Below are 115,343 nucleotides of genomic sequence, written 5' to 3' on the forward strand. Positions count from 1 at the left end.
CTTGTTTCCCCCATAAAATAAAAACAAGATGATTTCTCTCGTTATTTAATTGCTGTATCGCATAGTCCGTGAAACTCTCCCAGCCGATCGAACGATGGGAGTTCGCCTGATGGGCTTCAACTGTTAAAACGGTGTTTAATAACAATACCCCTTGTCTTGCCCATTTTGTGAGATCACCATGTCTAGGAGCTGGGCAACCCAAATCATTTTGCAACTCCTTGAATATGTTTCTTAAAGATGGTGGTATATTCATTCTTGGTGGAACGGAAAAACTTAACCCATTCGCTTGCCCAGGCCCATGGTAAGGATCTTGTCCTAAGATGACCACTTTAGTTTCATTGAAAGGCGTTTCATTGAAGGCTCTAAACACCTGCTCTTTTATTGGATAGATTTCTTTTTCTTCATATTGACTATCAATTGAATGAATCATTCGCTGGAAATACTCTTTACTGATTTCGGGCTGTAAATACTTTTTCCAGTCGGTGACGATCCCCAAAATTATTTCCCCCTCGCCATTCGATTATTTCCCGGGAAAGCGCATGATAACAGTGCTTTCGACACTATTTCGTCCATCGTTTGTCGTTAATTGACACTTTGGAGCGAAACCAGGTGATAATGGCAAATTGTCTTTCCTTCTTCAATAGTTAATTTGACAATTTTCGCGGTACCAATTTGGTCTGATTCAGGTTTTCTCATGATTTTTATTGGTTCAAGTATAGGGAAAATTTTATATCCTTCGAATTCGATCTCGAATAAATCAGTTTCTTCATTAATTCTTCTTTCTTTACCGTGCGTAACAATTTTCCATTCCATCATAAATGGTTGAGCCATTTAATCACCTCATTTTGTAAATGGTTTATTTAAATTTTACCTTAATCTAAATCGAAAATCGAACATATTCTTGTTTAAGAACATTTGTTCGTATATAATAGTGGTGAGGTGATTGAAATGCATAATGATCGTGGCAGTATTAAGTGGACCTCGATGATGTTGCCAGAACATGTATCAGCTATCCAAAAGATGTGGAAAGAAGACACCTACCAACCTCCCCCATCATTGGATGAGCAAGAACTGGAATTGCTGAATGAGAATTTAGAAAAAGCAATAGATGAAGAACTAAAAGTAAAAATCATTCGATATTCAAACGGGAAATACAGTTCTTATGAGGGCAGTGTCGAAAGGTATGAAGCCATCAAGAAAGAATTGATCATTCGTAATAGCTCCCAATCCTTTAACCTCCCCCTCCATCAAATTGTAGACATCCGTATTTAATGAAATTGCCTATACAAAGCTTACTATCCCAGCATACGATATGAATGAAATGACGATAGGAGGTATGAGAATGAGCAATTACTATGGTGGCTTTACACTAATTGTCGTTTTATTTATCCTGTTAGTTATCGTTGGAAGTGCCTACGTTTGCTAGATACCATCAACGATTAGCATGAAAAAAGGCCGGGAGTATATCTCCCGGCCTTTTGTGTATTAATTATTATAGTCATCCCATACATCGTCAAAGGTTTGTAAAGCCTCAGGAAAAGGACTGTTCAATTCTAGATATCTGCTCAGTTCATCATAATCAGTTTCTTGTTTTGGAAAATCATGATCATTGAACATCCAATCAGCTAACCTTTTTCTTGGATCATCCTTATCTTTAACCCCACGGTATTGCAACATGTAATGGTAAAATGGCTTCATCCAATCCCCCTAGTACCTTATGATTCTTCGTGTAATTGCTTCAGTTTTTTAATTTTTCTTCTATAAACGATTCCCGAAAGCGTAATCGAAATTTCGTACAACAAGATTAATGGAGCTGCAACGATCAATTGCAGAATAAAATCAGGTGGTGAAAGCATTGTACCTAGAATAACCAGGACTAGGTAAGCATACTTCCTGAATTTTTTCATAACTTGTGGGTTGAGCATCCCTAAACTTGTAAGGAACATCGCGATTAATGGGACCTCGAAAAAGAAAGCGAATGGAATGGTCATTTGCAAGACAAATCGAAAGTAGTTTTTCGCAGTGAACATTTCATTCACGAGTCCATCACTTAGTCCTAATAAGAATTCGAGGACTAGATCTTTGATGACAATATATCCAAAACCTACTCCTACAGCGAATAGAATGAATATGATCGGTATGTATAAAGCGCTGACTCTTTTTTCATGCTTAGTTAACGCAGGACTTATGAACAACCATAGTTGAAATGCTAAAAATGGAAGTCCCCCGAACAAACCGGCGATCGTTGCTATCATTAAATAAACCCAAACGATTTCAAACGGACCAAGAACATTCAATTCAAATGAAACATCGCCTTCAATAAATTGATAAATATCACTGGCAAAATAAAAGCCAACAGCGAAAAAGAGCGCGAATATGACAAAACTCCAAATCAACCGTCCACGCAGTTCACCTAAATGTTCTGTCCAGTGCATTTCATCCGGGTTGCTGTATTTATTACTAGACATAAAACTCATCCTTTTCATAAAAGAAGATGTAAGGGGGTCACCTTACACCTTGATTACGATTGATTGTTATTATTTTTATCGTTTGACTTCTGATCTGAAGAATCATCAGATATCAAATCATTTGTCGCTTTTTTAAACTCTCGTAATGAAGATCCAAACGCTTTACCAATTTCGGGAAGCTTGGCTGGCCCGAAAACGATTAAAGCTACGAGTACGATTAAAATAAGCCCAGGTACTCCAATTCCACCTAAACCCATAAAATCACTCCAATGATGTTAGTATAGTAAAAACTCGGAGATGAACTTCAAATCATTATTAACGGTGATCGATTGTCTTTTTATTATCAGATTCATCGTCATCAGATGTTAAACCTTTGGTCGAGTGCTTGAATTCTTTCAACGATTGACCTATAGCTTGCCCAAGTTCAGGCAATTTTTTAGGACCGAATATAATAAGTACGATGAGTACGATTAAGATTAAACCTGGAATTCCTATATTCATGATAACACCTACCATTTCTTCACAGTAACTTATCTTTATTTTCGCCGATTTGTCCACATTTTGCAAACATAAAATGAGACTGTTACAAAACGTTCACTTTATTTTCGTTCAAAAATATAAAAAGTGTGTTCATGTTCGTTTTTTTCATCAACAACACCCTCTTCCTCTTCGATCAGTCGCCAATCGCCGAGGTCAAATTGAGGGAAGAAAGTATCACCATCAAATGACTCGTGGATCTGAGACATGTATAGTCGGTCCGCCTGAGGTAAAGCTATTTCAAATAGTTGGGCGCCACCTATAATGAAAACCTCTTCGTTTCTTTGGAAATAAGGATCAAGCTCTTTCCAAGAGTGAACGATTTCGCACCCATCCACTTTGAAGTCTTTATCTCGAGTCAAGATGATATTCTCTCTCTTAGGTAATGGTCTTCCAATTGATTCGAATGTTTTTCTTCCCATTATAACTGGTGAACCTGAAGTCACTCTTTTAAAAAACTTCAAATCATTCGGTAAGTGCCAAGGCATTCCATTTTCAGAGCCTATAACACGATGCTGATCCATTGCCCAAATTAATGAAATCATTAGGTTTCCTCCATTCTAAACTGCGATAGGTGCTTTAATCGATGGGTGTGGTTGGTAGTCGTTCAACGCAACGTCATTCACATCGAAATCAAACACTGAATCCTTTTCTCTATTCAAAGTTATTGTAGGTGCAGATTTGATATCACGTTGTAGCTGCTCATTCACTTGATCAAAATGATTATGATAGATATGTGCGTCCCCTAGAGTATGCACGAATGTGCCCACTTCTAGTCCACATTCATGTGCAATCAAATGAGTCAGTAACGCATAGCTAGCAATATTGAACGGAACGCCGAGAAAAATATCTGCACTTCTCTGGTATAGCTGACAAGATAATTTTCCATCATCCACATAGAACTGAAAAAGTGTATGACATGGTGGTAGAGCCATAGTTTCAATCTCTGGTGGGTTCCACGCTGAAACGATCAGTCTTCTAGATTCTGGTTTGTTCTTTATGTTTTCAATGACATCACTGATTTGATCAATCGTTTGCCCACGGCTGTCTTCCCAGTCACGCCACTGTTTGCCATACACATCCCCTAAATGGCCATACTTCTCAGCAAATACGTCATCTTCTATTATTTTTTTCTTGAATATTTCCATTTGCTTTTGATACTCAGCATTAAAAGCTTCATCCTGTTGAGCCCTTAAACCAAAGTCTTTCATATCGGGTCCTTCGTATTCTTCACTTTCTACCCAGTTCTTAAAAGCCCACTCATTCCAAATGTTATTGTTATGTAAAAGCAAGTAACGAATATTGGTGTCACCTTTCAAGAACCAAAGCAGTTCGCTGACGATTAATTTAAATGGTACCCGTTTTGTTGTAAGTAAAGGAAACCCTTCATTTAAATCAAACTTCATTTGATGCCCAAAAATTGACCTTGTCCCTGTTCCTGTCCGATCTCCACGATCAGAACCAGCATTTAGAACTGTTCGACACAAATCCAAATATTGTTGCTCATTTGTCCCCATACTTACACCTCATCCGCATATTTGTTAAGCCTATTCTACCAAAAATAACGCATCAAGCATAGTTCGATTCTTCAGGACATATATTTGTAAAATCACAAAGGATGAAAGGTGATTACTATGCGACGAAAGAAAACAGTAAGACCATTTTTGCTGAGTACGATGGCCGGAAGTTTAGCATTAAGCTCTCCTCTAGCTTTTTCTGTCCCAGTCGATGCAGAAGCAAAAACTCAACTTATAGAATTAAAACAAATGAAATATGGCGACCATCATGAATCAGTAATACACCTAAAAGAGAAGCTGAAATTCATCCAATACTATTCTGGTGAAGTTGATGAAGAATATGATGTGATGACCCAACATGCTGTACTTCGTTTTCAGAAGCATTATGGCTTGAAAGAAACCGGGGTGACAAATGAGAGCACAATTCTAAAAATCGAAGAAGTTGAAAAAGATTACCATATAAATCAAATCGAATCTTATGCTGAAAACCTGAAGCTCGGGACGAAATCACCTGAAGCAAAGAGCATACAGAGATCGTTAGCGTATTTCGGAGTTTATCAAGCAGAAATTGACGGGATTGTCGGTCCTAAGACGAAGCGTGGATTGGAAAGAATGAACGACATTTTTAAATTGGACTTATCTCTTGAAAATCTGCAGCCCGTGGTTACAATTGCGGAAAACAAACCACAAGAGCAAGAAACCCACGAGCCGGAAGCTTCAACTCATAATGATACAGTTGAGCCCACTGTTGTCGAAGAGCAAAAAGAAGAAGAAACTGAAGAAGTTGAGGAAGAAGAGACTGAAGAAGAAAAATCTGAAATTCAACAGGTCGCTTCTACAACGGCTGACACTAGTGTGGTTGGAACGGCAAGAAACCTAGTTGGTGTACCTTATGTATGGGGAGGAACTACAACTAGTGGCTTTGATTGTAGCGGGTATCTTCAATTCGTTTACAAACAACACGGGATCTCTATACCAAGGACAGTGAGTGACATATGGAACGCTACATCAGCAGTATCAGCACCAAGTGTAGGAAACCTGGTCTTTTTTGAAACGTATAAACCCGGCCCATCTCACGCAGGAATTTATTTAGGAAATGGCCAGTTTATCCATGCTGGAACAAGTACTGGTGTCACGATCAGTAATTTAAACGAATCATATTGGAGTTCACGTTATTTAGGCTCAAGAACATTGAATTAGTCAAATAAACCAATTTGCTTCGGGTTAAGTTGATCATATTCTATGTCTAATAAGTCAATTAATTGCTTAGCATTATGATATGCATCCCCTCCCGAATTGTTGTTAAACAGAATGGTTATATCATTAACTTCTTTTTCAAGGTGGTGTATTCTCGTACACCACTCTTTTAATTCATTTTCAGAGTAATTGTATAGAAAACGGACACTTCTCCAATTTGATTGACCATTGTTATTCCAACCATGAACATTTCTGCCGTGGAACCTAATAATAGCTTGATCTGGATGGGTTGTAGTATTAATAATTGGAACAGATCCTTTACCTGCTTGTGGTTCATCACAAATGGAATGAATCCACTGATAATCATACATGAATCTTAACGTCTCATGCTCTAAATTACCTTCGAACCACGAACGGTTTCTGAATTCAAGTGCTAATGGATAGCCTTCAAATTGCTGCCTTAAAAATTTGAGCTTCTGAACATGTGCCTTAGAAGCATCAAACCATGGTGGAAATTGAAATAGTAAACACTGAAGTTGATTCTTATCAATCAAAGGTTGAATTCCATCTTTATAATTTTTGATCATTTCCTTTATTTCTTTTCTAGTGTAGGTTTTTCTATCATGACCTGTAAAAGCTTGAAATGCTTTAACTACGAAAGTAAATGTGCTTGGAGTCTGCTCTATCCATTTTGAGTACTGATGTGGCGAAATGATGGAATAAAAAGCGCTATCCACTTCTACAGTTGGAAAGTGAGAGGCGTAAGTAGCCAATTTATTTCTTGTGGACTTTTCCAGTGAATGAATTGCCGGGTGATCTCCCCATCCAGTTAATCCAATACGTATCATAGAAGTTTCTCCTTATTTAAAATTCAACGATTATTGTGTCTGGCTTGACGCTACAGCTTGTATTAAGTATACTGGAAGTGCAATAAAGATGTGAAGTATCATAATGAAATCGGGTAACTTCTTTAGAAGTGAAGATTGAATTTTTTGTGGTCCTTCATTTCTATTCGAGTTACTTTTTTTAATTTCTTCTCATTTTTTATTGTGAATAAACACCTGCGGGTGAAAGTTTTTAGGAGGCTTTTTTAAGATGCAAAACGGCGTAGTAAAATGGTTTAACGCAGAAAAAGGTTATGGTTTCATTCAAGTTGAAGGTGGAGACGATGTATTCGTACACTATTCAGCTATTGACGAAGAAGGATTCAAATCATTAGACGAAGGTCAAGAAGTTGAGTTCGAAATCGTTGAAGGCGATCGTGGACCTCAAGCTTCTAACGTTACTAAAAAATAAATGATCTACCTTTTCGGCAGTCACTAATAAGTGGCTGCCGTATTTTGTTTTGGAGTCTTTTACGAAAATAAAAATTTTTGTTGCGTTCCGAACTCATTTCTTATAAGATGTTCATGTTGTGTCAAACGCAGTTCGCAAAATCCTGCGACATCAAAACTAAGGAGAGTGGAACAAATGAATAATGAAATACTTTGGGTATTATTTGCGATCGTTAATTTCCTGATGCTTTTAGGGATTTATCGATTGTTTGGCAAAAGTGGTTTGCTCGTGTGGATCGGGATGTCTACAGTTGTTGCAAACATTCAAGTGCTTAAGATGGTAGAACTTTTTGGAGTAACTGCTACTCTAGGAAACATCTTATATGGAACCATCTTTTTGGCTACAGATATTATCAATGAGAAATACGGTAAAAAGGAAGCGCGAAAAGCTGTATGGGTAGGTTTTTATACACTTTTATCAATGACGATCATTATGCAGATCGCATTACGATTCCAACCTGCAGAAAGTGATATGGTTAATGAATCATTAAAGACTTTGTTTGACTTGGTACCTCAGGTAGCAATAGGAAGTCTATTAGCTTATATCGTGAGTCAAAACGCAGACGTATGGATTTTCTCTAAACTGAAACAAAAGTTTTCGTCTGATAAATATTTATGGCTGAGGAACAATGGAAGTTCGATGTTGAGCCAATTACTTGATACATCAATCTTTTGTGTCATAGCTTTTTGGGGATTACTTCTCAACGATATTGAAATTTGGCTACAAATATTTATTTCAACCTATTTAATAAAATTCATTGTATCTGCATTTGACACACCGTTTATGTATATCGCAAAACGAATGAAAAACTAGCTCACTACTGAGCTAGTTTTTTTGTATCGTCGCAACTTCATTGGAGTCGTTTGTGATCCAATCGCTGAAACTACCTACATATAATTTTACGTTCCTGAAGCCTGCGAGCCACAAGGATATCACGTTAGGTGCAGCTGTTACCCCTGAACCACAGTACACAATGATGTCACTAGCATCTTTTAAATCAGAGAAGTGATGCTTAAGTTCTTCTTCAGATTTTAATGTGCCATCATCTTTCTTCACATGAGTCCAATCATAATTCAAGGCGTTCGGAATATGACCTGCTTTTCGGTCGATCGGCTCTTTATGGCCTGCATACCGTTCAAAATTACGAGAATCGAGAAGTTTTACTTGCTCGTTTTCCTTCTTCGATTTGACTTCTTCTTGTTTTGCTATCATTGATTCATCGATTTGGACAGCACCGTAGTTTATAACTTCTTTACTTTGTGCCTTTGAGGATAGTGGCATATCTTCTTCTAACCATGCCTTCCATCCGCCATCTAACAAATAAATATTCTTATGGCCAATAAGTTTCATCATCCAAAAGAATCTGGAAGCAAACGCAAGGTTTTCGTCATAAACAATGATCGTTGTATTCTTCGTAATTCCCCTTTCCCCTAACTTAATGGTAAATTCATTTAGGTCAGGTAAAGGATGTCTACCTCCTGTCGCTCCTACTTCCCCACTTAAATCCTCTTCTAGATCAAAGTAAACAGAACCTGGTATATGCTCCTCTTCATAAGCCTTCCGTCCTGTAGTCGGATCTTGAAGAGAGAACCGACAATCAACGAATATAACATCCCCTTTTTCCAACCAATTAAAAGCTTCTTTAGTACTAATAATCATATACTCTCCCCTTTTCTTACTTGATCAAAATTCAAAGATTTCTCCTCTAAAGGTATTCTTTTCGTCATCAACAATATGTGGGCGATTGGAAAGATTATTGCTGTGATATATGCTCCAAACATTAGTGGTATTACAATGAATTCACCGAAGACGATCCAGTAGTTCGGATGGCTGATCCACTTAAATGGGCCTTTTTGAACGAGTGGTTCAGAAGGTCGGATAATTACCTTTGTATTCCACCTTCTTCCTAGGGTTAAAAGTGTCCAAAAACGCAAAATCTGTAAAAATATAAACGTAAAGCCCAATATTAATGATGGTGAACTAAACAACCCTTCACCCATGTACAACCACTCAGCTATCAAGAAGATGAAAAAAAAGACATGAGTCATAACAATTAAAGGGTACCAGGGGTCAGGAATCAAAATCCCGCCTCGTTGCAACTGGAAACGTTCATTAGATTTAGCGACGATGAGCTCCCCGACTCTCAATAAAATTAGATAAAATAATATCCAGATTAACATTTATACATACTCCATTAGTATAAGTTGTGAATGAAAACCAGGCCCTAAAGCACCCAGAATGTGTTTTGTACCAGATTCAAGATTCTCTTGCTGCATTTTTTCTAAAAGTACGAAGAGGACAGTCGGGGATGACATATTGCCAAAATTCTTTAAGATATTAAATGAATGTTCTAATGAATGTTCTTCCAGTATGCATTTACTGATTTCCTCCAGTACTTTCTTTCCACCTGGATGGAGGATGAACGAATCTATTTCTTGTAATGTAATCTTATTATCGGTTAAAAAGTTGTCTGAATGGTCTTTCCAAAATGTCTTGATCAAACTTGGAATCTTTTTTGAAAAAATGACATGAAAACCATCATCCTGGACATCCCAGCCCATTATGTCCATAGATTCTCTTTTTGTTCTTGAACTGGCTTCAGTCATCTTAAATCCACCAGTACTTAGTGGATGCTCATCACCTAATAATAGAACAGCTGCAGCCCCATCGCCGAAAAGAGCTGCTCCAACAATATTAGTACTGTTTAACTCATCGATATGAAATGCTACAGAAGAAAGCTCTACACACACTAAAATAACAGCTTCAGTAGGATGTGCCTTTAAATAGTCGTTAACCCTCGCTAATCCGACTGCTCCTCCTGCACAACCCAACCCAAACATAGGGACCCTAACAATATTTTCGTTAAAAGAGCACCTATTCATCAGGTGTACATCAAGTGAGGGTGTTAGGATGCCCGTACTAGTAACTGTAAAAAGGGCATCTATTTCACTATGATCCATTGATGCTGAGTTTAGACATCGATCAACTGCTTTGCTTGCCAAATCAATTCCTTTTGATTCAAACAATTCATTTCGTTCAGAAAAAGAATGTGGCTGCTCAAACCACTCTTGTGGAACGACGAAATATCTTGAAGTGATTTCAGCTTGGTCAAAGACTGTTACATATTTCTCGAGTCTTCTTTCTGCAATATTTGATTGTATAAACTTCTTAGCCTCAGTTTGATGGATTGTATGAGGTGGTATAGCCGTACCCACACGATAAATGAATGACAAGGGACAAAACTTCCTTTTTTCTTTTATCGTGTACTTAAATAATGGATATTATACTATTTTAGAAACCGTAAATGGTCATTCCACCATCGACCATCAAAGCTTGTCCAGTCATGTAGTTACTTGCATCTGAAGCCAAAAACACTGCCGGACCAGCGATTTCTTCAAGCTTTCCTATTCTTTCAAGTGGTGTACGATCAACAATATCTTGGACATACTGTTCATTTTTTAATAATTCCTCTGTTAGGGCAGTCGGGAAATACCACGGTCCAATCGCGTTCACATTAATACCATATTTCCCCCACTCAAGAGATAACGTCTTCGTCATCTGAATAAGAGCAGCCTTTGTCATGGCATAAACCACTCCGGTTCTTAAGGCGGTCACCCCTCCAACAGATGAGATAGAAATAATTTTCCCTTTTGCTCCTCTTTCTTTTAAATTTCTAGCTACATATTGTGATAGAAATAAGGCGCTTTTCATATTAGTATCAATGATTTGAGACCATTCTTCCTCAGTAACATTGAGAGCCTCACTTCGTATGTTCATTCCAGCATTGTTGACCAATATATCAATCGGCATTGTTTCTTTCATCATGTCCAGCTTGGAAGTTATATTAGAAATATCTGTAACAGATGATGCTACATATACTACTTTAACTTGATAATCATTCTGTATTTGTGTTTTTAAGTTACTCAAGTCCTCTTCAGAACGAGATACGATGACTAAATTAGCTCCCGCCTCAGCATAAGCAATCGTAATTGCGCGTCCAATTCCTTTTGTTGCTCCAGTAATGAGTGCTGTTTTTCCTTTTAAATCAAATGATGGCAAATAAGATTCCATAATTATTCTCCTCTCAAATACGAATAAAGCTATCCTTCCCTAGGAAAAGAATAGCTCATTATTTTTGTTACCAATTATAAATTTTATTGTATTTTTGATCTAGATATTTAACAAGATATTCTGGGTTCAATCCTTCCCCAGTAACGTCTTGTAATAAGTTTAATGGTTGTTTCATACTTCCATGACGGTGAATGTTGTCATTCAACCAGTTTTTGATTGGAGACAGATCACCAGAATGAATAACTTCTTCTAGATCAAGTGTTTTACGCATCGACTGCTCTAATTGAGCTCCGTACATATAGCCAAGTGCGTAGGATGGGAAATATCCAAAACCTCCGCTAGACCAATGCACATCTTGTAAAACTCCATCTGAATCATTCTTTGGCTCAATTCCTAAATAATCTTTCATCTTCTGATTCCAAAGTTCAGGTAGATCTTTTACTTCAATTTCTTGATTGATCAAACCTTTTTCTAATTCATAACGAATCATAATATGCAGGGCATACGTCATTTCATCAGCTTCTATTCTAATAAAGCCTGGCTTAACTTCATTGATTGAACGATAAAATTGGTTTTTGTCGATATTCTTGAAGCTTTCTGGAGCATGTTCTAAGAATAAATCGTAATTCTTATCCCAAAAAGCTTTGCTTCTACCAACAAAATTCTCCCAGAATAAAGATTGGGATTCATGGATGCCCATAGAAGTAGCATTACATACTGGTGTACGGTACAGTTCAGGATCAAAGCCTTGTTCATATAAGGCGTGACCCCCTTCATGAATGGTACCGAAAACAGCCATTCGAAAGTCTTGTTCGTCGTAACGAGTTGTTACTCGGACATCATTAGGGTTGAGTCCTGTAGCAAATGGGTGAACCGTCTCATCCAACCGTCCAGCGTCAAAATCGTATCCCATCTGTTCTAACACTTTAAGGGAGAATTTTTCTTGCTGATCTTTTGGAAAATGAGACAAAATCAAATTCGGATCTGGCTTGTCTTCTGATTGATTGACTTTGTCTAAAAGATTTGTGAGGTTATTTCTTAATTCCGGAAATACTTTATCGAGTGTCTCTACTGTGACACCAGGTTCGTAATTATCAAGCAACGCATCATAGCGGTTATCTTTATATCCCCAATACTCTGCGAAGCGGATGTTGAAATCAACAATTTTCTCAAGGTAAGGACGGAAAGTTTCGAAGTCATTGTTCTCTCTTGCCTCTTCCCACACCGATTCTGCAGTAGAAGTTAATTGGACGTACTCGGTGAACTCATTGATTGGAATTTTTCTTGATTTATTATATTCTTTTTCGCATTCATCAATGGATGCCTTGATAATTTTATTATCAGAGTTTCTAAGCTGATCGATATAGTTCTTCATTTCATCTGAAGTGCTTAACTCATGGACTTTTTGAGCAAGGAATGATAATGTTTCTGTTCGCTGAGCTACACCTTTTTTAGGAGCTTTCGTTCTAAGGTCCCAGCCAATCAAGCCAGCTGCTTCTTCATATGCTTCTATTTGTTTGTAAAATTGCAAAAAGTTTTGTTCCATTTCTGTATAGCTTTTTTCCAAGTTAGACACCTCTACTTTATTTTTTACCGAAATATTGATGGTAGTCTGTTTTAATGAAGCCGTTGAAAAGTTTGCGTTTCTTCGTGGCTTTAGCTCCATAACATTTCTCAAAATAAGGGTAAGCGGTCATAATATATACACTCCATTTAGGGTAATCCTTCATGACTTTACCTAGATCACGATAGGTTTGTTCAACTACGTTCTTATCCCCTATTCGTTCACCATATGGAGGGTTACCGACTAGGTACCCAATTTCGTCAGATGGACGCAAGTCTCGAACTTGCATTTGTTTAAAATCAATAAGATCACCAAGACCAGCTTCAATTGCATTTGCTTTTGCCATCTCAATCGCTCGATGGTCAATATCGGAACCAAGGATATTCAATGGTTGATCATAATTAGCAAGATCTTCTGCTTCTTCCCAGGCTTGATCCCATACACTACGCGGCAACAAATCCCAGTTTTCAGAGTCAAATTCACGGTTGAATCCTGGAGCAATATTTTGACCGATCAAAGCGGCTTCAATAGCAATTGTACCTGAACCAGTAAAAGGATCGACAAATGCATGCTCTGGTGTCCAGTTTGTCAGTTTGACTAAAGCAGCAGCAAGAGTTTCTTTCAAAGGTGCATCGCCTTGATGCGCTCGATAGCCGCGCTTATGCAAGCCTGTACCTGAACTGTCAATAGTCAGTGTCACTTTATCTTTTAAAATAGCGACCTCTACTTTGTATTTATCCCCGTCTTCTTCAAGACGCCCACGTATGCCGTATGATTCTTGAAGTTTTGATACAATTGCCTTTTTGACAATCGATTGGCAGTCAGGGACGGAATAAAGCTTTGATTTATGAGATTTACCCACTACATGTATAAATGCATCTCTAGGTATCCATTGGTCCCACGGCAAAGCTTTTGTCCCTTCAAATAAGTCTTCAAAAGAAAACGCATCAAATTCACCCATGAGTAACTTGACACGATCTGCCGTACGGAGCCAAAGATTTGTTCGAGCTATACCTGATAGGTCAGCTTCGAACTGTACTTTTCCGTTGTCTGTTTGTATTTGGGAATAACCTAAGCTTTTAACTTCATCTTTTACGATAGATTCTAGTCCCATTGCTGCGGTTGCGATTAATGTAACTTTAGAGGTCAATTGAAGTCATCCCTTCAAAACTATATTAATATATCTTTAGGTTAACTATAATAACATTATGTAAACAAGGCATAAAAAGAGTGACCTGGAAGTGTTTGGTAAGCCATGTTCTGTACTTTAGTACTACAAACGGTGGTCAACCTCGTACGCCAGTAGTAATCATCTATCTACAAGCAATAGCTTGTCCTTCTGCACAGTTCATTTTCTTGCAGAAAGTGCCCCTACCTTATTTTGGGTTGCTCACTCGTGGGGTTTACCGCGTTCCACATTGATCGTTTCCGAGTCAATTTCGTCTCTGTGGCACATTAAAGGTAATCGAACCATATCAAAAGACTTAGGTTCTTTCCCTGCCGTTAGCCAACGAAGGCTACCTTGACTTATGACTTCGTCAAGCACGAACACTACAAGCATCTCAGCTTGTGTGAGCATGGACTTTCCTCTCTGTTAACCAGAGCGATTACTTCAACACTTCCAAATTCTAATTATGCCTGAACTCATGATTATAGCATATTTTCGAATGAAAATCTTTGTCATTTATTGGTCGGAATATTTTCTCCCGAAAACAGCCTTTTCTAAGTTAGAAAGACGTTGTAATACATCATAGTTCACTTGACTTCTCGCCTGACCATTACTAGAGCTAGAAGTAGATTTAGCTGCCTTCAATCTCTCCACTTCTTCACTCAACCTAGATATTTCCTCATGGAATGTTTCATAATCTTGTATGACTACATCTAGAAACTCATCGACTTCATCTTGGTTGTACCCTCTCATAGAAGTTTTAAATTCCTTATCTAAAATTTGCTGACTGTCATAGTTCAATTTTTTCAAGTTAACAACCTCCTATATCCATTCATCGTTCTCTTCTGTCATTTCCCGTGCCATATCTTCTAAATCAAATGATGATAAAACAATCAATTCGTAGGGGTTCATTTCTTGGTACGATCGTACTAAGTCATAAAAATATTTTGGTGAGCCCCCGTACTCCTCTTCAAAAACCATTAGGCAAGCATCCGTTTTTTCAATCATCCATCGATTTTTCATAACATATTGTTTCGGACTCTCATATGGTTTGTTCGTCAACACTTGGAAAAAATCAGCTTGATCACACATCTGTCGGTAAATAGTTTGACGATCTTCTTTCCATATCTTCTCTTGGTCTTTAAATGGTGGAATCAAGGCAATCTTAATAGGATATTCGTTCTTCAAGTCTTGTACGACATCGAAGCCCCATGCTTCAATACCCATTTGGCCTGAAACAACTATCCACTCTAAACCTTCTTCGATTAATTGAATTAGTTTTTTTCTAATGGCATTTTTAATGACAAGAACTTTTTGATCCTCGTCACTAAATATATTCAATTCGTGTGGTTTATAACCAGTAATATACAAAGATTTTATTTCCATATGTATAGTATACCAAAAAAGAGCTAGTAAGTACTAGCTCTGTGGGAATTTCACCAAAAATGGTAAGCGGTTTTATTTTTCTTGACCATCCATTAGATCTTGAGGATCAAAACTAAATGGTAAAAGTTCTTGGACACTCGTTTCTTGTGTTTCCATGTCTTTATTACTGATGATCACTTTCATATCTTGATCGAAAAACTCACTCATCACTTGTCTGCATGAGCCACATGGTGGCACGGGCCTTTTAGTGTTAGCTATAACTGCCAAAGCTTCAAATTCCCTTTCCCCTTCAGAAATAGCTTTGAATATGGCTACTCTTTCTGCACAACATGCAACTGGATAGGCTGCGTTTTCAATATTACATCCTTTATATAACTTACCGTTTTTTGTTAAGAGTACTGCTCCTACAGGAAATTTGGAATAAGGTACATAAGCTTGATCCAACATTTCTTTCGCTGCCGACACTAGCTCTTCGCTCTTCATTGTTGCTCCCCCTTGTAATGCCTGTTCTTCTCTATTTGTTCGTCTGATCGAGTATAATATCTAAATTATATAGGACCGAGTGATATAATTCCATGAAACGTTTCTTTCGTACATCATGAAAGAAGCTATGAAGCATTAAAATCTCCAAATTATCTTTAGTGTTCTCTATTTGATTTGGGAACAATGGGATTTGATGAACAATCGATTGGGCATCAGTTTCCCACTTTTCTATTCTTTCAAATAGTGGAATTGTGATTTCCTTGATTTCTTCAAAGTCATCGTGGTTCTTTCGATCGTATTTCTTTCCGTTCAAGTATCTATCAATCGAGTCCTCTAATATATTATTTTTCAACTCAGTAGTCAGCCGTAAAAATTCTTCCATTAATTTCACCTAGCTTTCGTTACTAATGTATCATGAATTCTTACGGCTAGCTATCATTTCTTGTTGATTCCCTTAGAAAGATCGTCCATTCTCTTTCTTAATTGATTCAACTGATTTTCCAATCCGATGAGCGAATGAATCAACTGATGCTTTCCTACTTTATCTTTTTGCATAACGTCTCCTCCTAGTATCTGATAAAGTAGAGATTAGACAAGTAAACCTTAATACCTTCAAGTAAGACAAAACAAGAAGAATACTAACAAAAGAAGTTAAGAAAACTCTTTATTCGACAATCTAATTTTTAACTCTTTCCACCATTCGTATTTTGTTGCGTTTTTGATAAAAGGATCGGTCTAGCTGATCAGGATTCTTCATCGCCTCATCTTTAAACCATTTCTTCTTAATTCTTTTTTGTGTGGACCAATCCACTTGATTATAATCCAGATGATGGACTGTATAATGATATACTTTCTCAAGAGGTAGATTAGAAAAGTGTTGTTGGTCCATATATTGCTCATACTCATAGCGACTTCCAGTAACCTCTGTATTTACGGCGAAATCCTTAATCAAAGGATACAAATATGGATAAAACAATAGATTCGCTATTTTTTTCCCAATAGAAATCCTATGATTCAAATTGCGAAACCTTGAAATGAAAGTACCATAGACTCTCCCTCGTCTCGTCGGTAACAAAACAGCATTAAGATGAAGAAGATCTTGTGACATGAACGTCATCTTATGGAAAACTTTTTCTTCGTAGGGGTAATGGGTCATAATAGGCTTTTCGATTATATTTTGTTCATTGACAATTTGTGCGTACATAAGCTTATCAAGAGATTGCTTTTGATAGAAATCATACCAAATGTCTTCCATGAATTTAGATACGTGAAAATACTTCAATAAAAAGAAAAGTGGTGTTTTATTCTCTTTCGAAAGCTTATAGATTAGTAACTGGGGATAAGCATCCTGGAATATATACCAATTGATATTTTCAAATGTCAGGTATAGTGACTTGCGCTCATGTTCTGGTAGTAAGCCTCTATACGTGTGAGATTGCAAATCACACATATTGTATCCTGCATTTCTTGAGACCATGCTGGCTAACAATGCCCATTTAACTTCAGGAATTTCTTTATAGAAGTTTTGATAAGCTTTTGTTCGGGTAATATTGTTCTGATTGTGCTTATGGGTTTCTTCTCTTATATAATCAACAATCAACGGAAACATTTTGTCAGTCCTTTTTGTCCTTCAATTTGTCATAGTATATCCAATTTCACATGTTTTAAAATTTGATATAATAGTTCTGATAGGAGGAATTCGATTTGAACTATCCAAAAGGAAGCATTAAACGCTCCCAATCTGTTCAATCTCCCAAAGCTTCACCTAAGAGCCCTAAGCAATATGGGAACCGAGGTATGACCCTCGAAAAAGAAATCGTCGAATCGAATAGTTATTATTTAGAGTCAGGTAAAGCTGTTATCCATAAAAAGCCTACCCCCATTCAGGTAGTGCAAGTCGATTACCCTAAGCGTAGCGCTGCTGTTATAAAAGAAGCCTATTATCAACGGCCTTCTACAACTGACTTTAATGGCGTTTATAATGGTTTATATATTGATTTTGAAGCAAAGGAGACAAAGAACAAGAACTCATTACCATTTTCAAATATTCATGAGCATCAGGTGAATCATATGCTTCAAGTGGAGCAACAAGGTGGTATCAGTTTTTTTATCATCAGATTCACTAGCAGAAATGAAACTTTTTTGTTGCCCATACGTCCCTTTATAGAGGTGTGGAATCAACAATTTGATGGAAAGAGAAAATCACTTTCCTATACATTCATTAAAGAAAGCGGTTATTTAATTCCTTTTACATTTCAAGCAAAAGTTAATTATATTGATGTCATTGACCGCGTTTATATAACTGGAGGAGATCACGATGAGTCAAAATGAGACGAAAAGTCGTAAAGCAATTAAAGAAAGCAAGAAAAAAGATAAGAAATTTCCTTGGAAAAAAGTATTATTATCTGCACTAATAGTAGGATTAATTGGATTCATAACTGTTGCAAGTATTTTCATGTATTACATCAGTGATGCACCAAGCTTGAATGCTGATGAATTACAAGTACCAGCATCTACTACCATCCTAGACCGAGATGGTGAAGAAATCGCTGAACTCGGTTCTCAAAAACGTATTATGATTCAATACGACGATATTTCTCCTTTATTGGAAGATGCAGTACTAGCAACTGAGGACGCACGTTTCTATGAACATAGCGGTGTTGACTTGAGAAGAATTGGAGCAGCAGTCATTGCCAACGTTACAGATGGCTTCGGTTCTCAAGGTGCAAGTACAATCACTCAACAGGTCATCAAAGGAGCTTTCCTTACAGATGACAAGCAAGTTAAACGTAAAGTCCAGGAACAATATTTAGCATTTAAACTAGAACAAAGATACAGCAAAGAAGAAATTTTGACGATGTACTTAAACAGAATTTACTACGGAAATAATTTTTATGGTGTCGCAAAGGCTTCTGAGGCTTACTTTGGGAAAGAGGATTTGAGTGAATTGACGTTAGCTGAGGCTGCACTTTTAGCAGGCCTACCACAAAGACCAAGCGCATATAATCCTTATACGAATCCTGATTTAGCTGAAGAACGAAGAAATACCGTTCTGAACTTAATGGTTCACCACGATAAGATTACTGAGGAAGAAGCTGAAGAGGCTAAAGAAGTTGCAGTATCAGATATGATCCAACAAAATTATGAGTCAGAAATTCCTTATGATTCTTTTATAGAAAGAGTATTAGAAGAAACTGAGGATGAGCTTGGAGAAGAAATAGACATCTATACTTCTGGCTTAACGATTCATACTACATTGGACCAGAAAGCTCAACAACAAGCTGAACTTTTATTAAGTCAAGACAGTCCAATTAACTTCGGTGATAATGAACTGGAAGCAGGAATTGCTGCTGTTGATACTAAAACAGGTGAAATTTTAGCTCTTGGCGGTGGCCGTAACAAAGCTGATGGAATTGGGGCAGGTTTGAATTATGCTACTAATCCAAATGGTCGACAGCCTGGTTCTGCAATTAAACCTATACTAGCTTATGGCCCAGCAATAGAAAATGAACAATGGTCAACTTATCATCAAATCAATGATGAAGAATATAGTTTTGAAAATGAAGATGATCCAATCAGTAACGCGGGCAGGGGTTATCTTGGTTGGATGTCCATGAGAGAAGCTCTTTATCGCTCTCATAACGTACCAGCGGTAAAAGCATTTCAAGAGATAGGAGCTGGTCCTGCTAGTGAATTCGCTGAAGGTCTTGGCCTATCCACAGAAGAAGGCCTATATGACTCAGATTCAATTGGTGGAGGTAACCTACAAACTAACCCATTAGAGATGGCTGGTGCATATACTGCTTTTGGTAATGAGGGAATGTACACTGAACCATATTCTGTAAGAAAAATAGAATTCAGTGATGGAGAAGAATTGGAATTGAACCATGAATCTACTGTTGCCATGTCAGATTCTACTGCCTATATGATTACAGACATGCTGAAAGATGTCATCACTAACCCTAACGGTACAGGTCAATCTGCTGCAGTAAGTGGCTTACCTATTGCCGGAAAAACAGGTACAACTAACGATGATCATGACTCTTGGTTCGCAGGTTACTCTACGAACTACACAATTTCTGTTTGGACTGGGTATTCTCAACCTGATTCAATACCTCAGGCCTCAAAATCTGTGCCGCAGAAAATATTCAGTTCATTAATGGGGCATATGTCTGAAGGTGTTGAGACTAGTGATTTTACGATGCCTGATTCAGTAGTTGAAGTTGATGTTGAAAAAGGTTCAAGACCAGCTGCTTTACCGAGTGAATATACTCCTGAAAGCGAAATTGTTACCGAGCTATTTGTCAGTGGATATGAACCGAGTGAAACATCTGAAGTTTATGATCAAGTTGGATCACCACAGAACTTTAATGCTGAATTCGTACCTGAAGAACAAATCATCAATTTATCTTGGAGTCCTCCTTCTGAGGAAGATCGAGAATTTGAATATGAACTAAGCGTATCGGTTGATGATAGTGAAATGCAAACCATCACTACCACCTCAGATACTGAAATGGTTTTCGATGAAATTTCTATGGGCTCGACTTACACGTTTGAATTAGTGGCAGTTGATGCATCTAGTGAAGATAATCGAAGTGAACCAGTTTCAAATTCTGTTGAAATCCCTGAAGAAGATTCAGATTTCTGGGACGAATTCTTCGGTGATGATGAAGAAGAGGAAGATAAAGAAAAAGAAAAAGAGGAAGATAAAGAAAAAGAGGAAGATAAAAAAGAAAAGCAAGACGAAGAAAACCAAGAAGATGAAGACCAAGGAAGTGGAGACGGTGACGGTTCCGACAATGAGGAAGATGACGGAAGCGGTGACGGCAGTAGTGACGGGTCTGATGATGGAAGTACCGAAGATAGCACAGACACCGAAGATGATGGAACGTCGGGTGACGATTCAGAAGGTGATGACACTACTTCTCAAGAACCAGACGCTGAAACCGATGACAGTGAGGAATAAAGTACAAGAAAAGGCTGACGCTATTAGCGTCAGCCTTTTTTACATATCGGAGTATTATGAAAAAACATTATACCATTTCTAATTTTTTCATTCTCTTCTTACCCTCTCTACAAATTTCTAGAAGCGGGCAAGAAGGACAATCTGGATTTCTAGCTTTACAATGGTATCTTCCAAAGAATATCATGCGATGATGGGTATCGCTCCATTCATCTTCGGGAATTTTCTTCATTAAAGTTTTTTCTACTTCTAATACAGAATCTTTCCACCGACAGAACCCTAATCTCTTGGAGACCCTCTCGACATGAGTATCGACAGCAATGGCAGGCATTCCGAAAGAAACAGACATGACAACATTGGCTGTTTTCCTCCCCACCCCTGCAAGATTAACTAACTGTTGATAATCATTAGGGACTTCACCATCATACTTTTCGATTAAGTCTCTACATAATTTCTGAATGTTTTTCGCTTTATTTCTATATAGTCCAATCCGTCTAATATCATTTTGAACTTCTTCTAGATCCACAGCTACAAAGTCTTCAGGAGTTTTGTACTTTTCAAATAGACCGGGAGTCACTTTGTTAACCAATGCATCAGTTGCCTGTGCAGACAAGACTACTGCTATCAACAGTTCGAATTCATTTGAATGAGTCAGTTCACATTCAGCATCTGGGTACATTCTTTCAAGGTTATCTAATATAAATCGAATATCCTTTTTCGTCAACATCGATTGATCATCCCCTCTATTCTTCTAACCAATTGTAATAAACTGATGTGTCTCTCTTTTTGACTGGCTCCTGCTGTTTGTTTGCTTGATGGTTATTGGTGGATTTTTTAGCGTCTTTGACACTTCTTATCCCTTTCTTTTTCCATTCATTCAATATTCGATCTATATATCTGAAATTCAACTTTCCCATTAACACAGATTCTCTAAGAGCAGTCTTGATTAGTGAAGGATTAAATCGGTCTTCATCTAACCAGTGACTGATCGTTTCTATTTCAATCGGTGAAAGCGCCCTTCCAAACTCTTGTTCAAAAAGACTGAACAATTTCCCCTCTTCTTCTTTTGAATTAGAACTACCTTCCTGGTTGTATAGTTTCTCAATAAGTGGTTGGAGAGAATACCACTCTTGGGTCACTTTGTTCTCATCTTCGAAATGGCTAATTGAAAGGCATCCCTGATTCTTTAACTTCCTTAATATATTTGAGACTTCGTTAGTATTTATGGTCATATTCTCTGCCAATTGATCGAATGATGGAAGTAGTTCATCCTGTTGCTGAAAAGAGAGAATCTGGATAATCACCATCATATCTGTTTCTGTTAAATCTAACGAGCTATAAGATTTGATAAGTTTCGTTGGAACATTCAATTGTTCAACTAACATTTGCTGATAAGAGAATGGTAAGCTCATTTTTAACTCCCCTTTTTATGTAAATAAGGATGACCAATGATTGGTCATCCTTTCTTGTTTAAGGATACAGACGATTTAATAGACGTGGGAATGGGATGGTTTCTCTAATATGTTCAATCCCAGAGATCCATGCTACCGTTCGTTCTAAACCAAGGCCGAATCCTGAATGTGGTACGCTACCATACTCTCTTAGTTGTAAGTACCATTGGTAGGCAGGCCCTGTTAAATCATGTTCTTCGTAGCGTTGCTTCATTAAATCCAAATCGTCAATTCTCTCAGAACCACCAATAATTTCACCATAGCCTTCTGGTGCAATCAAGTCTGCACATAGAGCAACATTTGGATTATTAGGGTCTGGTTTCATATAGAAAGCTTTGATTTCAAGTGGAAAATGTGTAATGAACACTGGTTTATCATAACTTTCGGCAATAGCAGTTTCATGTGGTGCGCCGAAATCATCTCCCCATTGAATATCATCAAAACCTTTTTCGTGTAAGAATTCAATCGCTTCATCGTATGTGATTCTTGGAAAAGGAGCTTTGATGTTCTCCAATTTTGATGTGTCACGTTCTAGCGTGTTTAATTCAATCTTGCAGTTTTTTAGTACCGATTGAACTACGTGAGATACATACTGTTCTTGAACTTCTAAACTATCATCATGATCCATGAATGCCATTTCGGGTTCGATCATCCAGAACTCGATCAAGTGTCTTCTAGTTTTAGACTTCTCCGCTCGGAATGTAGGTCCAAATGAAAAAACTCTACCCAATGCCATTGCAGCAGCTTCCATGTATAGCTGCCCACTTTGTGAAAGATAAGCATCTTCATCAAAGTACTTAGTGTGGAACAATTCTGTGGTACCTTCTGCGGAAGCACCAGTAAGAATTGGTGGATCTACCTTGACGAAACCTTCTTGATTAAAGAATTCGTATGTAGCTCGTATGATTTCATTACGTACTTTCATGATTGCATGCTGCTTACTCGATCTTAACCAGAGATGGCGATGATCCATCAAAAATTCTGTACCGTGTTCTTTCGGAGTGATTGGGTAATCCACTGCTTCTTGGATTAATTCAACCTTTTCGACCTGCATTTCATATCCTAAAGGGCTTCTAGTATCTTCAACAATATTCCCAGTTACATAGAGTGAAGATTCCTGAGTCAACTTTTTGGATAAATCGAACGTCTCTTCATCTACCTGAGCTTTAACGACAACTCCTTGTATGAAGCCTGTCCCATCTCTTAATTGCAAGAATGCGATTTTACCACTCGACCGTTTATTATGAAGCCATGCTCCGATTGTAACTGTTTCATTAACGTGCTTATGGACATTAGCTATTGTAGTTTTCATTTTTGCTCCTCCTTACTAGTATTAAACTGAATATTTTTCTACGAATTTTTTAATTCTCTTTGCTGCTTCTTCTAATTGATCGAGAGAAGTCGCGTAAGACAAACGAACATTATCTTCCGAGCCAAATCCGGATCCTGGTACGATAGCCACTTTTTCCTCTTCTAACAATTGTTTTACCCATTCATCGACTGAATCGAAAGGTGATTGATTAACAATCTTACTTACGTTAGGAAATAAATAGAAAGCTCCTTGTGGTTTTACACAAGATAGATTAGGGATTTCCATCATCCAATCGTAAAGCTTATTCAGCCTTTCTTCAAAAGCTTCTTTCATACGTTCAATTTCTTCCTCTGAGTTAGTATAAGCTGCAATTGCAGCATGCTGTGAGATTGACGTCGGGTTTGATGTAGAGTGTGAAGCCAAATTAGTCATAGCTTTAATGATCGTTTCATTACCTGCTGCATAGCCAATCCTCCACCCTGTCATTGAGTGAGATTTACTTACACCATTGATGATGATTGTATGATTCTTAAGCTCCTCAGATATCTCAGCAATAGATTGATGATTGTCATTACCATAAATCAACTTTTCATAAATCTCATCTGAAACAATCCAGAGGTTATGTTTAATGGCTATTTCGCCTAAAGCCTCTAGTTCATCTTTTGTATAAAGAACCCCAGTTGGGTTACTTGGAGAATTGATAATGATTGCTTTTGTCTGATCTGTAATCGATTCTTCCAACTGCTCAGGAGTTATTTTAAAGTTATTGTCTTCAGAACCTTTGACATATACAGGTTGCCCTTCAGCTAATTTGATCTGTTCTGGATAACTTACCCAATAAGGTACTGGAACAATTACTTCATCTCCGCGATTTAAAAGAACTTGGAATAATGTAAACAATGCGTGCTTGGCCCCAATAGTAACTATTATTTCATTTCTATTGAAAACCAGTGATTGATCACGCTTGAATTTATCAATAATTGCGTCTTTCAATTCTGGTAGTCCACCGCTTGGTGTATATTTTGTCAGTCCTTGGTCCATTGCATTTTTAGCGGCGTCTAAAATATACTCCGGAGTATTGAAATCAGGCTCCCCAGCACCTAAACCAATTACATCATGACCGTCTTCTTTTAAAGCTTTTGCTTTAGATGTAATTGCAAGTGTAGTCGATGGTGTTAAAGATTCTACGCGATCTGCTAATTCCATGAAAGTCACTCTCCTCTAGTTCAATTTTTACTAAATGAAATGGAATCATATAATTCTCCAGTTTCGAACTTGAATGTTTGAAAATAGTAGCGTGACTGATTAGTGTATATGATTTCCCATACAAATTGCTCGTTCATTTTTCCAGGAACGATTTGTTTTAAGTCACAATCACTACATGATTCACGCCATTCATCCAACATTTCTTTCTCAGTCAGTCCATTAGACTGCTCTACCCAATCAATAGTTGAATCCGCTTCTTCCTCTATTGGAACAAAAACAATCAAGCCGTTGTCTGATTCATCTTCACCAAATACTGTGACATATGAATGTTCTGCATTAAATGTTCGAGTATCAGAAGCCTCAGTAAGTGGTGTTTCTTTTAATGCAACTTCGATTGCTTCATCTCCTTGAGTTTGAGCCTCGCCTTGTACATCATTAAATATAAAAATAAATATGGAAATCGTTGCTATTACCAGTATTATCAAAAAGGCGACAATACTATATATGAGATTTCGCACAGTAAAAATTGAATTAAACAATTCTTTCATCCTTTTCGTCGATCAATTCCGCTTTATTAAGTATAACAATTTTTCAGGTAGAATTGTTATTGAACTCATGTTTTTTCATGAATTATCTTGTCGTTCTAAAAATAGATCGTATCTTTCATCACGAATTTCTACATGAATCGAGAGGTTTTTCTGTAAATAATAACTATCCACCCACTCTTGGTGAAGTAGCTCATCCACTTCACGGTTATTTTTTTGTTGATCAATGATAGCAACTTCAGGGTCTAACTGTTGAATATCTTCTGTAAAGTGAGACCCTATGGAGTGACTGCCTAAGTAAAGTAAATGTACCTTTTGGGGTAACTCGAGGCTTTTTATAGGTGAAAAATACCAAAAGCTTTTAAACGAACCGTTTGTAATAGCAAAATTCTTATTTCCACCATCATTAATAATCTTAATTGTATAACCATTTTCTAACGTAATATTCTCGGGTTCATTTACTAAATCGAACGATGAATTTTTTGAGCATACCTCTGAATTCGAGGAATTAGTTGAGTATATTGTTTGTATTTCAAAGTTGAGTTCCTCTAGGGTTTCACAATCTTTCTCTTTTAAGTTCAAAGCTAATAATCCTATAACTGGCTGTTTTTCTTTACTCATGACCTTTTTTAAAGAATCAACATTCATTTGTTTATCAAGTGGGATTGCAAATAAACCATTCTCGAATTGAAGTACCGCCCAATCATCGTCAAATGCTGGAGAGAATACAATTTCATCGGCTTCCACAGGCCATCCGATGAAAAGTGTCATTACAACAAGCAAGGCAGAGGATAATTTTCTCATTTGATTCCATCCTTATTGAGAAAAACCTGGCTTATCGCCAAGTTCTAATAGCGAAAGCCTTAGTTTTCACATACTTTAGTCCTTTTGAAAAGATAATCAATCTTTAAGTATTAGAAAAACTTGCCTGTCAGCAAACCTCGTGCAGTAACTCTTTGTCAACAAGTACTTCTAACTTAAGATAAACTACCTTTTAGCTTTTGTAATGATCAATTATTATATGTTACCCAATTTTTTGCATCTTGAATGATATGGTCGGTATTTTCATGAGTAATAGGTAAATCCGGTAAAGATTTAACGAAATGCTTACCGTAACTCTTTTTCATCATTCTTTGATCTAACACAAACAAAATTCCTCGATCTTCATTATTTCTAATCAAACGCCCGTACGCCTGTCTGAATCGCAAAATAGCTTGTGGTAAAGCCAGATGGTAGAAAGGGTTTTTATCTTGATCATGGTACCAATTGGCTTTTGCTCTTAACACTGGATGATTCGGCGGGTCGAAAGGCAATCGGACAAGAATTATGACTTTTAGGCTTTCGCCAGAAATATCGACACCTTCCCAAAAAGAATTTGTTCCCAACAAAACTGCGTGCTCACTTCGTTCGAACATTTTCTTCAACTTATCTTTACTACCTGTACTAATTCCTTGCGATAAAACGTCAAATGAATTTACTGATAGCATTGATTTTAATTCGTAATGAACGTCATTCAACATTTCGTATGAAGTAAAGAGCACAATCGCTTTATCATTTACTTCATCTAATATTTTTTTAGTAAATCGAGCTATTTCAGATGCATACTTCTTTGGATTCGAATGTATAACATTCGGAAAATCATTCGGTACGTATATCCTGGTTTGCTCCTGTAATTTATAATCAGCTGGTATTGTGACTTTCTTAATATCTTCTTCCAGCCCTAATGGCTCAAGAAAAGTAGAATAAGATTGATTTGTCTTCAATGTTGCACTTGTAAATATGGTGGATTTTCGATTCTTATTTTCAAACAACCCTTGCATGTATGGTTTGAGAACCATAGGTTGAAGGTTGATTTGAACAGCATTCTTGGCACCATCTTGATCAATCTCTATCCAACGAATAGCCATGTGATCCTCTTGAAAAAACAATTCAAGGACGTTTAGCATTTTTTTAAGGCGTTCCATCAGTTGAATGTGGAATATTTTAGTCCGTTCTCGACTTTTTATTTGCCCGGCCATCGTTCGTATTAATTTTTGACAAGCAGCTACGAATTCACTAAAGGACTGTTTGATTGGGCCTTGTTGAAATAAAGAAAGATGCTCTTCATCTAAAAATAATTGAAACTTTCCTGTATCTGATAATTCGTTATCACTTTCGTGTAGAAAATCTACAGCTTCATATACATTTCTAAAAAATTCATCCGCTTGTGCTTTAGCTTGTTCTACTTCTATAAAATCCTGAAAACGACTTATACTTCCTAATAAATCCACTAAACCAACGTAATCGATTTTCTTAGCAAGTTGATTTCTTGCGACATTCTCAAAATGATGAGCTTCATCAATAATCATATATGGATAATCGAGCATGTCGACGGAATCTTTACGATCAGGATTTAGCAAAAATGCATGGTTCACAACTACTACATTTGCCTGCTTTGCTTCTTGCTCAGCTAAATGATAATAAGAAGATCGCTCCTCCTCTTTATTCCCAGCGTCATCCCCAGAAATAAAGGGCCAAATATGTTCGCCTTTGGTAGGTAGTTGTAACTCTTCCCGATCACCCGTTTTAGTTTCGGTCAACCAGACTAGAATGATTGACAATGACAAGATGATGTCATAGTTAGAATGGATTGGGTAAGTTTCGAGAAAAAGTCTCAACCTTTCTAAATTGATATAGTGGGATGAGCTTTTCAAGAGCGAAACTTGGATCGGTAATTCTGTACTTTCTGCTATCTTCATCCAGTCTTTTACAATAATTTGATTTTGTAGTTGTATCGTTTGGGTACTTATCACTACCTGCTCTTTATTCCTTAAAGAGAAATAAGTTGCTGGAAGTAGATATCCAATGGTCTTACCCATCCCCGCTTCTGCTTCTATAGCAGCATTCTGGTTATTTTGGAAAGAGTGATAAATCTCATTCGCCATCTGAATTTGACCAGTACGTGCCTCATTTGGTTCTTGATTAAAGAATTGACCAACAAATTCGTCAAAAGATAACTGGATATCCACATCAGGTTGTGTAGGTTGGTCGATTCTCTTCACTGCAAACCCATTTTGTAGAATGAGATTATGATCACTTTCATATTTATACCTTTTCTCTTCAATCATGTCGTCAAGAACCCATTCAAAGTCACTATCATACTGCTGAGAAAATGAGAGCAGTTGTTGCAGTGTTTCTAGAGGAAGCTTGTCTAAACGATTCATGATTTCTAGGAATAATAATCCCGTTACATAAGCATCAGATAACGCCCTATGAGGAGAAAAGTGTTCTATATGTAAATAAGATGTTAGTTCTGATAATTTGTATCCATCTGCAAAAGGAAGAAAAATACGAGACAGCTCTACTGTATCTATCGTTGGGCATTCTAATCCCGAATAACCATTCCTTAATAAGGCATCATTTAAAAAATCATAATCAAACTTAGCATTATGAGCGATGAAATAGCGGTCTTCGAAGAATGGCATGATATCAGCTAGAACTTCTTGAATGGTTGGTGCATTTTTAACATCTTCATTCGTCAAACCTGTTAAACGGCTGATGAAAGGAGGAATCGAGTGTGTAGGACGAACCTTAGTCGAGTATTCATCGACAATTTGGTCATTATCGATGACAACAAGTCCCACTTCAATGATTTCATCCCCACGCTTTGGTGAGTGTCCAGTAGTTTCTAGGTCTAATACTACATATCGATTCAACATAATCCTCCTCTTAACCGTCCTCCAAAAATATGAAAAAATAACCCCCATGGAATGGGAGGTTATAGAACTGTCATTGGTGTTTCTTCTGCTAAAAGTTGTTCGACTTCATTTCTCTCGTTCATGATAGCTACACGTGGTTGATGAGAGGCAAGCTCTTCTCTTGATAGCATTGCATATGAAATGACAATGATCGTGTCTCCCACTTGAACTCTTCTTGCCGCAGCACCATTCAAACAAAATACGCCACTGTTTCTTTCGCCAGCAATCACGTATGTTTCCAAACGTTCACCATTATTATTATTAACTATTTGTACTTTCTCATTAGCTAAAATTCCTACCTGATCGAGTATGTCTTCATCAATAGTTATACTTCCCACATAGTTCAGGTTTGCTTCAGTAACTGTAGCGCGGTGAATTTTTGCGTTCATCATAGTTCGAAACATCTAATCACCTCCGTACTTAAATTGGCCGTTTGGATGCAATATCACATTATCAATTAGTCTTGCGTACTGATATTTAACGGCAACCGCAATTATTATATCATGATTCTTCACGTTGTCACTCTTTAATTCTGGATAGGTCAAACAATCAATATAGTCTATTTCCCCACTTATTCTATTTTGGAGAAAATCATTTACTGTATTAATTACTTGCTCCCTTGTCCATTCGTTATCATTCATTAATTCTTCTCGTCCTCGAAGTAATGACCGATAGATATTTGCAGCCTCTTCTCTTTCAGCAGGATTAAGATTGACGTTTCTGCTGCTTTTGGCTAGTCCACTATCTTCTCTGACAGTCGGGACTGGAACTAATTTAATATCAAAATTCAAGTCATTTATCAAAGAATCTACCACCGCCACTTGTTGCGCGTCTTTCAACCCGAAGAATGTATGGGTTGGACGAATAATATTGAATAGTTTACTTAAAACCGTTAGAACTCCTTCAAAGTGTCCTGGCCTAGTAGCCCCACAAAGGACATCACCACGATCGACCAAGTTCATTTGAATAGCCGGTGATTTAGGGTACATATCATCAACTGACGGGTAAAAGATGGCATCCACCCCGGCTTCAGATAAAATTTTCTCATCTCTTTCAAAGTCTCGAGGGTATTTTTCCAAATCTGTCGCCTGATTGAATTGCAATGGGTTTACAAAGACGCTGACAACAACAAATGTCGTATCTTTCTTGGCTTGTTCCACTAATGCAAGATGACCTTCATGAAGAAAGCCCATTGTTGGAACGAAACCAATTGTATTCTTACTCAATCGCTGCTCTTCTGATACTTCATTCATTTCTTTGATCGAACGAATTACTTTCATCATGAACCACCGTATAAACCTTTCAAAGCGTCCTCGTCAATCGAGTATGTGTGTTCTTCAGAGGGGAAGGTGCCTTTTTTAACCTCTTCAACATATTTTTCTATTGATTCTTTAGAAGAATTATTCAAATCACCATAAGGTTTGACGAATTTAGCTAAGCGTTCTACTCCATATTGTAAGAGGTCGTGATAAACCAATACTTGTCCATCACACTCAGCACCTGCACCTATTCCTATAGTTGGAATCTTGATTTTATCGGTTATAACTGCTGCTAGTTTAGATGGCACGCACTCTAGCACTAATGAAATAGCTCCAGCCTCTTGGACAGCTATAGCATCGTTTAGTAAACGTTCGGCTTCCTCTTCAGATTTACCTTGGACACGATATCCTCCTAAAACGTTAAACGTCTGAGGAGTTAAACCGACATGGGCAACCACCGGAATCCCGGCCTTGGTAAGTAGTTCTATGGTAGGAGCGACATCTTTTCCTCCTTCAAGCTTAAGAGCTTGAGCACCCGTCTCCTGAAAAATCCTTTTCGCATTCTTTAATGTATCCTCTTTAGACACATTGAAAGACATGAAAGGCATATCGATCACTGTGAATGTATCCGGTGCTCCACGTCTTACTGCTTTACCGTGATGAATCATATCATCAACAGTAACAGGAATCGTTGAATCATACCCTAAAACAACCATCCCTAAGCTATCCCCGACTAAAATCATATCTATTTCAGCTTCGGCACTTAGTTTTGCAGATGGATAATCGTATGCAGTAATCATCGTGATTTTTTCATTTTCTTGTTTCATCTTTGAAAAAGTTCTTCGAGTCTTCATATCGACTCCTCCTTACCATAGGATCTCAGCAGAGTATAATACGTGCTGTTTATCATCCTTATCCTTTACTACCATAGCACCATCTTCATGGATCCCAATGAGTTTAGCTTTCCATGTTGTATTAGTCCTCACATCCAACCATTCATTCATTCGATATGCTTTAGATTCCCATTCGCTCTTAATATGTTTGAACCCTTCTGAGATAAATGTATCATATTTTCTCTCCAGATGAAGGAGTAGTCCCTGAAAGACGTCGTTGATATTTTGTTCCTCCCCTAGTTCGATCCTAAGTGAAGTAGCTTTGTGCTGGACGCTTTCATGTAAATCTCGAATGTCATGATTAACATTCAGTCCAATACCCACTATTATGTATTCTACACTGTCATGTTCTGCTTGCATTTCAGTCAGTATTCCAGACAACTTTAGTCCCTTGATAAATATATCGTTAGGCCATTTGATTTTAACATCTAAACCCAAACCTTCTAAATACTCAGCAATTGCAACCGCAGCAACCAATGTAAATTGAGTCGCTTTTTTGGGTGCAAGGTTTTTAGGGCGAAAAATAGAACTGAACCATAAGCCATAACCTTCCTTGGAATCCCAGTAGCGCTTCATTCTACCTCTACCAGCTGTCTGCTCTCCAGCTACGACTACTGAACCATGAGGGGCCCCGTCACGAGCCATATCATGACCAACGATTTGAGTAGAAGTTACAGTAGGTTCATATACCAATTGATGGCCAAGCCACTCGGTGTTCAAACCCCATTGTAATGAATCCAAGGATAAAGAATTAGGTGTAGAAATGATTCGGTAGCCTTTGTTTGTAACCCCTTCAATAAGGTAACCCTGCTTTTTTAATTCATTCATATGTTTCCAAATCGCAGAACGGGATATATTTAGTCGCTTTGATAACTCTTGGCCAGAAATATATTGATCTTTTGATTCAGCTAGGAGGTCGATTAGTTGCTTTCTTGTTTGCTCCATATTTTCACCTGTTTTCTTATATCTTCTTTATTATTTGATAACTGATTTTGTAAGATGGAGTTCTCTATTCTGTCCATATAATCCCCCACCCATTTACCACGTTTAGCTCCAGGGAACCAATCTATTAGATCTTTACCAGTAATCATTAATTCATCCCTACTTTTAATAGGTAACGAGTAGTACTGTTGTTGTATTTCGTTAAAATCATAGGTTCTTCCCTCAATCAATTCAATAAGAGAAAGTAATGGATGTAAATGTACAGCCTTGGTTTCATATAGAACATAAGAGCTCAATCCATCTTTTATATATAGATTATACAGTTCTATTTGAAGGCTGGCCTCTCTTTTAATTGAATTTGATAACTTATAACTTTTAGCCCACATTTTTAACGAAAAATTCGATTGTAATAAATGTAGAAATGCGAAAATTGTACCAGCGCTATTGATCGGACGATTTACTTTCTGTTGAACATCATGAATTAGGGTTTCACTTTCCATAAAAACGGGCAAGGCGAGCCAGAGGTTAGAATTATTTAGGTACGATAAACCGTTTTTAACACTTTGTCCCTGAAACATTTTGATTAGTTCTACTGAGACCCTTTCCACTGAAACTTTACCTAAAAGTGGATTTAAACCCTTTATTGCATCAAGCGTATAAGTATCAATATCGAACCCTAATTGACTTGAGAATCTGATTCCTCGTAACATCCGAAGGGGATCTTCTGTGAATCTTTCCATAGCATTCCCGACCGTTTGTATGATCTTGTTGTCCAAATCCTTCTTACCTTCAAAAGGATCGATTAACTCTCCATTTCTATCCATAGCGATGGCATTAATGGTAAAATCCCGTCTACTTAAATCCTCAATGATATCTCTTACAAATTCTACATGTGAAGGGTGTCGGAAATCATCATACATCCCTTCGGTTCGGAAAGTAGTGATTTCAAATGAATGTTCTCCATCCAATACTAGTATTGTTCCATGCTCAATACCGATTGGTACAGTCCGCTCAAATATCAATTGCATTTCACCAGGTGTAGCGTCGGTAGCTAAATCAATATCTCCGACTTGTTTGCCTGATAGAAGATCTCGGACAGCTCCTCCGACGAAATAGCATTGAAATCCTTGTTGTATCAATGCATCTATGACATTATAGGCATGTGTGAAAGGTTCTTTTAACATCATTTTCCCTCACCACTATGTAAAGAGTCCATCGTATAGCTCCTCATATTGTTTTACGATTGTTTTTGAATCAAAATTTTCAGTAACATAACTTTTGGCATGAGTTGAAAAATCTTTCCACAATTTATCATCATTCAGAAGATTAATTGCTTTGTTCGCTATATCATCGACGTCACCTAAACTACAAATATAACCATTTTTCCCATCCTGGATAACTTCAGGAATCCCCCCAATATTCGTTCCGATCGAAGGTATGCCTTGAGCCATGGCTTCTAAAAGTACCAAACCGAAACTTTCTTTTTCAGATAAAAGTAACTTCAGATCACTTATTGTGAGGAGGTCTTGAATATTATCCTGTCTACCCATGAAAATGACTTGATCATCTAACCCTAACTCTCGGATTAAACTACGCATATTCGAATACTCAGGTCCGTCTCCCACTAAAAGTAACTTAGAAGGAACTTTTTTTTGAATTAGAAAGAAAGATTGAATGACGTCCTCTACTCTTTTAACTTTGCGGAAATTCGATATATGAATAATCACTTTCTCTTCAGGAAGTATCCCTAAATTCTCTTTTAAACGGCTCGGAGATTCTATCGACGGATCAACTTGGTCAATAAAGTTGTGAATGACTTCAATCGGTTTCTCTGTATTGAAGACCTCCTTAGTTTGTTTCCGCAAGCTTTCAGACACTGCCGTTACCCCGTCTGATTCTTCAATTGCAAAGCAAATCATGTTTTGGAGGCTTTGGTCTATTCCAAGCACAGTTATATCTGTACCGTGAAGCGTAGTCACAATCTTTACTTCTCTTTTCGCCATTTGTTTTGCAATGATTGAACATATTGCATGTGGCATTGCATAATGTGCGTGGATAATATCAAGTTCTTCTCGATCTATGACTTCAGCGATTTTATTCGCTAAAGAAAGGTCATAAGGTGGGTGTTTAAACACCGGATAATTGGCAACTTCCACTTCATGAAAATAAATATTCGCATATAGTCTTTTGAGTCGAAAGGGCATGGTGGTTGATATGAAATGAACTTCGTATCCCTTTTCCGCTAGATTGATTCCGAGTTCGGTAGCAACGACTCCTGAACCTCCAACAGTAGGGTAACAGACGATTCCAACTTTTTTATTCATCATAGTTCACCGTTGATTCCTTGATCGAACGCCAATTCAACCATCCTTGTTCTAGTCCACGAACGATAATTTCTGCAGAAGCGACATTTGTAGCTAATGGGACTTTATAAACATCACATAGTCTTAATAACGCGGACACATCAGGTTCATGTGGCTGCGCCGTTAAAGGATCTCGGAAAAAGATGACGACATCAATTTCGTTATCAGAAATTTTTGCCCCGATTTGTTGGTCTCCACCTAGTGGTCCAGATTGAAATCTATGGACTTCAAGTTCTATTTCTTCATTAATCAATTTACCTGTTGTACCAGTAGCGAATAGTTGATGTTTTGAAAATATATTTTTATATGCTGTGATGAAATTCAGTAAGTTTCTTTTTTTCTTATCATGTGCAATTAGTGCAATATTCATTTTGACACCTACTCCATCAAATTTTCTAATCCGTAGACGTATTCATCCATATCTATTATTTGTTCAACTGCAAAATGTACACCACTCATAAATGACTCACGATCCATCGAGTCATGTTTAATCGTTAATGTCTGTCCACTTTGACCAAATACAACTTCCTGGTGAGCGATTAACCCAGGGAGCCTCATGCTATGAATTCGAAAACCATCAAATTCTGCGCCTCGTGCACCTTCGATTGTTTCTTTTTCATCTGGGTGACCTTGATTGATACTTTCTCTGACCTGCTTGATCATTTGAGCAGTTTTCACTGCAGTACCTGATGGTGCATCAAGTTTCTTGTCATGATGCTTCTCAATAATTTCAACATTGTTAAAATATTTTGCTGCCATTTGAGAGAACTTCATCATGAGCACAGCTCCTATTGCAAAGTTCGGAGCGATGATAATCCCTGTTTGTTGCTTATTACTCAGTTCCTTCAACTCGCCTAATTGATCCTCACTGAAGCCAGAAGTACCCACTACAGGACGGATATTGTTAAGTAAAGCCTGTTTTGTATGTTCAAAGCCTACTTCAGGATTTGTAAGTTCGATTAAGACGTCAGCGTTAAGACGTTCAAACGCTTCATTCGAATTTGTATAAATCGGTGCATCCAATTCACTAGTATTGTCTATATCTTTGATGTTTTTACCATCATGTTTCCTATCGATACATCCTACTAATTGGAAGTTTTCAGTTCTTTCTATCAGCTTCAAAGCTTCTGACCCCATTTTACCACGTGGTCCAGCAAGAATTATATTGATTGTTTCTTTCATTATTCATTCTCCTCTTCTTTTAACGTCCAACGATTTTGATCCCTGGTCTCGATTTTACTCATGCTGATTTCAAACGCTTCGTTTAAATCAATATCTAATGAGTTGGCAAATGTGATAAGTACAAAGAATAAGTCGCCTAGCTCATCCTCGATTCTCTTTTCTTTTTCAGTTTTCTTCTTAGGTTTTTCTCCATAGAGGTGGTTCACTTCTCGTGATAATTCACCTAGTTCTTCTGCTAAGCGTAGAATCATCGTCGTTGGTGAAAAGTACCCCTCTTCAAATTGACTAATGAAACGATCCACTCTTTCTTGAGCTTGTACAATTGTATGGTTTTCTGCTTCCATCGGTTCCACACCTTTATTTCAGTCTATCTTCATGTTAGCTAAATCGCCTTCATTTGACAAATCTTTCATCTGCTTATTGCACCTTTTTATAGTGTTGACTATAATATGTTGAGGAATTATTTACAGGGGGAGGATCTACATGCTTTTCGGAATGAAATTAAAAAATATCATTTTTATCTTAATCGGCTCAGCTATTTTCTCTTTTGGTATTGTTAATTTTAATATGCAAAACAACTTGGCTGAGGGTGGCTTCACGGGGATTACGCTATTATTATACTTCATGTTTTCACTGGATCCAGGTATCATGAATTTGGTTCTCAATATACCTATCTTCATGATCGGTTGGCGACTACTTGGGATGACAACTTTTCTTTATACTGTACTGGGGACTTTCGCTGTCTCCATATTCTTATGGGTTTTTCAAATCTATTCATTCGATTTTTCTCTAAGAAATGACATGACTCTCGCTGCATTGTTTGCAGGGACATTCATTGGTGTTGGATTGGGAATTATTTTTCGGTATGGAGGCACTACCGGAGGTGTAGATATTATTGCTCGTCTGGTGCATAAATATGCTGGATGGAGTATGGGACGAACAATGTTCTTATTCGATGCAGTTGTTATTCTCTCTTCTATAGTCTTGTATTTACGTCCAATTGAAGGAATGTATACTTTAGTTGCCGTATTTATCGGAGCTCGTGTGATTGACTTCATACAAGAAGGTGCATATGCAGCTCGTGGAGCAACCATCATATCTGATCACAGCCATTCATTATCCAAAGGGATCATGGAACAAATGGATCGGGGAGTTACCATATTAAATGGAAGCGGAAGTTTCACAGGCGAAAAGCGTGAAGTGCTTTATTGCGTGGTCGGTAAAAACGAAATCGTAAAACTTAAAAACATTATCAGCGATATAGATCCTCATGCATTCGTTGCTGTCTCATCCGTTCACGATGTTCTTGGAGAGGGATTTACACTCGATGAAAATAAAAAACCTTTGATGTAATAAGAAAAATCCAAACGCCCCCTTAGTAATAATATTGACTGAAGCTGATGTTCTCAGATAAAGAGAACTGAGGTGAGTGTACAAACCTTTCAAATTACAACAATAAAGAGCTAATTAAAAAAAGCAGGTTTCCTTTCAAAAGGAAAACCTGCTTTTTTGATTATTCATTATTCATGAAAAGGAAGATAAATCTACCTAACTCCATCAATGCCACGACTGTAGCAGCAACGTATGTCAGTGCTGCAGCATTCAAAACTTTTTTGGTCTCTTTATGTTCAGCACTTCCGATGATTCCAGATGAAACGAGCTGATTCATCGCCCGGTTAGAGGCATCGAACTCGACCGGAAGAGTAACGATTTGGAATAAAACCGCAAAGCCCATCAAACCGATTGCTAGTAAGTAGAGTTCACCCATTTGCAATATAATACCAGCAAATATTAAGAAGTAAGAAAGGTTTGAACCTAGGCTTGCGACTGGTACTAACGTACTTCTAAATCTCAGAAATGCGTATTCTTCAGCATCTTGAATGGCATGTCCAACTTCATGCGCTGCAATGGCTGAAGCAGCTTGAGAAGGTTCATGGAAGTTATGTGAAGATAAGCGGACTACTTTTTTTCTCGGATCATAATGATCGGAGAGAAAACCTTTCGTCTCTTCTACTCTAACATCATATATTCCATTTTCTTGAAGAATTCGTCTAGCGACTTCAGCCCCTGGAATCCCGGATGAATTGGGTTTCTTCATATGTTTTTTGTAAGTTGTTTTTACTTTACGATTTGCTAATAAAGGAAGTATAAGCAAAACTGCAAAATATATAATAATCGTCTCAATGCCCATGTTTATTCACCTCTACTGTCTCATTCTTCTCAACTTAATTTTATTCAAGCTCTTGGTCTTCGTCAATTTTTTTAGCTCGATTAGCTGTACTATGATATTTTCTCCATGCTACATAAGTTAATGTGACAATAATGAAGAATGATATGGTCAAAATGGTATAAATTAAGTTCGGATTTGGGATTTGTCCATATACTATAAACAATTGAAGATGCAGTGTTTGAAGAATCACTGTGATTACTCCTTTACATCTAGATATAGTATATGTTTATGTTGTTTTTCTAGAACGGTGAGGCTTATATCCGAATCGAAATACTAAATAGATTGAAAATAGGCTTAACCAAAAAGTGAAATAGCCAATATGGTCCATATATTCACTCAGAGATCCATAAGATGGCATCATTCCATAAACATAATCAATTACATCGTTATGGAGGGTCCATATTGCAGCGAATATCAAATGCCTTTTCCCTATTCGATAAAACGGTGAATATAACAATCCCTGAATCGCCATGGCGCCATGAGAAACAATTAGCATCAAGGCAGGTGCAGTGATATTCCCAGTCTCCATGAACGTCAATATATTCATGATTACTGCCCAAACTCCGTATTTGAATAAAGTCAACATCGCCAGTGCTTCAAAGTATTTAAAATTCTTGTTTAACAGAAACCCTACTAATACAACTACAAAAAATAATGATGCTGTCGGGCTGTCAGGTACAAAAATAAGAAATATGGCTGGAGTTTCTATCAACTGATGCTCATACCATATATATCCATAAATTGTGCCAAGTGTATTTATTATTAGTAAGAGCCATAGTATGCTTTTTTGCATCAATAGTTGTTTGATCATCTTCAATCCCTCTAATGTCTAAGAAAAAAGCTGACCATTACAGTCAGCTTTTTACTTCAATTATTTTAATGTCCGCCACCGTCTTCTTGCTCTTTTGCTTTTTCGTTAACAGAGACGATAAATTCAGCTAGCTGAGTCAATTCTTCATCAGAACCTTCAAATTGTCCTGCTGGCATATCTCCAATACCATTGACTGCGATGTCTTTAATTGCATCAACACCATGTGGGATACCGATTAATGAAGGACCAACGTCAGGTACTCCGTTTAAATCTCCACCATGACAACTCATGCAATTATCTTCGAAAACAGCATAGCCGGGATCTTCTTCATCGATTTCAACCTGAACAGCATTTTCAATCGAATATTGTTCACGTTCTTCCCAATCTACGGCAGCAACTGATTCATAAGTCAACCAAATCGTAGCTGCAATACCTAGTAACATAAGGCCAGTAGAAATCGGACGACGTGTAGGCTTTCTTTCAGGTCCTTTGTCTAAGAAAGGAGCTAACAGTAAAGCACCAAACGCTAGACCTGGGATGATTACTGTACCGAATACGACATAATCGGCAGCAGCATATTTATACTTTAATAATTCATATAAGAAAAGAAAATACCAGTCTGGTAATGGTATATAAGATGCGTTATTCGGATCCGCCTGTTGCTCTAACGGTGAAGGAGCGTAAGCCACTAGACATAAGAACCCGATCAAGAATACCGCACCTACTAGCCATTCTTTTAATAAAAAGTTTGGCCAGAAAGCTTCTGTTCTACCAGGAAAGGCAGAGTAATCTTTAGGTATATTTCGGTTCGATTTCTCAGGTACCCGAGAATCACCGACAAATTTCATTCCTTTACCTCTATGCACAGTGTTCCCTCCTTTAAATTAAATATGGTTTATAGTGGTCCAGAAATACCTTGACGACGAATCATGATAAAGTGCGCACCCATTAATGCAAATAGGCCGGCAGGTAAAAAGAATACATGAATCGCAAAGAATCTCGTAAGGGTCTGTGCACCAACTATGTTAGGGTCACCTGCAAGCAAGATTTTCAAATCTGTTCCAATATAAGGGACACTTTCAGCAATTTCTAAACCAACCTGAGTAGCGAAAAATGCTTTGTTATCCCAAGGAAGTAGATATCCTGTGAAACCTAAACCTAACATGATGAAAAATAACAATACTCCTACAACCCAGTTTAATTCACGAGGCTTTTTATAAGCACCTTGGAAGAATACTCGTAATGTATGTAGGAAAATCATTACGATTACTACACTAGCTCCCCAGTGGTGCATGCCACGTACGATTTGACCATGAGCCACTTGCGATTGCAAATAGTTAACAGACTGCCATGCGTTCTCAATATCTGGAACGTAGTACATCGTTAAAAACATACCTGACAAAACTTGAATGACTGTCACGAAGAACGTCAGTCCACCAAAACAGTAAACGAAAGCTGAGAAGTGATGGGCAGGGTTAACGTGTTCGGGTACTTCGTGATCAGCGATATCACGCCATATTGGAGTGATATCCATACGTTCATCTATCCAATCATATACTCGTTGTAACATTTTACTATGCCCCCCCTCTCGCTTGTGCTCTTGGACTTAAGAATAACGTGCCATCTTGTACTCTAGTTTCGTACGCAGGTAATGGAGCGGTAGGTGGAGTACCTGGAATATTAACACCTTTTTCGTCATATCGTCCATTATGACAAGGACAGAAAAATTCGTTTTCATATTCTGGATTGGAATCCCAGCCAACTGTACAACCTAAGTGCGTACATACGGGAGACAAGGCAAGAATCTCATCTTCACCACTTCTGAAAATCCACGCTACTCGCGTAACTTTTGTTTCATACCAACCATCTTTTTGGTCAACTTGGAATTCTTTCTTTTGCGGTGTTTCTGTAATGTCATCTACACTCATGACAGAGATGAAGTCACCACCTGATTCTGCTTGTAGTAAAGGATCAACAGCAAAACCTAACATTGGCGCAACCATCGCTGCACCCATAAACCCGCCTACACCAGTTAATGTATAGTTAAGAAACTGACGACGAGATACAGAGTTTTTAGTTGGATTCACTACTTCTTCTTCTACTTCTTCATGTAGGCCTTCTGCATTTTCTGAAGGGCCATTATTTTTCTTTTCTTCTGACATAATTCTCCCCCCTCTATTCATTTGATGACAACGAATAGGGTAATTTAAAAACACATTTATTAGGACAATACAATCATAGCGTAATCTTTTCAACATTTCAATATAAACCATAGATTCGCTATAAAAATGTCATAATTTAATTGGACCAGCTTTCTTTTATCAATTGAAGAACTTCTTCTACTTGTGCTTGAATTAATTGTTGCTTGTCTACTTGATTAAGATTACCTTCTTTTATACTTGGTATCCAAAGTAAGTCTGCATCAAATTCCTTCACCTTTTTCCTCCACTGAGAATCAAAGGTCAGGAGAAACACATGATTGAAAGGTTGACTTTGGACGTGTTCGATTTGCTGATCAAGATTTTGCTTCTCTTCTTCTATTTTTGCGTCTTTCAAGTAGTAATATTCAGGGATTAGAAAAATTCTTCCTTTTAATTCTTTTTCTATTTGAGTGGTAAAAACATCCATCACTTCTTTTTGGAAAGAAAGTTTCTGAATATCTTCATCTGAAGAAAATGAATAAGGTATAAGTGGAATGATCGCTGTATCAATATATTCTTTTGCTTGTACGTACTGTTCGGCATCATTGAAATTCCATTTCATTTTGAATACCTCCATTCAGGACTAATTGAAGTTCTTATCTTCTCTAGACAGTTTTTCAATTTCTTTACTCCACTTCAGAAATGCTTCTTTATCATTACAATCAAGAGCATCATCGATTTTTTGGAGTAAATCACTTTTCTTACTTTCAAAATCCATTTCAGTCCATAACTTCTCTAAAGATTGATAGTCTTCATTCTTCATATAATAATCGTCAGGTAGATATGGGTTATCTTCTAATACTTCAGCATACTCTGTCGTTTGACGTATACCCGGAAATTTCAACTCGACATACATAAGCTCGTCAGTGTTTAAACGGACGTCGTGGAATGCTTTATCTACATCCGTAGTAACGATATGCTCTTTATAGAAACGAAAAGGTCTACTGTCAGAATCATCGACTGATATGATTAGGCTCCTGTGACACAAATGTGCTTCATAGACAAATCGAATTTTTTCCAAAAGATGATCCCTCTTAATCAAATATTCCAGTAGCCAAGTGATTTCTCGCTGCTTCATGTCATACTCATCCAGGAACCACTCAATCATTCCGCGTTTCTGATTGATGGTGACATCCATTCAGCTCACCTACTTTCCTTCATCCATTCTACCTAAAAACTCTTGTACCTCTTCATCTTCAGGCTCAATTTTTAAATAATCAATTAAGACAGGTTTAGCCTTTTCATGTTCACCTTCTTCTATAAGGAAGAAACCGTATTCCCTAAGAAACTTCGAGTGATCTTTAAATGAAGGGTAGGCTTTTTCAAAGAGTTCTTTAGACTTATCGAATTCTTCAAGTTCATTAAATATTTTAGCTCCGTACCAATTCACGACTTCAGGATAACCCTCGTATTTCATTAATTCTTCTACGAGTTCCTGAGCTTGTTCCCATTTCTCTTGCTCAAAGAATAAGGTGATCAATTCTTCTATGGCATCTTCATAACCAGGGTCGATCGCGATTGATTGTTGTAAGTAGTCCTCAGCTTGTTCATAACGATCCAGTCTGAGAGCGATCATTGCAATGGTATAGAATAGTTCCTTATTATGCTTGTCTTTATTAATACCTTTGACAAGAATATCGTAAGCTTCTGGGAGTGCGCCTTCTGCTTCATAGGCCTTTGCGAGATAAGGATATACACTTGTGTATTCTGGATCCAAATCAAGTAGTTGATTCCAAGAATGGACGGAGATATCATAACGTTCCAATTGATAAGCAGTATAACCGTACTTGAATAAAGCATCAGGAGTTTCTAACTTGATTTGTTGGAAATACTTTAATGCTTCTTCCCAATTCCCTACTGAGGACAGGCACTCAGCTAATCTCTCTTTCACATCGACAAAAGTGAATTCATCTTGATGCTTAATAACTTTTTCATAAAAAGGAATCGCCTTTTGGTATTCTCCATTAGAGAAAGAAAGTTCAGCTAAAGCGAAATCAATGATAGGTTCTTCTGGCTCAATATCTTTTGCTTCAAAAAGCTTTTGTTCTGCTACTTCAAAAAGTCCTTGGGTTTGATATAGATCGGCTAGCTGAACCAATGCCGGAACATAAGCTGGTTCACTGGGATCTATTTCGTGTAAAACTTCAAGAACAGCTTCATCATCATTCAAGTCTGTATATATTTCAGCTAATGAAAGACGGATCTCGTGTTCATGAGGATGATGGACCAGCATGTCCTCATAAATCATTTTTGCGTCATTTAATAGTCCCCATTCATGGAATATTTCCGCTATCACTAATCGTTCTTCATCATTAGCCTCGTGGGTATATGATTGTAATTTTTTAATTGCCTCATCAAAATGGCCATCCTTTGATAAGTGCATCGCTTGTTCTATAACTTCCATTTATAAATCCTCCAATATTAATCTCCAACAAATAATATCATTAATTTGATACACACACTAATTTCTAAGTGTGTCCATGTCTTCCCAAAAGCCTGGATAGGAAATTTGAATACATTCTTCATCATCTATTTCTAAAGTACTTTCACAAATTAATGAAGCGATCGCGCCCATCATGGCAATGCGATGGTCACCTCTGGAATTGATTTTCCCACCTTTTAGACTAGCTTTACCTCTAATAGTAACATCATTTTCTCTACTAGATACAGTAACACCTAATGAAGAAAGAGTATCAACTATAGCTTGGACACGATCAGTTTCTTTATATCTCAATTCTTCAATATGTTGAATGGTGAATTCACCTTCAACTTGTGATGCGACTAATGCTAATAAAGGAATTTCATCAATAAAGGTAGCTACTTCCTCTCTATTGATGGTAGTCGGGGTTAAATCTGGAGAATATTCAACTTCAATTGTTCCTATAGGTTCTGAGCCTTCGTGATGAGTGGTTTCAATATTAATACGGGCATTCATTCGTTTAAGTATTTCAATGAACCCAGTCCGTGTCGGGTTAAGACCGACGTCATTTAATGTAATCTTACTTCCAGGAGTAATAACCGCACCTGCGATCCAAAAAGCAGCTGACGATATATCTCCAGGTACTTTTAAGTTATTAGCAGCATATAGCGATTGAGGTCCTTTCACCTTTATCATGGAACCGTCTGTAAAGATGTCCGTCTCAAAAGCTGGAAGCATTCTTTCTGTGTGATCTCTGGTTATATTATCCTGATGAACAACGGTTTCGCCATCACTTAACAATCCTGCAAGTATAATTGCAGACTTCACTTGGGCACTATCAACTGGTAAACGATAGGTTATTCCTGAAAGGTGGCTCCCCTTTATTGTTATCGGTAGCTTATGATTAGCGCTTTCAATCATTGCTCCCATTTGACTTAGAGGATCTATTACTCGGTTCATTGGTCTTTTAGTTAAAGATTCATCACCTGTCAAAACGGTTTGAAAAGGTAATGCGGCCAGAATTCCTGTAATTAATCTTGCGGTCGTCCCAGAGTTCCCCATATACAAAGGATGATCAGGGCGCTTGAATGATTTCCACCCATCACTAGTAACCTTGACGTTATGATCATTGATAGTAATTTCAGTGCCTAGGGTTCTGAAAGCATCCATTGTACGGTAACAATCTTCTGATAACAGCATATTTTCTATTGTGGTTTCCCCTTGTGCAATAGAAGCAAACATGATTGCCCGATGAGAAATCGACTTATCCCCCGGTACTTGAAGAGTTCCTGTTAGTGGTTGTTGTCTTTGATTAAGAATCTTCATTCTATACAACCTCGTCTTTCATTAGTTTCAAATAGCTTTCTAGGTGCCTTCGAACTACATCACTGTCTAAATTCATAGAATACGGTTTTCCTATTGATTCGAGTAAAACGAAACTTATATTATGCTCAGAATTCTTTTTATCTCTTTGCATTTGGTACAACCATTCATCTAATTTACTCTCACGAGGAATCAGTTGGAAATTTAACTTTCTTATCCACGCGATTATTGAATCGTTGAATAGTTGATTTTCTTGTCCATTCATTTGATCAGATAGGTAAAGTGCGAATAGCATCCCCATCATGACACATTCGCCATGTCTCAACTCGGAATCTTTTGAAGAGGCTTCAATGGCATGCCCCCATGTATGTCCGAGATTCAAATATCGACGAATGCTCTTCTCATATTCATCTGTCTGTACATATCGTTTTTTAATTAGAATAGATTCAGCCAATATATTGATAAATTCTTTATCTTTAAAATTAATACTTTCACTCATATCATTCTTTATCGTTGTAAGAAAATCCTTGGATTCAATGAAACCATGTTTCACCATTTCAGCAAAACCAGAACGTAATTCTCTATCATTCAACGTATTGAAAGTGTCGACATCATAAATAACTAATTCAGGTGAATAAAATTGACCGATCAAATTTTTAGTGCCGTCAAAATTGATCGCTACTTTACCCCCGATACTGCTATCGTGAGCTAATAAAGTCGTAGGCATTTGAATAAATCCAATACCTCTCATATAAGTGGAAGCTACAAACCCAACTAAGTCACCAATCATGCCACCACCTAGTGCTATCAGAGCAGAATGGCGATCAAACCCTTTTTCAATCAGCTTGCTCTGGATTTCCTCGAACTGATGAAGTGATTTTGATAGCTCACCTGCTGGAACGATCAATTCTTCAACTTCAAAATATGGTTCTAAGGATTTTCGTACATCATCCAAATAGAGTTTAGCAACATTTTCATCAGTAATAATCGCTACTTTACTGTATGAAAATTCTTTCAGAAAACCTCCCGATTGATGTCTAATATCTTTTCCGACATGAATTTGATAATTACGTTCCTTGGAACTTACCGAGATAGTATTCATTAAAATTCGCGAATCCTTTCTCTATATCTCTTCATTTCATCTTTAAGTTGATTGATAGTATCAGAAGTAAATTGATCTAAAATCGCTTGGGCAACTTCCCATGCTACAATATGCTCCATCACAACAGAGGCTGCAGGCACAGCACATGAATCTGATCTCTCAATGCTTGCCTCAAAAGGTTCTTTCGTTTCAATATCAACGCTTTGCAGTGGTTTATATAGTGTTGGGATTGGTTTCATGACACCTTTAACGATAATAGGCATCCCTGTGGTCATTCCACCTTCAAACCCTCCTAAGCGATTCGACTTTCTTTTGTAACCATCAGTAGAGTTGTAATAAATTTCATCGTGTGTTTCACTTCCACGTCGTTCAGCGGCTTCGAATCCGATTCCAAATTCAACACCTTTGAATGCATTGATACTGATGACACTCCCAGCAATTCTTCCGTCAAGCTTTCGGTCATAATGAACATGAGAACCAATACCGGAAGGCATACCTTCAACACAAACCTCTACTACACCGCCTATTGAGTCTCCATCTTTTTTCGCTTGATCAATAGCATCCATCATAGCCTTCTCTTTTGTAGAATCGAGCGTTCGAACGGGAGACAGGTTGGACATTTCAACTTTATCGTTGAATGTCATGGATGGTTGATCATCAGCTTCCACATCGTAAATTCGTTTGACGTAACCAACTACATCAACACCAATTTCCTTGAGGATTTTCTTTGCTACAGCACCTGCTGCTACTCTTGCAGCTGTCTCTCTGGCTGAAGATCTTTCTAATACATTCCTCATGTCTCGGTGATCATATTTCAAACCACCATTCAAATCAGCATGACCTGGTCGAGGTTTTGAAATTTGTCTCTTGATCTCTTCATCACTTTCAATCGGCTCTTCGTCCATAATTTGCTTCCAGTGCTTGAAATCATCGTTCGTAATGATGAGTGAAATCGGAGACCCTAGAGTGTAGCCGTGTCTGACTCCGCTAGTGATTTCGACCAAGTCTTTTTCAATTTTCATTCTTCGTCCACGCCCATGTCCACCTTGACGACGAATTAACGATTCGTTGATATCTTCTTTGGTTAACTGTAAATGAGCAGGTACACCTTCAACTATTGTTGTAAGTTGTTTTCCATGGGATTCTCCGGCTGTTAAATATCTCATATTTGATCACCTTACTTTTTCGACTTTTGATAAAAAAAGGTTTGTATAACTTCTAAATCATACGAATTAGGGTTGAATATTTGCTCAGTACTGCCAACAAATAGAACACCCTTATCAACTAGCGAATCAGAAAACTTTTTGTAAACCTTCTGCTTCGCCTCTTCTGTAAAATAAATGAGCACATTCCGGCAAACTATAAAGTCGTAAGAGCTCTCATAACTATCAGCGAGTAAATTGTGTTTTTTAAATGACACACATTGTTTGATTTCATTTTTAATTTCGTAAAATGACCCATTTTTTTCGAAAAATTTATCTTTTTTGGCTTTGGGTATTTCTTTTAAAGACCTTTCTGGGTAGATCCCCTTCTTAGCTCTTTCGATTGCATTCTCGTCAATATCAGTTGCATGGATATGTATGTTTTCAAGTGGAAAGTAATCACTTAAAATCATGGCGATTGTATAAGGTTCTTCTCCTGTGGAGCATGCTGCACTCCATATTTTTAGTTTTCTATTCCCTTTAATTAAGGTTGGTAAAATATCTTTAATAAATACATCCCACCGTTGTCTGTTTCGGTAAAATTCAGATACATTAATGGTCATTCGGTCTAAAAATTCATGAAATAAAGATTCATCTACCTTAAGCTCTTTAAAGTAGCTGTCGAAAGATTGAAAACCTTTCTTATCCCTTAGTGACGTCAATCTACGTTTCATTTGCTTTTCTTTATATTGAGAAAGATCGATCCCAGTTCTTGATTTTATATCGTCAATAAATTTACTATAGTCATCTCGCATTTACTTCTCCCCTAGCTGATCCATGTCCTTCTATTATAATTCAGTTAGATGTCATATGCTATTGTTGTAGTTATGTAAAATAAAATCCCTGTGTATTATACACAGGGATTGAATCTGAAATTAGTAAGTCCACTTATCTGAATCTTTTTCATAAGAGATTAACTCTTTTGAATCAAAGAACAAGTCGATCTCTCTTGCAGCTGATTCTGGAGAGTCAGATCCGTGAATAACGTTTTTACCTACTGTTAGACCATAGTCACCACGGATTGTAGCAACATCAGATTCAGTCGGGTTAGTTGCACCCATCATTTTTCTTGCAGTAAGAATTACATTCTCACCTTCCCAAACCATAGCGAATACTGGTCCGGAAGTAATGAAACCAACCAATTCTCCGAAGAATGGCTTGTCCGAATGCTCACCATAATGAGTTTCTGCTAATTCAGTCGGAATCTGCATTAATTTTGCTCCAACTAATTTGAATCCTTTCTTTTCAAAACGTTCAACAATATCTCCAATCAAGTTACGTTGAACACCGTCTGGTTTTACCATAATAAATGTTCTTTCCATTATTAACACCTCTATTTAAATTTTATTTAAGCCAAAAAAAGTTTATCAAAGTTCTAATGAAATTACAATTTGAATTTCTAATGTTTCTTCTAGTTACGTTTGCCTCTTACCTAAGTAATTTGCAATCTGCTTTAGCGATTTCTTAGCACGTTGATCTGGCAAGAAGGATATTTCATGCAATGCTTTATCTAAATATTTACGACTCATTTGATAGGCTTGTTCAATAGCTTCAGATTCCCTAATTTTAATAATTGTTTCATTTATATCAGCAGAATAGGCATCATTAGCAGGGTTATTGAAATAGGCTTTCACAGATTCATAAATAGACAGATCTTTAAATGCTAACAAAGTCGGTAAAGTTAAATTACCATTCATCAAATCACTACCGACTGGTTTGCCCAATTGCTTCTCAGTAGCTGTGAAATCGAGTATATCATCGATGATTTGATAAGACATCCCTATGTAATACCCATACCGGAATAAGTGTTGTTGGACATTCTCAGAAGCGTTTGCAGCAACAGCACCTAATTGAGTACTTGTTGCGATTAATAAAGCTGTCTTTCTTTTAATTCGTTTAAAATATGTAAAACAGTTTTGATCGAGTGAATATTTATCTCTGATTTGTTCAATTTCACCTATACATAATTCATGGATGGCATTAGCCAAAAGGTTGTGTAATCGGTTGCCTTCAAATGGTTTTAAAAGTTCTAGAGTTCGTGCAAAAACGTAATCCCCTGTGTACATAGCTGTTTTATTATTCCACTTAGCGTTCACAGTAGGTTTGCCCCTACGTATTGTCGAATGGTCGATCACGTCATCATGAACTAGAGAAGCCATATGTATTAATTCTAAGGCAACTGCAACATCAATGATATTTTCTTGTGAATCGTCGCCAAACTTAGAGGATAGCAAGACAAATACAGGTCGTATTCTTTTACCACCTGCTTCAAGCAGATGATGAGAAGCAACCTGAATCATGGAACTCTCAGTTCGTGTAACTTCCTTGATCTGCTTTTCAATTTGTTGAATATCTTGACTGATATATGATAGTGCTGATTGTAATTTCATGATATCCACCTATTTTATGAGCGTTTTAAGGTTACTTTTTCGCTAAATGCATAGCAGCTGCGCCTAGTGCATAACTTTTCACTTGCACGGATTTAAATCCTGCGTCTAAAAACATTTTTCTTAACGTCTCTTTATCTGGAAACCCTTTAGTTGATTCATGGAGCCATGCATATTCTTCGTAACTCTTAGCAAAAAGTTTCCCGAATAATGGCATGATATGTTTGAAATAAAAGAAATAAAGCTGTTTGTAAACTGGGAGAGTAGGTTGTGACGTTTCTAAACATACAACACTACCTCCAGGTTTGACTACTCTGTACATCTCTTTTATTACTTGCATATAATCAGGCACGTTTCTTAACCCGAACCCAATTGTTACATAGTCAAATGAATTATCTTCAAATGGAAGCTGCATAGCATCTCCATGAATAAAATTCACCTGATCTAGTTTCAAGTCCTTTTTCTTTTGGTGACCTACTGATAGCATGTTTTGACTGAAATCAAGCCCTATAGCTTGTCCATTTTCCCCTACTTCGTTAGCAAGAGCAATGGTCCAGTCGCCTGTTCCACAACATACGTCGAGGCATTTTTCCCCACTATGTACGTTCATTTTTTTCATTACATCTTTACGCCAAGCTTTATGTCTTTTAAAAGATATAATAGAATTCATTCGATCGTAACGAGAATATATTTTTTCAAATACTGAATGTACCTTTTCAGACTTCTCATTCTGGTTCATTTTATACCTACTCTCAAAGCTGCTGGTAATTAATTATTCTGCCACAGAGCTTTCCTTTGGTTGAGACGCTCTTGGAACTGTACAGAATTCTGTTCTTTCAATAATTCAATCCAAAAATTTCGCGGCCTTTCATAAGTCAGTTGAACAACCATCTGAGGTTTTATTTTTGACTTATAAGAATCGATTTGAAAAAATTCAGCTAAAGAATTAAAAAGCCCAATATGAATATTTTCTAATGCATCGATTGCGTCTTCATCTGATAACGAACTATGTAAAATGGACATCTTTGATTGATTCACACTTTTGATACTATCGATCAAGTGATACATCACAGATAATTCATTTGAGCGCGCTAATAAGCGATAGAACATGGAGCTGTGATAATCCCCTACAAGAACCTTCAGTTGATTAACTTTTAATCGTTCGTTCGTTAGGGACTCTTCAAAACTCAAATCGACCTCATCATGAATATCCAAAGACGCTTGCATATGTAATAAAGCTTCAAACACAACTTCCTTATTAGGGTGATTGATTCTATCATATAACTCTTTCAAAAAATGGATCTGTGGATGGGTAACAATCCCCTCATAAAGAGCATATTGGATGTAATTATGTTTTCTTGTGTTAATAAAGCTTTCCCTGATTTCTTCTGGGGTTTGTGTAGCTTTCATTTTATCACCATTTTTTAGTAATTATTAATGCGTAGAATCCCTCTCCATCAAGTATTGTAGCATGATATCAAAAGATTAGCTAATAGATTGATGCGTATTTTTGCATTAAAAAAAGGAGGGAATAGCTCCCTCCTTTTCCTAAAGCCCTATGTAATGGCTTACTTAACAGCATCTTTAAGGGCTTTACCAGGTTTGAATGCAGGCACTTTGCTTGCAGGTATATTGATTTCCTCACCTGTTTGTGGATTACGTCCTTTACGTGCAGAACGCTCACGTACTTCAAAGTTACCAAAACCGATTAATTGTACTTTTTCTGATTTTTTCAATGATCCTGTGATTGATTCGAAAACAGAATCAACAGCTTTAGAAGCGTCTTTCTTAGAAAGATCAGCTTGTTCTGCTACAGAGTTTACTAAATCTGTCTTGTTCATCCGTCTCACCTCCTCTCAAGAGTATGTTGACTTACCTTGTTGTTTGCTTCATTCAATTATTCCCATTCTTACCATCATTTAAACAAAGATTAGTAAGAGATGCAAGATGAAAGAGTAATTTATGCTGGATTGACAAGGCTCATCAAAATTGTTCGAACTTTAGCATAATTTACTATTTCATGTAACTGCATATTATCACAAGGGTTTACCACTTTCAATAAGAAAATGCGTTAAATCAGTATTTTATCGGCATTTATGAGACATTAGGCTTACATTTTAGTGAAAATTCAGCTTAATTAGCTGAATTACCATTCATTTTAGACTACCTAATTGTGTAGGAAAAGGCTGGAATACACAAGGATTTTTATTAAATTGCCACAGCTAATCAGATGTTTTCTGTTAAATTCCTCATTTTTTATACTGTTATAAATTGTGCCAAATAAAAAAGCGACCTAAGAAGTCGCTTTTAATTGTTGGATATTTTATTTTTATCGTTATTAAGGGTTTTACAGTATGATCGCAATGAGACTGCCACTGCCATCGTTGATCATTCGCTCTAAAGTATCTTTTAATTTGTAGCGTGCATTTTCTGGCATCAGAGTCAATTTAGCATGAATGCCTTCTCGTACAATCGAGTTGAGTGATCTTCCGAATATATCTGATTTCCAAATTGATAATGGATCTTCTTCAAAGTCTTGCATCAGATATCTTACGAGTTCTTCACTTTGCTTCTCAGTACCGATGATCGGCGCAAATTCTGATTCTACATCGACCTTTATCATGTGAATGGAAGGTGCGACTGCTTTTAATCTTACGCCGAATCTAGAACCCTGGCGAATAATTTCTGGCTCTTCTAAGCGCATATCTTCTAGAGTAGGACTTGCAATACCGTATCCTGTTTGTTTAACCATGGAAAGTGCGTCCGCTACTTGGTCATACTCTCTTTTTGCATCTGCATAATCTTGAAGCAATTCAATCAGGTGATCCTTCCCTCTGATTTCTACACCAACGATTTCTTTTAATACTTGATCGTATAAATCATCTGATGCGTGAAGATCGATTTCGGCAACTCCCTCGCCTAATTCCATTCCAGACATTCTTGCATCCGATATAAATTCGTATTCAAAGAAGTCCCCAACGACTCGGTCTACATCTCTTAAACGACGAATATTTTGTACCGTGTTCTGAATGGAATCTTGGAACTGCTGACGTAACCAGTGATCTTCTTTAAGAGCCATAACCCAGCTAGGAAGGTTCACATTTACTTCTAGTACTGGGAACTCATAAAGGGCCTCTCTTAAGATGTTGTTAACATCATTTTCATTCAAGTTTTCTACTGAGACAGGGAGAACTGGAATGTCATATTCTTCAGCTAATTCATTTCTTAGCTCAACTGTTTCCATTTCACGAGGATGACTTGAGTTCAAAACCATAATGAATGGCTTACCAACTTCTTTTAATTCCTCTACTACTTTCCTCTCGGCTTCCAAATAATCCTCACGAGGAATATCACCGAAAGATCCATCAGTTGTTACTACTATTCCGATAGTAGAATGTTCCTGAATTACTTTTCTTGTACCGATTTCAGCTGCGTCATGAAAAGGAATTGCTTCCTCATACCAAGGTGTATGAATCATACGAGGACCATTCTCATCCTCATACCCTTTTGCACTGCCTACCGTGTAACCAACACAATCAACTAGGCGAACCTTTACATCTAGTCCATCCCCAACATTTAACTCGACTGCTTGGTTAGGAACAAACTTTGGCTCAGTTGTCATGATTGTTCTTCCAGCTGCACTTTGAGGTAACTCATCTTTGGCACGATCACGCTCTTGTTCATCTTCTATGTTTGGGATGACTATGAGGTCCATGAACTTTTTAATAAACGTGGACTTGCCCGTTCTCACCGCTCCTACTACACCTAAATAAATGTCACCGTTCGTACGTTTCGATATGTCATGAAACACATGGTTACTTTCCATACTATCCCTCCGACCTAGATACGATATCGTAGCTAAATTGATTTGCATTATAAATCTATGCAGTTGTCCTATTCATTTATGACTTAAATATTGAGAAAAACTTGGCTTATCGCCAAACCTTAATAGCGAAAGCCTTTGTTTTTCACATACTTTAACCCTCTATTGAAGTTAAACATTCTTAAAGTAAAAAAAATAGAGATTCCAATAGTTAATTGGAACCTCTATCATTGTATGAGCTTTATTCAACTTCATTCGTAAATTCTATTTCTCCGTCTTCCAATACCATAGGAGAAGAGTATACAGGTACCATCGGGTGGTATTCCATAAGCAAGTACCTTAGATCTCCCGAGTATTTTTCTATACCTTCATTTTCAATCAATTGGTAAACCTCAGGTCGATAGTCTATCAACACATCCCCCTGAACGTTTACAATTATATCCAACTCCATATCGGAATATGGGCTTGAGACTGTGGTTTCATGGTTGGTATTCAAACGTTCCTCGTTAATCATATAATGCCCTTCCCCCACTTGTTCTCCGTAGGGCGGGCTTCCATTTCTTTTTTTATAAACAGTTACGTCATAAATAACGGAACGTAAATGTTGAGTGACACGTGCATCGGCAACTTTCACAGTAGCCTCCTCTTCCGGGTCGATTATAACATAGGAGTATACTCCGCCTTTTTCATATGCGTTGCCAGGAGTAGATCCGATTAAATTCTGATTTCTTAATGTATTAAAATCAACTGGGTATTTAATGAACAGTGGAGTATCATCATCTCTTGTTTGAATAGGTAATAAGCCGTTATTCTGCTCTTGATATGTTTTTACTGCATCTTGTACTTGTTCTAATTGTTGATCATTAGTAAATTGATTCTCTCTCAATTCGTTATTGGGATATAGACAACCACTTAGGAATATGGTTAATGGCAACAATGTTAAAACTATTTTTTTCATAGGTTTGTCCACCTCTATTCGGTAGGTCCACTAAGGGTGATGAATATAATGATGAAACCACCGACCAGCATAAATAAATAAGCGATGATTCCTGTAATTACGCTTAGAAAACCTTTCAATTTATGTCTTGCTAATAAGATTAAACCTACAGAAGCAAATAATAGAATAATTCCTACAAACGATATGTACATTCTTAATAATGGTTCACTCATCAGACTCTTCCCTTCTATAATACGAGTGCGCTCAAATTATAGCATACATTAAACAATTGTATAAATTTAAAACTAGAACATTTTTTGAATATTTATTTATAAATCATTCCCATATAAAAAAAGAGGTGCAGGGCAGACACCTCTTAAGCCTTTTCCTCGTTTTTCAAGTAACTCATTTAGTAGTTATTATTGTTCGTCGTATAGGTCATTGAAAATTTATTTTTTGAAAATTTGCTGCAACGTGTTCTGATCAATTGACTTATTGTTTTTCGTAATCATTTCTACGATTCTGTCTTCCTTGGATTGATCCATTGGTTTGTTCGCCATTTGTGCTAATTGACGAACAAGTTTTCTTACAGTCCGCTCATCAGAAAAATCTGCATTTTGAACAGATTGAGCGACCTGAATTATCTCATGTGGAGAAATATTCGCTTTCTTGTTTAGGTGTTTAAAAATGGATTGTTGAAATTCTTGATTCACTTAACGCTCCTCCCTCGGATTGCATTCGTAATACTATATGCATTCGAGTGGAGCTGTTGTGTGCTTATGAATTAATTTTTGAAAATAATCTAATGAAAGCTAAGATTTATTCATCCGTCTTTTTCAGAATGAAGGCTAAATCTTCCATTTCATTTGTTTTACCACGGTTCATTAACTGGTCGACCACTTGTTTAGGGTCTTTTTCATGAAATAACAGTTCATATAATCCTTGTGTAATAGGCATATCTACACTTATCTTCCTAGACAATTGATATACTGCTTTGGTGGTTCGAACACCTTCTACAACCATACCCATCTGTTCTAAAACATCGTCAAGAACATAGCCTTTTCCTAACATATTACCTGCTCGCCAGTTCCGACTGTGCTGACTAGTACAAGTAACAATCAAATCTCCAACACCTGTCAGTCCTGCGAAAGTTAATGGGTTAGCGTCCATCTTTCCACCCAAACGAGCAATCTCAGTCAAACCACGTGTAATTAATGCGGCCTTCGCATTATCTCCGTAACCAAGACCATCGGAGATTCCTGCACCAAGCGCGATTATATTTTTCAATGCTCCACCAATCTCAACCCCAACTAAATCACTGTTGGTATACACACGAAAGCGATCATTCATGAATAAATCTTGAGCAGCTTCTGCTTGCCCAAGGTCATAAGAAGAGACTGTAACTGTGGTTGGCTGACGTTTTGCCACCTCTTCAGCATGACTAGGACCAGCTAAGACAACAATTTTATTGCCTCTTTCATTACCGAGTTCATCGGTCATCATTTCAGATATCCTTTTATGAGTTTCTGGCTCGATACCCTTTGCAGCGTGAATCAGTATTTGATCGTCTGTCATTAAATGTTTTAATTGTTTACAAACATCTCTGATTGCCTTAGTAGGTACAACTACTAAAATGGCAGAGACATCTTCCACAGCAGCTTCCATATCAGAATAACCCATTATATTCTCAGATAGATTGAGATCAGGTAAGTATTTTTTATTTGTATGATGATCATTGATTTCTTGTGCTTGATCCTCTCTGTGGGACCATAAACGTACATCATGGTTATTATCTGCAAGGACTGAAGCTAAGGCTGTTCCCCAGCTCCCTGCGCCTAATACTGCTACTTTCGACATTTCTTCACCTCGTAATATTAATTTCTTCTTCTAGCAAAAATCTTAATTGGTGTACCATCAAAACCGAAAGCTTCACGTATTCTGTTTTCTAAAAATCTTTCATAAGTAAAGTGCATTAATGTTGGGTCGTTTACGAATACAACAAAGGTCGGTGGTTTAATTGACACTTGTGTCGCATATAAGATTTTAAGCTTTTGACCTTTGATGGATGGTGCAGGATTGATTGCTAATGAATCCTCTATCACTTCATTCAGCAAATTGGTCTGCACTCTTTTAGAATGGTTTTCAGCTGCTCTGATGACTTCTGGTAATAATGTGTGAATACGTTTCTTTGTCATGGCAGATAAAAACACTACAGGTGCGTAACTTAAGAATTGAAAATGCTTTCTCACTTCTTGTTCGAACTTTTTCATAGAATCTTGTTCTTTTTCAACTGTATCCCATTTGTTGACTACAATCACAATTGCTTTACCAGCCTCGTGAGCATAACCAGCAATCTTCTTGTCTTGTTCGATGATCCCAGTATCAGCATCAATCACGACTAAAACGACACTTGATCTTTCGATTGCCTTAAGAGCCCTTAGTTGACTATATTTTTCGGTATTTTCGTAAATCTTACCTCTTTTTCTCATCCCTGCAGTATCAATAATGGTAAAGTCCCAATCATCACGAGAAAAAGATGTATCAATAGCATCTTTTGTTGTTCCTGCCATATCACTGACGATGACACGTTCTTCACCAAGCATTGCATTGACTAAAGAAGACTTTCCTACATTCGGTCGTCCAATTAATGAAAAATAAATGCGCTCTTCATCCAAATCGTCTTCTCGATCAGTAGGAAAATGTTTCACTACCTCATCCAACATGTCTCCTAGCCCTAATCCATGAGTTCCTGAGATAGGAAAAGGTTGTCCCATTCCAAGAGAGTAAAACTCATACAAGAGTTCATGCATTTCAAAGTTATCCACTTTGTTTACAGCTAGAATGACGGGTTTGTTAGACTTGAAAAGTAATTTAGCCACTTCCTCATCTGCCCCAGTAATTCCGTCTCTACCGTTAACTAGAAAAATGATGACGTCTGCTTCGTTGATAGCAACTTCAGCTTGCTCTCTTACTTGAACTAACAACGGTTCATCACTCAGGTCGATACCGCCAGTGTCAATAAGATTGAATGAATGGTTCAACCACTCTGCATCTGCATATATACGATCTCTAGTTACTCCTGGAGTATCCTCGACGATTGAAATTCTTTCACCCACTAGGCGATTAAATATTGTTGACTTTCCGACATTTGGTCGACCTACGATGGCTACGACTGATTTTCTCATAATGTTCATTCCCTCTGCTAATTTCCTAATACAATCATAGCATTTTCAATGATTAGGAATTCATCCTATATTCATAAAGAAAAAGTGGCGTCTCTGCCACTTTCTCTCTTGTAATCACAGTTGAAAATACTAATGCATTATTTCTTATAATTCTTTAATTGATCACCAATTAGATCACCAAGTTGGAATGCTTGGTCGTCTTCTTGGTCTTTTTGATATTGTTTTAACTCAGAACTTTCTCTATCTTCTTCCACTTCTTTAATACTTAATGAAAGTCGCTTATTTTTCTCATTAACATCAAGTACCTTCACTTGAACCTTTTGGCCTTCCTTCAATACCTCTTGAGGTGTGCCGATATGTTCTTTAGCGATTTGAGAAATATGCACAAGACCTTCGACACCACGCTTAATTTCAACGAAAGCACCGAAATTCACCAGACGTTTTACTTCGCCTTCGATCACTTGACCATTTGAGATTTCGTTTTCTATACCTTCCCAAGGTCCTGGAAGTGTATCTTTCAATGAAAGAGCTATTCTCTCAGTGTCACGATCTACTGAAAGAACTTTCACCTTTATTTTGTCGCCCTCAGATACTACATCTGAAGCTTTATTAACGTGTTCATGGGACAACTGAGATATGTGAATTAGTCCATCTACGCCACCTATGTCTACAAACACACCAAAATTGGTAATACGTTGTACCGTACCCTCGACTTGATCGCCTGCTTCGATTTTATTAAGAATCTCCTTCTTGCGATCAGTCATTTCTTTCTCAGTTACAGCTTTGTGAGAAAGAATGACGCGATTTCTACTTTCATCCATTTCAATTACTTTGACTGTAAGGGATTGATCTTTATATTCACTAAAGTCTTCAACATAATAAACTTCGACATGAGAAGCTGGAATGAAACCTCGTAGCCCAACATCAGCCACTAAACCTCCGTTAACCACTTCCACCACTTTTGCTTCAAAAGATTCTCCACTTTCGAGTTTCTTTTCAAGGTCTTCCCATGCTTGCTTGCTGTCATTTGCTTTTTTGGACAAAATGATAGCTTCGTCTTCAACTTTTTGAACGACGACAACTACCTCATCACCTTCAGAAAGAACTTCATTCGTATGTTCTACATGTAAATGAGATAATTCAGATATCGGGATGATTCCATCGAATTTTGCTCCAAGGTCGACCACTACTTGTTTATCTTCCAACTTAACTACAGTAGCCTTCACCTGGTCTCCAACTTGTATGTTTTCATTACTAAATTCATCTTGACGCTCAGACATAACTGATTCCTCCTCATTACCATCTTGCATCATACCATTTATATGATAATTAAATAATAACATTCTTATCGATTTTCATCTAATAAAGACTGAATATTTTCCATAATTTCGTCAGTAACGGTTTGTGCGGAAGGCTTCTCCTGTTTTAGTGATTCGAATTCAATTGGTTTACCGTAAATCACTTTTATTGAAGACCCTCGCTTGTACTCCCCCATAATAGCACATGGAATGACCGTAGCACTGGAGCGCATTGCGAAAAAGCCTGCTCCTGCCAAACCTCTTTTAAGTTGACCGTCCTTACTTCTTGTCCCTTCGGGAAAAAGACCTAATGCATGATTATCTTTTAACCTGGTTAATCCCAACCGCAAAGCGTTACGATCACGCATCCCTCTTTTTACGGGAAAAGCGTTCAAGTTGTTTAACAACACGTTCAGCCATTTCTTTTCGAATAGTTCTTCTTTAGCCATGAAGTGAAGGTCTCTAGGACAGGTAATTCCTACCATCGGTGGGTCATAATTGGATATATGGTTCGAGCAAATGATGACTGGACCTTTTTTAGGAACATTCTCTTTACCGATAACCTTTATTTTAAATAATAACTTATAAACTATTTTCACAACATTTTTGGCGAATTTATAAAACATTTGATTGCTCCTTAACTACTGCGTTTTTGTATTAATAGCATCAAGAATGGTTTGAACAACCTCTTCAATTGTCAATGAAGTGGTATCAATTTCAATAGCGTCACTAGCCATGACTAATGGATCTGTTTCTCTTTCTGAGTCGAGTTGATCTCTTCTTCTAATTTCATCCTTTAAACTTTCTATATCTGAAGAGAAACCTTTTTCTAAATTTTCCTTATGTCTTCTTTCTGCCCTCTCGTCTACACTGGCTATAAGAAAGAACTTTTTTTCTGCATCAGGAAGAACATTTGTGCCGATGTCGCGGCCGTCCATTACAACGTTACCTTTCTCTGCTAATTGCCTCTGCATATTGACCAATTCATTCCGAACAAATTTATGTTTAGCAACAATAGAAACATTATTGGTGACTTGATGATCTCTGATCTCCTCTGTCACATTGCGATGATCAATGAAAACTTGTTGACCCGATTCAGAGTTTTCAAAAGAGATATCAATTTCTTTCGATAATTCTCCTAGTAAGTTTTCATCTTCTAAATCAATGCCATTTTCAAGTGCAGCAAGTGTGAGTGCACGATACATTGCACCTGTATCTATATATACATACTTCAGTGATTTAGCAATTTGTTTTGCAACTGTACTCTTTCCAGCTGCTGCTGGTCCATCTATTGCTATTTTCATATGTGAGTCCTCCTATGTCAGCTATGTAATTTACGACGTCTCTCAAGTTGTTTGTCAAAACAATATTTTATAATACGCTCTCGGATATCATCATCCAAGTCCAAAAATTTAATAGTAAGTTTTGGTGGCTGATCTTTATGCTGTTCAACATGACGAATAATTTCGCCTGAGATAGTCAAATAAGAATAATCATTGGTTTGAAAAGGTAGTACCATTGTTATTTCAATTTTATCGCCTGAGACAAAATTGATATCTTTTCGTTCTTTAGAAACAACAGCAATCCCGCCCCCACTTATATCAATTGTTCTTGTTATTAAAGGTTGTTTATTCTCATCAACGGAATATATCGCAACATCTAGTGAAGTGTCAATACGCACATATTCTCTACGCTGTATTTTTTTGAGATTTTCTTTTAGAGGATAAGAAAAAACTAAAGTAGGTATCTGATTAATTTTTTTACGCATTAAAATTTCAGCAGGAAAAGAATAGACAGAACCTGCTTTACCGACAAATGATACTCTTAATTCAGTTCCTTCAAGAAATAAAGCGGTTCTACCAGTTCTTTCGTTAACTGGATAATCGACAAATAGCTTTTTGGAACTGTATTCTACTAACTTACACTGAAAGCGATCCTCTACCTCTCCGTCTTTAAAGGATTCTATTGTAAGTTTCATACCAACTGAAAACATACTACCATTCCCCTCCATGTTCAGTTAATACTATTATGTCAAAAAAAACAAGAAAGGAAAAGATAATTTCATCTTTTCCTTTCCTGATGATACTTCGAGGTGCTTTCAGCTTTAATTCTCAGTTAATGATTATTGTTGATTTTAACGAATCATTTCTAGGTGGAAGCTTACCGACAATCCGGACGCCACCTAACGTTCTTCGTAAATTGAACTCACCAAGGTGAGACTCCTAGGGGTCGGCTAAAACCGGCTGCATCCTGTGGTCTACACCGTCATTTGTCCATCCCGGTCGTCAGAAAGCGTCCGGCATTAAACGATTCGCCAGAAATCAACACCAAACTTTAACAAACCCTTTTAATAAATTGCTTCCGTTTGTTTTAGTTCTTCGACTCGTTCTTCAAATCCATCATTGGCATTTATGAATACTCTATATGTCCGGTCATCGATCGTACCAATTATTTCATAACAAAGAACTTCATCACCAATATCATTGTCAATCACTGCAAGTTTAGCTACCTGAACCTCAAGATTAGGATTCAACTCCTCGATTGCTTCTTCCTCAGTAATGCTCGTAGAAAGTTCTTCTCGCTCGGGTCGACTCGATTTCAACACATAATCTCTTGCAGCAAGTCCGACGATATCCCCGTTATCCAGAGCAACTTTAACCCGAATAGAATCTGGATAGTAAAGTACATCATCTCTTTCTAACACGAAAGTATAAATTCCAACCTGATCATACTGTGCACTTTCACTCGCTGTTACGTCCTCAAACCCAATATCCTTGAGAAGTTCTTCTGCTTTTGTCTGACCTTCATGAAGACCGATTGTTGCTTCTTGTAGATCTCTATTTAATAAAAATGAAAGTGTATGCGCACCTTTCTTTGTGACCTCTGCATACCCATGTAGATCACCATCATTAAAAGAGACATTGAAGTATGGAATATCAGAACCTTCTCCGGTTTCGGTGATTTTTATTTCAGTGGAACCATCCAAATCGAATTCTTCTGTTACAAACTGTTTTATATCTTCTTCAGAATGTTCTTTTCCTTCTAGTTCTACTTCCTCGTCACCTTTATTAGTATCAGTAAGAGTTAGGCCATTTTGCATCCCATATTCGTTATAGTGTTCTGAGTTTTCCTCTACAGTCTTAAACCCATCAATGATTGTATTATCACCTGGCTCATTTGTAGACAGTGCCAGTTCAACATCCATCCATCTTAGTCCGTTATCGATTACTTGAGATTGGACGGTTCTGAGTTCTCGTTTGATTTCATTGGATTGACCGTGTAGTTCATTTAATAAACTTAATTCTTCTTCGTTCAATGGTTCTGAATCTAAACCACGTATAGCGACTCGATATGAGAATTCTCCAATGTCTGATAAAAATTGTTCAGTTTTATTAAACGGCAATAATGTCAGAGGTAACTGGCCAACATCCGCATGGGCTTCTGATGTTATTTTCCATATTTCAGTTAACTGTGGAGAAATATTGTCAGGAGTATTCATCGCTAATACAGTACTAATTTTTTCATTGAGAATATCCACTCTATAAGTTAAGTCGTGAAATGCTCTTTGATAGTTGTTCTCTGCCTGGATTAATACAGCATTTTTCTCTTGGTGTTCTTCATATCCCCATACAATCGTACCAATAACTCCAATGAGTAAAACTACTATGATGACCCATCGAATCATTCTAAAACCTCCTTTCTACTTACAAAAGATATGCTTACCTATTCTTTTAATCTGAGGACGTCCCCATATCCAAGATGATGTTGCTGTATCAGGGTTAAAATAATACAAAGCGTTCCCTGACGGATCCCATCCATTTAATGCATCTAATACTGCTTCTTTTGCTTGTTCGTTTGGCGTCATATAAATTTGACCGTCTGCAACTGCTGTAAAAGCTAGTGGTTCAAAAATGACTCCTGATACAGAATCAGGAAATGTAGAACTGTTAATACGATTCAAAATGACTGCGGCCACTGCTACTTGACCTACATAGGGCTCACCTCTGGCTTCTCCATAAACGGCTTGTGCCATAATGTTTATATCATTCTGAGAAAATCCGCTTGGTACATTTTTAGCACTTTGGTTGCTTTGTTGGCTTTGGGAACCTCCTGTGCTAGCAGAACCTCCATCTTGATTCATTTGTGCTTTTACTTTTTGTTCATCATAAACGGTAGCACGAGTAAGTTTGTCCTTAGTGGATTGCCCAACTAAACCATCAATTTCCATTCCAAACTCATACTGAAAATTTCTGACGGCCCAATATGTCCCCCATCCGAATACACCATCAATTTTTCCTGTATAAAACCCTATATGTTTCAGTCTTGCTTGCAATTCTATGACATCTTCACCGACTGCCCCTTGCTGAATAACTTGATCACTGAACGCATCTGAAGGTATCGGGGAGCTAAATAGGCAAAAACAAAAAAGGAAAGATAAACAAATTTTTATACATTTATGTTTTACCAACACATTCAACCTCCTAATTCAACTACTGAGATTATCTTTTGTTGGATGGAAAAGGAATATTCTATTTTAGACAATAAAAAAACTGACCAATTTTTGGTCAGTTTGACAAATCGAATTATTGAAGATTAAAATTCATATTTTTTTATTCCAGAAGATAATAAGACAGCTAATTTTACACGTGCTTTTTTGCTATCATAATCACTTCCCAGTAATACACCCTGATTGATGAGATCAAACGCACTACCTCTATAATCATAGGTTGGGTATACAGCACCTTCCTCGGAAGCAGTTGTTATGACAAGTATTACTCCTTCTGCAATACATCGTTCAATTGCCGGCATCATTGTAGGGGGAACTTGTCCTCTTCCTACACCTTCGATGATTATACCTTTGCTACCCGACTCACGTAATGCGTCAATTACCCGTCCATCTGCATCCGTATAACATTTTACTATATCCACCTTAGGTAAATCAGCAATTAACTGATATGTTTCTCGTTTAATTGGTTTTTGAAAGATTTGAACTTCATCATTATCGATGATCCCTAAATAACCAAATCCAAATGAGTTGAAGCCTTGGATGTTACTGGCGTGTTCTTTTTTAACATATTTAGCAGCAAATATTCTCTCATTGAAAACAACTGCCGTCCCAACATCCATCAGATCTTCACTACATGCTGAATAAATAGCATGACGTAGATTGACGTAAACGTCACTACCAAGATCAGCAATCGACCGTTGCGATCCCGTAACAATGACAGGTCGACTATCGCTAATAGTCAAATCCAAAAAATAAGCAGTTTCTTCGATGGTGTCAGTACCGTGAGTAACTACAATTCCATCAACCGTCTCGTCTTCAAAGTAAGTTTCGATTTTGTCCTTTAACTTCAACCAATCATTAGCGGTTAAATGTACACTTGGTTTCTGAAAGGCAGAATCGATGATTACATCGATATCCTTCGGTAGGTCACATTTAGAAGCAAGCTCTTCACCAGTCATTGCACCAGAAGAAAGTTTACCACTGTTCTCATTTGGTTTACTTGCAATAGTACCACCTGTTGTCAAAAGGATCACTTTTTTCATAATTTTTCACCATGTTTTCTTTTAGATTGAATATGGTTAGCTATTTTTAACCCATGATGCCTACCATTCTCGATAAAAATTTCATTGTTATTGTACCCAGCAGCAATGACACCTGCGATGTAGATGTTTGTAACATTCGTTTCCATTGTTTGATGATCAAAATAAGGTCGACCTGTTTCAAAGTCGATTTCAATCCCGACTGCTTCTAAAAAGGTTTGATCAGGATGATAGCCCACCATCGCAAAAATAAAATCACTGGAGACTTGTCGAGTTTCTCCATTTTGTTCAAAAATCACTTGTTCAGTCGTTATTTTCTTGATTTCCGCGTCAAAAACCATCTCGATTTTCTCATGATTGACTAGCGATTCAAATACAGGGAGAATCCATGGTTTGACGCTGGAGGAATAGTCACTTCCTCTATAAAGTACAGTCACATTTGCTCCTGCCTTTTCTAATTCCAATGCTGCGTCTACTGCGGAATTCTTTCCCCCAATGACTACAACGTTTTGATTGAAATAAGGATGAGCCTCTTCGAAATAATGAAATACATGAGGCAAGTCCTCACCTTCAACCCCTAATTTGTTGGGATGATCATAATATCCAGTTGCAATGATTATATCATCGGCTAAATATGAAATTTTATCACCTATATTATTTTCAGTGAATATTGAATAATTATTCTCATTTTGCTCAATTGATTTAACTGTTTCATAAGTATTGATCCGAACATCACTTCGGTCAGCTACCATACGATAATAAGTTAACGCTTCATTACGGACAGGTTTCTGTCTTTCAGAAATAAAAGGATAGTTGCCTACTTCCAACTTTTCCGCTGAACTAAAAAAGGTTTGGTGCGTTGGATAATTATAAATAGAGTTAGCCACATTCCCTTTTTCTATAATCAGTGGGTCTATCCCTTTATCTTTCAATTCAACCGCAGCAGACAAGCCACAAGGGCCAGCTCCGATTATTATCACTTTTTCTTCTCTTAACATCTTCAATACACTCCTGTACACATGGAAAATCTCCTACCAGATTAATGATAGGAGATGTTTTTGTATTTATCAACTTGTACAACTTTACCTTAAATCCAACCTCTGAAACGAGATGCTTCTGTCATTTTACGAACACCGACCATATAAGCTGCTAGCCTCATATCAATCTGGCGGTTTTGGGAAGTCGTATAAACATTGTTGAATGCTTTAACTAAAACTTCACGAAGCTTTTCCTGAACTTCTTCTTCTTTCCAGTAGTAACCTTGATTATTCTGTACCCATTCAAAGTAAGAAACTGTCACGCCACCAGATGAAGCTAGAACGTCCGGCACAATCAAGATACCTCGGTCTGTAAGGATCTTGGTCGCTTCAAGCGTCGTAGGTCCGTTAGCAGCTTCTACAACGATTTCTGCCTTGATATTATGTGCATTCTCTTTAGTGATTTGATTTTCAATGGCAGCTGGAACTAGTATGTCTGTTTCAAGTTCTAACATTTCAGGATTAGTTAGTGTATCTTCAAACAAGTTAGTTACAGTACCAAAGCTGTCACGGCGATCGAGTAAGTAGTCGATATCTAGACCATCCGGGTCATGTAAAGCACCCTCTGCATCTGAGATAGCGATGACTTTTGCGCCCATATCGTACATGAATTTTGCTAGAAAACTTCCTGCATTTCCGAATCCCTGTACGCTTACACGTGCACCTTTAATATCGATTCCTTTTTTGCGTGCCGCTTCTTCAATACAAATAGTAACACCTTTTGCCGTAGCAGACTCTCTACCATGTGAGCCCCCTAAAACAATAGGTTTACCTGTAATAAATCCAGGGTTATTGAATTCATCAATACGGCTATATTCATCCATCATCCATGCCATGATTTGTGAGTTGGTAAAAACATCAGGGGCAGGAATGTCCTTAGTAGGACCAACTATTTGAGAAATTGCTCTTACGTAACCTCGGCTAATACCTTCCAATTCTCTGAAAGACATTTTTCTCGGATCGCAAACAATTCCACCTTTTCCTCCTCCATAAGGTAAATCGACTATTCCAGCTTTTAGACTCATCCAAATAGATAGTGCCTTAACTTCCTTCTCAGATACATTCGGGTGGAACCTAACCCCACCTTTAGTAGGTCCTACGGCATCATTATGCTGAGCGCGGTATCCAGTAAAAATCTTGACTTTCCCATCGTCCATTCTAACTGGGATTCTTACCGTCATCATTCTAATAGGCTCTTTCATTAATTCGTATGCTTCCTCTGGATAACCTAATTTATCTAAAGCTAGTTGAATGACTTGCTGAGTTGATGATAAAACATCATTGGGCTTACTTTCTTCTTGAGAATCTGCTGGTTTTTCGGCTACCATGCGTTTACCTCCTATAATTAAACGTCCATTTATAACGATTGCTTTCAATGATTAGTATACATTTTCATAGCGAATATGCAACATTTATTGTCGATTATTTGAACAAATTGCAGGTGTGTTTTAATCTTTTAAAGTCAGCTTCAAGAACTGTTCAATCATCTCTTCGTAACTCATCCCAATCGCTGAAGCAGCATCAGGATATAAGCTTGTTGGGGTCATTCCAGGTAATGTGTTGACCTCTAAGATAACTGGTACTTGATCATCAGTAAGTATGAAATCCACTCTAGAGTAAGTTTCACAACCTAAAACCTGGTGAGCTTGAACTGCATAATCCTGTATCTTCTGTGTCAAGTCATCGGTCAATAGGGCAGGCACAATGTGATCGCTCCCACCTTCTGAATACTTTGATTCATAATCATAGTATTTGCTTTTAGGGACAATTTCTATGATTGGGAGGGCTCTTTCTTCGCCCCTGTCACCTATGACAGCAACGGTGAGTTCTTTACCCTTAACATATTCTTCAACAATTATTTCTGTATCATGCTTGAAGCCCATTTGAATAGCTTCTGTCACTTCACTTTTTTCATGAACGATAGTTAGCCCTAAGGTTGATCCTTCTTGGTTAGGCTTTATTACAAATGGGAATTTAAATTCTTTTTCGATATCATTAAAAATTTCGTTATGATCTTGTTGTTCCCAGTACGTCTTACTGTTAGCTACAGGAATATCTTTTGTTGCAAATATTTGTTTTGCCTTCGATTTATCCATGGCTAGGGACGAAGCTAAAACACCCGAACCAACATAAGGTATATCCAAAAGATCCAAAAGGCCCTGAACTCTACCATCTTCACCTTGTTTACCATGTAAACCGATGAAAACCATGTCTACGTTTTTTACCTGTTCGATAATAGATAAGATCTGTTCTGGATCGAAATCAATCCCAAGTACATCATGGCCGTTATCAGTCAATGCCTGGATGATTCCCTTACCAGTTGATAACGATACTTCTCTTTCTTTAGATGTTCCTCCATATAAAACAGCAATTTTCACTAAATTCACCTCTGGTTAGTCTAAAAATATTGATTGATTATTTGGAATGCATTATGTTCTGATACAACTGTTCCGTATTCCTTTAAGTAGTAAGATGTTGTGGTGCTTGGAGAGCCATATTCAGAAAGTATGGATATTATAATCTCCTTTTCTGAGTCGTCCATATCATCATCGAGCAGTTGAATGTAATATGAACCATCATAAGCAAACAAAGCAGTATCAATTGCTTTGTGGTTTTGGAAAACACGTGCCACTTCAATTACATGTTCAAAATTCTCCATTTCAAACATCACTTCTTTGCTCTCATCCATCGTCACCTTCAGTTCAATGAACTCATCATCACTCAAATCTTCATTTTGCGTGACTAGAATAATCATCCCTTGTGCTTGCAACATGTGGACTTGAACCATCAACATTCCATCTAGATTAAAGTCAAGCTCGTCACAGGCCTCATATAGCATATCTTGAAATAATTGATTGGCTTTAGGTAAGTTATTCCACAATTCTTCCTTTGTGTAACCTCTTTCTTTCAAATCATCGTAAGTTAAAAATATTTTGAATTGGTTAACGCTGATTCTCTCTAGCCTCACGCAACCACCTCCACTGTTCTCTCTATAGTATATGTAGCATCCTTGTACAAAATAGCATGTGCTTATAAAGCAATTTAAGCCATTCTCTCTTACCTCTATTCTAAAGCATCTTAGCATAATTAAAAACACTAAAGTTTAATTACAGCCGTATTTCTCAGTGTTATGAGATATAGGTGTACACCCATATTATATTATTATTCCATATCGATGATGTTCTTTCCATCATTCCAAAAGAACATTCGGGTTATTCGAAAACATATCTCACATGAGACAAGTCATACAGCCATATAGTGTTTATAACGAACATAAAGGAGGTTTAAATGTGGAAAGTAACCGCAAATACTATCATCCATTCATCAGTCCAACAGATCCTTGTCCTCCCATTACAATTAAAAGTTACGAGACACCACCCCATCTATATATGGGTTTCCAGCCCTACAACCTGCCACAGTTCTCTCCAATAGATGCACTGTATCATGGCACACTTTGGCCAGCACTCTTTTCACCTTACCCGAAAGGAGGCCAAGAACGTGAAGAAGAATGAAACCATTCCAGCAGAATATTATGAAATGATGGAAAAAATCCAAGCAATTGACTTCACCCTTGTTGAATTGACCTTATACCTTGATACCCACCCAGAAGATAGTTATGCACTTGAACAGTTCAATTCCTTTGCAGAGCTAAGCCATCAACATAAACGTCAATTCGAAGAAAAGTTCGGTCCTTTGATGCAATTTGGAAGAAGTTTTGTGTGGAACGAATGGAGTTGGAACTCACCACCGTGGCCGTGGCAAGTATAGGGAGGTTAAATAATGTGGTATTACGAGAAGAAACTGCAATATCCCGTGAGAGTGAGTGAATGTAACCCTCGTCTTGCAAAATATTTAGTCGAACAGTATGGAGGTGCTGATGGGGAACTAGCGGCTGCCATGCGCTATTTGAATCAGAGGTATTCCATCCCGGATAAAGTGGTCGGTTTGCTTACCGATATTGGTACAGAAGAATTTGCACATTTAGAAATGATTGCGACAATGATCTATAAATTAACCAAGGATGCTACTCCTGAACAAATGAAAGAAGCTGGTCTAGCTGAACACTATGCGAGTCATGATAATGCCTTATTTTATCACAATGCATCTGGGGTCCCATTTACAGCGTCTTATATTCAAGCGAAGGGAGATCCGATAGCTGACTTATATGAAGATATTGCTGCAGAAGAAAAAGCACGAGCCACTTATCAATGGATCATCAATTTATCTGATGATCCAGACTTAAATGACGGACTGAAATTCTTACGCGAAAGAGAGATCGTCCATTCACAAAGATTCAGGGAAGCAGTAGAAATACTTAAAGAAGAACGTGATAAGAAAATTTATTTTTAGATAAAGAAAAGGAAGAGGCGAGTGCCTCTTCCTTTCTTTATTATGGTAGCATCGAGCTATAAATAATTGGAATTCCGATAGTTAATAAAATAAATAAGACCATGATCACGTGAATCGATACTCGATGAATGAATAGAGAGGGATGTTCAACTACCTCTTCTTCATTCTCTACCTCTCTTTGGTTTTTCCTACTTCTTGGAGGTAAACTATAAATATCTTCTTCATCCTCCGTAGTAGAAATCCATTTGTCTTCTGATAAAGCTTCTTCAGTCATATCCATCACCTCATGTTTAGTCGATAATAGATTCCTAGCAGTAAATCGATGAAGAAATGAGCTACGATTGGCACTAGAAGATTTTGCGTTATTTCATACATATACCCTATTAAAAAAGATAATAACAAAACTGATATAAGAAGTACTATCTTGTGAAGATATCGATAGTGAATAAGTGCAAAAACTAAACTAGCAATAATATAACCTGCTTCAGTATGAATTAAACCTCTGAACAATAACTCTTCGGATACAGCAATGATAAATGTAATAAGAAATATATGAGGAATGGATAACATGGAAAAAATTCTTTCATTGATTCCCCCATCATCAAAAAATCTCTTTGGCAATATTTTTATTAAGACTATATCCACAATAACTATTAATAAAGCAGGCACGATACCATATAAGAAAACCTGAGATGGATTCCATTGAAATAACTGAAAAAATGTTCTGAATGAGTCAAAGAAAATCCATATACCAATAATCGCTACGAAAAGGAACATACTTTGTGATAAATATAGATTCAATAGAAGTTGTCGATCGGTCAATTGTTCTACGATTTTCGCTTGTCTATTCTTTTTCATAAATATCACCTTTGTCTGAATATCACCTTTAATTGTTCTTTCCAGTCAATTGAACGGTTTTCATACAGTGTTTGTTCTGGTGTCCATTCTTCTAATTGAAATCCACAATGCTCACAACACGGAAAACTAGTAGGCTTAATATGTGATTGAAAGATAGAATATAGTTCTTCTCTTCTGCAATTCTCACTAAAGACCCAATTTAGCATTTGTTGAACACTTTTATATTTAACCATAATTCGCTTGTCTCGTGAATTAATTATTTTTTCAATCATCAATTGCTTTCCGTCAGTGCGATGAGTCAATTGATACTCAAGGAATCGTGCTTGCGTTTCAGTCAGAGATGAGAAATCTTTATCTCCACCAATATAACCATCTACAGCTTTTTTGATTTCTTGGTGAGTTGGTAGTTCACTTTCTAACAACCGATAGGAAATATTCTCATCACCAGGCCGGTATAAAAGTAAACTTACACTATGTAGGTGGTCTCTTCCGGCTCTTCCTACTTCTTGAATAAATGACTCTACAGTCGATGGCATATGGTAATGGATGATTAGACGGATATTATCTTTATTGATTCCCATTCCAAAAGCACTCGTACAGCAGATAATATCTAACTGATCATTCATGAACTGCTGCTGAATTTGTAATCTATCACGCTGCTCCATTCCTCCGTGGTAATAAGAAATTTCCCTGTCAGGTAATTTTTCATTCAATAAATGAGACACTTTTTCCGCTTGGCTTCGACTGGAAAAGTATATCATTGTGGGAACTTTGAATGATTGTAAAGTATCTAGCAAAATACGTTTTTTCACTGAGTCACTATCAACTACCTCGACAAGCATGGAAATATTTTCGCGGTCCATCGGATTGATCAACATTTCCAAATCGACGTTTAATTGATCTTGTATATCCAGTTGTATGTCTGGAGTCGCAGTTGCACTTAACGCTAGGACAGTAGGGTTATCAAGGATTTTTATACTGTCTTTCAAACGTAAATAGTCAGTTCTGAATTCATGACCCCACTGAGAAATACAATGCGCTTCATCAATCACCAGGTAATTTATATGAATACTTTTTAAGCGATTCATAACCTTTTCTTGTTGAAGCATTTCAGGAGAACAATATAAGATATCTAATTGATATAGATTCATTAGAATTTCTTCTTTTTCTTTCGGAGATATGAAACTGTTGATAGCTTCAACAGATTTAATATGGTGCATTTTCAACCATTTCACTTGATCGATCATCAAAGAAATTAAAGGTGATATGACAATAGTTAAGCCAGGAGTGATTAGGGCAGGTAATTGATAACAAATGGATTTACCACTTCCAGTAGGCAGAGTTGCTAATGTGTGCTTCCCACTGATAACAGATTGGATGATTTCTTGTTGACCTTCACGAAAATTTTCATAACCAAAATGTTCATATAACTTTTTTTCTAATTCGTGTTGTTGAAGCATTTCATCACCCCTTCGATTCAAGTTCACCTATCTGAGTCAAAACGAGCCTAATTTGAAAATAACTGCATGAATCATCTAAATGCTCTTTGATCAACCTCAACCTCATGGTTTTCAATTCCATTGCTGATTCGATAATCTTTTGTTTTGTGTCATCTGAAATAAAATTTTCAATTTGAAAGGTTTGTACCCTTGTAGCTATTTCTACAACATGGTCTTCTATTGTACTTAACTTCAGGTTCCTTAGATTCGCAATAGAGTTCAAATCCATATCTTGCTTCAAGTACTCGTACGTGATTGAGGCTGAGTTCGTCAATGTTTGAACCTTTTGATCGAATAGTTGCCTGAGAATTGAGTAATCTTCAGGATGATCAATAACTTCCTGCATGATAAAATGGTTCACTCCACTGACTTCTAATTGAATATCTCTGAAATTAACCTGCCTTTTCTCTGCAAGCTGATGGAAGGTTAAGCCTATGTAATTCTCACGACTCATCAAGCTCAAATACATGTTTGAAACCTCTTCTGGTAACTGTAACAAAACCCTGTGCATCTCTAGATACAATTTTTCAGCTAAAGATTCAGCATTATTATTCGGCTGGCTTATTATTTGTTTGACTCTTGATTGAACTCGTCGATCTTCCACGATAGGTATAAAACGATTTTTATTATAAATTAAATGAGATATTGACTGGGTCAATAACAATAATGATGAATAAAATTCTTTTTCAACTCGATGAAATTTCTCTCCATTAAGGTAACAGAAAGGCGAGCTATTTAGTGATATTATTTGTTTCGGTTTCTGGATGTGTACAATCCCGTCATCTAAAGTTATCACTTTCTCAACGACTAATTCATCTACCACCGAATCGACTTCTTGCTTTTCCAAGTCAGGTAAGAGTCCAAAAAAATGTTCTATTTGGAAAAGTGAAATGTCTTGTAACGTCTGACCTGATTTTTTTCCTGTCAATACGTGATATGCCGCAGAAGGCGACCTTTCTTTATTTACTTTAGTACATATATGTAAGATCAATTTTTTAAAGGTCAATTGATATCACTCACCTTAGGAATTTGATAACTTCTCTAAAAAGCACTTGTTAGTTTATAGTATTTTACATTCGTTCATTATGTCTTTAGAATAGACTAATAGAGAAGCCATTGATAGTAGGAGGTTTCACTCATGGCAAAATTCACGATTGTAGATAAAGACACTTGTATCGCTTGTGGGGCTTGTGGAACAAGTGCACCAGATATATTTGATTATGACTTCGAAGGTGTTGCCCACAATATAATAGATGATAATTCAGGAACAGTTGAAGTTCCAGAAGAGCTGATTGAGGATTTAGAAGATGCTTTCGAAGGTTGTCCTACCGAATCGATCCGGGTATCTGAAGAATCATTTGAAGGAGACCCAAATAAATTTAAATAATGCAGAACCAAATTAATTGCCTTCTTAATAAAACGCAATTAATTTGGTTCTTTTTTTGAGAATGGATGGACTCCCCTTGAATATGACTGATTCGATTTAATCAATCTTTCTAGAAAATCCTTCGCCTCATCTTCCTTGAAGGTACTCATGTATCTAAAATCATGTTGGTCCACAACACGATAGTGTTTACTAATAATATTCTGTTGAATGAAAAAGCCTTCTCTTTCTTTTAAATTAGACCACCAAACTTTTCCACCCATCGTTTTTTGTTTTTCAAATTCAATCTTAGATCTACCAACTAACTGAAAAATTTCGATTATATCTTCTTCTCCTAGTGTTTGCTGTAAAATAGAACTCTCCCGAAACATTGCCCCGAATGTAATTACTACTGGCCAACTTGCTATAATTCGTTCTTTTTCTATCTGTACTAATGTTTTCTTCGAGATTCCCAGAATTTCAGCCATTTCTTCTTGGTTGTATTGATATTCAGCTCGAATGATACGAATTTTTGGAGATAATAAAACCCGTAGATCCATTTCATTCATCAATTTCACCAACTTTTTGAATTAAAAGTACCTTAATAGTCAATTAAAATCATTTTAACATGAAACTTTCTTTTCTTAATATATAAAGATTGCTATAATAGATAATCGACAAATCGTTTTAGGAGGATGTATTGTGGCGAACAATAAAATTATTGATGTATTAGTTGAAATCCCTACGGGAAGCCAGAACAAATATGAATTTGATAAAGAAAAAGGTGTATTCAAACTGGACCGAGTATTATTCTCATCTATGTTCTATCCAGCTGAATATGGTTATATCGATGAAACGCTAGCATTGGATAACGATCCATTAGATGCTTTGGTATTGGTTACTAATCCAACATTCCCAGGGTGTGTAATTGAATCTCGTGTCATCGGATTCCTAAACATGATCGATGACGGTGAAGAAGATCAAAAACTATTAGCAGTTCCAGTAGAGGATCCACGTTTTAAGGATATTCATTCATTAGACGATATCCCTCAACACAAATTGGACGAGATCTCTCACTTCTTCCAAACGTATAAAGATCTTCAGGGTAAAAAGACCGAAATCGGTGAATGGGAAGGCGTCGAAGCGGCTAGTAAGTTAGTAGATGAATGTATTTCTCGATACCAAAACAAATAGGTTATAAATATTTTGAAGGGGTGCTCGATTCGGAGCACCCCTTCTTTATTCCATGGGATTGATATATTCAGGTACCTTGATCGGTTGGTTCATTTGATAAGGACCTACTTCTTTCACACCTTGTTGCACTGAGAACACTACGGCTTCGTAGCCATAAGACTTAGCTGTCAACAAGATTGCTTCTATCAGTACCATGTGCTCATTTGTCGATTCGAACGAAAATTCGTCGTTTATCCCTATTTCTAATACTTCTTCGTCTGAATTTTGAACTACAAAATTGAATTCATTTGGTATAGTAGCATACAGAGAAAAATCTTCATTATCATTTTTCATTTCTTCTAAAGCCACTTCTACCGATTGGTCATCAGCTGGAACAGGCAAAAGTAGACTTGTGTCTGTATCTTCGGGTTCATACAGTAAATAAGAATAATTTTCACGTACTGATATAGGTAAATTAGTGAATTCACCATAATTACTAAATGAAGGGGTATTCCCCTCTTTATTTTGATAACTTACTTGTTCATAGCCTAGGTCCCCATAGAAAGCATGAATAGAATCGATTAACCCAGTTTCCAAAGCAGATCCACCTACCTGCCTCATTTCCTCATCATTCACTTCAATCAGTGGTTCATTCTCACTATTTTGACCGATGTACTCAGCATACTGAAAGATATTCGTGAACAAACCATCAACTTCAATTTTGGTCTGTGCGTTATTAAACTCAGCTTCTTTACCTTCACCATCACTTACATATGTGAGAGGTACTAAGTAGTTCGCTTGCCCATCCATTGCATAAAATGAAATCCAATCTTCTTGATTCCTAGCTATATCTTCTTGAATTACACGAGTAGTGAGACCCATTTCATTTAATTCTTCAATCGTCATCACTTGCTTTGCAGAGTCCATAAATTCTTCTTCTCCACTTTCCTCTGACGGAACTTCATTCAGTTCACTTGATTCGTCTTCAGCTGTTGAAAATTCTCTAGAATCCTCTGAGCCCTCAGAAGACTCTGCACTCTCCATATCTGAATCTTCCATACTTGCCTCATTCGTACTCATTTCATCCCCAGCTTCATCTTGGCTAAGGAAAGGCATAGCTACCATGAATGACAAGAGTAAAACAGCTGCGGTTACAAGAGCCGGGAAATAGAAACCTCTCTTTGGTCGATTTTTCTTAGGCTTATTATCCACTTGATTCGCTACATTTTGGTAATACGTATCAAATGATTGATCATCCTTAATATCGGGCATTTCAGATAGTAATTTTTCAATATCTTTTTCTGATTTATGACTCATCATTCATGCCCTCCTTCTGGTTCATAGTTGCCTGTAGTTGCTTTAATGCTCTATGCTGAGTAGTCTTGACTTTGCTTGTAGACCAATTAAGGATTTCAGCTGTTTCTCTTATTGAGAGATCTTGTATGTAACGCAATATTGTAACCATTTTTTGGTCTTCAGAACACTCTTCTAGCGCCAGATAAAGTTGCCTCATTGATTCATTCGTTTCAGCAATTTCTTCTGGCAAAGGTTCCGTGTCTCTTAATCGTTCTCCACTTTCTTGAATATCAAAGTATTGGTCGGAATATTGCTTCCGCCTACCTTGTTTTCTGAAATGGTCAATTGTAACGTGTTTTGCAATTGAAAATAACCATGTCTTTTTACTACTTTTACCTTGATAAGTATCGTAAGAGTTCAACACTTTTATATAAACTTCTTGTAATATGTCTTCTGTTGTCACTTTTTCCTTAACCATATAGAAGATAAATTTGTATAGATCATGATGGTATTGGTCATATAGCTCTTGAAAGATATCCTTCATCTTTGAGCCCCCAGTTCATCTAATTAGTCGTATTCTTTAATAAAAAGTTACAGCCTTTTATAAAAAAATACAAGAAGGATTATCAAAATAGATTATCCTTCTTGTATTTGGTCATTGTATAATGGCAAAGAAAAAGTAAAAGTCGTACCTTCATCTACTTTACTCTTCGCATAGATATTTCCACCATGTGCTTCTATGATGTGTTTCGTAATGGATAAACCTAAACCAGTACCTTTCTTTTCCGAATTCCTTGTACGTGCTTTATCGCTCTTATAGAAACGCTCAAATATAAATGGTAAATCTTCTTCAGATATTCCGCTTCCATTGTCATGCACATGTACAACTAAATCATCTTTATCACCTTCTACGATGACTGAAACGGTGCCATCAGAAGGAGTGTGACGTAAAGCATTATCAATTAAATTAGTCATCACTTGTTCCAAGCGGTCAGGATCGAAATGAATAAATTCATGCGGAGCTTGAAAATCAGTTTTCAAATCAACTTGTTGTTCTGACGCAATCGATGTGAATTTTTTTGATATGCGATCGATAAACGGTTTAAGTGGCACTTTTTCACGATTAAGATGAATATGACCGGCTTCCATCCGAGCCAAATCCAACAAATCATTGACTAGACGCCCCATCCGAAGTGATTCTTCGTAAATAATTTGGGCGAGCTCCTGCTTTTCCTCTTTCGTTTCGGCTACGTCATCTACAATCGCTTCAGAGTATCCTTGCATCATGGAAATCGGAGTTCTTAGTTCGTGAGACACATTAGCGAGAAAGTCCTTCCTCAATTTATCTAATTGTCTCTCTTCAGTCATATCGCGAATGATTGTCACTACACCTCTAATAACTGATTCATTGTACAGAGGAGTCATGACTAAAACAAACACTCTACCTTGAGTAGTGACTTCTTTTAAGATTTCTTGTTCATTTCGGAGTACTTTATCAAAATCTTCTTGGATCTCTTTAGGCAAGTCTAGAGAATCTTGTTCATTCTCAAAAGCGAAACGTTCCAAAAACTGTTCAGCTGGTGGATTAATAAGCATGATTTCGTTTTTTCGATTGACAGTTACAACACCATCAGCCATAGATTTCAATATACTTGAAAGCTGTGACTTTTCTTGATTCAATGCTGTAATATGAAAATTTAACTGCCTTCTCATTCTATTGAAAGAATTGGCTAGTTCACCAATTTCATCATAAGTCAAAACTGGAACTTTAGTGTGGAATTCACCACGGGATAGTTCTGATGCTGCTTTTCTCATTTTTATTAATGGAGCTGTAATTCGATTTGACAAGAAGAATGCGAATACAGTTGTCAAGATAATGGCGATTGTGGCCGTGATAAGAATTAATTTTGTAGCGTGAGTGGTTGTTTCTTGGACAACATCTAATGATTGGTATACATAAACAGCACCTTCACCGTCTAAAGTTGGTGTACCCACTACAACTAATTCAGTATCAGAACCTTCAAAAGTTGTGATTTTCTTCACTTCTTCTCTTTCATTCAATACCTGATTAATTTTTTCATTTGAGATGAACCAGCTTGGATCGATCGCTCCATTTTCTTCAGAGGTAGCCTCATTCTGCCAATAGCGGTGTTCATTGAAGAAAATGGTCAATTGGGTTGATGGGTCCATCAACTGATCAATTGTTTCCATTTGCAATGTTTCATCATCATGTTCATGCAGAACGGTCGCAACATTACCAGCTTGATTCAATAGGTTTTCTTCGGCTTCATTTACATAGAAGTTTTCAAAGAACTCTAAAAGTAAGACCGTTACAATCATAAGAATGAAAGCTACTAATAAAATGATGGTAAACCAAAGCTTGAAAACAACACTTTTCCAAAACATGTTTACTCATTTACCTCGAATTTATATCCGACACCCCATACGGTCACAATCATTTTAGCTGCATCTTCGGATACTTTATTCAATTTTTCTCTTAGTCTTTTCACATGAGTATCAACAGTTCTTAGGTCGCCAAAGAATTCATACTCCCACACTTCCTTGAGGAGTTCTTCTCGGTCAAAAACTTTATCAGGTGTTTTAGCTAAATAATAAAGTAACTCATATTCTTTAGGAGTCAAATTCACTTCTGTATCATCCGCCAGTACACGATGAGCATCCTTATCTATTGATAAATGCGGATATACTAAAACGTCATGTGAATCTGATTCAGTCTTAAGAAACTTCGTTGCAGAAGAGCGTCTTAGTAGTGCTTTAACACGTAATACAACTTCCCTTGGACTGAAAGGCTTAACGATATAATCATCAGCACCTACTTCAAATCCTTGGACGCGGTTCGATTCTTCTCCTTTAGCTGTGAGCATGATGACAGGGGTAGCTTTTTGTTCTCTGAGTTTAGTGCATACTTCAACCCCATCCATCTCTGGTAGCATTAAATCAAGTAAAATAGCATCATAATCTGTAGCTAAAGACATTGACAATGCTTCTTGTCCATCGGCAGCCTCCTCGATCTCATAACCTTCTCTTGATAGATATAGTTTTAATAATCGACGAATTCGTTCTTCATCATCCACTACTAAAATTTTTGCTTCTTCAGACATTTCGCAACAGCTCCTTTAACTGATCAAACGATTTAAGCGTAAGAGTGTAACCCTGAAATAACTAGGTTGACCACAATCAAGTTAATCATGATGATTGCAAAGCCAATAACTGCTAACCAAGCAGATTTTTTACCATGCCAGCCTCTTGCAAGACGCAGATGAAGAAAGGCTGCATAGAAAAGGAATGTAACTAGTGCCCATACTTCTTTAGGGTCCCATCCCCAGAAACGACCCCAGGCCTGTTCTGCCCATATAGCTGCAAATACTAAGCCACCAAGGAAGAACACCGGAAACCCGATAGATACAGCACGATACATGATTTCATCTACACGATCAGGGTTCATCTTAATGAAGAAAGGCTGTAAACTTGCTCCCACACGTTTCCGTAAGATGAGCCGTAAAAATCCGTATAAAATAAGTCCACCTAAAATCGACCAAACAAAGCTATTCAGTTTACGTCCAGCGTCTGCACCATTCATCCACCCTGGAGTTTCTATTCCAGTTGTAAATGCACCTTCAGTTAATACTTCTGAATCATGTGGTTCGAATAATGTTGGTAACTCATAAGATGTCTGACGTTCTCCTCCATCTATCATCTGTGTAAATTCAACTTCATAATTCATCACACTGAACGACGTGGACAAAATAATAAACGCCAGCGTCGCACAAATGGAATATAAAATGAATTCCAACCAAAAAGTCTCTTTAGAACGAACTGACTGATTCACCGTGATGAGCAAATAAATCAATCCTGCGATAAAACTGATTGAAAGAATTGCTTCACCTAAAGAGACTGTAGTTACATGAATGTACAACCAATGAGATTGTAAAGAAGGAACCAATGGTGATAATTCTCTTGGGAACATGCTACCATAACCGATGATTAGTGTGGCAATTGGTAAAGCAAAGAGTCCCATCACAGTTTCTCTATAAATGAAATATATAATGATAAACCCTAATACCATCATCATCCCAAAAAATGCAATGAATTCAAACATATTGCTTACGGGAGCATGTCCAGAAGCTATCCACCTTACGATAAAAAATACAAGTTGTGATAGAAAACCTATGATGGTAATTGAAATAGCGATTTTTGCAGCTTTAGACTTCATATTTGCAGAACGTTTATTTCCTATGGTAGCCCCGAAAAACATAGTAGCTACCAAATAAGCAATAAATGCCCCGTACAAAAAGTTACTACTTAGTTGTACTAAATCCATAATAGTCCCTCCTTATTCCTTTAATTCCTGTTGATCTTCCGTCATATTAATTTTGGTTTTTTCGATTGATTGTTCGATATCTTGCTTGATTCCATGCCAATTCTTGTTCGTGTGTGCAGCTAGAAGAATTCCTTTTTCTTTTGGCTGAATCCAGATACGTCGGTGGTGCCAGTATAGACCTTGACTCACACCGATCAAGAAGATTGCTGCACCTAATCCAAACATCCATAAAGTCCGGTCTTTTTTCACTGAAAGACCGGATGCTGTAATTAATTCAGAGTCAGAGTATGATACATCATAAACCCCACCTTCAGAAAGTGGTAAAACTTCTTGTTCTAAGTAAAAGAAGCGTTCACCATCTTCATTTTCAGGTCCACTCAAATTAAAGATGATCCCCGGATTCCGTGGATATTTCGAGTCGGATGATGCTCCTTCATCTGTGATAGTGAATTGTGGATACCACTCTTCCACTTCCATTTGGTAACCATCGCCCAAATCAATTTTTTGAGGAGCTTCTCCTGTATCATATTCAAATTCTTTGATTGCATTTCCTTCAGCATCACTCAATTCAAGTTCAATGGATGCATATTCACTTTGTATTTGTGAACCTGCTTGGAAGATTGAATAACCATCAAAAGTTAATGGCTGGTTCAAACGAATCTCTCCTTCAGATACAGGTTCCAATTCAGGTTCTTGCCCAGCTATTGTGTCCCCTTTTACTTTGTAGACCACTGCATTAGTCTGAAAATTACTCGGGACATCAAATTCTTCATTTTCTAATGCTTCTTGGAAGCGTTCGTCGTTTCGGTCATATGTTTCGTAAATAAATTCCTTATTCTCGATGTAATATTCTTGTTGGGTAGAAGGGATAATTTTCGTTTCTCCTTCTCGAACCCACACGTACCCTTCACTATAGAAGAAAGGGAACATGCGAAGAATTGCTGCTAATAATATAATGATCAAACCAATATGATTAACGTATGGACCCCAACGAGAAAAACGATTTTTCTCAGCCATAATGTGGCCGTTTTCAGAAGTGATTTTATATCGCTTCTTTTTCAGATTTTCTACCATGCGATTTTGATCTTCTGATGTAGCACTTGTTGATTCGCTGAATAATCGCTGTCTACGGATGAAAACCTCATGTCTTTTAGGACTTTGGTTTTTCAAAGCTCTATGTAGAGGTACTACTCGGTCAATTGAACAGATAATCAATGAAATACCAATCAAAGCGATTAATGTAATATACCACCATGAACTATATAAATTATGGAATCCTAATTGGTAATAAATCTGACCAGCCATTCCATACTCATCTTTATAATAGACTTCGGCAGGTAATGGTGATTGGATATGAGGTTCCTGAGGATAGATTGTACCTACAGCTGAAGCTATAAGTGCAACGACTATCAGCCATACTCCAACCTTAACCGAAGAAAACCATGCCCATACCTTATCAACTAATGTTCGTTTATACGTCTTCGATCGACGAGCGCTGCCATCGTATCTCATATCTAATAGTTTTCGATCATCATTTCCATCAATATGCTGATTCCCCTGGATAGGTTTCCCGCATGCTTCACAAAGAACCGTACCTTCGTGATTGATGTGTCCGCATTCGCATTTTATTTTTTCCATGAAAAAACCCCTCAACTTCAGTCGATAAAATTAACTCTGAGGTACAATTTCTTGCAGGTAAGTTTCTAAGCGATCCAATGTAAGAGGTCCTTTTACGATTCTCTCAATAGAACCATCAGGATTGACAAAATAAGAAGTAGGCAATGGAACTACTTGATATAAATCCATAATCACACTGCTTTTGTCATGTACACTTGGAAAACTTAAATCTAATCGATTATAAAAATTATTAATTACTAATTCATTTTTATCTACACTTACTGCGATGATTTCAATACCTTTTTCTTCATACTCTTGATATAACTCGTCCATGTAGGGCATCTCTTTTTTACAAGGTTCACAATAGGTCGCCCAGAAATTAATCATCACACCTTTACCCTTTAATTCTTCTAATTCAATAGAACCATCAGTATCTAAACGGTCCAATTTGAAATTTGGTGCTTGATCACCTTCTGTAAGTGCCGGGTTGTCTTTTTGAGCATTCACTACCAACACCGCAACCAGTGTGAGAACCAAGGTCGAAAGGACTACAGTTCTGAAAATATATCTTTTTTTCTTTTTAGGATTCATAAGGACCACTCCTTAACTGCAATTATAACACTTGGCTTAAAGTAACAAATGATGATGTTTGAACATTATTTAACATTTTGCTGTGATTCCTCAAGTAGCAGTTTAACCTCGTGGGGATTTAGTTCACGGTACTGTCCTGGATTCATCCCTTCCAGAGTAATTGGACCGAATCTCTCACGTTTCAATTTATCAATCCTATAACCGAGGGCTTCGAACATCCTGCGCACTTGTCTATTCTTACCTTGATGAAGTGTCAGTTCTACAATACATTTCTTTTTAGACTTATCCGCTGATAACATTCGAGATTTTACTGCTTTTAGTCTTTCACCTTCATGAACGACACCTTTTTTCAGTTGAAGAACCTCTTCTTTTGATAATAGACCGTCTACTTTTGCCACATATACTTTATCCAATTCGTATTTGGGATGAATCAGTTTTTGTGTGAAATCTCCATCGTTTGTCAAAATTAGAATTCCGGAAGTATCATAGTCCAAACGACCAACTGGATATAGGCGTTCTTCAATTTCTTCGCTGATGAGATCAGTAACTACCTTCCGACCTTTCTCATCACTGACACTAGAAATTACACCTCGGGGTTTGTACAAGAGGAAATATTTTGGTGCTTCTCTCTCGATCGGTACACCATCAACTTCGATGACATCATTCCCTGTCACTTTTGTACCTAGTTCAGTGACTTTTTTCTTATTCACTTTCACTCTTCCATCTTCAATCAACTTTTCAGCTTTTCTTCTTGAAGTAATCCCACTTTTAGCGATTACTTTTTGTAAACGTTCTCCGCTTGTAGTCATTCCATTCACCTCTTAGTTTGTTCACTTTATTATCAACATATAGCATAAAAAGCGCTAACAGATTACGTTAACGCTTTCGACGTATAAATTAAACGATGTAAATTTACTACTTATCCGAACACCGCATAACAGATCATTAACGACGCTATTATACCAATAAGGTCAGCAAGTAGTCCAACTTTAAGCGCGTCACCCATCCTTTTGATACCGACTGCACCAAAATATACTGTCAACACATACAGAGTGGTGTCTGTACTACCTTGCATGACTGATGCCAATTTCCCAATGAAAGAATCAGGTCCTTCATTTTTAATCAGATCTGTAACTACCCCTAATGAAGCAGTTCCAGATATAGGTCTGGTCAAAGCAAGAGGAACGATTTCACTTGGTACATGCAGTAATTGCAAGAGAGGAGAAAGAAAACCTACAAAAGCATCCATCGCACCTGACGCTCTGAAAATACTGATAGAAACGACCATACCTAATAAAAAAGGAAGCAAGGAAACGGCGATCGATACACCTTCCTTACCTCCTTCCACGAATTTTTCATAGGTCGGTACTTTTTTATAAGTTCCATATAGCAAGATTGTCAGAATCAGTAGAGGGATAATCCAATTGCTTATTTGTATAATCACATCATCACACCTCGCGTTCTGCGATAGTAAAAGTATCGATCTATTAGCAAAGCTCCTATAGTAGAAATCATTGTAGCTATGATCGTCGGGGCAACAATTTCTGTGGGAGCCACAGATTCATACTTCATACGAATAGCCAAGACTGTAGTAGGAATAAGTGTCACACTTGAGGTATTCAGGGCTAGGAAGGTTATCATCGACCGAGAAGCTTCCGGCCGATCTCCATTCAACTTTTTCATTTCTTTCATTGCCTTTAAACCAAGAGGCGTCGCTGCATTTCCAAGCCCGAAAATATTTGCAGAGAAATTAGATAAAATGTAACCCATCGCTGGATGGTTTGGAGGAATGTCAGGGAATACCACCTTAAAAATCGGCTTAAAAAAATGAGCTAATTTTTCAAGTAATCCAGCCTCTTCAGCAATTTTCATTAAACCCAACCAAAAGACGAGGATACTAACCAAACTGATACACAGGAATACTGCCTCATCAGCACTTGTGAAAATAACTTCATTCACTTCTTCTACAGTTCCGTTGAAAAAGGAATAGATAATCCCTATTGCTGCGAGACCTACCCAAATTAAATTGACCATTTCATCACACCGTTCAACTGTTTCCAAACATCGCGATATGAATCAAAGAAGGAAGGGAAATTCAAGATCTCATCTCTATTTTCGTCATTCTCATCACTATCTAACTTTTCGAATGCATATTTATATAATTGTCTATGGTCATTCCAATCATCTGGAGCCTGGAGTGTTACAACAACAATATCATCACCATTATGGGAAGCAGTGGAAACCAGTGTTCTTCCAGCCTGTCCTGTGTAACCAGTTTTTCCACCCGTGCAAAAATCACTGTAACTTTGTAGTAATTTGTTTTTATTAAACCAAGAGTAATCTATATTTTCAGAGCGATATTGTTTTCGACCGAATATCTCTTTGAACTGTTCGTTCGAATTCATGGCATAAGTAGTTAATAGAGCCATGTCATACGCAGTTGAATAATGACCTTCTTCATCGAGACCATGTGGATTTTGGAAAGAGCTATTATCCATGCCGATCCAACGTGCTTTCTCATTCATTAGATAAGCAAAGCCTTTCTCACTACCCGCTACATGCTCAGCAATTGCAACTGCAGCGTCATTACCTGAACGAAGCAACAACCCATTCACCAAATCCTCTAAAGTGTAAACTTGACCTGCTTTAGTATATATAGACGATCCAGCCATTCTTGACGCATATGGACTAATTGTCACCCGATCATCGAGTTCAGATTGTTCAATAGCTACGATTGCAGTTAGTATTTTAGTGATACTAGCAATCTCCCTTGATTCATTAGCATTTTTTTCATAAAGTATTTCTTTCGTGTTCATATCCATTACGATCGCATTTCTGGCAGAAACACCTATATCTGCGCTCACTTGCATAGGAGGTATCATTAAAATCAATACTGACAAAATAACTAACCATCTGATCATAGGTAACCTTTCTCCTTCAGCTGTTAAAGTTAACTATAATCAATATATGTACAAGTTCTCTGAATATGAAAAAAGAAGTTAAGCACTAATGTACTCAACTTCTTGAGAAAAACTTGTCTTCTCGCCAAGTTATAATGGCGAAAGCCTTAGTTCTTCACATACTTTATTCGTTTAACAAAGTTAAACATTCTTAAAGTATAAAAAAGTATTTACTATTTAATTTCCAAATAATCGATTTCCTCTCGAACCGTTTGAAATCTCGGCTCAATTTTGCAAATCAACGCTTCAATCTCCACCCCACTCTTATGCTGGAGATCAATTGAACATTTATCAGCGTATGATGCACGACTATCTTCATACCACAAATCATCTTTTGGAGTGAAAAACTCAGTGACACACTTGAAATATATCCCTTTAAAAACTTTATCAATAATCTCTTGATTTAAGTGATCGTGCTTCTTAAGTTTTCTTAACGCTTTACATCCTTCTGAACAGTATACTTCTAAAAAACGCAACTGCTTCAAAACTGATTGAATATATTCCTCATCGATTAACTCTTCATCCTCTAGTATCGTATCAACACATTGGTGGTTCAAAAAATCCGTCAAATCTGACTCAATTGCAGCTATTTGTTCATCAATCGATTCGATTTGTGCGATTAGCTCTGCGCTCATTTAAAATGTAGATCCTCCTTGGGAAACCTCGTATGTTTAGTTATTCCATTTCACTAAAAAATAAATCAGCTTCTTCTTCTGCTTGGTTCACATCCTCATCAGGTAATGGTGGTAAATCTTGCAATGATGATAGACCGAAGAACGTAAGGAATTCTTTCGTAGTCTGATAGAGAATCGGACGTCCGCTTGTCTCTTTTCTTCCGCCTTCTTCTATCAGCATCCTCGAAACTAGCGTTTGAATCGGTCCTTCACACTTAACACCTCTTATATCTTCTATCTCTACTCTAGTTATCGGTTGTCGATAAGCAATTATTGATAAAGTTTCTAATGCCGCTTGTGATAATCGTGAAGATAAGTTGGTTTCTTTCATTTTTTCAAGGTAAAGAGAATGCTCTGGCTTTGTTGTTAAAAAATAAATTTCTTTTTGTTCTAATATAGCAAGACCTCTTTGACTGTCTTCATACTCATATCGTAGTTCCTCTAAAATGAGGTGGACTGACTCTTTATCAACATCAAGAATTTTTTTCATCTGTGAAATTGAAAGACCTTCGTCGCCTGAGACGAATAACAACCCTTCAAGTACACCTTTCAATTGTTTTAATTCCATTCATGATCCTCCACCAAAGCAATATATATATTCTCAAAATTTTTATCCTGTTTACATGTAATTCTCATCGACTTCATCAGTTCCAAGACTGCTAAAAAAGAAGCAACTATTTGAAAGCGTTCCGCCGCCTCCATCAAATGTTCGAATTCAATCGCTTGATCTGCCAACTCGAGTTTACGAACAATTTCGTCCATTCGGTCATCGATAGAAATCTCTTGCCTTTGAATAGTTGTTTCAATCGGTTCCATCAACTTTCTTCTCCTGAGGACTTTTTGAAAAGCATTTGTCAAATCAACCACACTGCATTCATCGCTCTTCTCTACCTGAACAGTTGGTTCGATTGAAGATAGGTCTGCTGGAGGCCTCATATGTACCTGATGGCCCTCTGCCTCCAATTGATGCAGTAAGGTAGATGCTTCCTTATACTTTTTATACTCGATCAATCGCTCAATGAGTTCATCCCGCGGGTCTTCTTCATATTCATCTTCCACTTCCAGTTCTTGTTTCGGAAGCAACATTTGACTTTTAATAGCCAGCAATGTCGCTGCCATTACCAAATATTCACTTGCTATATCCAAGTGTAAATCTTGCATCGCGTGAATATAAGACATGTACTGGTCTGTAATTTTTTTTAGTGGAATGTCATATATATCAATTTCATATTGATTGACCAAGTGCAACAAAAGATCCAATGGCCCTTCGAACGAATCCAATTTCACATTATATACTGCATTCATCTTTTCACTCTTTTCAAACTCTATAATCTGTATGACTTTAATCAAATAGTAACAAATCTCAACGAAGAAAGGAATAGGGATTAGGCTACATGTAAGAGTTAGTTGAATTAAATAGTATATTTCTTCATACTAAAATTAACTTTTGTGAGAGGTTGATACAATGTATCCCAAACTCTATATAGAATATTTATATCATTTCCATTATACGAGAGATTACTTTGAATGCCATGAGGTCCTTGAAGAATTATGGAAAAGTGAAAAACCTATCAAAAGAGATAGTGTATGGGTTGGACTGATCCAATTAGCTGTCGCTCTTTACCATCAAAGAAGAGATAACTTTGTTGGTGCAAACAAATTGATTTCATCCGCTACCGAAAAAATGAAAAATCAAAAGGTCGAGATGGAGAAGATCGGTATCGACTATATTGAGATTCTCAATTTAAGTAATAAAATTAAACACTCAATAGAAATTGAAGCTAGTTATCAAAGTTATAATCTGCCTATCAAAGATAATCGCCTGCGGAAAGAATTAACTGAATACGCAAGCAAACAAGGAATCAATAAAATTAAATATAATGTTGAAGATCTAAAGATCATCCATCGCCATCTTGAGCCCTATCGTTCAATGTCATAAAAAAAGGCTCTGTTAAAGTTTAATATTGATATTTATAGAAAAACAGAACTTCCATAAACCTGGAAGTTCTGTTTGGTTTTATTGTCTTATTAAATTAACGCACCCTTTAATGGAATAAGATTTCGATTCTTATTGTTACGTTAAAAATATAAGTGGATTAAAAATTGGCAAATTAGTAGCAAATGGAATCAATAAAAATATAAAAGCCCATACTTTTTCATCTGAGTTCAATTCAATCTTTTTAAATAAGGATATTAACATTACCACAAAAAAGATTGGGTAAGATAGTAAACCAAAATAAAAAAGCGAATATCCAACATACCAGTCAAAATTAACTATTAAGAATTCTGAAGAAAAATGAGCTACAACAGAAAAGAGCCACGAAATTATAATAAAAGTCACGATAGAAAACCAAAACCATTTTGGAAATTTACTCATCATAATTCACCCCATTTTCTTAAACTCTGTTAAACTAAACGGCCCGTTAGTTGAATAAAGAAAAAAACTTTATACAGTAAACTTAGATAATCTTAGTGTATCATTTGTTTCTATATTTGGAATTAGATCCGTTTTAATATTATATCGATCATTGTGACTTCATTTCGCTGATTTTGGATGCTTTCTAATACCGTAAACGATGTTTTTCCCCTGGATTAAGTTTTTGAATGGCTTTAAGGATATCGGTTGCTCTCACAGTCATCACCAACTCATCTTTGCTAACTTCATAGCAGAACTCTTGTTCTATTTAAGCGAATATCAACAACTCTTTAACAGAGCCTAAAAATAAAAAAAGACCATTCGTGGATTAATTCCATGAATGGTCTTCTTAATTTATTTATCACAACTCTGAAAAAATCGTTCAGTGTTTTCGTTGGCAGTGATGATATATTTTGAATCATATTGCTCTTTGACTGCCTGAACCATTTTCTTACCTATTCCCTGACCTCGATGTGATGGGGTAACACTTATATGTTGAACCACCATCTTTTCATCTTCTAATCGTACACCAATTGCTCCTAATATATCTTCTTCTTTCCACAAGAACAGTTTCCAGGAATCGTTTGATTCATATTCTTTGATTGTCGTCTGTAGTTTTTTTACTTCTTTCTCTTCAGGCATGAAAGATAGAAGTCCCATCGCAATCTTTTCAAAGCTTTTCTTATATTTTATTAACATAAATACCCCTCTTAATATACTTCACAGTGTATTCTCCTTATACCGATATCACAGTATAACAAACAAGATTTGCTTTGTACAATTTATACTCTATTAGTTTTAAGTGATTTGTCAAACCATTGTTTAATAAAAGCATTACCACAAACCAAACATTCATACATCCTTAATATGAAGGGGGCATTCTATTCGGAACTGACTTTAGAATTATTTTTCAACAACTACTTTTTCCATTACGTCACCAGGTTTGACCCGATCAACAATCTCTACCCCGTCTGTTACCTGTCCGAAAACAGTATGTCTTCCATCCAAATGTGGCTGAGGTGAATGGCAAACGAAGAACTGACTTCCACCTGTATCTTTACCTGCGTGAGCCATTGATAAAGTTCCTCGTTGATGCTTATGAGGATTCCCTTCTGTCTCACACTTAATAGTATATCCAGGTCCACCTGTGCCATCGCCTTTAGGGCAACCGCCCTGAATCACGAAATTAGGAATCACGCGATGGAAGGTTAAACCGTCATAAAAACCATCCTCTGCTAGTTTCACAAAGTTGTCTACTGTATTCGGTGCTTCTTGATCGTATAAATCAATCTTAATCTGTTCTCCATTTTCAAAATGAATGGTTGCTTGTTTCATCTGAATCCCTCCAATTTATTATTCATATGATAAATCATATCGTAAAACATCTTTATAATGTTCACGCTTAACAACTAATTGATCTTTTCCATTTTCCACAAAAACAACTGCAGCTTTAGGAAAGCGGTTGTAATTGTTCGACATAGCATAACCATATGCACCTGTCGAATACACGGCAAGAAGATCCCCATTTGCAATTTCAGGGACTTTCAAATCCCAGATTAGCATATCACCTGATTCACAACACTTACCAGCGATTGAAACTAACTCTGTACGTTCCTGGTCCAATTTATTTGCAACGACCGCATCGTATTTTGCTTGATAAAGTGCAGGGCGGATGTTATCTGTCATTCCACCATCTACAGATGCATACTTCCTTACATTGGGTACTTCTTTAATCGAACCTATAGTATATAAAGTTGTTCCTGCATCACCCACAATTGAGCGACCTGGTTCTATCCAGATTTCAGGAAGTTTTAAATTTTTATCAGTAGCATGTTGTTGAACCGATTCAACCAAAGCGACCACATACTCATTCAGGGGTAAAGGTTCATCTTCATCTGTATATTTAATACCGAACCCTCCACCTAGGTTAATGACTGACGCTTCATAATCAAAGGTTCTGTTCCATCGCCCTAATGCCTCAAAAAGTTTTCGAATTGCCATGATGAACCCAGAAGTTTCAAAGATTTGAGAACCAATATGACAATGGACACCTAAGACCTTAAATCGATCATCATCTAACAATTGTTGTAATGCCTGATCCGCCTGATCACTGTTAATATCAAAACCGAACTTGGAGTCTTCTTGTCCAGTCAAAATATAATCATGAGTATGAGCTTCGATTCCTGGAGTTAGACGAAGTAATACATTCACTTCTTTATCGTACTCATACAATAAGTCCTTTAATAAGGCTATTTCATAGAAATTATCTACCACGATGCAACCGATGTCCTGCTCAATTGCCATCCGAAGTTCTGCTTCGCTTTTGTTGTTGCCATGGAGATGTATTTTCTCTCTAGGAAAATCCGCTTCTATTGCCGTATATATTTCTCCTTCAGATACGACGTCCAAGCTCAATCCTTCCTGTTTCGCAACTTGTAACATTGCAATCGAAGAGAAAGCCTTGCTTGCATACGCTACTTGGAAAGGTACTTCTAGCTTTTGGAACGTATGTACAAAGGAACGAGCGTTTTCTCTAACACGCTCTATATCGTATACGAATAAAGGGGTTCCGTATTTATCTATTAAATCTAGCGCACTTATACCGCCTATATGTAAATAATTCGAATTCATTCTCTCATACCTTTCTATTGTTTATACAGCAACTAGTGGGAAGTTAGTCACAGACACAAGAGATTTAATAACGTTAACTTACCACATGGATTAATATCAATCAATCTTTTAGTATCTTTCAGAATAATTGCAATAATGTATCGTTTTAAATAGATATTGGGATAAAGTCGATAATAACACAAAACAATGACCACATATTAATTGTGGCCATTGTTTCTTAAGCGATCATTATTTTGTGGATGAACAATACTTGGTCTTTGTCGATTCAACGGAACAGATACACGGAACAATATGTGCATCATTGCTCGAGCATTGAAAGGAATCAATGGCCAAAAGTATGGTGTGTTTAAAGAAACACTTCTTGCCATGAATAAAATATAAAGCGTAACTCCGATGACGAACCCTTTCACCCCTAATAATGCAATAAAGAGGATTAACACCAATCTGGTCAATTTATTCGCTATAGCCAATTCATAACTCGGTGTCGAGTAGGAACCTATTGCACTTAGTGCTACGTAAAGAATAACTTCTGGGCCAAATAAACCAACTTCGATCGCGATTTCACCAATAAGAACAGCAGCAATTAAACCCATCGCAGTTGATAGTGCGGTCGGTGTATGAATCGCAGCAATTCTCAAGAACTCAATGCCGAGGTCCGCTAAGAGAACTTGAATGATGATTGGAATGTTTCCTTCCTCATTGGGACCGATATATGATAGTTCAGGTGGTAGTAATTCTGGATGAAGAACGAAAAGTAACCATAAAGGTAATAATAACAATGAAGCAAATATCCCAAAGAAACGAACCCATCTTACAAAAGTACCGACTGTCGGTACTTGACGGTACTCTTCTGCATGTTGCACGTGGTGGAAATATGTTGTTGGTGTAATCATTACACTCGGCGAAGTATCAACCATAATTAACACATGTCCTTCAAACAAATGTGCTGAAGCTACATCAGGTCTTTCTGTATAGCGTACCTTCGGAAAAGGGTTAATACCTTGGGAGACGATGAATTCCTCTAAACTTTTATCAGCCATGGCAAGGCCATCTACTTTAATACTATTGATTTGATTCTTAATTTCATCAACTAAACCTGGATCTGCAATATCTTCTATATACACAACGCATACGTCCATTTTGGATCGTTCACCGACTTGCATGATTTCAAACCTTAATCCTTCATCCCTGACTCTTCTTCGGGTCAACCCCGTGTTTTCAATGATGTTCTCTGTGTAACCATCCCTCGCACCGCGCACAACTTTTTCAGTATCAGGTTCAGAAGGCCCTCTTCCAGGATAATTTCGAGTATCAACAATATATGCGTGACTGACTCCATCAATAACAACAATCAATAGGCCGGACAATAATTGTTGTATGGCCTTGTCCATTTCTTCTACTTTTTCAATTTGATGATTCGTCAGGCGATTTTCTACAATTTCGTCAATCTTACGTTTATTTGTTTCATCATCATTGATATCGATGATCTTCTTTAAAATTTCGATCACATAATCTGTGTCGACCAATCCATTGACGAAGTAAAAATCAATATCTCTTCCAAGTACATGCAGTGTACGGAAATCGACATCGAAAGTTACACCTATTCCAAGTTTATCTTTCAAATACTTTCTATTCCGCTGGATGGATTGATGTACTTGTTCTTTTCCTTGTTCCTTTTTCATATATGAAAACATCCTTTATCCTTTTGGCTTAAAGATAATCGCTACAAGAAAGCCAAATAAAATAGCTGAAGATATACCTGCTGAAGTCAATTGAAAAATTCCTATTGCTATCCCTAGGAATCCATGTTCTTCTGCTTGAGCCATAGCCCCATGTAGAAGAGAGTGTCCAAAGCTTGTAATTGGTACAGTAGCACCAGCACCAGCAAATTCAATCAGTTTGTCGTATAATTCAAACCCGTCCAATACTGCTCCTGCAACGACAAATGATGACATGACATGTGCTGGGGTCAATTTGAAGACATCAAGAAGTATTTGACCTACCACACAAATAGATCCTCCTACGAGAAAAGCCCATACAATTTGCATCATCAGTGATCCACCCCTTGAAGAACTACTCCATGCGCTATGCAAGGTATCGTTTCTTTTTGCTGAATCATTGTTGGGCTAAGTAAGGCACCAGTTGCAACGATCAACACTTTCTTCAACACCTTATCTTTCAACTGCTTATAAACTTGTCCGTAGGTAACAACTGCAGAACATGCACAACCACTACCACCAGCGAATACGTTTTGATTCGAGTGATAAACCATAAGACCGCAATCACCATGGATTCCCTCGACATCAAAACCCGATTCTTCTGTTAACTTTTTGAAAATCGGTGTACCCACGCTTGATAGGTCACCTGTCAGAATCAGATCATAATCAGAAGGTTGTCTGTCAAGGTCTTTCAAGTGTTGGACGACTGTATCTGCTGCAGCAGGAGCCATGGCTGATCCCATATCAAATGGATCATTCAATTGGTAATCAATCACTTTACCGATTGTTGCTGATTCAACTTGTACACCTGATTTCTCTTTATCGATGATCACGCTACCTGAACCGGTCACTGTGCTTGTAGCCGTATCCGGTTTCTGTCCTCCATATTCAGTCGGGTAACGAAATTGTCTCTCAGCCGTTGCATAATGACTACTTGCACTTGCAAGTACCCTGTTGCAATTCCCGCTGTCGATCAGTGACGACCCTATTGCTAGAGCTTCCATAGAAGTGGAACATGCGCCGAATACACATAAAAACGGTATGGATAAATCTCGAGCCACATAATTAGAGGTTACGTTCTGATTAAGAAGGTCGCCGCTAATGAACATGTCAATCGCATCTTCTCGAGTATTGCTTTTATCTAAACAAAGTTGTATGGATTTTTTTAATAAAGCTCTTTCAGCTAGTTCCCAGTTCTTTTCATCACAATGCAAATCGTCAAATGAGTAATCATACGTACTCCCTAATGGGCCAGCAGCCTCCTTCGGGCCAGTTACGGTAGAAGTTTCTTTGATGAATACGCCATTTGTGAACATCCATGACTGTTTTCCTGTTTTCATACTATTCACCTTCCATTTTCATAGCGTTACAATAGAAACTGCTGCACAGCATATCGAATCATCCCGACGATATATGCAGCAACTGTACCGAATACAATAACTGATCCAGCTAATTTGAACATATTTGTTGCTACACCGAGCACAATTCCTTCACTCCGGTGTTCCAGTGCAGCACTTGTAATTGAATTTGCAAAGCCTGTAACCGGTACTGCTGAACCTGCTCCAGCAAATTGACCCAATTTGTCATATACACCAAATCCAGTCAACAATGCTGCCAACAAAATTAAGGTCGTGACTGTCGGATTACCTGCTTGTTTAGCAGTAAAGTCAAATAGATTCATGTACATGAACGTCAACAACTGCCCGACTACACAAATCAATCCCCCGATAACAAAGGCTTTAACACAGTTAGTAAATAACTTTTTTTTAGGTTGATATTGTTTGATTGATTGTTTGTAATTATCTCTAGAGATCATATACTTCTTCCTTCCGTTCAATTAATCAATATAGATGACCCACTGGAATATCGAACCAGCGATCTTTCCAAACACGATAGCTAACAATAACTTTTCAATGTGTTGGTCTAGCCTAATTCGTTTGGCTAAAATAGGAAATACGTTTAACACTTCTGTTAGAGCTGCAGCTAACATTCCGATAAAAATACCGTGTAAAAGACCCCAAAATATCTCCATCCATAACGGAATTGTAAACTGCCAGTTACTGAACGTAAGAAATATTCCAAACAAAGCTCCAAGAATTACTCCCCACTCATACCAGCGTAGATATCCTTTAGATCTGGATACTTGGACCAATCGAGGGATAACTCCTAATACAGCTAGAAAAGCAACAAATCCTGAGCCAACTGCTAATCCTCCCGCTAAGCCTACAAAAATCTCGACGATGTAACTAATCATCATCCGTTTTATTCATCTCGTTTTCATTAAAAGAAACATAGTGATGGATATCTTGATCATAATTGAACATTTCTATTTCTAGGGGACTCGGCTCCTCATTGATTTTCTTTTTGAAAAAGTGGTTGAAAAATAGTACCATTCCAAGCCCAAGACCAATAGAGTATGGAATTTGAAACCAGAGCACACTGCGATCGATTCCACCACCACTAATCATTTTGTGTAATTGAAACTGAACCTCTTCCATACTCACATCAAAATGAAAATTCATGATTGCCATTGCTGCTCCTATAAATAGCAAGAGCCAAATACAAATAACGTAAACCGGAAAAATAGTCGATTTAGGTTGATATATGGATAAAATGGATTCAGTCGGACCTATAGTTTCAATATCATACTCGGGGTAAATGGTTTGAATCTTTTCGATGATTTCGAACAAGTCAAAGACTTTATAATTTTGGTCGTTCTTAGTTACACGGTATAAATATAAAGTTTCAAGCTTTTTCTTTACTTCATCTTTTGTACTGATCCACGCTATGTCTTTTAAATATATAGTTTGACCGGAAACGACTGTCTGCTTGTATTTCAAACGTAAATATATCACCTGTGACATGACTATCACCCTTTGAATTACTGTAAGAATAGTATGTACTTCCAAAAGAAAACCATGTACAAGAAAGAAAAAAACCTTGTGCAATAAATGCACAAGGTCACGAAAAATAAATATTTTTTATTTTTGAAGGAGATGTCCCATTTGCTCCAAAATCTGTTTCTCCAACCGAGAAACTTGGACTTGAGATATCTGTAGTCTCTTTGCTACTTCTGATTGGGTCTGATCCATATAATACCTCAGATAAATAATCAGTCTTTCCCGGTCATTCAATGTTCTGATGGCTTCTTTTAATGCTATTTTATCAAACCATCCGTTATCCTTATCAGATATTTGATCCATTAACGTTATAGGGTCACCTTCACTTTCATAAACCGTTTCGTAAATGGATTGAGGTTGTTGGTTAGCTTCAAGTGCCATCACCAACTCTTCCTTTGGCATCCCCATGGCCTCACTTAATTCACTGATAGAAGGAGTCCTTCCAAATTCTTTAGAGAGCTCATCTTTCTTCTGTCTGATTTTCTGGTTCGTTTCTTTCAATGACCTACTTACTTTAATTGTTCCGTCATCCCTTAGAAAACGTTGTATCTCCCCAATGATCATCGGTACAGCGTAAGTGGAGAAGCGGACTTCATAAGATAAATCGAATTTATCGATTGATTTGATGAGGCCTATACAACCGATTTGAAATAAATCATCTGGTTCATAACCACGGTTCAAGAACCTTTGGACCACCGACCAGACTAGACGTGTATTATTTTCAATCAATTGATTTCTGGATAGTTCATCCCCTTGCTGGCTTTTATAGATTAACTCTCTAACCTCTTCATTACTTATGGAGTGATGCTTACTAGTCTGTTTGTGTTCACTCATCATCATCACCTAATTGCATGTCGGCTGATTTTGATTGAACTTCTTTCTCATGATGACTGTTGTACCCTTCCCGTATTCTGAGGTCACTGATAAAGCATCCATAAAATTCTCCATAATCGTAAAACCCATTCCTGATCTTTCAAGTTCAGGTTTGGAAGTAAATAGGGGTTGAGTAGCTTCATCAATATTGTCCATACCATGCCCGTCGTCTGAAATTCTCAATTCAACTTCACTATTTTTGATTTCACACTCTAAAACGACTCGGCCTTCTTCATCTTCATCATATCCGTGAATAATTGCATTGGTTACAGCCTCTGACACAACTGTTTTTATTTCAGTCAATTCATCCACAGTCGGGTCTAGTTGTGCAATAAAAGAAGCAACTGTTACTCTTGCAAAAGATTCATTTTCACTTTTAGCGACGAATTCTACTTTCATATAATTATTCATGATGCCACCCCCAAACGATTAAGGGCAGCTTCCTCGCTAATATCTGTCTGAACGATTTTAAACATACCTGATAACTCGAATAATCTTTCTACAACAGGATTAATAGCACATATGACCATTTCACCTTTCATATGTTTTACTTCTTTATACCTTCCTAAAAACACGCCTAACCCTGATGAATCCATAAAATGAAGTTTACCTAGATTGACTACGACATGTTTAACCTCACCCGTGTTTAAATGCTTTTGCCATTCACTTTTTAACTTTTCTGCCTCGTGGTGATCCAACTCTCCAACTAAACGTACTAACAACACATCTTCTTTCTGTTCAAATTGCGTAAGTAGACTCAAAGCTTCTTCCTCCTTCAATTGACTTTCAGCTTATGAGTCTTTCTTCATTTAACTAACCTTTTCCTGCACGATGACAAAACAAGTGTAGAATCGACATTAATTGCCACGATGGATGGAAGTTATCGACTTTTTCCACAGGTTCCAAATAGATGCTTGTTCTACTTCTTCAGTAATAACGAGTGGGTATTCTTTTATAAGATTACTTTCTTTCATCAATTTGACTGAACCCAATTGGTCTCCTCTTGCAACTGGCCAGTGAATAGAGTCATTTTCTTCAATTACCGTTTCATAATCATCCATCGAGTCTCCTTTTTTCATCAGTAATGAAATCGACTCTTCAGGACCAACTTTGATCGTTCCTTTAGCTTTAGGATGAGATTTTTCTAAAACCGTTTGATTGTCCTGGTATAAACGTTTAATTTCATATTGGCTGAATGCATAATCAAGCATGTTAGAGATATCTTGGTTTCGATTTTTGGCAGTATCTGCCCCCATAACAACGGAAATCACTCTCATATCACCACGTTTAGCTGTAGCGGTCAAGCAGAACTTTGCTTCACTTGTGTATCCTGTCTTTAGTCCATCTACACCTTGATAAAACTTAACGAGCTTATTTGTATTGACCAACCAGAATTCATCGTCTGTTCCTTTTCTTAAATAATCTTCATAGACTTTTGTATAATCAAGAATTTCTTCATATTGCAAAAGCTCTCTTCCGATCATTGCCATATCATATGCTGAACTATAATGGTTATCAGTTGGTAAGCCAGTTACATTATTAAAATGAGTATTTTCCAAACCGAGTTCTTTTACCTTTTTATTCATTTCTTCCACAAAGGCTTTCTCAGATCCAGAAATTCGCTCCGCCAAAGCGACAGAGGCATCATTTGCTGATGCAATCGTTACTCCTTTTAACAAATCCTGTACAGACATTTCTTCAAAAGGTTCTAAATAAATTTGTGTTCCCCCCATCGATGAAGCGTGTTCGCTTATTCGAACATTTTCATCTAATGAAAGGTTTCCATTATTTAATTCTTCCATAATCAACAACATTGTCATTAGCTTAGTCATACTAGCTGGCGGCAACTTTTCATGACTATTATGGTTATATAAAACCTCCTGAGTATCTACCTCCACCAATACAGCAGATTTTGCGTGATCAGTTAAAGAAGTAACTTCCTCAGCATATAATCCTCCCGATGGCATCAACATAATTAAAGCTATGAAACCTATTATCAATTTCTTCATGTCCATGTTCCCTCCGTTTCATGTTTCATATTTTTTCCAAGTTCTCAAAAATTATTACGGAAAAGAACAAAAAAACTGGATGTCACCTTTGAGGTAACATCCAGTTTAGAATAATCAACAATTACTCAGAAATTAATGTTCTTATTAAATCAGGAGCTTTAACTTTATTCGAACTGATTACAATGTTTTCATATAACTTTTTCTTTACTTCTTCTAAGGATACATCATTCGAATGAATCGTCAGTAGAGGCTCTCCCTCTTCTACTCGATCCCCAATTTTCTTATGAAGAACAAGTCCCACAGATAAATCGATTACTGAATCCTTAGTCTGTCTACCTGCACCTAATAGCATAGCTGCATTTCCGATTTCATCAGCTACAATCTCGTCGATGTAACCTGACTCTTTTGCTAACAATTCAGTACGCTCTTCAGCTTGAGGAAGAAGCGAAGGATCATCAACTACAGAAGCATCTCCACCCTGAGACTCGAGAAATTCTTTAAATTTAGCAATTGCTTTACCGTTTGAAATGTTTTCCTCTAGTAACTGTCTTGCTTCATCAAGTGTTTCAGCCATTCCGCCAGCTACAACCATTTGGCTACCTAATATCAAGGATAGCTCAGTTAAGTCTTCAGGTCCTTCTCCACGTAAAGTATCAATTGCTTCTTGAACTTCCAACGCATTACCTATTGCTCTACCGAGTGGCTGACTCATGTCACTGATTACAGCCATCGTCTTACGTCCTACACGATTTCCGATCGATACCATTGCCTTAGCAAGATCGATGGACTCATCTTCTTCTTTCATGAAGGCGCCTGCACCTGTCTTAACATCAAGTACAATAGCGTCCGCTCCAGCTGCAATCTTTTTACTCATAATTGAGCTAGCAATCAATGGGATTGAATTGACCGTCGCAGTCACATCTCGAAGCCCATATAACTTTTTATCAGCAGGCGTCAAATTGCCTGATTGTCCAATGACCGCAATTTTGTTTTTGTTTACTAGTTTTACAAATTCGTCATTGCTGATTTCAACATGGAAACCTGGCACCGCTTCAAGCTTATCAATTGTACCACCAGTGTGACCCAATCCTCGGCCACTCATTTTTGCCACTGGAACTCCTGTTGAAGCTACCAATGGAGCTAAAACTAATGTTGTGGTATCACCCACACCACCGGTCGAATGCTTGTCAACTTTGATTCCATCAATGGCTGAAAGATCAATTGTGTCTCCCGAATTCACCATTTCCATTGTCAAAGTTGCTCGCTCTTCTTCGGTCATGCCGTTAAAGTAAATTGCCATAGCAAATGCACTTGCTTGATAGTCAGGAATTGAGCCGTCGGTATATCCTCTGATGAAAAACTTGATTTCTTCTTCAGTAAGCCCTTCTCCATCACGTTTTTTGGCGATAATATCATACATTCTCATTGTCTGTAGTCACTCCTGCTATACCTTTTGTACAATTGCTTGAACTAATTGAATGAAGTCATCACGTACTTTTTCAGTTGTTTCAATTACTTCATCATGTGTGAGAGGTTGATCCAAAATACCAGCAGCCATGTTAGAGATACAAGAGATCCCTAATACCCTTAATCCTGCGTGGTTTGCGACAATCACTTCTGGTACCGTAGACATCCCGACAGCGTCTCCGCCTAACGTTCGAAGCATTTTAACTTCACTGGCTGTCTCATAAGTAGGACCTGTATTACCTACATACACACCTTCTTGCGTTTGAATGTTCAATGAATCAGCTGTTTCTCTTGCAAGATTGATCAACTCACGATCATAAGGTTGAGACATATCAGGAAAGCGTGGACCTAATTCATCATCATTTTTACCGATTAATGGGTTATCGCCCATCTGATTAATATGGTCATTGATCAGCATGAGGTCACCAGGGTTGAATGACTGGTTAATTCCACCTGCCGCGTTTGTCACTAGTAATTTTTCTACACCTAAAGCTTTCATTACACGGACTGGGAATGTCACTTGTTGCATCGTGTATCCCTCGTAATAATGAAAACGACCTTGCATCGCAATGACGGTCTTCCCTTTCAATTCGCCTACGACTAACTGACCTTTGTGACCGGCCACAGTCGATTGTGGGAAATTAGGGATCTCCCCATACTTTATTGTTGTTGCGTTCTGTATTTCTTCAGCTAAAACTCCTAGACCTGATCCTAAAATCAAACCGATTTGAGGCTTATCTCCATTTAATTTAGACTCAATCCATTGTTGGGATTCTTTAACTTGTTCTAACATGTCCATTGATAAAACTCCTCTATTTAATTTCGTTTAAAAAGCTTTTGCCTATTTCAGGTTCTTCAACATCGAAGTTCTCTGCTACGGTAGCGCCGATATCGGCAAAAGTTTCTCTTAGCGGTAAGCTTTTACCTTCATCAATACCCTTGTGATATGCGATTAAAGGTACATATTCTCTTGTATGATCAGTTCCATGGTGTATCGGGTCGTTTCCATGGTCTGCTGTAATAATTAATAAGTCATCATCTTTTAATTTATTGAGAACCTCTGGCAATCTTTGATCAAATTGCTCTAATGCTTCCCCATATCCTTGTGGGTCTCTGCGGTGACCGAACTTTGCATCGAAGTCTACTAAATTCAAAAAGTTAAGTCCTTTGAAAGACTGATCCATCGACTTAACAAGTTTGTCCATACCATCGTCATTACTGTCTGTACGAATCGCTTCTGTCACGCCTTCTCCATCATAAATATCGGAAATCTTACCTAAAGCAACCACATCATTACCGTTATCTTTTAAAGAGTTCATAACCGTGCGTCCGAATGGTTTTAGTGCGTAGTCATGGCGGTTAGAAGTTCTTTCGAAAGCCCCAGGCTCTCCAACGAAAGGACGTGCAATTACACGCCCGATCATGTAAGGATCATCAAGAGTTAACTCTCTGGCGGTTTCACAGATTTCATATAGTTCTTCTATAGGTACGATATCCTCATGAGCTGCAATTTGTAATACAGAATCAGCAGAAGTATAGACGATTAACGATCCAGTCGCCATGTGTTCTTCTCCTAATTCATCTAAAATAGCTGTTCCTGAAGCTGGTTTATTACCAATCACTTTACGACCAGTCTTTTCTTCTAATTGTTGAACCAATGCATCCGGAAAACCATCTGGAAAAGTTCTGAAAGGCTTAGTGATATGAAGGCCCATGATTTCCCAATGCCCCGTCATCGTGTCTTTACCTACAGATGCTTCTTGCATTTTTGTATAATGTGCCATTGGCTTCTCTGCTGCCTTGATCCCTTCTACTTCACGGATATTCCCAAGTCCAAGCTTCGCCATATTAGGCATGTTCAATCCTTGCATATGTTCAGCGATATGACCCAGAGTGTCAGCACCAATATCATTGAACGCTTTTGCGTCAGGTGCTTCACCAATTCCTACTGAATCCATCACGATTAAAAATACTCGATTAAATGGTGCCATATTAATCCCTCCAACATATTCATTCTTCTTTCATCTTAAACGATTGCGTTAAAAATATAACATAATTATGCTCGCGGATGGTAGTTTTGATAGATATCTTTTAGACGTGTTTTTGTAATATGAGTATAGATTTGTGTCGTTGAAATGTCTGCGTGACCTAACATCTCTTGTACAGCCCTTAAGTCCGCTCCATTTTCCAATAAATGAGTTGCAAATGAATGACGCAGAGTATGAGGTGTTAGTTCTTTATTAACTCCTTTTTCCTGTGCGATCTTCTTTAAAACTTTCCAAAAGCCTTGTCTAGTCATTGCAGTTCCTCTATGGTTTAAAAACAGGGCATTTGTCGACTGTTTTTTCAACAGAGAAGGACGAGCGTATTCTACATAGTTCTCAATCGCTTGCTGTGCCTGGCTTCCAAGAGGAACGATCCTCTCTTTTCCACCTTTTCCTGTAATTCGAACGAATCCCATCATTAAATGAAGATCGTTCAACTCCAATGAAAGTAATTCAGTTATTCTAAGACCTGTTGCATAAAGTGTCTCTAGCATGGCTTTATTTCGCATAGTAATTGGTTCTTCACCTGGCAAATCAAACAATACCTCAACCTCTTGACTAGAAAGGACTTTAGGTAATTTCCTCTCTTGTTTTGGAGACTGGATATGAAGAGAAGCATCATGCGAGAGATTATATTCCCTAATTAAAAATTGGTGGAAGGAACGAATAGTAGAAATAAGACGAGCATTACTAGATGGGGCACGACCTTCTTTGACACGTTCATTAAGGAACTTTCTAATATGGTGTCGATCGATTTGTTCAAGTTCACGTATCGCTTCTTTATTTGTTAGGTAGTCTGCATATTGATTCAAATCCCTTTTATAAGATTGAATAGAATTCTCAGACAACCCTTTTTCAACAGTTAAATAATGAAGAAAATCTTGTATCGCATCTTTCATCTCAGCATCTCTCCATTTTGATAGATTAAATTGAACATAAACAAAAAAACCTTTCTCTTTAGAGGAAAAAGGTTGTAGTATGTATCATTCACTTTTCTTCTGACATTTACTGCAGATGCCATGGAAGGTCAATCTGTGATCCTTCACTTTGAATTGCCAATCTCTTTCAACAATTTTCTCAACATCTCCAAGTAAATCTTCATCGATTTCTTGAACAGTCCCACACTCAATACACACTAAGTGATGGTGAAAGTGCTCAGCACCCTCTTTTCGTAAATCATATCTAGACACGCCATCACCGAAATTGATTTTGTCTACTACTTTTAATTCTGATAATAATTCTAAAGTGCGATAAACTGTTGCGAGACCAATTTCTGGTGATTTCTCTTTGACGAGGAGGTAAACGTCTTCCGCACTCAAATGGTCTTCTTCATGTTCAAGTAGAACACGAACTGTGGCTTCGCGCTGTGGTGTCAATTTGTAACTTTGTGAATGAAGTTGTGTTTTAATACGTTCAATGCGGTTTTCCACTAGTTGATCCCCCTCTCAATCAGTACAAATATAATTATAATCAAGGGGGTATTTTGTGTCAAATTATAATAATTACAATTAACTCTTTATATTTATTTTAAATTAATAATGATTATAACAAGCGTTCCATTGCCATTGAAGATATATATACTTCAATCAAAGAACCTACAATCACAAGAGCTAATGCTATAACAAAACTTTTAAAGTAAAGACTAATCGCTTCTCCTATTGTGTATGGACTCCGCTTCTTTAGGAAGAGCATTTGAAGAACATAGACAGAAAAGATCATGCTACTAGCAACTACCAGCAAATATGCAGGGACAATGAATAGATTCTGTGGTGCGATCGCTGTGATGGATAAAAGTAAACCTTGTCCTGATAACTGGTTAACCAAAAACCCTACTGTGAATCCTATTACTACACCTTTCAGAAACAATAGAAACCATACTATAGGTAACCCAACTACTGACAAGCCAAAGAAAAATAAGAAACTGATATATTTTCCGTGTGAAGTAATTGAAGACAGCAGATCGTTCTGCGCTTTACCGACTTGTTCATCCGCAGACGAATACAAATACTGTTCGACGAAAAATAATAAATCCTGCCTTTGAACAAAACTTAAACTTCCAACAATATTTGCTCCGAAAATGACACCAATCACGAACAAAACAAACAAGAATACATATAAACTGAAATAAGGCTCAGAAGTATAGGGAGAACCTTTCAACCAACGTTTCATCTTACGCTCCTCCAATCAACTCTACTCTATTTAATCTTATGAGATAGATTAGAAGATAGAACTGATTGATTCACGTTATTTTCATTTGGCTAATCGATACCATAATTCAATTGATCAAGCAGCAAGTAGTATATGGCATGAATCGTTTTTGCATCATGAATTCTCTCTTGTTTGATCATCTGTTTGGCTTCTTCTAGAGTGACTTCCACTAAATCTACAAACTCATCTTCATCACCGTCTAAACGATTTTCTGAAAGTTTCAAGCCCTTAGCTTCATAAACATACAACTTCTCATCCGCAAATCCCGGGGAAGTATAATAAGACACAACAAAAGACAGTTCATCCGCTTCATATCCAGTTTCTTCAGCTAACTCTCTTTTTGCTGTTTCTTCTGGATTCTCTCCTGCTTCTAATTTACCAGCAGGTATCTCAATGATGCTTTTTTCTAGCGGCTTACGGTATTGTTCAACCATGATGACTTTTCCTTCATCTGTACGAGCAATGATAGCCACTGCTCCAGGGTGCTTAACCAACTCTCTCTTTGAAGTTTTCCCATTAGGTAATTCAACATCATCCACTTGCAGGTCAATTACTTTCCCTTTAAATATTGACTCTGTTTTAATAGTTTTCTCTTCAAATCTCTTCATCAATTATAAACTCCCTTCTCTGTTTTATTTTATCATTTAAAAGGTATTGTTTGTTTAGATAGCTTTAGTCTATATAAAATAGTAGTGAAGGAGTGTTTAAATGAAAACTAGAAAGCTTGGTCATTCCAATATGGAATTGACTGAAATAGGTCTCGGTTGTATGAATCTTGGGACAAACGAAGCAAATGCGAAAGAAGTTATCGATGCTGCTATCGATCAGGGTATTAATTACTTAGATACTGCGGATTTATATGATTTCGGAACAAATGAAAAACTAGTAGGAAACGCGATTAAGGGGAAACGTGACGATTTGATCATCGGTACCAAAGGAGGCAATCATTTCGAAGAAGGTAAGGATGACTGGTATTGGGATCCTTCCAAAAAATATTTAAAAGAAGCCATTAAAAATAGCTTACTGCGTTTAGGTTTAGACTATGTAGATTTATATCAATTACATGGCGGAACGATAGAGGATCCTATCGACGAAGTGATCGAAACTTTTGAAGAGTTACAACAAGAGGGCTTAGTAAAACACTTCGGCATTTCCTCCATCCGTCCAAATGTCATACAAGCATTCACAGAACGATCGAATATCACTAGTGTCATGATGCAGTACAGTGTACTAGACAGACGTCCTGAGGAAAAAATGTTGAACTTATTGGATTCAAATAACATCAATGTCTTGGCTCGTGGTGTACTTGGCAAAGGCATGCTTACCGATCGAGGATTAGAACAGTGGGAGAAAAAAGGGCAAGAAGGATTTCTTGATTACCAACCACAAGAGCTTAAAAACTTCATTCAAGAGTATCAAAATATAGCGAAGCAATTTAATCGTACGCCTCAGTCTTTAGCAATTGGTTATGCTCTCAACCATCATGCGATAGGAAGTATCATATTAGGCGCTAGTAAACCTGAACAAGTCATTGAAAATGTTCGCGCCTACGATGAAGCTGTTTATAATCATGAGCTATTTGAGTTGCTTAACGAAATATCCAAAGAGAATTTTTACGATAAGCACCGAGAATAAATACGTTTTAATATAAAATAAGGAGCCACCGAAATCGATGGCTCCTTGTTTATGCATAACAGCTGGTTGATTCAAATGTTATTACATTATCTTTCCTTACTTCAACTATTTCTCCAACACTCTGAAGATAATCAAGTTGACCGACTGTCTCCGACATTGTGAGGCCAAACTGTTTTTCATAATGTTTAGGAAATAAAAATTTACATATTTCAAAAGGTGTAGCACTATTATTTTTGATGAAATCCAATACTTTGTAGGCCCTTTTCTCTTGTTTCAGGATTCGGTCATCGATCAGTGCTCGATACTCTCTTAATACCTCTCCATGGCCTGGAAGTATTTCAGTAATATCATAATCCTTCAATTTCAACATCGATTGCCTGTAATCTAACAATGGTCTAGGTCTTTCAATACCCTTATCGCTAGGAGGCTCAAGTAAAGGGTTGGATGATATATGTTTTATTATGTGATCTCCACCAATCAAGATGCCTGATTCATGGTCGAAAAAAGATAGGTGACTCTGAGCATGACCTGGGGTCTCTAAAACTTCAATCGATGGTAATCCTTCAATTTTCTGACCTTCAAGCAGTTCATCAGTCAGTGCAGACTTAAATACGAAATTCGAATAGTTTGCGGTAGATTTTTCGATTTCCCGATATGCTTCAGGAACCCCCCAGTCATCATACAACTGGTTAAAGAAATCTATATACATCTTAAAGTATCTTTCATCTTTTGTTAGCCAATTATTTACGTAGGGATGGCCATAGACTCTCTTTACATTAGTGAATTTACCAACTAAACCGATGTGATCTGGATGGTGGTGTGTCAACACGATTTCATCTACGTCTTCTGGTTTCAAACTGAGCTCTTTCAGTTGATCTTTAAGCGATTCCCAAGCCTTTTCAGTATAAACCCCCGCATCAAATAATGTGACACGGTCCCCAACATGCAAATACGCGTGCACATCTCCAACAGCAAAGGGTGTTGGTAAAGTAAGTTGGTGAATATTTTGTGCTTTCATTATATGCCTCCAAAAAAATGAATCATTATTCAATTTATTATACTACAAAAGTATTGTACCTTCCACACTATATTATTACTCCTTAAAAGTAGTTTTGATCGTTCTTTCTAGAATTTTTGGCAATTGTTCGAAACTGTAGTTGATTTCTAAGCGTTCAGTCCACTGGTGTGCATCTTTACCATAAGGGCCGATATTCAACGTAGGTACTATTAAACGGTCTCCCTTTATAACCATATTGGCGAGCCCAGCTTTTTCTAAGGGCATATTTTCAGTAAGCGATTGGATTTGGTCAGATGTTTGATTACTTTCTCCAACAAAACTCAAATCTGATAGGCCTGAAAAATAAGACAAAACCTCAGGTGAACGTTCATGCTCTTTTTCCGTATAGTCCGAAACATCATTCAAAATATTTTTTATCATACTATGATGTTGACTAGTAACAGCAGGATAAAACGGTGGGCTGAAAAATAGAACAATCATCGGAGCAAGGTCTTTACAAAGATAAGCCAAATCTTGAGTCAAAACGGTTGAGAAATCGCGATCTCCCCCACTACGATCGTGTATAAGCAACCTTTGTCTTCGTTGTACCTCTTCGGCCCCGTGTCTTTCTACAGCCGCTTCGTATAACATGTCATAATCCATTACAGAAATAGTATAAGTAGATTCATCTAACTGATATTCGTCTTTATAAAAGATAGAAGCTTTCTCTCTCATATGTTGTTCTACATGTGACTTCGTTTTATTCATAACGTCAAAAAGCTTTTTTCGAATGTCGTCGATCGTTTGTTCCATATAAAAGACGTTGTACATAGAAACGGCAGTTAAAGGAGTTTGGACAGAATACTGATCTTTCAAATCACGATTCATCAAGCTGACCGGAGGAGGCGTTATTTGATTCTCTACTTCTTCTATGAACAATTCATTTAATTCTAAATGCTCATTTAAATAACTTGTTATTAAATTAGCGTTCAATCCGTGGAAAGGCTCACCTACGTGAGTCTCTTTTCCATAGCAAAAGAAACCAGGTAGTAATTTACCAAGAGACCCCGTGTAAAAATAAGTTTGCTCATCACCTGGATATTGACGGAACATTGGTTCACAGTTCAAACAGAGTTTATAATCTAAATCGTATTCAGCTTGAATCTTCTTTAATTCTTCCACAGCTTCGATCATCCCTATGGAATTAGCTTCTTCATCAGGAACGACCAACTGAAGAATATTCCCATCCCACTCACCATTCATCGCTTTTTCAAGCATTGATAGTTGGAGCGCGGTACCTGCTTTCATGTCCATGGTGCCTCTTCCGAACAACCACTCGCCTGTTTTCAAATCTCTCTTGATCTCTTCTGGTAAATTAGAAAAGTCCTTAACAAACTCCTCAGTAAGTTCTTTTACACGAAATGCAGACGGTTTTAAAGATCCATAATCGTCAACATCCACAACATCTATATGACTAACAAGAATAATTGTTTGCTTAACTTCAGGTTTTTTAACTAATGCTGTAAGAAATTGTCTCCCATCTTCAATGGGCCTCCTTCTTAGATGGTCAGGGTGTTCATTGAAATAATCTCTCTCTTGTAGAAGCTGATAGATATAATCCACGATTGCAATTTCATCTTCACTACCAGTAACACTCTTAAATGAAACCAATTGATCCAATAATCTGACTAATTCTGCTTTTGTTTGCCATTTCATCTATAAACAACTCCCTAAGAAAATTGATAAACCCTGTTAATTCGCATGTTTAGTTGACTTTTTTTAGTATATACACCACAATCATAACAGAGAATTGAAAGAGGTGTTGATCATTCGACCGAAGATTTTCGCACATCGAGGCGCGAGTAGATATGCTCCAGAAAATACCTTTCCAGCATTTGAATTGGCATATGAACTAGGAGCAGATGGAATCGAGCTTGATGTTCAATTATCAAAAGATCAAATACCCGTTATCATACATGATGAAAATTTAAGAAGAACAACTAACGGAAGTGGTTTTGTACAAGACTATACCTTCGAAGAGTTGAGTCAATTTGATGCAGGTAGTTGGTTTTCAAAACATTACCAGAGTACAAAGATCCCTTCATTAGAACAGTTCTTACGATGGGTCGAACCGAAAAATTTGATAGTAAACATCGAATTAAAGACGAATGTTTTAGAATATCAGGGTATAGAAGAAATAATAGACGGACTTATCAATCAATTCAACTTATCAGATCGAACAATTGTTTCAAGTTTTAATGATGCGACAATCAGGAATTTAAGAAATATAAATGAAGACCTAACACTGGCATGGCTTACTAAAAAAAGATGGAGAGACATTACCCAGCTATTAAAAGATATTGGAGCTAATGATATTCACATCAAAAGCACTCTCCTCCCATCAGGTATGAGGAAATCTATACAGGAACATGAAATTCCGTTTCGTGTGTATACGGTAAATAGACCGATTACAATGAGAAAGTGCTGGCAATTAGGAGCAGATGGTATTGTTACAGATGTTCCCGATATTGCAAAAAAGACTTTACAATAAAATTATATGAAAATCTCAGGATGATAAGTGTCCATCATTTAGGAGGCAAGACATTGGAACTCGAATTTTTAGGGACGGGCTCCGGCGTACCGTCTAAAATTAGAAATGTCTCATCTATAGCACTTAAAATGTTACAAGAACGAGATGAGGTTTGGTTGTTCGATTGTGGTGAAGCCACTCAACATCAACTATTGAGTTCTACAATCAAACCACGGAAAATCTCAAAAATATTCATCACGCATATGCATGGTGATCATATCTTTGGTCTGCCTGGTCTACTAAGTAGTCGTTCTTTCCAAAATGGCACAGAGTCTATCCAAATATTCGGTCCAAAAGGCTTGAAAAAATTCTTAGAAACATCATTAGAGACAAGTCATACTAGACTTAAATATGATATCGAGTTCGTGGAATTGAACGAAGGTATGATTTTCGAAGATGAACATCTTTCGGTTTCATGCTTTACATTAATCCATGGTGTCCCTTCCTATGGTTTTGTCATTCAAGAAAGAGATTCCATCGGTCACCTGTTACCTGAAAAGTTGAAAGAGAAAGGTATACATCCAGGACCGATTTATCAAGAAATCAAAAAACAAGAAGTCACTGTATTACCTGATGGTACTCACGTTCACCGAGATGAAGTCACTGGTCCTCCTATAAAAGGCCGAAAAATCGTAATTTGTGGAGACACTAAACCTACAAAAGATATCGTCCAACAAGCTAAAGATGCAGATGTACTTGTTCACGAAGCAACTTTTACAAATAAAGATCTCCAACTTGCAGAAGATTACAATCATTCAAGCAGTCACGAAGTAGTTCGCTTGGCCTCACTTGCTAACGTTAGCCAACTACTGTTGACTCATTTATCCTCAAGATATAATCAATCAGATTTAGAACAAGAATTAAATCAACTGAAGAGTATTTTTCACTCAGTCCAATACGCATATGATTCATTTAAATACGAAGTAAAATAGTTAGGGGTGATCTTCATGAAAGATATTAGTTTACTTGTCCAAGATCATAAGAAAATGTATCGCGCAGGAAAAACGATGACTCATACATTTCGTATTCATCAATTACAGAAACTAAAAGATATGCTGCACCGTTATGAACCTAGAATATACGAAGCGTTGAATAAAGATTTGAATAAATCATCTTATGAGGTACTGACTACAGAGCTTGGGTTTCTATTGAATGAATTGAATGAAACGATAAAATACCTTAAAGATTGGATGACTCCACGTAAAGTGAAGACACCATCTACCCATAAAGGTGCTAAAAGCATCATTTATAAACAGCCTTATGGAGTGACACTGATCATCAGTCCATGGAACTATCCCCTGCACCTAGCAATTGCACCTTTAATCGGGGCGATTTCAGCTGGGAATACTGCTGTTATTAAACCATCTGAACTCACACCTTACACCAGTGACTTACTTGAAGAAATGATTAAAGAAACGTTCGAAGAAAAATATATTACTGTTTTACAAGGTGATAAGGAAACCTCTCAGCAGTTATTAAAAGAACCATTTGATTATATATTCTTCACTGGAAGCGTTCCGGTAGGTAAGATCATTATGCAGGAAGCTGGTAAGCAACTAATCCCCGTAACTTTAGAACTGGGCGGGAAGAGCCCTTGTATTGTAGATCGTGACGCGAAGCTTGATCTAGCAGCTAAACGTATCGCTTGGGGTAAATTCACGAACGCTGGTCAAACATGTGTAGCTCCTGATTACTTATTGGTTCATGAATCAGTTAAACAAACATTTATCAAGAAAATAAAAGAAGAAATAGAAAAATTATATACTGACAACGCATTGCAAAATGATGATTTCAGTTCCATCGTAAACGAAAATCACTTTAATAGATTACTTGATTATCTTGAGGATGGTAAGGTCATTTATGGCGGTCAATCAGACAAAAATACCTTGAAGATCAACCCTACGATCGTCGACGACATCACTTGGCAGTCCAATGTTATGCAGGATGAAATATTCGGGCCGATCCTACCCGTAAGAACTTTCGGTAGACTAGAAGACGTGGTAGACGAAATTGAACATTCTAGAAATCCGCTAGCTCTCTATTACTTCTCAGAGAACTACCAAAAACAAGAATGGATTACTAGAAACATTTCATTCGGTGGCGGCTGCATCAATGATACACTGATGCACTTAGGAAACAATCACCTACCATTTGGCGGTATCGGTTCCAGTGGTATTGGTAAATATCACGGCCGTGCAAGTTTCGATACATTCACTCACCAAAAGAGTGTTCTCAAGCAAACTACAGCATTTGATTTAGCTTTCCGGTACCCTAACTCGAAAATGGGCCGTAAGATTTTGAATAAGATTTATAAAAAATAGGATTTAGATCAATTTTAGGGTGCTCCTTTGGGGCACCCTTTTTTCGTTAAGAATACTGAGTTGCTCTCGAGACTAGTTAATCGTTCTTTGCGACTAGTTAATCTCATCTTACGACTAGTTAATCAACTCTTATGACTGTTCAACAATAAAGCTCAGTGAAAAAGAAAAACCCGAACTTTTGAGTTCGGATTTTCATCTTACCGTTCAATTCTTTTTATTTTTCTTGTAATCATTCAAGAAATCTTTTTGAAAACTTGTCGTTACAGATGGTTGAGGATTATCTTGATGTTTGATGAAAGTCCCTTTGCCATACTTCTCCTCAATGCTTTCCATCGCTTGATAAAGTTTTTCTTTTTCCGCTTCTTTTTCATAATTAAATAAATCCAACTGCTGGGCTACTTCTTCTTTTAAAACTAAATGCTGGGCTGTAATTCCTAACAACCTGATCGGCTCTTCGTTCCAATGTTCATCAAATAAGCGAGAGGCTATAGAGAAAATATCTGAGCTACTATCTATCAACTGATTCAATTGCTTACTGCGGGTAATCGTCTTTCTATCAGAATAGCGAATCATCAGTTGGATATTTTCAGAAAAAACTTGCTTATTAGCCATGCGTTCTGATACTTTTTTCGCTAATTGGTTTAATAATTGGTCAATTTCTTTACGGTCTGTAGTATCAAAGGGTAAGGTGTTGGAATTCCCTATACTTTTAAACTCATTTACTGCATCAGGATCAACAGGACGATCATCTATCCCATTCGCGCGACTATTTAACCGTTCACCATTAATACCGAGTAATTGTTTTAGATGATAGGGATCTCTCGTGGCAAGATCGCCAATGGTGGATATATTAATCGATCTCAATTTTTCTTCAGTCTTCTTACCGACCCCGTACATTTCCCCTATCGGAAGCGGCCACAATTTATTTCTAATTTCTCTTTTCCGTAACACAGTGATTCCTAGTGGCTTTTTCATGTCCGAAGCCATTTTGGCCAAAAATTTATTAGGAGCAATCCCTATACTGCATGGCAAATCAAGCTCATCCATAATTCTCTTTTGTAAGGAATGAGCTATCTCTAGTGGGTTCTCTCCTCTAGTATATTCAGTAATATCCATATAGCCTTCATCGATTGAAACTGGTTGAACAAAAGGCGTAACTTCAGAAAGCATAGAAAAGATATGCTGTGAGGCTTCTCTATAGCGATTGAAATTAGGCTTCATTACAATCAGGTCAGGACAATGTTCATATGCTTCCCACAAAGGCATCGTCGTTTTGACACCTTTTGCCCTCGCCTCGTAACTACTTGTCACGACGATCCCCTTCCTCTTTTCAGGATCGCCAGCAATAGCTAAAGGCTTACCTTTAAGGTCTGGTCGATAAGCCATTTCGACGGAAGCATAAAAACTATTCATATCTACATGGAATATAATTCGACCCTTGGACATTTAGACCACCTTCATCGCTAAAACGGAATAGAGCCGGAGATAATGACCTCCGACTCTTTATAGCTATTATTCGTTTGCAGCTTCTTGGACTATTGCTGTAAGTAGTTCTGAGATCTTTACAAGTTCAGAGATTGGCATTTTTTCATTTGTGGTATGAATATTTTCATATCCTACACACAAGTTCACAGTTGGAATACCTAGTCCGGCAATGATATTCGCATCACTACCACCACCGCTACTTTCTAACTTACTCTCTCTGCCGATTTTCTTAGCAGCCGAACGGGCGATTTCTACTACAAGATCTCCTTTTTTGTGCTTATATCCAGGGTACATAATCTGAACATCGACATCGAACTCGCCACCCATTTCTTTTCCTACAGCATCGCAAGCTTTTTTCATTTTTTCTACTTGTTTATCTAGTTTAACCGGATCCAGTGAGCGTGCTTCAGCTAACAAGTAAGCTTCTTCGCACACGACATTTGTAGCTTTTCCACCTTCAAAACGACCAATATTAGCAGTGGTTTCAGCGTCTATTCTTCCTAATGGCATTTTAGCAACGGCCTTTGCCGCTAGAGTAATTGCTGAAACCCCTTCTTCAGGTGCTACTCCGGCATGAGCAGACTTGCCACGTGCTGTTATCCATAATTTAGCTTGTGTAGGTGCTGCCACGATGATGTTCCCCACATCACCATTACTATCAACTGCATATCCATATTTTGCGTAAATTTGACTTCCATCTAACGCTTTTGCACCCACTAATCCAGATTCTTCACCAACTGTGATGACAAACTGGATATCACCATGCTCCACATTTTCTTCTTTCAAACGTTTGATCATCTCGAGCATTGCTGCTAGACCAGCTTTGTCATCAGCTCCTAGAATGGTTGTACCATCTGAGTGAATGTAACCGTCTGTTATGGAAGGTTTAATCCCTTGTCCTGGAGCTACTGTGTCCATGTGAGATGTAAAATAAATGGGCTCAACGCCATCTTTTGTTCCTTTAAGCGTACAAATTAGGTTGTTTGCTCCATGGTCCGTTTTTTCTTTTGCTTTGTCTTCTTGAATGGACAAGCCAAGTTTGCCGAACTTTTCTTTCAGTACTTGCTGGATCTGGGCTTCATTTTTTGTTTCAGAATCGATTTTGACTAATTCAATGAATTCGTCAATCAATCGTTGTTCGTTAACTTCTATCATTAATTACACTCCTTACAAAGGTATGTTTCCGTGTTTCTTTTTCGGACGATCTTCTTTCTTATTCTTGAGCATATCAAGGCTCTGGGCTAATTTAATTCGTGTTTCTCTTGGATCAATTACATCATCGACCATTCCGAGTCCCGCTGCAACGTAAGGATTCGCGAATTTTTCACGGTATTCATCGATCTTCTCTTGTCTAGTTTCTTCTGGTTGGTCGCTCTCTTTAATATCTTTTGCAAAAATAATATTCGCTGCACCTTCTGGTCCCATTACTGCTATTTCCGCATTTGGCCATGCGTAAACTAAGTCGGCACCAATCGATTTACTATTTAAAGCAACGTAAGCGCCACCGTATGCTTTTCTTGTAATAACTGTGATTTTAGGAACTGTTGCTTCAGAGTAAGCATAAAGAATTTTAGCACCATGGCGAATGATTCCCCCATGTTCCTGCTTGATTCCCGGGAAAAACCCAGTTACGTCTTCAAAGGTTATGATTGGGATATTGAAAGAGTCGCACGTTCGAATGAACCTTGAAGCCTTATCACTTGAGTCGATATCAAGGCCACCTGCCATGAATTTTGGCTGGTTACAAACTAAACCGACGGATCTCCCTTTAATTCGAGCGAATCCTACTACGATGTTCTTTGCAAAATCTTTATGCATCTCAAAAAATGAACCATCGTCAACAACCTCATTGAGTACCGTACGAACATCATAAGGACGTATCGGATCAAAAGGGATGAGATCTGTCAATTCATCACGGAAATCATTATCGTCCCCCTCTTCTAAAAGAGGTGTGAATTCCTGGCTGTTTTGTGGAAGGTATTCGATCAGTCTTTTCACCTGGTCCAAAGCCTCTTCTTCCGTGGAAGCTTTGAAATGTGCATTCCCACTCTTAGCGTTATGTACATCAGCTCCGCCAAGATCTTCTGAAGATATTTTTTCACCTGTAACTGTTTCGATTACCTTCGGACCAGTAATGAACATTTGCGATGTCTTCTCCACCATAATGACAAAGTCTGTAATTGCAGGTGAATACACTGCTCCACCAGCACAAGGTCCCATGATGACTGATATTTGTGGGATGAC

133 protein-coding genes, 1 other RNA gene and 1 pseudogene (2 of these 135 only partly in view) are annotated in these 115,343 nt (G+C 37.4%); 18 read left to right on the plus strand and 117 right to left on the minus strand.

What is annotated here, in order from left to right; translation table 11 throughout:
• Window positions 1-496, minus strand: the 5' portion of a protein-coding gene (locus CEY16_RS03305) for a uracil-DNA glycosylase (RefSeq protein WP_202908592.1). It extends 167 nt beyond the left edge of the window; 496 of the gene's 663 nt are visible here — the first part of the coding sequence; the start codon lies at window positions 494-496; the stop codon falls past the left edge of the window.
• An 86-nt stretch (window positions 497-582) separates the two neighbouring features.
• Window positions 583-831, minus strand: coding sequence for a DUF2584 family protein (locus tag CEY16_RS03310; protein WP_101330540.1), 249 nt, complete (start codon window positions 829-831; stop codon window positions 583-585).
• A gap of 117 nt (window positions 832-948) precedes the next feature.
• On the opposite strand from CEY16_RS03310, the gene CEY16_RS03315 reads away from it, so the two are divergent.
• Entirely contained in the window at window positions 949-1,272 is a 324-nt protein-coding gene (locus CEY16_RS03315; RefSeq protein WP_101330541.1) for a YolD-like family protein, read from the plus strand.
• A 70-nt stretch (window positions 1,273-1,342) separates the two neighbouring features.
• A complete protein-coding gene (locus tag CEY16_RS03320; RefSeq protein ID WP_101330542.1) occupies window positions 1,343-1,426 on the plus strand; it encodes a YjcZ family sporulation protein in 84 nt (27 codons plus the stop codon).
• A gap of 59 nt (window positions 1,427-1,485) precedes the next feature.
• Here the strand turns inward: CEY16_RS03320 and CEY16_RS03325 are convergent, their stop codons facing one another.
• The 6 genes from CEY16_RS03325 to CEY16_RS03350 all read right to left on the minus strand — a co-directional run bounded on the left by CEY16_RS03325 (window position 1,486) and on the right by CEY16_RS03350 (window position 4,522).
• Window positions 1,486-1,698: a YozE family protein gene (locus CEY16_RS03325; protein ID WP_101330543.1), complete on the minus strand. Its 213-nt coding sequence runs from the start codon at window positions 1,696-1,698 to the stop codon at window positions 1,486-1,488.
• Between the two features lie 17 nt (window positions 1,699-1,715).
• On the minus strand, window positions 1,716-2,468 hold the full coding sequence (tatC, locus tag CEY16_RS03330; protein WP_101330544.1) for a twin-arginine translocase subunit TatC: 753 nt from the start codon (window positions 2,466-2,468) through the stop codon (window positions 1,716-1,718).
• Between the two features lie 53 nt (window positions 2,469-2,521).
• Window positions 2,522-2,725, minus strand: coding sequence for a twin-arginine translocase TatA/TatE family subunit (locus CEY16_RS03335; RefSeq protein WP_101330545.1), 204 nt, complete (start codon window positions 2,723-2,725; stop codon window positions 2,522-2,524).
• A 58-nt stretch (window positions 2,726-2,783) separates the two neighbouring features.
• On the minus strand, window positions 2,784-2,969 hold the full coding sequence (tatA, locus tag CEY16_RS03340) for a twin-arginine translocase TatA/TatE family subunit (RefSeq protein WP_162297834.1): 186 nt from the start codon (window positions 2,967-2,969) through the stop codon (window positions 2,784-2,786).
• 98 nt (window positions 2,970-3,067) lie between these two features.
• A complete protein-coding gene (locus CEY16_RS03345; RefSeq protein ID WP_101330546.1) occupies window positions 3,068-3,550 on the minus strand; it encodes a dihydrofolate reductase in 483 nt (160 codons plus the stop codon).
• Between the two features lie 15 nt (window positions 3,551-3,565).
• Window positions 3,566-4,522: a thymidylate synthase gene (locus tag CEY16_RS03350; RefSeq protein ID WP_101330547.1), complete on the minus strand. Its 957-nt coding sequence runs from the start codon at window positions 4,520-4,522 to the stop codon at window positions 3,566-3,568.
• Between the two features lie 117 nt (window positions 4,523-4,639).
• On the opposite strand from CEY16_RS03350, the gene CEY16_RS03355 reads away from it, so the two are divergent.
• Window positions 4,640-5,722, plus strand: a complete 1,083-nt coding sequence (locus tag CEY16_RS03355; protein WP_101330548.1) for a C40 family peptidase — start codon at window positions 4,640-4,642, stop codon at window positions 5,720-5,722.
• Here the strand turns inward: CEY16_RS03355 and CEY16_RS03360 are convergent.
• Window positions 5,719-6,567, minus strand: a complete 849-nt coding sequence (locus CEY16_RS03360; protein WP_101330549.1) for a DUF72 domain-containing protein — start codon at window positions 6,565-6,567, stop codon at window positions 5,719-5,721. The genes CEY16_RS03355 and CEY16_RS03360 overlap by 4 nt on opposite strands.
• Window positions 6,568-6,814: 247 nt before the next feature.
• On the opposite strand from CEY16_RS03360, the gene CEY16_RS03365 reads away from it, so the two are divergent.
• Together CEY16_RS03365 and CEY16_RS03370 are read left to right on the plus strand one after the other, a co-directional pair.
• Window positions 6,815-7,015 (plus strand): cold-shock protein, encoded by a 201-nt coding sequence (locus tag CEY16_RS03365; protein WP_101330550.1) that lies wholly within the window; start codon window positions 6,815-6,817, stop codon window positions 7,013-7,015.
• Window positions 7,016-7,189: 174 nt separating this feature from the next.
• Window positions 7,190-7,867, plus strand: a complete 678-nt coding sequence (locus CEY16_RS03370) for a queuosine precursor transporter (protein WP_101330551.1) — start codon at window positions 7,190-7,192, stop codon at window positions 7,865-7,867.
• Between the two features lie 12 nt (window positions 7,868-7,879).
• Here CEY16_RS03370 and CEY16_RS03375 read toward each other — a convergent pair whose 3' ends face one another.
• From CEY16_RS03375 to CEY16_RS03430, 12 genes are all read right to left on the minus strand, one after another.
• Window positions 7,880-8,713: a sulfurtransferase gene (locus tag CEY16_RS03375; protein ID WP_101330552.1), complete on the minus strand. Its 834-nt coding sequence runs from the start codon at window positions 8,711-8,713 to the stop codon at window positions 7,880-7,882.
• Window positions 8,710-9,234, minus strand: coding sequence for an isoprenylcysteine carboxyl methyltransferase family protein (locus tag CEY16_RS03380; protein ID WP_101330553.1), 525 nt, complete (start codon window positions 9,232-9,234; stop codon window positions 8,710-8,712). The genes CEY16_RS03375 and CEY16_RS03380 overlap by 4 nt, the downstream gene beginning before the upstream one ends.
• Entirely contained in the window at window positions 9,235-10,287 is a 1,053-nt protein-coding gene (locus CEY16_RS03385; protein ID WP_101330554.1) for a type III polyketide synthase, read from the minus strand. It lies immediately after the preceding gene.
• A 58-nt stretch (window positions 10,288-10,345) separates the two neighbouring features.
• On the minus strand, window positions 10,346-11,125 hold the full coding sequence (locus CEY16_RS03390) for an SDR family NAD(P)-dependent oxidoreductase (protein WP_101330555.1): 780 nt from the start codon (window positions 11,123-11,125) through the stop codon (window positions 10,346-10,348).
• 67 nt (window positions 11,126-11,192) lie between these two features.
• Window positions 11,193-12,692, minus strand: a complete 1,500-nt coding sequence (locus CEY16_RS03395; protein ID WP_101330556.1) for a carboxypeptidase M32 — start codon at window positions 12,690-12,692, stop codon at window positions 11,193-11,195.
• A gap of 16 nt (window positions 12,693-12,708) precedes the next feature.
• Window positions 12,709-13,839 carry a THUMP domain-containing class I SAM-dependent RNA methyltransferase gene (locus CEY16_RS03400; RefSeq protein WP_238378747.1) on the minus strand — a complete coding sequence of 377 codons (1,131 nt, stop codon included), beginning with the start codon at window positions 13,837-13,839 and terminating at the stop codon, window positions 12,709-12,711.
• Window positions 13,840-13,933: 94 nt separating this feature from the next.
• Window positions 13,934-14,308, minus strand: an RNA gene (gene rnpB / locus CEY16_RS03405) — RNase P RNA component class B.
• 65 nt (window positions 14,309-14,373) lie between these two features.
• Window positions 14,374-14,667: a cell division regulator GpsB gene (gene gpsB / locus CEY16_RS03410; protein ID WP_101330557.1), complete on the minus strand. Its 294-nt coding sequence runs from the start codon at window positions 14,665-14,667 to the stop codon at window positions 14,374-14,376.
• Window positions 14,668-14,679: 12 nt separating this feature from the next.
• Window positions 14,680-15,243, minus strand: a complete 564-nt coding sequence (locus tag CEY16_RS03415; protein ID WP_101330558.1) for an SLOG family protein — start codon at window positions 15,241-15,243, stop codon at window positions 14,680-14,682.
• A 72-nt stretch (window positions 15,244-15,315) separates the two neighbouring features.
• A complete protein-coding gene (locus tag CEY16_RS03420) occupies window positions 15,316-15,726 on the minus strand; it encodes a cytidine deaminase (protein ID WP_101330559.1) in 411 nt (136 codons plus the stop codon).
• 31 nt (window positions 15,727-15,757) lie between these two features.
• Window positions 15,758-16,108: a DUF1798 family protein gene (locus CEY16_RS03425; RefSeq protein ID WP_101330560.1), complete on the minus strand. Its 351-nt coding sequence runs from the start codon at window positions 16,106-16,108 to the stop codon at window positions 15,758-15,760.
• A 294-nt stretch (window positions 16,109-16,402) separates the two neighbouring features.
• On the minus strand, window positions 16,403-17,335 hold the full coding sequence (locus CEY16_RS03430; RefSeq protein WP_101330561.1) for a DUF2515 family protein: 933 nt from the start codon (window positions 17,333-17,335) through the stop codon (window positions 16,403-16,405).
• A gap of 95 nt (window positions 17,336-17,430) precedes the next feature.
• Between CEY16_RS03430 and recU the strand changes: the two genes are divergently transcribed.
• Both recU and CEY16_RS03440 read left to right on the plus strand, forming a co-directional pair.
• Window positions 17,431-18,057 carry a Holliday junction resolvase RecU gene (gene recU, locus CEY16_RS03435; RefSeq protein ID WP_101330562.1) on the plus strand — a complete coding sequence of 209 codons (627 nt, stop codon included), beginning with the start codon at window positions 17,431-17,433 and terminating at the stop codon, window positions 18,055-18,057.
• Window positions 18,044-20,692: a PBP1A family penicillin-binding protein gene (locus CEY16_RS03440; RefSeq protein WP_101330563.1), complete on the plus strand. Its 2,649-nt coding sequence runs from the start codon at window positions 18,044-18,046 to the stop codon at window positions 20,690-20,692. The genes recU and CEY16_RS03440 overlap by 14 nt, the downstream gene beginning before the upstream one ends.
• Window positions 20,693-20,759: 67 nt before the next feature.
• Here CEY16_RS03440 and nth read toward each other — a convergent pair whose 3' ends face one another.
• From nth to CEY16_RS03520, 16 genes are all read right to left on the minus strand, one after another.
• The gene (gene nth, locus CEY16_RS03445) at window positions 20,760-21,416 is read right to left on the minus strand and encodes an endonuclease III (RefSeq protein ID WP_101330564.1); all 657 of its coding nucleotides are present in this window, start codon (window positions 21,414-21,416) and stop codon (window positions 20,760-20,762) included.
• A gap of 16 nt (window positions 21,417-21,432) precedes the next feature.
• Complete coding sequence (locus CEY16_RS03450) at window positions 21,433-22,101, minus strand: DnaD domain-containing protein (RefSeq protein WP_101330565.1); 669 nt, start codon at window positions 22,099-22,101, stop codon at window positions 21,433-21,435.
• 58 nt (window positions 22,102-22,159) lie between these two features.
• On the minus strand, window positions 22,160-23,452 hold the full coding sequence (gene asnS / locus CEY16_RS03455) for an asparagine--tRNA ligase (protein ID WP_101330566.1): 1,293 nt from the start codon (window positions 23,450-23,452) through the stop codon (window positions 22,160-22,162).
• Window positions 23,453-23,473: 21 nt separating this feature from the next.
• Window positions 23,474-24,658: a pyridoxal phosphate-dependent aminotransferase gene (locus CEY16_RS03460; protein ID WP_101330567.1), complete on the minus strand. Its 1,185-nt coding sequence runs from the start codon at window positions 24,656-24,658 to the stop codon at window positions 23,474-23,476.
• Between the two features lie 20 nt (window positions 24,659-24,678).
• The gene (locus CEY16_RS03465) at window positions 24,679-25,197 is read right to left on the minus strand and encodes a cell wall elongation regulator TseB-like domain-containing protein (RefSeq protein WP_101330568.1); all 519 of its coding nucleotides are present in this window, start codon (window positions 25,195-25,197) and stop codon (window positions 24,679-24,681) included.
• Between the two features lie 84 nt (window positions 25,198-25,281).
• Window positions 25,282-26,007, minus strand: a complete 726-nt coding sequence (locus tag CEY16_RS03470) for a hypothetical protein (RefSeq protein WP_101330569.1) — start codon at window positions 26,005-26,007, stop codon at window positions 25,282-25,284.
• A gap of 206 nt (window positions 26,008-26,213) precedes the next feature.
• Entirely contained in the window at window positions 26,214-28,898 is a 2,685-nt protein-coding gene (gene dinG, locus CEY16_RS03475) for an ATP-dependent DNA helicase DinG (RefSeq protein ID WP_162297835.1), read from the minus strand.
• 62 nt (window positions 28,899-28,960) lie between these two features.
• A complete protein-coding gene (panD, locus tag CEY16_RS03480) occupies window positions 28,961-29,344 on the minus strand; it encodes an aspartate 1-decarboxylase (RefSeq protein WP_101330571.1) in 384 nt (127 codons plus the stop codon).
• Window positions 29,345-30,220, minus strand: a complete 876-nt coding sequence (gene panC / locus CEY16_RS03485) for a pantoate--beta-alanine ligase (RefSeq protein ID WP_101330572.1) — start codon at window positions 30,218-30,220, stop codon at window positions 29,345-29,347.
• Window positions 30,220-31,053 (minus strand): 3-methyl-2-oxobutanoate hydroxymethyltransferase, encoded by an 834-nt coding sequence (panB, locus tag CEY16_RS03490; protein ID WP_101330573.1) that lies wholly within the window; start codon window positions 31,051-31,053, stop codon window positions 30,220-30,222. The genes panC and panB overlap by 1 nt, the downstream gene beginning before the upstream one ends.
• A 12-nt stretch (window positions 31,054-31,065) precedes the next feature.
• Window positions 31,066-32,037: a biotin--[acetyl-CoA-carboxylase] ligase gene (locus CEY16_RS03495; protein ID WP_101330574.1), complete on the minus strand. Its 972-nt coding sequence runs from the start codon at window positions 32,035-32,037 to the stop codon at window positions 31,066-31,068.
• Window positions 32,013-33,218 carry a CCA tRNA nucleotidyltransferase gene (locus CEY16_RS03500; protein WP_162297836.1) on the minus strand — a complete coding sequence of 402 codons (1,206 nt, stop codon included), beginning with the start codon at window positions 33,216-33,218 and terminating at the stop codon, window positions 32,013-32,015. Before CEY16_RS03500 ends, CEY16_RS03495 begins: the two co-directional genes overlap by 25 nt.
• A 15-nt stretch (window positions 33,219-33,233) precedes the next feature.
• On the minus strand, window positions 33,234-34,358 hold the full coding sequence (gene bshA, locus CEY16_RS03505) for an N-acetyl-alpha-D-glucosaminyl L-malate synthase BshA (RefSeq protein WP_101330576.1): 1,125 nt from the start codon (window positions 34,356-34,358) through the stop codon (window positions 33,234-33,236).
• Window positions 34,351-34,767 carry a methylglyoxal synthase gene (gene mgsA, locus CEY16_RS03510; RefSeq protein WP_101330577.1) on the minus strand — a complete coding sequence of 139 codons (417 nt, stop codon included), beginning with the start codon at window positions 34,765-34,767 and terminating at the stop codon, window positions 34,351-34,353. Before mgsA ends, bshA begins: the two co-directional genes overlap by 8 nt.
• Window positions 34,768-34,775: 8 nt before the next feature.
• Window positions 34,776-35,579: a 4-hydroxy-tetrahydrodipicolinate reductase gene (gene dapB, locus CEY16_RS03515; protein WP_101330578.1), complete on the minus strand. Its 804-nt coding sequence runs from the start codon at window positions 35,577-35,579 to the stop codon at window positions 34,776-34,778.
• Window positions 35,579-35,923, minus strand: coding sequence for a nucleotide pyrophosphohydrolase (locus tag CEY16_RS03520; protein ID WP_101330579.1), 345 nt, complete (start codon window positions 35,921-35,923; stop codon window positions 35,579-35,581). The genes dapB and CEY16_RS03520 overlap by 1 nt, the downstream gene beginning before the upstream one ends.
• A 139-nt stretch (window positions 35,924-36,062) precedes the next feature.
• Here CEY16_RS03520 and CEY16_RS03525 point away from each other — a divergent pair, with 139 nt between their 5' ends.
• Entirely contained in the window at window positions 36,063-36,932 is an 870-nt protein-coding gene (locus tag CEY16_RS03525; protein WP_101330580.1) for a YitT family protein, read from the plus strand.
• A gap of 160 nt (window positions 36,933-37,092) precedes the next feature.
• Here the strand turns inward: CEY16_RS03525 and CEY16_RS03530 are convergent, their stop codons facing one another.
• From CEY16_RS03530 to CEY16_RS03700, 35 genes are all read right to left on the minus strand, one after another.
• Window positions 37,093-37,770: a zinc metallopeptidase gene (locus tag CEY16_RS03530; RefSeq protein ID WP_101330581.1), complete on the minus strand. Its 678-nt coding sequence runs from the start codon at window positions 37,768-37,770 to the stop codon at window positions 37,093-37,095.
• Between the two features lie 40 nt (window positions 37,771-37,810).
• Window positions 37,811-37,999 carry a sporulation protein YpjB gene (locus CEY16_RS03535; protein ID WP_162297837.1) on the minus strand — a complete coding sequence of 63 codons (189 nt, stop codon included), beginning with the start codon at window positions 37,997-37,999 and terminating at the stop codon, window positions 37,811-37,813.
• Window positions 38,000-38,035: 36 nt separating this feature from the next.
• Window positions 38,036-38,626, minus strand: a complete 591-nt coding sequence (gene lhaT, locus CEY16_RS03540; RefSeq protein WP_420795507.1) for a lipoprotein heptaprenylglyceryl N-acetyltransferase LhaT — start codon at window positions 38,624-38,626, stop codon at window positions 38,036-38,038.
• A 59-nt stretch (window positions 38,627-38,685) separates the two neighbouring features.
• Complete coding sequence (locus tag CEY16_RS03545; RefSeq protein ID WP_101330584.1) at window positions 38,686-39,486, minus strand: menaquinol-cytochrome c reductase cytochrome b/c subunit; 801 nt, start codon at window positions 39,484-39,486, stop codon at window positions 38,686-38,688.
• Between the two features lie 29 nt (window positions 39,487-39,515).
• Entirely contained in the window at window positions 39,516-40,190 is a 675-nt protein-coding gene (gene qcrB, locus CEY16_RS03550; protein ID WP_101330585.1) for a menaquinol-cytochrome c reductase cytochrome b subunit, read from the minus strand.
• Window positions 40,191-40,194: 4 nt separating this feature from the next.
• Window positions 40,195-40,707, minus strand: a complete 513-nt coding sequence (locus CEY16_RS03555) for a Rieske (2Fe-2S) protein (protein ID WP_143484593.1) — start codon at window positions 40,705-40,707, stop codon at window positions 40,195-40,197.
• 211 nt (window positions 40,708-40,918) lie between these two features.
• Complete coding sequence (locus CEY16_RS03560; RefSeq protein ID WP_162297838.1) at window positions 40,919-41,383, minus strand: DUF2487 family protein; 465 nt, start codon at window positions 41,381-41,383, stop codon at window positions 40,919-40,921.
• A 21-nt stretch (window positions 41,384-41,404) separates the two neighbouring features.
• Window positions 41,405-41,959 (minus strand): ReoY family proteolytic degradation factor, encoded by a 555-nt coding sequence (locus tag CEY16_RS03565; protein WP_101330588.1) that lies wholly within the window; start codon window positions 41,957-41,959, stop codon window positions 41,405-41,407.
• Window positions 41,960-41,968: 9 nt separating this feature from the next.
• The gene (locus CEY16_RS03570) at window positions 41,969-43,225 is read right to left on the minus strand and encodes a tetratricopeptide repeat protein (protein WP_101330589.1); all 1,257 of its coding nucleotides are present in this window, start codon (window positions 43,223-43,225) and stop codon (window positions 41,969-41,971) included.
• Window positions 43,226-43,282: 57 nt separating this feature from the next.
• Entirely contained in the window at window positions 43,283-44,566 is a 1,284-nt protein-coding gene (aroA, locus tag CEY16_RS03575) for a 3-phosphoshikimate 1-carboxyvinyltransferase (protein ID WP_101330590.1), read from the minus strand.
• A 1-nt stretch (window position 44,567) separates the two neighbouring features.
• Entirely contained in the window at window positions 44,568-45,665 is a 1,098-nt protein-coding gene (gene aroB, locus CEY16_RS03580; protein ID WP_101330591.1) for a 3-dehydroquinate synthase, read from the minus strand.
• Complete coding sequence (gene aroC / locus CEY16_RS03585; protein WP_101330592.1) at window positions 45,665-46,831, minus strand: chorismate synthase; 1,167 nt, start codon at window positions 46,829-46,831, stop codon at window positions 45,665-45,667. The genes aroB and aroC overlap by 1 nt, the downstream gene beginning before the upstream one ends.
• 11 nt (window positions 46,832-46,842) lie before the next feature.
• A complete protein-coding gene (locus CEY16_RS03590; protein WP_101330593.1) occupies window positions 46,843-47,622 on the minus strand; it encodes a CheR family methyltransferase in 780 nt (259 codons plus the stop codon).
• A 120-nt stretch (window positions 47,623-47,742) separates the two neighbouring features.
• A complete protein-coding gene (ndk, locus tag CEY16_RS03595; RefSeq protein ID WP_101330594.1) occupies window positions 47,743-48,189 on the minus strand; it encodes a nucleoside-diphosphate kinase in 447 nt (148 codons plus the stop codon).
• 93 nt (window positions 48,190-48,282) lie between these two features.
• Window positions 48,283-49,257 carry a polyprenyl synthetase family protein gene (locus CEY16_RS03600; protein ID WP_101330595.1) on the minus strand — a complete coding sequence of 325 codons (975 nt, stop codon included), beginning with the start codon at window positions 49,255-49,257 and terminating at the stop codon, window positions 48,283-48,285.
• Between the two features lie 31 nt (window positions 49,258-49,288).
• The gene (locus CEY16_RS03605; RefSeq protein WP_101330596.1) at window positions 49,289-49,993 is read right to left on the minus strand and encodes a demethylmenaquinone methyltransferase; all 705 of its coding nucleotides are present in this window, start codon (window positions 49,991-49,993) and stop codon (window positions 49,289-49,291) included.
• A 29-nt stretch (window positions 49,994-50,022) separates the two neighbouring features.
• Window positions 50,023-50,664 (minus strand): heptaprenyl diphosphate synthase component 1, encoded by a 642-nt coding sequence (locus tag CEY16_RS03610; protein ID WP_101330597.1) that lies wholly within the window; start codon window positions 50,662-50,664, stop codon window positions 50,023-50,025.
• Window positions 50,665-50,822: 158 nt separating this feature from the next.
• The gene (locus CEY16_RS03615) at window positions 50,823-51,095 is read right to left on the minus strand and encodes an HU family DNA-binding protein (RefSeq protein WP_101330598.1); all 273 of its coding nucleotides are present in this window, start codon (window positions 51,093-51,095) and stop codon (window positions 50,823-50,825) included.
• A gap of 506 nt (window positions 51,096-51,601) precedes the next feature.
• Complete coding sequence (gene spoIVA / locus CEY16_RS03620; protein ID WP_101330599.1) at window positions 51,602-53,080, minus strand: stage IV sporulation protein A; 1,479 nt, start codon at window positions 53,078-53,080, stop codon at window positions 51,602-51,604.
• A 238-nt stretch (window positions 53,081-53,318) separates the two neighbouring features.
• A complete protein-coding gene (locus tag CEY16_RS03625; protein ID WP_101330600.1) occupies window positions 53,319-54,035 on the minus strand; it encodes a hypothetical protein in 717 nt (238 codons plus the stop codon).
• 14 nt (window positions 54,036-54,049) lie between these two features.
• Entirely contained in the window at window positions 54,050-54,247 is a 198-nt protein-coding gene (locus CEY16_RS03630; RefSeq protein ID WP_101330601.1) for a DUF2768 domain-containing protein, read from the minus strand.
• A gap of 216 nt (window positions 54,248-54,463) precedes the next feature.
• Window positions 54,464-54,727 (minus strand): stage VI sporulation protein F, encoded by a 264-nt coding sequence (locus tag CEY16_RS03635; RefSeq protein ID WP_101330602.1) that lies wholly within the window; start codon window positions 54,725-54,727, stop codon window positions 54,464-54,466.
• A 106-nt stretch (window positions 54,728-54,833) separates the two neighbouring features.
• Window positions 54,834-55,871 carry an NAD(P)H-dependent glycerol-3-phosphate dehydrogenase gene (locus CEY16_RS03640; protein ID WP_101330603.1) on the minus strand — a complete coding sequence of 346 codons (1,038 nt, stop codon included), beginning with the start codon at window positions 55,869-55,871 and terminating at the stop codon, window positions 54,834-54,836.
• A 17-nt stretch (window positions 55,872-55,888) separates the two neighbouring features.
• Window positions 55,889-57,199, minus strand: coding sequence for a ribosome biogenesis GTPase Der (gene der, locus CEY16_RS03645; protein ID WP_101330604.1), 1,311 nt, complete (start codon window positions 57,197-57,199; stop codon window positions 55,889-55,891).
• Window positions 57,200-57,336: 137 nt separating this feature from the next.
• On the minus strand, window positions 57,337-58,479 hold the full coding sequence (gene rpsA, locus CEY16_RS03650) for a 30S ribosomal protein S1 (RefSeq protein WP_101330605.1): 1,143 nt from the start codon (window positions 58,477-58,479) through the stop codon (window positions 57,337-57,339).
• 65 nt (window positions 58,480-58,544) lie between these two features.
• Entirely contained in the window at window positions 58,545-59,123 is a 579-nt protein-coding gene (locus CEY16_RS03655; protein ID WP_101330606.1) for a lysophospholipid acyltransferase family protein, read from the minus strand.
• A gap of 15 nt (window positions 59,124-59,138) precedes the next feature.
• Window positions 59,139-59,801 (minus strand): (d)CMP kinase, encoded by a 663-nt coding sequence (gene cmk / locus CEY16_RS03660; protein WP_101330607.1) that lies wholly within the window; start codon window positions 59,799-59,801, stop codon window positions 59,139-59,141.
• Between the two features lie 17 nt (window positions 59,802-59,818).
• Window positions 59,819-60,490, minus strand: coding sequence for a flagellar brake protein (locus CEY16_RS03665; protein WP_162297839.1), 672 nt, complete (start codon window positions 60,488-60,490; stop codon window positions 59,819-59,821).
• 354 nt (window positions 60,491-60,844) lie between these two features.
• Window positions 60,845-62,182, minus strand: coding sequence for a germination protein YpeB (gene ypeB, locus CEY16_RS03670; protein WP_101330609.1), 1,338 nt, complete (start codon window positions 62,180-62,182; stop codon window positions 60,845-60,847).
• A 15-nt stretch (window positions 62,183-62,197) separates the two neighbouring features.
• Window positions 62,198-62,965, minus strand: a complete 768-nt coding sequence (gene sleB, locus CEY16_RS03675; RefSeq protein ID WP_101330610.1) for a spore cortex-lytic enzyme — start codon at window positions 62,963-62,965, stop codon at window positions 62,198-62,200.
• A gap of 125 nt (window positions 62,966-63,090) precedes the next feature.
• A complete protein-coding gene (locus tag CEY16_RS03680) occupies window positions 63,091-64,047 on the minus strand; it encodes an asparaginase (RefSeq protein WP_101330611.1) in 957 nt (318 codons plus the stop codon).
• Entirely contained in the window at window positions 64,044-65,042 is a 999-nt protein-coding gene (locus tag CEY16_RS03685) for a YpdA family putative bacillithiol disulfide reductase (protein ID WP_101330612.1), read from the minus strand. The genes CEY16_RS03680 and CEY16_RS03685 overlap by 4 nt, the downstream gene beginning before the upstream one ends.
• Window positions 65,043-65,131: 89 nt before the next feature.
• The gene (locus CEY16_RS03690; RefSeq protein ID WP_101330613.1) at window positions 65,132-66,409 is read right to left on the minus strand and encodes a Glu/Leu/Phe/Val family dehydrogenase; all 1,278 of its coding nucleotides are present in this window, start codon (window positions 66,407-66,409) and stop codon (window positions 65,132-65,134) included.
• A gap of 120 nt (window positions 66,410-66,529) precedes the next feature.
• Window positions 66,530-67,459 (minus strand): D-alanine--D-alanine ligase family protein, encoded by a 930-nt coding sequence (locus CEY16_RS03695; protein ID WP_101330614.1) that lies wholly within the window; start codon window positions 67,457-67,459, stop codon window positions 66,530-66,532.
• Window positions 67,460-67,479: 20 nt separating this feature from the next.
• Window positions 67,480-68,049: an adaptor protein MecA gene (locus CEY16_RS03700; protein WP_101330615.1), complete on the minus strand. Its 570-nt coding sequence runs from the start codon at window positions 68,047-68,049 to the stop codon at window positions 67,480-67,482.
• A gap of 322 nt (window positions 68,050-68,371) precedes the next feature.
• Between CEY16_RS03700 and CEY16_RS03705 the strand changes: the two genes are divergently transcribed.
• From CEY16_RS03705 to CEY16_RS03715, 3 genes are read left to right on the plus strand one after another with little or no spacing between them, the layout of a single operon-like run.
• Window positions 68,372-68,593, plus strand: a complete 222-nt coding sequence (locus CEY16_RS03705; protein ID WP_101330616.1) for a spore coat associated protein CotJA — start codon at window positions 68,372-68,374, stop codon at window positions 68,591-68,593.
• Between the two features lie 25 nt (window positions 68,594-68,618).
• The gene (locus CEY16_RS03710) at window positions 68,619-68,849 is read left to right on the plus strand and encodes a spore coat protein CotJB (protein WP_238378779.1); all 231 of its coding nucleotides are present in this window, start codon (window positions 68,619-68,621) and stop codon (window positions 68,847-68,849) included.
• A gap of 12 nt (window positions 68,850-68,861) precedes the next feature.
• The gene (locus CEY16_RS03715) at window positions 68,862-69,431 is read left to right on the plus strand and encodes a manganese catalase family protein (protein WP_101330618.1); all 570 of its coding nucleotides are present in this window, start codon (window positions 68,862-68,864) and stop codon (window positions 69,429-69,431) included.
• Window positions 69,432-69,471: 40 nt separating this feature from the next.
• On the opposite strand, the gene CEY16_RS03720 is transcribed toward CEY16_RS03715, so the two are convergent.
• From CEY16_RS03720 to CEY16_RS03735, 4 genes are read right to left on the minus strand one after another with little or no spacing between them, the layout of a single operon-like run.
• The gene (locus CEY16_RS03720; RefSeq protein ID WP_101330619.1) at window positions 69,472-69,705 is read right to left on the minus strand and encodes a hypothetical protein; all 234 of its coding nucleotides are present in this window, start codon (window positions 69,703-69,705) and stop codon (window positions 69,472-69,474) included.
• Window positions 69,706-69,710: 5 nt separating this feature from the next.
• Window positions 69,711-70,289, minus strand: coding sequence for a CPBP family intramembrane glutamic endopeptidase (locus CEY16_RS03725; protein ID WP_101330620.1), 579 nt, complete (start codon window positions 70,287-70,289; stop codon window positions 69,711-69,713).
• Window positions 70,290-70,294: 5 nt separating this feature from the next.
• Window positions 70,295-71,749, minus strand: coding sequence for a RecQ family ATP-dependent DNA helicase (locus CEY16_RS03730; protein ID WP_101330621.1), 1,455 nt, complete (start codon window positions 71,747-71,749; stop codon window positions 70,295-70,297).
• Between the two features lie 4 nt (window positions 71,750-71,753).
• Entirely contained in the window at window positions 71,754-72,794 is a 1,041-nt protein-coding gene (locus CEY16_RS03735; protein ID WP_101330622.1) for a YpbB family protein, read from the minus strand.
• A gap of 132 nt (window positions 72,795-72,926) precedes the next feature.
• Between CEY16_RS03735 and CEY16_RS03740 the strand changes: the two genes are divergently transcribed.
• Window positions 72,927-73,175, plus strand: a complete 249-nt coding sequence (locus CEY16_RS03740; protein ID WP_101330623.1) for a ferredoxin — start codon at window positions 72,927-72,929, stop codon at window positions 73,173-73,175.
• A 38-nt stretch (window positions 73,176-73,213) separates the two neighbouring features.
• Here CEY16_RS03740 and CEY16_RS03745 read toward each other — a convergent pair whose 3' ends face one another.
• The gene (locus CEY16_RS03745) at window positions 73,214-73,720 is read right to left on the minus strand and encodes a helix-turn-helix transcriptional regulator (RefSeq protein ID WP_202908595.1); all 507 of its coding nucleotides are present in this window, start codon (window positions 73,718-73,720) and stop codon (window positions 73,214-73,216) included.
• A gap of 130 nt (window positions 73,721-73,850) precedes the next feature.
• Between CEY16_RS03745 and CEY16_RS03750 the strand changes: the two genes are divergently transcribed.
• A complete protein-coding gene (locus tag CEY16_RS03750; RefSeq protein WP_101330624.1) occupies window positions 73,851-74,345 on the plus strand; it encodes an inorganic diphosphatase in 495 nt (164 codons plus the stop codon).
• 45 nt (window positions 74,346-74,390) lie between these two features.
• Here the strand turns inward: CEY16_RS03750 and CEY16_RS03755 are convergent, their stop codons facing one another.
• The 14 genes from CEY16_RS03755 to CEY16_RS03820 form a co-directional block, all read right to left on the minus strand.
• Entirely contained in the window at window positions 74,391-75,644 is a 1,254-nt protein-coding gene (locus CEY16_RS03755; protein ID WP_101330625.1) for a GerMN domain-containing protein, read from the minus strand.
• On the minus strand, window positions 75,631-76,164 hold the full coding sequence (locus tag CEY16_RS03760) for a sigma-70 family RNA polymerase sigma factor (RefSeq protein ID WP_101330626.1): 534 nt from the start codon (window positions 76,162-76,164) through the stop codon (window positions 75,631-75,633). Before CEY16_RS03760 ends, CEY16_RS03755 begins: the two co-directional genes overlap by 14 nt.
• A gap of 92 nt (window positions 76,165-76,256) precedes the next feature.
• Window positions 76,257-78,026 carry an ATP-binding protein gene (locus CEY16_RS03765; RefSeq protein ID WP_101330627.1) on the minus strand — a complete coding sequence of 590 codons (1,770 nt, stop codon included), beginning with the start codon at window positions 78,024-78,026 and terminating at the stop codon, window positions 76,257-76,259.
• Between the two features lie 2 nt (window positions 78,027-78,028).
• Window positions 78,029-78,742, minus strand: a complete 714-nt coding sequence (locus CEY16_RS03770; protein ID WP_101330628.1) for a response regulator transcription factor — start codon at window positions 78,740-78,742, stop codon at window positions 78,029-78,031.
• A gap of 32 nt (window positions 78,743-78,774) precedes the next feature.
• Window positions 78,775-79,962, minus strand: a complete 1,188-nt coding sequence (gene ccsA / locus CEY16_RS03775; protein ID WP_101330629.1) for a cytochrome c biogenesis protein CcsA — start codon at window positions 79,960-79,962, stop codon at window positions 78,775-78,777.
• A 12-nt stretch (window positions 79,963-79,974) separates the two neighbouring features.
• Complete coding sequence (gene resB / locus CEY16_RS03780) at window positions 79,975-81,600, minus strand: cytochrome c biogenesis protein ResB (RefSeq protein ID WP_101330630.1); 1,626 nt, start codon at window positions 81,598-81,600, stop codon at window positions 79,975-79,977.
• Between the two features lie 30 nt (window positions 81,601-81,630).
• Complete coding sequence (resA, locus tag CEY16_RS03785) at window positions 81,631-82,170, minus strand: thiol-disulfide oxidoreductase ResA (protein WP_101330631.1); 540 nt, start codon at window positions 82,168-82,170, stop codon at window positions 81,631-81,633.
• A gap of 65 nt (window positions 82,171-82,235) precedes the next feature.
• Window positions 82,236-82,979, minus strand: coding sequence for a pseudouridine synthase (locus CEY16_RS03790; RefSeq protein WP_101330632.1), 744 nt, complete (start codon window positions 82,977-82,979; stop codon window positions 82,236-82,238).
• Window positions 82,980-83,089: 110 nt separating this feature from the next.
• Window positions 83,090-83,614 carry a spore maturation protein gene (locus tag CEY16_RS03795; protein WP_101330633.1) on the minus strand — a complete coding sequence of 175 codons (525 nt, stop codon included), beginning with the start codon at window positions 83,612-83,614 and terminating at the stop codon, window positions 83,090-83,092.
• Window positions 83,611-84,204, minus strand: coding sequence for a nucleoside recognition domain-containing protein (locus tag CEY16_RS03800; protein WP_101330634.1), 594 nt, complete (start codon window positions 84,202-84,204; stop codon window positions 83,611-83,613). The genes CEY16_RS03795 and CEY16_RS03800 overlap by 4 nt, the downstream gene beginning before the upstream one ends.
• On the minus strand, window positions 84,192-85,091 hold the full coding sequence (locus CEY16_RS03805) for a D-alanyl-D-alanine carboxypeptidase family protein (RefSeq protein ID WP_101330635.1): 900 nt from the start codon (window positions 85,089-85,091) through the stop codon (window positions 84,192-84,194). The genes CEY16_RS03800 and CEY16_RS03805 overlap by 13 nt, the downstream gene beginning before the upstream one ends.
• A 212-nt stretch (window positions 85,092-85,303) precedes the next feature.
• A complete protein-coding gene (locus tag CEY16_RS03810) occupies window positions 85,304-85,765 on the minus strand; it encodes a DUF3907 family protein (RefSeq protein WP_101330636.1) in 462 nt (153 codons plus the stop codon).
• 40 nt (window positions 85,766-85,805) lie between these two features.
• Window positions 85,806-86,372, minus strand: coding sequence for an SMC-Scp complex subunit ScpB (gene scpB / locus CEY16_RS03815; RefSeq protein WP_101330637.1), 567 nt, complete (start codon window positions 86,370-86,372; stop codon window positions 85,806-85,808).
• Window positions 86,363-87,109: a segregation/condensation protein A gene (locus CEY16_RS03820; protein WP_101330638.1), complete on the minus strand. Its 747-nt coding sequence runs from the start codon at window positions 87,107-87,109 to the stop codon at window positions 86,363-86,365. Before CEY16_RS03820 ends, scpB begins: the two co-directional genes overlap by 10 nt.
• Window positions 87,110-87,269: 160 nt before the next feature.
• Here CEY16_RS03820 and CEY16_RS03825 point away from each other — a divergent pair, with 160 nt between their 5' ends.
• The gene (locus CEY16_RS03825) at window positions 87,270-87,743 is read left to right on the plus strand and encodes a DUF309 domain-containing protein (protein WP_101330639.1); all 474 of its coding nucleotides are present in this window, start codon (window positions 87,270-87,272) and stop codon (window positions 87,741-87,743) included.
• Window positions 87,744-88,250: 507 nt separating this feature from the next.
• Here the strand turns inward: CEY16_RS03825 and CEY16_RS03835 are convergent.
• The 21 genes and pseudogenes from CEY16_RS03835 to CEY16_RS03935 all read right to left on the minus strand — a co-directional run.
• Window positions 88,251-88,378 (minus strand): annotated as a pseudogene (locus CEY16_RS03835) (IS1595 family transposase); the annotation flags it as partial.
• Window positions 88,379-88,574: 196 nt separating this feature from the next.
• Complete coding sequence (locus CEY16_RS03840) at window positions 88,575-88,919, minus strand: GNAT family N-acetyltransferase (protein ID WP_101330641.1); 345 nt, start codon at window positions 88,917-88,919, stop codon at window positions 88,575-88,577.
• Window positions 88,920-89,123: 204 nt separating this feature from the next.
• Window positions 89,124-89,555: a peptidylprolyl isomerase gene (locus tag CEY16_RS03845; protein WP_101330642.1), complete on the minus strand. Its 432-nt coding sequence runs from the start codon at window positions 89,553-89,555 to the stop codon at window positions 89,124-89,126.
• An 18-nt stretch (window positions 89,556-89,573) separates the two neighbouring features.
• A complete protein-coding gene (lysA, locus tag CEY16_RS03850; RefSeq protein ID WP_101330643.1) occupies window positions 89,574-90,851 on the minus strand; it encodes a diaminopimelate decarboxylase in 1,278 nt (425 codons plus the stop codon).
• Window positions 90,852-91,048: 197 nt separating this feature from the next.
• A complete protein-coding gene (locus CEY16_RS03855; protein ID WP_238378748.1) occupies window positions 91,049-92,533 on the minus strand; it encodes a spore germination protein in 1,485 nt (494 codons plus the stop codon).
• Between the two features lie 15 nt (window positions 92,534-92,548).
• The gene (gene spoVAE, locus CEY16_RS03860) at window positions 92,549-92,899 is read right to left on the minus strand and encodes a stage V sporulation protein AE (protein WP_101331132.1); all 351 of its coding nucleotides are present in this window, start codon (window positions 92,897-92,899) and stop codon (window positions 92,549-92,551) included.
• Window positions 92,900-92,901: 2 nt separating this feature from the next.
• Window positions 92,902-93,909, minus strand: coding sequence for a stage V sporulation protein AD (spoVAD, locus tag CEY16_RS03865; protein WP_101330645.1), 1,008 nt, complete (start codon window positions 93,907-93,909; stop codon window positions 92,902-92,904).
• A gap of 26 nt (window positions 93,910-93,935) precedes the next feature.
• Window positions 93,936-94,385, minus strand: coding sequence for a stage V sporulation protein AC (spoVAC, locus tag CEY16_RS03870; RefSeq protein WP_101330646.1), 450 nt, complete (start codon window positions 94,383-94,385; stop codon window positions 93,936-93,938).
• Between the two features lie 21 nt (window positions 94,386-94,406).
• Complete coding sequence (locus tag CEY16_RS03875; protein ID WP_101330647.1) at window positions 94,407-94,826, minus strand: stage V sporulation protein AB; 420 nt, start codon at window positions 94,824-94,826, stop codon at window positions 94,407-94,409.
• Window positions 94,816-95,433, minus strand: coding sequence for a stage V sporulation protein AA (locus tag CEY16_RS03880; RefSeq protein WP_101330648.1), 618 nt, complete (start codon window positions 95,431-95,433; stop codon window positions 94,816-94,818). Before CEY16_RS03880 ends, CEY16_RS03875 begins: the two co-directional genes overlap by 11 nt.
• A gap of 117 nt (window positions 95,434-95,550) precedes the next feature.
• Window positions 95,551-96,306 (minus strand): RNA polymerase sporulation sigma factor SigF, encoded by a 756-nt coding sequence (gene sigF, locus CEY16_RS03885; protein ID WP_420795508.1) that lies wholly within the window; start codon window positions 96,304-96,306, stop codon window positions 95,551-95,553.
• Between the two features lie 6 nt (window positions 96,307-96,312).
• Window positions 96,313-96,753 (minus strand): anti-sigma F factor, encoded by a 441-nt coding sequence (gene spoIIAB / locus CEY16_RS03890; protein WP_101330650.1) that lies wholly within the window; start codon window positions 96,751-96,753, stop codon window positions 96,313-96,315.
• Complete coding sequence (gene spoIIAA, locus CEY16_RS03895; protein ID WP_101330651.1) at window positions 96,750-97,103, minus strand: anti-sigma F factor antagonist; 354 nt, start codon at window positions 97,101-97,103, stop codon at window positions 96,750-96,752. Before spoIIAA ends, spoIIAB begins: the two co-directional genes overlap by 4 nt.
• A gap of 96 nt (window positions 97,104-97,199) precedes the next feature.
• Complete coding sequence (locus CEY16_RS03900) at window positions 97,200-98,351, minus strand: D-alanyl-D-alanine carboxypeptidase family protein (RefSeq protein WP_101331133.1); 1,152 nt, start codon at window positions 98,349-98,351, stop codon at window positions 97,200-97,202.
• A 121-nt stretch (window positions 98,352-98,472) separates the two neighbouring features.
• On the minus strand, window positions 98,473-99,777 hold the full coding sequence (locus CEY16_RS03905) for a pyrimidine-nucleoside phosphorylase (protein ID WP_101330652.1): 1,305 nt from the start codon (window positions 99,775-99,777) through the stop codon (window positions 98,473-98,475).
• Between the two features lie 18 nt (window positions 99,778-99,795).
• A complete protein-coding gene (locus CEY16_RS03910; protein WP_420795516.1) occupies window positions 99,796-100,611 on the minus strand; it encodes a purine-nucleoside phosphorylase in 816 nt (271 codons plus the stop codon).
• Between the two features lie 19 nt (window positions 100,612-100,630).
• The gene (gene deoB, locus CEY16_RS03915) at window positions 100,631-101,809 is read right to left on the minus strand and encodes a phosphopentomutase (RefSeq protein WP_101330654.1); all 1,179 of its coding nucleotides are present in this window, start codon (window positions 101,807-101,809) and stop codon (window positions 100,631-100,633) included.
• Between the two features lie 65 nt (window positions 101,810-101,874).
• Window positions 101,875-102,762, minus strand: a complete 888-nt coding sequence (gene xerD, locus CEY16_RS03920; RefSeq protein ID WP_101330655.1) for a site-specific tyrosine recombinase XerD — start codon at window positions 102,760-102,762, stop codon at window positions 101,875-101,877.
• 84 nt (window positions 102,763-102,846) lie between these two features.
• Complete coding sequence (gene fur / locus CEY16_RS03925) at window positions 102,847-103,293, minus strand: ferric iron uptake transcriptional regulator (protein ID WP_101330656.1); 447 nt, start codon at window positions 103,291-103,293, stop codon at window positions 102,847-102,849.
• A 112-nt stretch (window positions 103,294-103,405) separates the two neighbouring features.
• The gene (gene spoIIM / locus CEY16_RS03930) at window positions 103,406-104,032 is read right to left on the minus strand and encodes a stage II sporulation protein M (RefSeq protein WP_101330657.1); all 627 of its coding nucleotides are present in this window, start codon (window positions 104,030-104,032) and stop codon (window positions 103,406-103,408) included.
• 89 nt (window positions 104,033-104,121) lie between these two features.
• Window positions 104,122-104,679, minus strand: a complete 558-nt coding sequence (locus CEY16_RS03935) for an NUDIX hydrolase (RefSeq protein WP_101330658.1) — start codon at window positions 104,677-104,679, stop codon at window positions 104,122-104,124.
• 100 nt (window positions 104,680-104,779) lie between these two features.
• Between CEY16_RS03935 and CEY16_RS03940 the strand changes: the two genes are divergently transcribed.
• Window positions 104,780-105,706 (plus strand): aldo/keto reductase, encoded by a 927-nt coding sequence (locus CEY16_RS03940; protein ID WP_101330659.1) that lies wholly within the window; start codon window positions 104,780-104,782, stop codon window positions 105,704-105,706.
• A 49-nt stretch (window positions 105,707-105,755) separates the two neighbouring features.
• On the opposite strand, the gene CEY16_RS03945 is transcribed toward CEY16_RS03940, so the two are convergent.
• On the minus strand, window positions 105,756-106,724 hold the full coding sequence (locus tag CEY16_RS03945) for an MBL fold metallo-hydrolase (RefSeq protein WP_101330660.1): 969 nt from the start codon (window positions 106,722-106,724) through the stop codon (window positions 105,756-105,758).
• Window positions 106,725-106,799: 75 nt separating this feature from the next.
• The gene (locus CEY16_RS03950; protein ID WP_101330661.1) at window positions 106,800-108,419 is read right to left on the minus strand and encodes a M20/M25/M40 family metallo-hydrolase; all 1,620 of its coding nucleotides are present in this window, start codon (window positions 108,417-108,419) and stop codon (window positions 106,800-106,802) included.
• Window positions 108,420-108,525: 106 nt separating this feature from the next.
• Between CEY16_RS03950 and CEY16_RS03955 the strand changes: the two genes are divergently transcribed.
• The 3 genes from CEY16_RS03955 to CEY16_RS03965 are packed head-to-tail and all read left to right on the plus strand — an operon-like array spanning window position 108,526 to window position 111,614.
• Window positions 108,526-109,254 (plus strand): glycerophosphodiester phosphodiesterase, encoded by a 729-nt coding sequence (locus tag CEY16_RS03955; protein ID WP_101330662.1) that lies wholly within the window; start codon window positions 108,526-108,528, stop codon window positions 109,252-109,254.
• A 53-nt stretch (window positions 109,255-109,307) separates the two neighbouring features.
• The gene (gene rnz / locus CEY16_RS03960; RefSeq protein ID WP_101330663.1) at window positions 109,308-110,225 is read left to right on the plus strand and encodes a ribonuclease Z; all 918 of its coding nucleotides are present in this window, start codon (window positions 109,308-109,310) and stop codon (window positions 110,223-110,225) included.
• Window positions 110,226-110,240: 15 nt separating this feature from the next.
• A complete protein-coding gene (locus tag CEY16_RS03965; protein WP_101330664.1) occupies window positions 110,241-111,614 on the plus strand; it encodes an aldehyde dehydrogenase in 1,374 nt (457 codons plus the stop codon).
• Between the two features lie 204 nt (window positions 111,615-111,818).
• On the opposite strand, the gene CEY16_RS03970 is transcribed toward CEY16_RS03965, so the two are convergent.
• The 3 genes from CEY16_RS03970 to CEY16_RS03980 form a co-directional block, all read right to left on the minus strand.
• Window positions 111,819-113,060 carry a DNA polymerase IV gene (locus CEY16_RS03970; protein ID WP_101330665.1) on the minus strand — a complete coding sequence of 414 codons (1,242 nt, stop codon included), beginning with the start codon at window positions 113,058-113,060 and terminating at the stop codon, window positions 111,819-111,821.
• 66 nt (window positions 113,061-113,126) lie between these two features.
• On the minus strand, window positions 113,127-114,254 hold the full coding sequence (locus tag CEY16_RS03975; RefSeq protein ID WP_101330666.1) for a M20/M25/M40 family metallo-hydrolase: 1,128 nt from the start codon (window positions 114,252-114,254) through the stop codon (window positions 113,127-113,129).
• 12 nt (window positions 114,255-114,266) lie between these two features.
• Window positions 114,267-115,343, minus strand: the 3' portion of a protein-coding gene (locus tag CEY16_RS03980) for an acyl-CoA carboxylase subunit beta (RefSeq protein ID WP_101330667.1). It continues 471 nt past the right edge of the window; the window shows 1,077 of its 1,548 coding nt (coding positions 472-1,548); the start codon falls outside the window, past its right edge; it ends in the stop codon at window positions 114,267-114,269.

Origin of the sequence: Halalkalibacillus sediminis, from assembly GCF_002844535.1 — a bacterium.
GTDB lineage: Bacteria > Bacillota > Bacilli > Bacillales > Alkalibacillaceae > Halalkalibacillus_A > Halalkalibacillus_A sediminis.

Coding starts and splice junctions, on each gene's coding strand:
- CEY16_RS03310 (WP_101330540.1), bottom strand. CDS start 831: ATGGCTCAACCATTTATGATGGAATGGAAAATTGTTACGCACGGTAAA.
- CEY16_RS03315 (WP_101330541.1), top strand. CDS start 949: ATGCATAATGATCGTGGCAGTATTAAGTGGACCTCGATGATGTTGCCA.
- CEY16_RS03320 (WP_101330542.1), top strand. CDS start 1,343: ATGAGCAATTACTATGGTGGCTTTACACTAATTGTCGTTTTATTTATC.
- CEY16_RS03325 (WP_101330543.1), bottom strand. CDS start 1,698: ATGAAGCCATTTTACCATTACATGTTGCAATACCGTGGGGTTAAAGAT.
- tatC (WP_101330544.1), bottom strand. CDS start 2,468: ATGTCTAGTAATAAATACAGCAACCCGGATGAAATGCACTGGACAGAA.
- CEY16_RS03335 (WP_101330545.1), bottom strand. CDS start 2,725: ATGGGTTTAGGTGGAATTGGAGTACCTGGGCTTATTTTAATCGTACTC.
- tatA (WP_162297834.1), bottom strand. CDS start 2,969: ATGAATATAGGAATTCCAGGTTTAATCTTAATCGTACTCATCGTACTT.
- CEY16_RS03345 (WP_101330546.1), bottom strand. CDS start 3,550: ATGATTTCATTAATTTGGGCAATGGATCAGCATCGTGTTATAGGCTCT.
- CEY16_RS03350 (WP_101330547.1), bottom strand. CDS start 4,522: ATGGGGACAAATGAGCAACAATATTTGGATTTGTGTCGAACAGTTCTA.
- CEY16_RS03355 (WP_101330548.1), top strand. CDS start 4,640: ATGCGACGAAAGAAAACAGTAAGACCATTTTTGCTGAGTACGATGGCC.
- CEY16_RS03360 (WP_101330549.1), bottom strand. CDS start 6,567: ATGATACGTATTGGATTAACTGGATGGGGAGATCACCCGGCAATTCAT.
- CEY16_RS03365 (WP_101330550.1), top strand. CDS start 6,815: ATGCAAAACGGCGTAGTAAAATGGTTTAACGCAGAAAAAGGTTATGGT.
- CEY16_RS03370 (WP_101330551.1), top strand. CDS start 7,190: ATGAATAATGAAATACTTTGGGTATTATTTGCGATCGTTAATTTCCTG.
- CEY16_RS03375 (WP_101330552.1), bottom strand. CDS start 8,713: ATGATTATTAGTACTAAAGAAGCTTTTAATTGGTTGGAAAAAGGGGAT.
- CEY16_RS03380 (WP_101330553.1), bottom strand. CDS start 9,234: ATGTTAATCTGGATATTATTTTATCTAATTTTATTGAGAGTCGGGGAG.
- CEY16_RS03390 (WP_101330555.1), bottom strand. CDS start 11,125: ATGGAATCTTATTTGCCATCATTTGATTTAAAAGGAAAAACAGCACTC.
- CEY16_RS03415 (WP_101330558.1), bottom strand. CDS start 15,243: ATGGAAATAAAATCTTTGTATATTACTGGTTATAAACCACACGAATTG.
- CEY16_RS03420 (WP_101330559.1), bottom strand. CDS start 15,726: ATGAAGAGCGAAGAGCTAGTGTCGGCAGCGAAAGAAATGTTGGATCAA.
- CEY16_RS03425 (WP_101330560.1), bottom strand. CDS start 16,108: ATGGAAGAATTTTTACGGCTGACTACTGAGTTGAAAAATAATATATTA.
- CEY16_RS03430 (WP_101330561.1), bottom strand. CDS start 17,335: ATGTTTCCGTTGATTGTTGATTATATAAGAGAAGAAACCCATAAGCAC.
- CEY16_RS03440 (WP_101330563.1), top strand. CDS start 18,044: ATGAGTCAAAATGAGACGAAAAGTCGTAAAGCAATTAAAGAAAGCAAG.
- nth (WP_101330564.1), bottom strand. CDS start 21,416: ATGTTGACGAAAAAGGATATTCGATTTATATTAGATAACCTTGAAAGA.
- CEY16_RS03450 (WP_101330565.1), bottom strand. CDS start 22,101: ATGAGCTTACCATTCTCTTATCAGCAAATGTTAGTTGAACAATTGAAT.
- asnS (WP_101330566.1), bottom strand. CDS start 23,452: ATGAAAACTACAATAGCTAATGTCCATAAGCACGTTAATGAAACAGTT.
- CEY16_RS03460 (WP_101330567.1), bottom strand. CDS start 24,658: ATGGAATTAGCAGATCGCGTAGAATCTTTAACACCATCGACTACACTT.
- CEY16_RS03470 (WP_101330569.1), bottom strand. CDS start 26,007: ATGAGAAAATTATCCTCTGCCTTGCTTGTTGTAATGACACTTTTCATC.
- panD (WP_101330571.1), bottom strand. CDS start 29,344: ATGTTTCGAACTATGATGAACGCAAAAATTCACCGCGCTACAGTTACT.
- panC (WP_101330572.1), bottom strand. CDS start 30,220: ATGAAAGTAATTCGTTCGATCAAAGAAATGAATGAAGTATCAGAAGAG.
- panB (WP_101330573.1), bottom strand. CDS start 31,053: ATGAAGACTCGAAGAACTTTTTCAAAGATGAAACAAGAAAATGAAAAA.
- CEY16_RS03495 (WP_101330574.1), bottom strand. CDS start 32,037: ATGGAGCAAACAAGAAAGCAACTAATCGACCTCCTAGCTGAATCAAAA.
- CEY16_RS03500 (WP_162297836.1), bottom strand. CDS start 33,218: ATGTTAAAAGAACCTTTCACACATGCCTATAATGTCATAGATGCATTG.
- bshA (WP_101330576.1), bottom strand. CDS start 34,358: ATGAATAAAAAAGTTGGAATCGTCTGTTACCCTACTGTTGGAGGTTCA.
- mgsA (WP_101330577.1), bottom strand. CDS start 34,767: ATGAATATTGCACTAATTGCACATGATAAGAAAAAAAGAAACTTACTG.
- dapB (WP_101330578.1), bottom strand. CDS start 35,579: ATGAAAGAAACAATCAATATAATTCTTGCTGGACCACGTGGTAAAATG.
- CEY16_RS03520 (WP_101330579.1), bottom strand. CDS start 35,923: ATGGAAGCAGAAAACCATACAATTGTACAAGCTCAAGAAAGAGTGGAT.
- CEY16_RS03525 (WP_101330580.1), top strand. CDS start 36,063: ATGCTTTTCGGAATGAAATTAAAAAATATCATTTTTATCTTAATCGGC.
- CEY16_RS03530 (WP_101330581.1), bottom strand. CDS start 37,770: ATGGGCATTGAGACGATTATTATATATTTTGCAGTTTTGCTTATACTT.
- qcrB (WP_101330585.1), bottom strand. CDS start 40,190: ATGTTACAACGAGTATATGATTGGATAGATGAACGTATGGATATCACT.
- CEY16_RS03560 (WP_162297838.1), bottom strand. CDS start 41,383: ATGAAATGGAATTTCAATGATGCCGAACAGTACGTACAAGCAAAAGAA.
- CEY16_RS03565 (WP_101330588.1), bottom strand. CDS start 41,959: ATGGATGTCACCATCAATCAGAAACGCGGAATGATTGAGTGGTTCCTG.
- CEY16_RS03570 (WP_101330589.1), bottom strand. CDS start 43,225: ATGGAAGTTATAGAACAAGCGATGCACTTATCAAAGGATGGCCATTTT.
- aroA (WP_101330590.1), bottom strand. CDS start 44,566: ATGAAGATTCTTAATCAAAGACAACAACCACTAACAGGAACTCTTCAA.
- aroB (WP_101330591.1), bottom strand. CDS start 45,665: ATGAATACTATCTCGGTAAGTTCCAAGGAACGTAATTATCAAATTCAT.
- aroC (WP_101330592.1), bottom strand. CDS start 46,831: ATGAGATATTTAACAGCCGGAGAATCCCATGGAAAACAACTTACAACA.
- CEY16_RS03590 (WP_101330593.1), bottom strand. CDS start 47,622: ATGCGAGATGACTATAGTAAATTTATTGACGATATAAAATCAAGAACT.
- ndk (WP_101330594.1), bottom strand. CDS start 48,189: ATGGAAAGAACATTTATTATGGTAAAACCAGACGGTGTTCAACGTAAC.
- CEY16_RS03600 (WP_101330595.1), bottom strand. CDS start 49,257: ATGAAATTACAATCAGCACTATCATATATCAGTCAAGATATTCAACAA.
- CEY16_RS03605 (WP_101330596.1), bottom strand. CDS start 49,993: ATGAACCAGAATGAGAAGTCTGAAAAGGTACATTCAGTATTTGAAAAA.
- CEY16_RS03610 (WP_101330597.1), bottom strand. CDS start 50,664: ATGAAAGCTACACAAACCCCAGAAGAAATCAGGGAAAGCTTTATTAAC.
- CEY16_RS03615 (WP_101330598.1), bottom strand. CDS start 51,095: ATGAACAAGACAGATTTAGTAAACTCTGTAGCAGAACAAGCTGATCTT.
- spoIVA (WP_101330599.1), bottom strand. CDS start 53,080: ATGGAAAGTAACCATGTGTTTCATGACATATCGAAACGTACGAACGGT.
- CEY16_RS03625 (WP_101330600.1), bottom strand. CDS start 54,035: ATGAAAAAAATAGTTTTAACATTGTTGCCATTAACCATATTCCTAAGT.
- CEY16_RS03630 (WP_101330601.1), bottom strand. CDS start 54,247: ATGAGTGAACCATTATTAAGAATGTACATATCGTTTGTAGGAATTATT.
- CEY16_RS03640 (WP_101330603.1), bottom strand. CDS start 55,871: ATGTCGAAAGTAGCAGTATTAGGCGCAGGGAGCTGGGGAACAGCCTTA.
- der (WP_101330604.1), bottom strand. CDS start 57,199: ATGAGAAAATCAGTCGTAGCCATCGTAGGTCGACCAAATGTCGGAAAG.
- rpsA (WP_101330605.1), bottom strand. CDS start 58,479: ATGTCTGAGCGTCAAGATGAATTTAGTAATGAAAACATACAAGTTGGA.
- CEY16_RS03655 (WP_101330606.1), bottom strand. CDS start 59,123: ATGTTTTATAAATTCGCCAAAAATGTTGTGAAAATAGTTTATAAGTTA.
- cmk (WP_101330607.1), bottom strand. CDS start 59,801: ATGAAAATAGCAATAGATGGACCAGCAGCAGCTGGAAAGAGTACAGTT.
- CEY16_RS03665 (WP_162297839.1), bottom strand. CDS start 60,490: ATGTTTTCAGTTGGTATGAAACTTACAATAGAATCCTTTAAAGACGGA.
- ypeB (WP_101330609.1), bottom strand. CDS start 62,182: ATGATTCGATGGGTCATCATAGTAGTTTTACTCATTGGAGTTATTGGT.
- CEY16_RS03680 (WP_101330611.1), bottom strand. CDS start 64,047: ATGAAAAAAGTGATCCTTTTGACAACAGGTGGTACTATTGCAAGTAAA.
- CEY16_RS03685 (WP_101330612.1), bottom strand. CDS start 65,042: ATGTTAAGAGAAGAAAAAGTGATAATAATCGGAGCTGGCCCTTGTGGC.
- CEY16_RS03690 (WP_101330613.1), bottom strand. CDS start 66,409: ATGGTAGCCGAAAAACCAGCAGATTCTCAAGAAGAAAGTAAGCCCAAT.
- CEY16_RS03710 (WP_238378779.1), top strand. CDS start 68,619: ATGATGGAAAAAATCCAAGCAATTGACTTCACCCTTGTTGAATTGACC.
- CEY16_RS03715 (WP_101330618.1), top strand. CDS start 68,862: ATGTGGTATTACGAGAAGAAACTGCAATATCCCGTGAGAGTGAGTGAA.
- CEY16_RS03720 (WP_101330619.1), bottom strand. CDS start 69,705: ATGACTGAAGAAGCTTTATCAGAAGACAAATGGATTTCTACTACGGAG.
- CEY16_RS03725 (WP_101330620.1), bottom strand. CDS start 70,289: ATGAAAAAGAATAGACAAGCGAAAATCGTAGAACAATTGACCGATCGA.
- CEY16_RS03730 (WP_101330621.1), bottom strand. CDS start 71,749: ATGCTTCAACAACACGAATTAGAAAAAAAGTTATATGAACATTTTGGT.
- CEY16_RS03740 (WP_101330623.1), top strand. CDS start 72,927: ATGGCAAAATTCACGATTGTAGATAAAGACACTTGTATCGCTTGTGGG.
- CEY16_RS03745 (WP_202908595.1), bottom strand. CDS start 73,720: ATGAATGAAATGGATCTACGGGTTTTATTATCTCCAAAAATTCGTATC.
- CEY16_RS03755 (WP_101330625.1), bottom strand. CDS start 75,644: ATGATGAGTCATAAATCAGAAAAAGATATTGAAAAATTACTATCTGAA.
- CEY16_RS03760 (WP_101330626.1), bottom strand. CDS start 76,164: ATGAAGGATATCTTTCAAGAGCTATATGACCAATACCATCATGATCTA.
- CEY16_RS03765 (WP_101330627.1), bottom strand. CDS start 78,026: ATGTTTTGGAAAAGTGTTGTTTTCAAGCTTTGGTTTACCATCATTTTA.
- CEY16_RS03770 (WP_101330628.1), bottom strand. CDS start 78,742: ATGTCTGAAGAAGCAAAAATTTTAGTAGTGGATGATGAAGAACGAATT.
- ccsA (WP_101330629.1), bottom strand. CDS start 79,962: ATGGATTTAGTACAACTAAGTAGTAACTTTTTGTACGGGGCATTTATT.
- resB (WP_101330630.1), bottom strand. CDS start 81,600: ATGGAAAAAATAAAATGCGAATGCGGACACATCAATCACGAAGGTACG.
- resA (WP_101330631.1), bottom strand. CDS start 82,170: ATGAATCCTAAAAAGAAAAAAAGATATATTTTCAGAACTGTAGTCCTT.
- CEY16_RS03790 (WP_101330632.1), bottom strand. CDS start 82,979: ATGACTACAAGCGGAGAACGTTTACAAAAAGTAATCGCTAAAAGTGGG.
- CEY16_RS03800 (WP_101330634.1), bottom strand. CDS start 84,204: ATGGTCAATTTAATTTGGGTAGGTCTCGCAGCAATAGGGATTATCTAT.
- CEY16_RS03805 (WP_101330635.1), bottom strand. CDS start 85,091: ATGATCAGATGGTTAGTTATTTTGTCAGTATTGATTTTAATGATACCT.
- CEY16_RS03810 (WP_101330636.1), bottom strand. CDS start 85,765: ATGAGCGCAGAGCTAATCGCACAAATCGAATCGATTGATGAACAAATA.
- scpB (WP_101330637.1), bottom strand. CDS start 86,372: ATGGAATTAAAACAATTGAAAGGTGTACTTGAAGGGTTGTTATTCGTC.
- CEY16_RS03820 (WP_101330638.1), bottom strand. CDS start 87,109: ATGAATGCAGTATATAATGTGAAATTGGATTCGTTCGAAGGGCCATTG.
- CEY16_RS03825 (WP_101330639.1), top strand. CDS start 87,270: ATGTATCCCAAACTCTATATAGAATATTTATATCATTTCCATTATACG.
- CEY16_RS03840 (WP_101330641.1), bottom strand. CDS start 88,919: ATGTTAATAAAATATAAGAAAAGCTTTGAAAAGATTGCGATGGGACTT.
- CEY16_RS03845 (WP_101330642.1), bottom strand. CDS start 89,555: ATGAAACAAGCAACCATTCATTTTGAAAATGGAGAACAGATTAAGATT.
- lysA (WP_101330643.1), bottom strand. CDS start 90,851: ATGAATTCGAATTATTTACATATAGGCGGTATAAGTGCGCTAGATTTA.
- CEY16_RS03855 (WP_238378748.1), bottom strand. CDS start 92,533: ATGAAAAAGGAACAAGGAAAAGAACAAGTACATCAATCCATCCAGCGG.
- spoVAE (WP_101331132.1), bottom strand. CDS start 92,899: ATGCAAATTGTATGGGCTTTTCTCGTAGGAGGATCTATTTGTGTGGTA.
- spoVAD (WP_101330645.1), bottom strand. CDS start 93,909: ATGAAAACAGGAAAACAGTCATGGATGTTCACAAATGGCGTATTCATC.
- spoVAC (WP_101330646.1), bottom strand. CDS start 94,385: ATGATCTCTAGAGATAATTACAAACAATCAATCAAACAATATCAACCT.
- CEY16_RS03875 (WP_101330647.1), bottom strand. CDS start 94,826: ATGATGATTAGTTACATCGTCGAGATTTTTGTAGGCTTAGCGGGAGGA.
- CEY16_RS03880 (WP_101330648.1), bottom strand. CDS start 95,433: ATGTCACAGGTGATATATTTACGTTTGAAATACAAGCAGACAGTCGTT.
- sigF (WP_420795508.1), bottom strand. CDS start 96,306: ATGATGAGTGAACACAAACAGACTAGTAAGCATCACTCCATAAGTAAT.
- spoIIAB (WP_101330650.1), bottom strand. CDS start 96,753: ATGAATAATTATATGAAAGTAGAATTCGTCGCTAAAAGTGAAAATGAA.
- CEY16_RS03900 (WP_101331133.1), bottom strand. CDS start 98,351: ATGAAGAAATTGATAATAGGTTTCATAGCTTTAATTATGTTGATGCCA.
- CEY16_RS03905 (WP_101330652.1), bottom strand. CDS start 99,777: ATGAGAATGTATGATATTATCGCCAAAAAACGTGATGGAGAAGGGCTT.
- CEY16_RS03910 (WP_420795516.1), bottom strand. CDS start 100,611: ATGTTAGAACAAGTTAAAGAATCCCAACAATGGATTGAGTCTAAATTA.
- deoB (WP_101330654.1), bottom strand. CDS start 101,809: ATGGCACCATTTAATCGAGTATTTTTAATCGTGATGGATTCAGTAGGA.
- xerD (WP_101330655.1), bottom strand. CDS start 102,762: ATGAAAGATGCGATACAAGATTTTCTTCATTATTTAACTGTTGAAAAA.
- spoIIM (WP_101330657.1), bottom strand. CDS start 104,032: ATGAAACGTTGGTTGAAAGGTTCTCCCTATACTTCTGAGCCTTATTTC.
- CEY16_RS03935 (WP_101330658.1), bottom strand. CDS start 104,679: ATGAAGAGATTTGAAGAGAAAACTATTAAAACAGAGTCAATATTTAAA.
- CEY16_RS03940 (WP_101330659.1), top strand. CDS start 104,780: ATGAAAACTAGAAAGCTTGGTCATTCCAATATGGAATTGACTGAAATA.
- CEY16_RS03945 (WP_101330660.1), bottom strand. CDS start 106,724: ATGAAAGCACAAAATATTCACCAACTTACTTTACCAACACCCTTTGCT.
- CEY16_RS03950 (WP_101330661.1), bottom strand. CDS start 108,419: ATGAAATGGCAAACAAAAGCAGAATTAGTCAGATTATTGGATCAATTG.
- CEY16_RS03965 (WP_101330664.1), top strand. CDS start 110,241: ATGAAAGATATTAGTTTACTTGTCCAAGATCATAAGAAAATGTATCGC.
- CEY16_RS03970 (WP_101330665.1), bottom strand. CDS start 113,060: ATGTCCAAGGGTCGAATTATATTCCATGTAGATATGAATAGTTTTTAT.
- CEY16_RS03975 (WP_101330666.1), bottom strand. CDS start 114,254: ATGATAGAAGTTAACGAACAACGATTGATTGACGAATTCATTGAATTA.